Origin of the sequence: Micromonospora zamorensis, from assembly GCF_900090275.1 — a bacterium.
GTDB lineage: Bacteria > Actinomycetota > Actinomycetes > Mycobacteriales > Micromonosporaceae > Micromonospora > Micromonospora zamorensis.
The window spans coordinates 3,081,799-3,194,884 of record NZ_LT607755.1 but is presented as its reverse complement, the minus strand read 5'-3'; the positions used below and the strand labels follow the sequence as shown (position 1 = coordinate 3,194,884).

The following is a 113,086-nucleotide window of genomic DNA, read 5'->3' as shown; positions in this document are numbered from 1 at the left end:
CCGACCACGGGACCACCTCGACGGTGACCTTGATCCCGGTCTGCTTCTCGAACTTGTCCAGCTCGGGCTGGAGGATCGTCTTGTCGGCCTCCAGGCTGGCGCCCTGGTTGCTGGCCCAGTAGGTGAGGGTCTTGGGTGATGCGGCGGAGTCGTCGCCGGAGCCACCGCAGGCGGTCAGTGAGGCGGCGGCCAGTACGGCGGCGGTGAATATCCCGAGGTGTCGTCTCGACACGGGTCAGCCCTTCCGGTGCGTGGTGGGGGTCCGCCGACCTTCGTCACCGATAGGGGTCGGGCGACGGGGGCCGGCTGCGGACAGGGTTCGGGGGTGCGCCGTCGGGGTCCGTCGGCGTTTCCCGGGAGTTACATCACGGCTTAAATTATGTCGTCATTAAAGTTGCTGGCCGGTGGGTCGTCAAGCACGAGGCGGTTACAGTCGCCTCGAACGGCCGACGGGAAACGAGGTGACGAGTGGAGCTGGCGCGTGCCACCAACCGCAGTGTGCGGCTGCGCAACCGGTCTGCCCTGCTGACCAAGCTCTTCCTCGACGGCCCGCTCACCCGGCAGGACCTGGTGCGCAGCACGGGCCTGAGTCAGCCGGCGGTCAGCAACGTGGTGGCCGACATGATCGACGAGGGGCTGGTCGCCGAGGCCGGCGCCGCCGAGTCCGACGGCGGTCGGCCCAGCATGCTGCTGCGGATCGCACCCCGGTTCGCCTTCCTGGTCGGCGTGGACGTCGGCGAGACCCGGGTCCGGGTGGAGCTGTTCGACTTCGCGATGACCCTGCTGGCCAGCATCGAGTACCCGCTCGACCCGGCCCGGACCGAGCCGGACCTGGTGGCCGGGCACGTGGTGGCCGGCATCGACGCGGTGACCGCCCAGGCGCAGGTGGCCCCCGGCGACGTGCTCGGCGTCGGCATCGGCGTCTCGGGCGTGGTCGAGCAGGGCGCCGAGGCGGTCGTGCACGCCCAGGCCCTCGGCTGGGACCGGGTGCCGCTGGAGCGTCTGATCGGCGCCGGCACCAATCTGCCGCTGCACATCGACAACGGCGCCAAGACCCTCGGCCAGGCCGAGATGTGGTTCGGCGCCGGCCGGGGCGCCCGGCACGCCGTCTTCGCGCTTGTCGGCTCCGGGGTCGGCGCGTCGGTGGTGACCAACGGCGCCACCTACCGGGGTGCGTCCAGCAGCGCGGGGGAGTGGGGGCACACCACCCTCGTGTACGGCGGCCGGGCCTGCCGGTGCGGCGCGCGCGGCTGCCTGGAGGCGTACGTGGGCGCCGAGGCGATCATCGACCGCTATCGGGAGGCGCGTCGGGGTCGACCGGTGCCCGGCGAGGACGAGGAGTCCCAGATCGCCGCGCTGGTCGCCGCCGCCGAGACCTCGGCCACCGCCCGGCGGGTGCTGGACGACACCGCCGGCTACCTCGGTGCCGGGGTGGCCAACCTGATCAACCTGTTCAACCCGGAGCGGGTGGTGCTCGGCGGATGGGCGGCGATGGCGCTGGGCGACCTGCTGCCGGCCGTCCGGGAGGCCGCCGGCCGGCAGGCGCTGCGCCAGCCGTACGAGCAGGCGTCGATCGAGTTGTGCCGGCTCGGCGTGGACGCCGTGGCGCTGGGCGCCGCCACCCTGCCGATCGCCCGCTTCCTCACCGAGGGCGGCATCCGCCGCTGAGCCGGAACGACGGCGCCGGCGACGGCAAATTACACAAAACCCGAGGCTCGGGATAAATAACGGTGTTATAGATCGATGTCTTGACGCCGTCGCAATCTCGCCGCAACACTCACTCGAGAGCGCTCTCCGGTCCGCGGCGCCGCCCATCGCTGGCACCACCCACGGCGCCACGGGGCCCAACCCGATCCCACCCGTCCGGCATCCGTAACCCCCTATCGACAGGCGATGTCATGACATCTCGTGCAATATCCGCACGCCCGCGTCCCCGACGGGCCGTCCGGCACCTGATCGTCGGGCTTACCGTGGCCCTGGTCGCGGCGCTCACCCCGGCGGGTGCGACCACACCCGCGCAGGCCGCACCCACCCTGCTCTCCCAGGGCCGCCCCGCCACCGCGTCGTCCACCGAGAACGCCGGCACCCCGGCCTCCGCTGCGGTCGACGGCAACACCGGCACCCGCTGGGCCAGCGCGTTCAGCGACCCGCAGTGGCTCCAGGTCGACCTGGGCGCCCGGGCAACCATCAGCCAGGTGAACCTGCTCTGGGAGGGCGCCTACGGACGCGCCTTCCAGCTCCAGACCTCCGACGACGGCGCCACCTGGACAACGATCTACTCGACCACCACCGGCACCGGCGGCACCCAGAACCTCACCGTCACCGGCGCCGGCCGCTACGTGCGGATGAACGGAACCGCCCGGGGCACCGGCTACGGCTACTCGCTCTGGGAGTTCCAGGTCTACGGCGAGACCGGTGGCAGCACGCCCACCTGCGGCAGCACGAACGTCGCGCAGGGCAGCCCGGCGACCGCCTCGTCCACGCAGGACGCCGGCCTCGCGGCGTCCGCCGCGGTCGATGGCAACACCGGAACCCGGTGGGCCAGCGCCGCCAGCGACCCGCAGTGGCTGCGCGTCGACCTGGGCAGCACCCGCACGATCTGCCGGGTGGTGCTCACCTGGGAGGCCGCGTACGCCCGGGCGTTCCAGCTGCAGACCTCGGCCGACGGTGCCACCTGGACCACCATCTACTCGACCACCACGGGCACCGGCGGCACGCAGTCGCTGACCGTCAGCGGCAGCGGCCGGTACCTGCGGATGTACGGCACCGCCCGAGGCACCGCGTACGGCTACTCACTGTGGGAGCTGGCGGTGAACACCACCGGCGGCGGGACCAGCGAGCCACCGGTCGACACGACCGACCCGCGCAACCCGAACCTCGGGCCGAACACGTTCGTCTTCGACCCGAGCACCCCGACGTCGACGATCCAGAGTCGACTGAACACCCTCTTCACCCAGCAGGAGACCAACCAGTTCGGCCCGCAGCGCTACGCGGTGCTGTTCAAGCCCGGCACCTACACCGCCGACGTCAACCTCGGCTTCTTTACCCAGGTCGCCGGCCTCGGCATGAGCCCGGACGACGTCAACCTCAACGGTCACGTGCGCACCGAGGCGTTCTGGTTCGGCGGCAACGCCACCCAGAACTTCTGGCGGGCCGCCGAGAACCTGTCGGTCACCCTGCCCGCCGGGCAGACCGTGGAGCGCTGGGCGGTGTCCCAGGCGGCGCCCTACCGGCGGATGCACCTGCGCGGCGCGCAGAACCAGATCCAGCTCTGGAACGGCGGAGACGGCTGGTCCAGCGGCGGCCTGATGGCCGACACCCGCGTCGACGGCCTGGTCGTCTCCGGCTCGCAGCAGCAGTGGTACTCGCGCAACAGCGAGTTCGGCAACGGCTGGACCGGCTCGGTGTGGAACATGGTCTTCCAGGGCGTCAACGGCGCTCCCGCGCCGAGCTTCCCCAACCCGTCGCACACCGTCATCGGCCAGACCCCGCAGGTGCGGGAGAAGCCGTTCCTCTACGTCGACGGCACCGGTGAGTACCGGGTCTTCGTGCCGGCACTGCGCACCAACTCGACCGGCACCAGCTGGTACAACAAGACCCCGGCCGGCTCGTCCATCTCGCTGTCGCAGTTCTACGTCGTCCAGCCGGGCACCAGCGCGGCCACCATCAACGCAGCCCTCGCCCAGGGCCGGCACCTGCTCTTCACCCCGGGCGTGCACCACGTCACCGAACCGATCCAGGTCAACCGCGCCGACACTGTCGTCCTCGGCCTCGGTCTGGCCACCATCCAGGCCGACAACGGCAGCGTGGGGATGCGGGTGGCCGATGTGGACGGCGTCAAGGTGGCCGGCCTGATGTTCGAGGCCGGCACGACGAACTCGCCGGTGCTGATGGAGGTCGGGCCGTCCGGCTCGTCCGCGAGCCACGCCAGCAACCCGACCTCGCTGCACGACGTGTTCTTCCGCATCGGCGGCCCACACGTCGGCAAGGCCACCAACACGTTGACCGTCAACAGCGACAACGTGATCGGTGACCACATGTGGCTGTGGAGGGCCGACCACGCCGCCAGCGGCGTACCCACCGGGTGGACGCTGAACACGGCCGACACCGGGCTCACGGTCAACGGCGACAACGTCACCATGTACGGCCTCTTCGTCGAGCACTACCAGAAGTACCAGACCATCTGGAACGGCAACGGCGGCCGGACGTACTTCTACCAGAACGAGCTGCCGTACGACCCGCCCAACCAGGCGGCCTGGATGAACGGGTCGACCCGGGGCTACGCCGCGTACAAGGTCGCCGATTCGGTGACCAGCCACCAGGCGTGGGGGCTGGGCAGCTACAGCTACTTCAACGTGAACCCCGCCGTCGTGGAGGAGCGGGCCTTCGAGGTGCCCAACAACCCGAACGTGCGCTTCACCAACATGGTCACCGTCTCGCTCGGTGGCGTCGGCACCATCAACCGGGTGATCAACAATGCCGGTGGCACCGCGAACGCGGCCAACCAGCAGGTGTACCTGACCACCTACCCCTGACCGGGGCGCCCGCGCCGGCCCGGTCCTCCGTGACCGGGTCGGCCCGGGTAGCACCCAGGGCCGTGGCCGGCCCGGTCCCGCCGAGACCGGGCCGGCTCCGGTCGTTCCGCCACCCGGCCAGCACCTCGGCCGCGGCCCGTTCACCGGCACCGCCCACCCGGTCGAGGGCCTCCAGCACCCGCACCTAGGCGGACCGTACCCCTGTCCTTCGTCCTTTGCTCTGCACCCACCGAGGCGACGCCTCGGTGGGCCGCCGACTGTCGCATCCGTGGGTGCAGAGCAAAGGGCACGCCGACCCCGGGGCCGGGCCGGCCTCCGAGAAACTTTCCGCCGGCCTGTCGATCCGGGCCCCGGCCGATCGTGTGGAGGATGAGAGGTCGGCGACGGGCCGGCCCCCCGCGAGGAGGAACGATGACGCTGTACCTGCTCAGCCTTCACCAGCCGCAGGGTGAGCTGCCCCCGGACCCGGAGTTTCTGGCCGGGGTGATGCGCCAGCTCGGTGAGCTGCGCGCCGAGTTGGTCTCCACCGGCTCGTGGGTCTTCGGCCAGGGACTGCACGGCCCGGAGACCGCCACCGTGCTGCGCGCCCGCGACGGCGACGTCCTGGTCACCGACGGCCCGTTCGTCGAGGGCAAGGAGTACCTGGGCGGCATCACGATCATCGACGTGCCCGACCTGGACGCCGCCCTGGACGTGGGCCGCCGTTACGCGTTGGCCACGACGCTGCCGATCGAGGTCCGCCCCTTCCAGGCGGGGGCCGGAGACTGACCGTGCCGGATGTGGAGGCGGTGTTCCGCGCGGAGTACGGGCGCGCGGTCGCCGTTCTGGTTCGCCTCCTCGGCGACATCGACCTCGCCGAGGAGGCTGTGCAGGAGGCTTTCGTCGTCGCGGTGGCGCGCTGGCCGACGACCGGCCTGCCGCCCAGTCCGGCCGGCTGGATCATCACCACGGCCCGGAACCGGGCGATCGACCGGCTGCGCCGCGACGCGTCCCGGGTCGACCGGCACGCCCAGGCGGCCCTGTTGTTCGCCGCCGACGGACCCGTCGAGGAGGGACCCGTGCGCGACGACCGACTGCGTCTGATCTTCACCTGTTGCCATCCGGCGCTCGCCCCGGCGGCCCGGGTCGCGCTCACCCTGCGCCTGCTCGGTGGGCTGAGCACCACCGAGATCGCCCGGGCCTTCCTGGTGCCCGAGGCGACCATGGCGCAACGGCTGGTCCGTGCCAAGTCGAAGATCCGCAACGCCCGGATCCCGTACCGCGTGCCCCGCGACGCCGACCTGCCCGACCGGCTGCACGCGGTGCTCGCGGTGCTCTACCTGATCTTCAACGAGGGGTACACGGCGAGCGCCGGGCGACAGCTCGTCCGCGCCGAGCTGTGCGTCGAGGCGATCCGGCTGACCCGGCTGCTGGTCGAGCTGATGCCGGACGAGCCGGAGGCGCTCGGTCTGCTCGCGTTGATGCTGCTCACCGAGTCCCGCCGCAACGCGCGGACCAACGCCGCAGGTGAGCTGGTGGCGCTGCCCAACCAGGACCGGGCCCGGTGGGACGCCGAGCTGATCACCGAGGGGCAGGCGCTGGTGCGCCGCTGCCTGCGCCGCGACCGGCCCGGGCCGTACCAGATCCAGGCCGCGATCGCCGCCGTGCACAGCGCCGCGCCGCGAAGCGCCGACACCGACTGGGGCCAGATCCTCCAGCTGTACGACCACCTGACGGTCGTCGCCCCCAGCCCGGTGGTCGCGCTGAACCGGGCCGTCGCGCTCGCCGAGGTGGCCGGGCCGGCCGCGGGGCTGGCCGAGGTGGATCAGCTCGACCTGGACAGCTATCACGTGCAGCACGCGGTCCGCGCCGACCTGCTCGCCCGCCTCGGCCGGGAGGCGGAGGCCGTCGAGGCGTACCGGACAGCCGTCGCCCTGACGGACAACGCGGCCGAACGGGCCTTCCTCACCGCCCGCGCGGCGGCCCTGGCGACGTCCTGAGCGGCGTTTGCCGTCGGGCCGGGCCGGGAAACCGAGGCGCCGGCCGCAGCAGTGGAGGGCGAGAAACCATGAAGTACCGTTCGGCGACCGCCGGCACCGTGCCCGACCTGTCCACCCTCACGCTCGGCGTCGAGGAGGAGTTCCTGCTGCTCGACCCGGAAAGCGGGCGCAACCTGCCGGTGGCCGACCAGGTGCTGTCCGCGCTGCGCGGCTCCGCCCGGGACCAGAGCCGCCAGGAGTTCCGGCACAGCATGGTGGAGATGGTCACCCCGGTCTGCGCCGACCTCAGCGAGCTGCGCGCGCACCTGGTGGCGCTGCGCCACTCCGCCGCCGAGGCCGCCACGGCGGCCGGGGCCCGGCTGGTGGCGATCGGCGCCACCCCGGTGGCCGAGCCGCACCGGACGGTCCCCGACGAGCCGCGCTACCACGCGATGTCGCGCCGGTACGGCCCGGTGGCGCACGACCCGGCGGTGTGCGGCTGTCACGTCCACGTCGGGCTGCCCGACCGGGAACTGGCCGTGCAGGTCTGCAACCACCTGAGGACGTGGCTGCCCGTGGTGCAGGCGATCACCACCAACTCACCGCTGCACGACGGGTACGACACCGGGCACGCCAGCTGGCGGTCCATGCAGCTGGAACGGTGGCCCAGTATCGGCCCGACGCCGTACTTCGACTCCGCCGCCGACTACGACCGGACCGTCGACGAGCTGATCGCCGCCGGCATCATGCTCGACGCCGCGATGGTCTACTGGTACGCCCGACCGTCGTCGGCCTACCCGACGGTGGAGATCCGGGTGGGCGACGTCTGCCCGGACGTGGACGACGCGGTGCTGGTCGCCGCGCTGGTCCGGTCACTGGTCGCCACCCTCGCCGACGACGTACGCGCCGGGGTGACCGCGCCGCCCGTGCGCGACTGTCTGGTCGCCGCCGCCCACTGGCGGGCCGCTCACGACGGCCTCGAAGGCGAACTCATCGACCTGCGCGCCGGCGGCACCCGCCCCGCCTGGGCGCTCGTCGACGAGTTGATGGCGGTGATCGCCCCGGCCCTGCTGCGCCACGGCGACCTGGGGTACGTGTTGGCGCAACTGGCCCGTCTGCGCCGCGACGGCACCGGCGCGACCCGGCAGCGCCGCGTGTTGGAGCGCACCGGTGACCTGCGCGCCGTCGTCGACGACCTGGCCGCCCGCACGACCGCCGGCTGATCGGCGGCGTTCAGCGGATGTCGTGGGTCTGTAGCCACAGCTCCAGCAGGCCGAGCTGCCACAGCTTGTTGCTGCCGGCCGCCGCCTCGGCCCGGTCCGGTTCGGCGAGCAGCTGTGCCACGTACTCCGGGCGGAACAACCCTCGCTCGCGCGCGGCCGGCGCCTGCAACGCCTCGGCGACCAGGTGCCGCACCGGGCCGTCCACGTTGCGCAGCGCGGGCACCGGGAAGTAGCCCTTGCGACGGTCGATCACCTCCGCCGGCAGCACCTCCCGGGCGACCTCCTTGAGTACGCCCTTGCCGTTCTGGGCGACCTTGTGTTCCGGCGGGCAGTGCGCGGCCAGGGTGACCAGGTCCTGGTCGAGGAAGGGTGTACGCACCTCCAACCCCCACGCCATGCTCATGCTGTCCACCCGTTTGACCGGGTCGTCGGGGAGCATCAGGTGGGTGTCCAGGCGCAGCACGGCGTCCAGCGCGGTCTGTGCCCCGGGCGCGGCGAGGTGTTCGGTGAGCAGCTCCCGGCTGGCGTCGTGCTCAAGCGAGTACGCCGGGCCGACGATGCCCCGCAGCTCGTCGTGGTCGCGGTCGAAGAACGCGGCGGCGAACGTCTCGGCGGCGCTGTGCCGGGGCGCCTCCACCAGTGGCTGGTGGTAGCCGTAGCCGGCGAACACCTCGTCGGCGCCCTGCCCGGACTGCGCCACCTTCACATGCTGCGCCACCTGCTCGGACAGCAGATGGAAGGCGACCACGTCGTGACTGCCCATCGGCTCGGTCATCGCCAGCACGGCACGCCGTACGGCGGGCACCAGGTCGTCGTCGGCCAGCCGGATCCGCTGGTGGTCGGTGTCGTACGCGCGGGCCACCAGGTCGGAGTAGTGGAACTCGTCGCCGGACTCGCCGTCGCGGCTGTCGAAGCCGATGCTGAACGTCCGCAGGTGCTGCTGCCCGGCCTCGGCGAGCAGCGCCACGATGAGGCTGGAGTCCAGTCCACCGGAGAGCAGCACGCCGACCGGCACGTCGGCGACCAGCCGTCGGCGTACCGCCGCGCGCAGCGCGTCCCCGATGGCGGCCTTCCAGTCGGCGGCGTCCATCCCCGCGTCGGCGGGCTCCCGCACGTAGTCGGGTCGCCAGTACACCTCCTCGCGGCTGCGCCCGTCCGCCTCGATCACCCGCAGGGTGGCCGGCGGCAGCTTGCGCACACCGCGCAGCACCGTCCGTGGCGCGGGCACGATGGAGTGCCAGGACAGGTAGTGGTGCAGCGCCACCGGGTCGATGCTGGTGTCGACGTCGCCGGCCCGCAGCAGCGCGGGCAGGGTGGAGGCGAACCGCAGCCGCCCAGGTGTCTCGGCCAGGTAGAGCGGTTTGATGCCGAGCCGGTCGCGGGCCAGGATCAGCCGCCGCCGCGGCCGGTCGACCAGGCCGATCGCGAACATGCCGACCAGGTGGTCGACGAACCGTTCACCCCAGTGCGCGTACGCGACCAGGATGACCTCGGTGTCGCTGGTGGAGTGGAAGTCGTACCCGGCGTTCCGCAGTTCCTCGCGCAGCTCGGGGTAGTTGTAGATGCAGCCGTTGAAGACCAGCGCCAGGCCCAGGTCGTCGCGGACCATCGGCTGCCCGCCCGCGTCGGACAGGTCGATGATGGTCAGCCGGCGGTGCCCGAGGGTCACCCATCCGTCGGCGAACAGGCCCTCGTCGTCCGGGCCGCGCGAGCGCATCGCCTCGGTCATCCGGGTGACCGCCGCCGCGTCGGGGGAGCGACCGTCGAATCGGGCCTCCCCGCTGATCCCGCACATCAGGCGGGGCGATGGATCAGGTGTGGCACCAGCGACACAGCGTCCTCCTGTCACCTCGTCCCCGAACGGGGCCGCTGGCTACCCCCGCCCGGTGTGGGTAAACCCGTGGTGTCAGGCGCGCAGGGTGCGCAGGATGCGGGACAGCTCGGCCCGGTCGGCGTCGTCCAGGTGGCCGAAGAAGCGGTCCGCCTCGGCCCGGCGGGCGGCCCGGATGGCGGCGCTGACCCGGTTGCCCTCCTCGGTGAGCGCGACCAGGGTCGCCCGTCGGTCGGCCGGGTCGGGCCGGCGCTCGACGAGCCCACGGGTCTGGAGGTCGTCGACGACCTCGGTCGCCGAGCGGGGTGCGATGTGCAGGTGCTCGGCGAGCGTGCCGGGGCGGACCTCGCCGTGCCGGCCCAGGACACCGAGCGCCCGGGACTGGCTGGGGGTGATGTCCCAGGGCGCCAACGACTCCCGGGTCTGCCGGCGCAGACGGGACGCCACCGCCCAGAACGTCTCGGCCAGGCTCTCGTCGTCCGCGCCGTCGGACGTGTGCTCGATCACCGGAATACCGTAGCAGCCGATGCGGTTGTTCCCTCATGTTGAGGTAACCTCAGTAATGTTTCCCTGACCGGAAGGTAGTGCCCCTTGGAACGCACCCCCATGGGCCGCGACCGCGGCCACCACACCGTCAGCGCCGAAGAGAAGACGCAGGCCCGCCAGGTGTCGCTGCGTCGCATCGGCCGCCTGTTCACCCCCCACCGGCCCGCGCTGGCCGCCGTCACCGCGATCATCGTGCTCTCCTCGATCATCGCGATGGCCAGCCCGTTCCTGCTGCGTGCCGTGATCGACAGCGCCCTACCCCAGGGCGACGTGACCCTGCTGGTCTGGCTGGTCATCGGCATGGTCGCCGTGGCCGCGGTGACCTCCGCCCTCGGCGTCGTACAGACCTGGATCTCCACCCAGGTTGGCCAGCAGGTCATGCACCGGCTGCGCACCGACGTCTTCAGTCACCTACAGCGCCAGTCGCTCGGCTTCTTCACCCGCACCCGCACCGGCGAGGTGCAGTCCCGGATCACCAACGACATCGGCGGCATGCAGTCGGTGGTCACGTCCACCGCCACCGCCGTCGCGTCCAACCTCACCACTGTGGTCGCCACAGCGGTCGCCATGGTCGCGCTCTCCTGGCAGCTCTCCCTGGTCTCGCTCGTGGTGCTGCCGCCCGCCATCTGGCTGACCCGCCGCGTCGCCCGGATGCGCCGCGAGATCACCGCCGAACGGCAACGCGAACTCGCCGACCTCAACGTCACCGTCGAGGAGGGGCTCTCGATCAGCGGCGTGCAACTGGCCAAGACCCTCGGCACCGGTCCCGCTCTGGTCGACCGGTTCACCGCCTCGTCGGCCCGCCTGGTCGACCTGGAACTGCGCAGCGAGTTGGCCGGCCGTTGGCGGATGGCCTCGATGAGCATCATCTTCGCCGCCGTACCGGCGGTCATCTACCTCGCCGCGGGCCTGCCCGGCACCGCCGGCACGCTGAGCATCGGCACCCTGGTGGCGTTCACCGCCCTGCAGGGCGGCCTGTTCCGACCGCTGATGGGTCTGCTCAACGTTGGCGTCTCGCTCACCGCGTCGCTGGCGCTGTTCGCCCGGATCTTCGAATACCTGGACCTGCCCGTCGACGTGGCCGACCCCACCGAGCCGGTCCGCCTCGACCCGGCCCGGGTGCGCGGCCACCTGCGCCTGGAGGACGTCACCTTCGGCTACCCGGGCAGCGACACCGCGGCACTCGCCGGGATCACCCTGGACGTGCCCGCCGGCACCAGCCTCGCCCTGGTCGGTGAGACCGGCTCCGGCAAGAGCACCCTCGCCGGACTGGTCAGCCGGCTGCACGACCCGACCGGCGGCCGGGTCACCATCGACGGCGTCGACCTGCGCGACCTGCGACTGGCCGATCTGGCCGCGATCGTCGGCGTGGTCAGCCAGGAGACGTACCTGCTGCACACCACCGTCCGGGAGAACCTGCGCTACGCCCGACCGGACGCCACCGACGCCGAGATCGAGGACGCCGCCCGCGCAGCCCAGATCCACGACCTGATCGCCGGGCTGCCCGACGGGTACGACACCACTGTCGGCTCCCGCGGCCACCGCTTCTCCGGCGGCGAGAAGCAGCGGCTCGCCATCGCCCGCACGCTGCTGCGCGACCCCCGCATCCTGGTCCTCGACGAGGCCACCAGCGCGCTGGACACCGAGACCGAGCGTGCCGTGCAACGCGCGTTCGACGTGCTGGCCGAGGGGCGGACGACCATCACCATCGCGCACCGGCTCTCCACAGTGCGCGACGCCGACCAGATCGCGGTGCTCGACCACGGCCGGATCGTCGAGGCCGGCACCCACGACAGCCTGCTGGACCGCAACGGCCGCTACGCCACTCTGGCGGCCTGAGCATCCGCTCACAACCGTCTCGAAACCGTCGCTAAAACTGTCTCATTATTGCCGGTCCAGGTGGCGGTAGACGGTGGCCCGGGAGACACCCAACGTGGCGGCGATGGCGTCCACCGAGTGGGTGCCCGCCGCGTGCATCCGCCGGGCCGCCTCGACCTGCTCCCGACCCAGCGCCGGCGGTCGACCGGGCCGCCGCCGACGGGCAGCCGCCCCGCCGCCCGGCGCCGCGTCCGCACGGCTCGCGAGGGCCAGGCTCGGCGGGTGCGTGGGGCCCGCGTCCGCGCCCGCCGGGTCGGCTTCCGTCGGACCTGCGGCGTCCGCTGTCGGTGCGGTCAGCAGTCGGCGTACGCCGTCGAGCATGTCGGCGCGCAGCACCTCGTCGGACACGTCGGTGAAGAAGACGACCGGATCGCTGCACGCGGCGACCGCCTGCACCGCCCGGACCCGCTCCCGACGTCCGGCATCCGGCCCCGCGATGATGTCGTTGGCCCGCATCGCGATCGTGATCAACCGATGGTACGTGTCGCCCCGACCGACCAATGCGATGTCGTGGTAGAGCATGCCGAGCGGTCGGCGATGGGCGAGCATGATGTCGACCCAGCCCTCCAGCACCGTCCACCGGGCCCGCTCGGTGGGTTGCGTCTGCGCGGCGTCGAGCAGCCTCTCCAGGTCGGCCAGCAGTGGCTCGACCAGGGCGGCGAGCAGGTGCTCCTTGGCCGGGAAGTGATACAGGATCGCGGTCTTGGTCAGCCGCAGCCGCTCGCCGATCTGGCGCAGCGAGGTCCGCTGGTAGCCGTGCTCGGCGAACAGGTCGAGCGCGGCGCGCAGGATCCGGGTACGGGTGTCGTCCGCGGGATCGGCGGTCATGCCGGCCAGCCTAGCGACGCCCTGACCGGTGGGCACGATCACCGTTGATTCGACTGACCGTTGGTCAGTACAGTGAGGTCGATCGACGCAGCCAACGGCAGGAGGGGCGATGCCCGTCATCTCGATCGGCAACCTGGTCAAGACGTTCGGCGCGATCCGGGCACTCGACGGGCTGGATCTGCGGGTCGAGCAGGGGGAGGTGCACGGCTTCCTCGGGCCCAACGGCTCCGGAAAGTCCACCACCATCCGGATCCTGCTCGGGTTGCTCCACAGTGACTCCGGCGACGCCCAGGTGCTCGGCGCCGACCCGTGGCGCGACGCGGTCCGCCTGCACCGCCGGCTGGCGTACGTGCCCGGCGACGTCAACCTCTGGCCCAACCTCACCGGCGGGGAGGCCATCGACCTGCTCGGCAAGCTGCGCGGCGGCCTCGACCGGCGTCGTCGCGACGAGCTGCTGCACCGCTTCGACCTGGACCCGACCCGCCGCTGCCGCACGTACTCCAAGGGCAACCGGCAGAAGGTCGCCATCGTCGCCGCCTTCGCCTCCAACGTGGAGCTGTACGTGCTCGACGAGCCGACCTCCGGCCTCGACCCGCTGATGGAGGCGGTGTTCCAGGACGAGGTCCGGCGGGTCAAGCAGGCCGGCGCCACAGTGCTGCTCTCCAGCCACGTGCTCGCCGAGGTCGAGGCCCTCTGCGACCGGGTCAGCATCATCCGCGAGGGCCGCACCGTCGAGTCCGGCACCCTCACCGAGCTGCGCCACCTCACCCGCACGGCGGTGACCGTCGAGACCGCCCGGCCGGTCACCGGCCTGGACACGCTGCCCGGCGTGCACGACGTGCACGAGGTCGACGGGCGCACCCACCTGGAGGTCGACCCCGCGCACCTCGACGCGCTGCTCGGCCAGCTCATCCGCTTCGGCGTCCGCGCCCTCACCAGCACCCCACCGACCCTGGAGCAGCTCTTCCTGCGCCACTACGGCAACGACCCCGCCGCCGGTGCCGGTGCTCCCGCCGTTTCGGATGCCGGTGCCGCCTCGGATGCCGGCGCCCCGCAGGCCGGTGCCCGGTGAGCGCGCTGACCAACACCGCGCTGCTGGCCCGGCTCGTGCTGCGCCGCGACCGGATCCGCCTCGCGATCTGGGTCCTCGGCACACCGCTGCTCGGCTACGCCCTCGCGGGCAGCGTCACCGGCATCTATCCGGACCAGGAGGCTCTCCAGGGATACGCCACCACCTCGGCGTCCAGCCTGGTCGCCCGCGCCTTCAACGGCCCCATCGCCGGCGCCGACCTCGGCGCGGTGGTGGTCGCCGAGACGTACGTGACGCTGGCCCTGATCGTCGCCCTGCTGAGCACCTTCGCGGTGACCCGGCACACCCGCCAGAACGAGGAGACCGGCCGGGCGGAGCTGCTCGGCGCCTCAGTGGTCGGCCGGTACGCGTCGTTGACCGCCGCACTGCTCGTCATCGTCGCCGCCAACGTGCTGGCCGCCGGGCTGCTCGCGTTCGCCCTCATCGGCGCCGGCCTACCGCTGGCCGGCTCCCTCGCCGCCGCCGCCGCGATCGGCGGTGTCGGGGTCGCCTTCACGGCGATCGCCGCCGTCACCGCCCAACTCTCCGTCACCGCCCGGGGCGCCAACGCGCTCGCCGCGGCCACCGTCGGGCTCTCCTTCGTGCTGCGCGCCGCCGGCGACGTGCTCGGCGAGCAGAGCGCCGACGGCACCCGGGTGCAGAGCGCCTGGCCCTCGTGGCTCTCCCCGCTCGGCTGGGGCAACCAGGTGCGGGCCTTCGGCGGTGAACGCTGGTGGGTCCTCGCCCTACCCGTCGCGCTGCTGCTCGCCGGGGTGGCACTGGCGTACGCCCTCGCGGAGCGCCGCGACCTGGGCGCCGGGCTGATCGCGCCCCGACGCGGACCGGCGAGCGGCACGCCACGGCTGCTCAGCCCCGCCGGGCTGGCCTGGCGGATGCAACGCGGCACGCTGCTCGGCTGGGCGGTCGGGGTGGCCGTACTCGGCTTCTCCATGGGCATCGCCGGCGACGAGTTCAACGCCATGATCGACCAGAATCCGGCCGCCGCCGAGGCGATCAACGCGATGGGCGGCGGAGCCAACCTCCTCGACGCGTACCTGGCCGCGATGCTCGGCCTCTTCGCGCTGACCATCGGCGCGTACGTGGTGCAGGCCCTGCTCCGGGTACGCGGCGACGAAACCGACGGCGTCCTCGAAGCCGCCCTCGCCACGGCGGTCAGCCGTACCCGCTGGCTCGGCACCCAGGTCCTCGCCGCGGCGCTCGGCGCGGTCGCGTTGCTGCTGCTCGCCGGCGTGACCACCGGCCTCGGCTACGGCCTCGTCACCGACGACCCGCTCGGCAAGGCTGTCGAGCTGGGCGGCGCCGCGCTGCTGCGACTGCCCGCCCTGCTCGTGGTCGCCGGGGTGGTGACCACTCTGTTCGGGCTGCTGCCCCGCTGGTCCGTGGTGCTCTCCTGGACAGCCCTGCTGATCTTCCTGCTCCTCGGGCAACTCGGGGCGGTGCTCGAGCTGCCCCAGGCCGCGCTCAACGTCTCGCCGTACACCCATGTGCCGTCCGTGCCCGCGGTCGACCCGGCGGTGGCGCCGCTGGTGGTGCTGACGGCGGTGGCCGCAGCCCTGCTCGCCGTCGGCGTGGCCGGCTTCCGCCGCCGCGACGTGCCGTCGTGACGTGCTCGGTTGGCGTCCTTGCGATCGTTGGCAGCTGAGCAGCTCGACACGCCGCGCACCAGACTGCTGAACTGCCACCGATCTTGGCCAGCACAGATCGGGCGCGTCCGGTCGCCGTCCACAGGTTGCCTGCTGTCCACAGTGGGGTGAGTGGCGTGGTTGCCTCGGGTTGGGGTGAGGCTGAACGGTCCATGGTGTGAATTCGGTGCTTCGGGAGCTGGTGGAGCTTGGCGGCGGGCTGGTGACGCTCGGAGCTGCCCGGCAGGTGGTGCCGTCGTGGACGTTGGAGTCGGCTTGCCGTAACGGTGAGTTGGTGCGAGTGCTGCCCGAGGTGTTCGTGGCGGCACATCTCGTCGGTGGTCGGCCCGGCGCCCCTGCCCTCAGTCGGCTCGACCCGGCTCTGGGTCATCGCGCGGCCCTCGCCTGGGCGGGCGGCCGCGGCGCGCTCAGTCACGTCAGCGCGCTCGGCGCGTGGGGGCTGCGTCCGCCGGCTGTGGGCGACCTCGTCCACCTGAGCACACCGACGTCCGCCAATCTGCGCACCCGACCCGGGGTGGTCGTGCATCGACGACGCGGCCTGCTCATCGCACCGCCGCACGTGGTGGTGCGGCAGGGCCTGACGGTCACCCGCCTGGAACACGCGCTCGTCGACTCGTGGCCGGCACTGCCACCCGCCGAGCGGCGGGCACCCGTGATCCGGGCGGTCAACGAATGGCTGACGACCCCCGAGCGGCTACGAGTGGCCCTGGGGAGCGCACCGAGGCTGACAGACCGGGCGGCGTTCCGGACACTCCTGGCGAGGCTCGCCGACGGCTGCCGGAGCCCGCTGGAGATCTGGGGACACGAACACGTGTTCACCGGTCCGGGGATGCCGGTGTTCCGCCGACAGATGCCGGTCCGAGTTGGGCCGCGCACGGTGTACCTCGACATGTTCGCCGAGCGGGAGCGGGTCAACATCGAACTCGACGGGGCCACCACCCACGGCGACCCACGCCAGCGTGAGATCGACCTGCGCCGCGATGCTCTGGTGGCAGGCATCGGGATCCTGGTGGTCCGCTTCGCCCACCGACGCCTCATGCACGACGTCGACGAAGTACGCCGGGAAACCCTTGCCATTTTGGCGACCCGCCGAGCCTGACGCTGAGGGTCGGGGCACACGAGGGTTGCCCGGGGCTGGCAGCCTCGACCGAGTGAGCGACCTTCTTACGCAGCTTCCGACGCTCCTCGGCGTCCTGGTTGGCACCCTAGGCACGATCCTCGCCACCTCGCTCGCCGACCGTGCCCGGTGGCGGCGCAGCCAGAGCGTCCGCTGGGACGAGCGGCGGCTCGACGCGTACGTCGACTACGCGCACGCCCTCAAGGAGAGTCACTCGGTGGCGCTGCGACTGACGGCCGACCACCGGCCGGGTTCGCGAAGCCACCCCATCGACCGCGAGGAGGGGCTGGCCCGGCTGGCCGAGGCGGACGCTCGACGCACCATCGTCTGGGAGAACCTGCTGCTGCTCGGCGACGAACCGACAGTCGCCGCCGCCGCCAGCTGGCGGGACGCGATCTGGCAGGTCGAACGGCTGGCCCGGGGAATTGTCGAGGCGCCACCGGACGTGGCGGAGATGCTGACCCGCGTCGACGAGGCCCGTGACGGGTACTACCGGGTGGCTCGGCGGAGTCTCGGGGTGCGCGGGGGATCGGTGGAGCAGGCCGCGACGCTGCGGCAGGCGTTGGTCGACCGGTCGACCGCGACGTCGCCGGAGGTGCCCGCCAACTGAGTGCACCGGTGCCGGCACGACGGCTGACGCCGACGGTACGGGCACGGGCACAGTGACGGGTTCCGGACACTGCTGACGGCCGTGCACTCGGTTTGTCGGACGTTGCCACGACACTGAGACTTCCTCGATCGGGGAGGTGCCTCGTGCCGTACGTCAGGTCACACAACAGGAAGGGTGGGGCGCGGGTTCGGGCGCACTACCGAAGGCGGCGCGGCGGCAGCGTGCGGCGCAGATCGACGGTCCGCCGCGTGACCGGTGGCGGCAGATCCGCCAACGGCTGGGTTCTGGTGCTCTGTGTCGTCGTCGGTTTCGTGCTCCTCCGCATGGTCGTCGACTTCGTGCAGCGGCATCCATACTGGTCCGCTCTCCTGGTGAGCCTCGTCGTTGCGGGGACGACCGCGGCGGTTCTTGTCGTGTCGAAGCAGCGTGCGCGCGAACGGGCCAACCAAGCCCAGCGGGACAGGCTGATCGAGGTGACCGACACGATGAGCGGACCAGAGTTCGAGCAGTGGTTCGCCCGGATCCTGGTTGCGTCCGGGTTTCGGAATGTGACGGTGCGCGGCGGCTCCGGTGACCGGGGAGCCGACGTCACGGCGATCGCTCCGGACGGTCGACGCGTCGTGGCGCAGTGCAAGCGGCAGAGCCTCAGCAACCGGGTCGGCAGTGCCGCGATTCAGCGGTTCGCCGGCACCTGCCGGGACATCCACGGCGGCGAGATCTGCATCCTCGTGACGAACAGCTTCTTTACCGCAGGCGACGGCATCCGGATGGCCCGGCAGCTCAACATCACGCTCATCGACCGGAAGGCACTGGAAATGTGGGCGTGGACGGGGAGACCCGCGCCGGGGTTCATCGCGGGAGACGGACCGCACTGATGTGTTCAATGCCCCGCCCGGTTGCCAGCGGCTCCCGAAGGTTGGATACCGCCGGCTGGCTGGCAACCCGATCCGTCGTGGCCCGCGCCGCCGCCCGGATGGCAGTTGTTCATCGATGGCCCACCGCAGCCTGTACCCATTGCGGTCGACCCGATCGCGCAGCTCCGACAATTCGGCTAGCTGTGGCCGGTGGACGACGATCACGCCCCGTGCACGGCCGATTTCCCGACAGCGTCCGCAGTCCCAACGGCGTACCGTCTCCGGTCAAGCATGGGGAGGAGTTGGATGAGTTTTCTGCAGCAGGCAGAGCAGTCGCCGGACACCGAGCGGATGTTCGATACGGACACGAAGGCGATGGGCTACCTGCCCAACTACACCAGGTTGTTCGCCCACAGCCCGGCGGTGTACCAGGCATGGCAGCAGCTCAACGGTGCGGTGAAGGCCGGGATGGAGCTGCGTCGCTATGAGTTGGCGACCCTCGCCGCGGCCCGGGCCCTGAAGTCCTCCTACTGCGGCCTGGCTCATGGAAAGGTCCTACGCGACAAGTTCTTCGACGCGTCGACCGTCGCCGCCATCGCGTCAGACCACGGCGACGCTGGTCTCTCCGCGCAGGAGGTCGCAGTCGTCAACTTCGCCGGGAAGGCCGCGGCCAACGCGAACTCCATCACCGAGGCCGACGTTGCCGGCCTGCGGGCTCACGGTCTCGATGACGCGGACATCTTCCGCGTGATCCTCGCCGTTGGCGCCAGATGCTTCTTCAGCACCGTCCTCAGCGCTGGCGGGGCTGAGCCCGACCCGCAGTACAACGAGAGCCTGGACGTGGATCTGCGGCAGGCGCTGAGCTTCGGCGGCTAGACCAGCGAAAACGCACCACCTGGTTGTCCCGGTGCCAGCGGGCGAGCGCCCAGCGCGGCGCGGCGAGCCGTGGTGTCAGGAGCGCGAGCCGGTTTGAGGCTGGCGAGTTGGACGTAGATCTCGCGCTTGGCGGTCGCCTCGCCGCGACGGTTGAGCACGTAGTCGGGCAGCCACATCTAGCCGTGGTACGACGTGCATTGTGTGCCAGTCCTGCAGCGCCCCGCCCGCTGGATCCGGTCGGTCTGGCTGAGCAGCCGTAGCGTCTCGTTGAGCATGGGCCAGCTTGTCGGCGTCCGGCCTGCAGATTGTTTCGGCCACGTCCATCAGAAATCCGACACCATCATTGGATGCAGGCGGCGCGCGCACCCGTCTGGCAGCTAAGGCCTCTCGCTGAAATGGCGGAATGCCGGATCTTCAGCGACAGGACCGGATTGGCAGCGCCCAGCCAGGTACTTAGGGTTATTGGTGCTTCACCCCAAGCGACGGCGAGCCGATCGGCGGGCTGCGGATGGCTGTGAACACGCATCGACTGAATTGCGCGAATGCCCAGAATCCAGGTTGCGAGTGCTCAGGCTGTGGTGGCTCGCTGCATGGTTGGGGTGGATGGGCGACGCTCGCCGTCGAGCCCCCAGCCGTACGCGACGAGCGGCGACGCACGCTCAGACGCAAGATCAAGAAGGGGCCCGCCGGGAAGCTGGGGTTCAATGCGAACAATCGGCAGCAGTTAGTCGATCTTGCTCGTCTGGACCTTGCTGATCACCTGTGGGCTACGGACCCCCGTCCCAGGACCGAGGGCGGGCTTGAACGGGACTTCGACGTCAACGACAAGGCTGTGCTGTCGTTCGACAACGGGCGGATCAACATTCTCGCCGATGAGATCATGGCGCATTCAGGGAAAGAGATCTCGGAGGGCATCGGCAAACTCGTTCGGAATGAGCAAACCGCCCGCGAAATCAAGAAGGGTCTGGCCAGTCACGGCTGGTGCAGTCTGCTGGTGGCGCTGATCCAGTTGATCGAGAAGGTCAACAAAACCATCGGCCTTGTCGCCGACACGGCCAAGCAGGCCCTCAAGAATGCGCTGTCGAATCACCTCACAGGCCGCATCGCCGGCCAGTTGAAGGACGCTGTCGTCAACCTCGTCGTCGACAGGGTGTGGTCGGCTCTGACGCGGCTACTGGACGCCCACTTCCCCCTTCTGGGTGCGGACACCGTGCGCGTGCTCCGCATGCTGGCCGTGTTCGCCTGCCCATCGGTTGAACGGCACCGGGACGTCTACCAGCACGCTCTCGTGCCGCTGATGGGTCACGGCCAAGGGCTCGTCGCCGAGGAAATCAAGGCTCAGGTGGCCACCCTGTTCACGGCGTGGTGGCAGCGAAAGGGCCCAGCAACTGCCCCGTGATGCTTTCAGTTTCGGCGTGTGGTGCTGAGCGCGACGAGCAGAGGCAGCGTCGCTCAGCGAATGCTTCGGAGGTGAAGGCCCTGTCTGCCCCGAGTTGGTGTGGCGAGTGCGGGAGCGGGGCGAAGGCCGGCGAGTTGGACGTAGACCTCGCGTTTGGCGGTTGCGTTGCCTCGGCGATTGAGGACGTAGCCGGTCAGCCAGACCCAGCCCTGGTACGTCGGCCGGTCGCAGACTGAGACGACGCGGAGGGTCAGGGCGCGATCGCCGGCGAACTGCACCGAGGCCCCGCCGTCGATGACAAGCAGGTCGCCGGGGGAGGGACGCGCGGTCACCAGCGGCCGGAGTTGTGGTGGTGCTCCTGCGGTGGCGGGCACTCCCGCGCGTGCATGGTCTGCCAGTCGCGCAGCGCCCGCTTGATCCGGTCGTTCTCCTGGCTGAGCAGCCGCACCGTCTCGTTGAGCATGGCCAGCTCGTCGGCCACCCGGGCCTGGAACTCGCGTACCTCATCGGGGTCGACACCGCGCCGGCACGCGGCGAACGCGCGGGTCCGCACCTCGTGCGGCGTCAACCTGCCTGGGTAGCCGGCGGGGTAGGGCTGGCCACCTCGATACACCTGAGCCACGACGGTCCTTTCTGAGGGCAGGCGGAAGCGCGAAAGGTCCTTGTGGTGGGTCTGGAAGGGCGGGCCGTCCGCTCGGGGGCCGCGGGCGACCCGCCCGCTCCGCCGCCGCAGCCCAATTCAGCGGTACGCCAGCAGAGCAGTCCGGTGGGTCGGGACGGGCGCACGCACCCGCCCCGACCGAGGGGATGAGCCGAACTCGTTGCCACGCGAGGATCGGCTCGGAATCAACATAGCTAGACATGTCAGATGAGTCAACGCTGCTTGTTAGGCGCGTCGCGGTGTGATCAAATCGGGTTGCCACGCGAGGAGTGCCATGCGAGAAGTGCCGGATTACTGGCGCATCGCCGATGATGTGATCGCCGACGTCAGGTCGAAGAGGTTGAAGCCGGGGGACAAGCTGCCCTCAATTGCTGAGCTGCGTGCTCGCTACGACGTCAGCCACGGGACCGTGCAGATGGCCTACGCCCGGCTGGAGGCGCTGCGGGTGATTCGGCGGCAGCAGGGCAAGGGTGTCTTCGTGACTGACCCCAAGACCTGGATGCGGGAGCCTTAGGTAGCGGCTCTTGTCCGACCTGCAGCGGCACGAGGATGCACTGCCGAATGAGCTTTGGTGGCCAGCCTGCCAGGAAATTCGAGGCCGCACTCGCCCACGATCACTTGATGCTTAGAAATTGCCGACAGCCCCAAACAACTACTCACCATCAAGTGATCTTGACGCGACCGGAAGGCGCGAGGGGGGCGGGATTAGTCAGGGCTGGGGCGGCTCTGTTGTGGCGGGATCAGTGGGCTGCTCACCGCGTCTGCCGTGTGTTCGGCGTGGCGGCGTAGGAGTTCGGTGATCCAGCGGGCGGCTTCCCGCTGAGTGGTGAGCATGTGGTCGCGGGCGTCGGCGACGTCCTGGTCGTCGGCGTGGGTGTTCAGGAGCGTCGCCCACTGGCGGCTCAGTTCCTCGGCGTACCGGGCTTTGCGCACCTGCTCGTCGAACTGGTACTCCAGTTCGAGCAGCCGGTCGACGTGTGGTTGGAGCGCCGGCATGATCCGCTCGTCGAGCCGGACGGCGGCGTCGGGGCGGCAGGTGATGACGATGTCACCCCGCTGGTAGGACCACTCCGGATCGTCGGCGAGCGCCTGCCGCAACGCCACCTCCAGGTCAGCCGCGCGATGCGGCGGCAGATTCCGGGCGGCGTCGGCGGCGAGCCGGGTCAGCCGTTGGATCGCGTTGGGCTGGAAGTACTGCACGTACCAGCTCAGCACCTCGGAGCGCAGGCTTGTCGACGACGACCAGGCAAAGGTGGCGCGGATGTGGAACGAGTACACGTATCCGCGTGCCGGGACCGCGATCAGCCGGGGCGCGTCGCGCTGCTCCACGAGGGGGCCGGAGGGCGACGGGGCCGCGCCGGAGCCGACGGGCGCCTCGTCCTGGAGGGCCGCGACCAGTCGATCCCAGTGCCGCGCCCACCACCGCCAACCGCGGACGCTCGCGTCGCGGGCGATGGTCAGCCCCCGAACGCCCCGGTGTCGCCACTGGTCCGCGGGCCTCGGCCTCCCATCGGGGGCGTCCGTCATGGCACCCCTCCACGGTCGCGGATCCGCGTCTCACGCTAACAACCGATGACCGATTTGCCCGTAGCCACGCCGTCAGGGACCACGAGGGCGGAGGGTCGTGCGGGGTTCACCGAGCATTGTGGCGCAGTTGGGGCGACGGGGGCTGTCGCCGTCGACCAGCAACGGTGAGACTGGGGTTGATCCGACAGTGATGCGGATCGATCGACTGGATGGTCTGGAGGCAGCCTGTGTCCACCCCCGTGTCCCCGTTGGCCACGCTCGGCGCGATCCGCCGGCGTACCACCACTCTCGCCCTGCTCCTCACCATGGTCGCCGCCGCGCTGGTCGGCCCGTCCGTGGTGGCCCCGCAGTTGACCGACTCCGCCTCGGCGGCGGTCTACAGCTCCTGCAATGTCAGCCGCTGTGCGGACGCCCGTACCGCCCGCTCGGGTTGGTCCGCCAAGGGCTTCCCGACCAGCCGCGGCTGGTATTCCTGGAGCGGCGGCAAATCCAACTTCGCCGGCGGCCGGTTCTACAACTACGAGGGTCAACTGCCGACCAACGCCACCTACTACGAGTACGACGTCTACCCGCGGACCCAGGGCGCCGCCCGGGACGCGTACCGGATCGTGGTGAACCGCAGCACCGGGGTCACCTGGTTCTCACCCAACCACTACACCGACTTCTACCGGCTCTGACCGACCGGGGGCCGGCCGGCTGCGTCCGGCCGGCCCCCGGCATCGTCGCACAAGCCAGACCAGGAGAAACCTGATGTACGACGAGGACGACGGTCGGCTGCCCGACTGGTTGACGGTCTGCCGCGACGCCGTCCCGGAGCTGCCCGGCGCGGTGGTGCTGTCCGGTGGAGCAGCTCGAACCCGGCCCGCGCTCTTCGCCGCGTTGGCCGGTGCGCTGGCCCTACCGGCGCACCTGGGGAGCACCTGGGACGCCCTCGCCGACGTGCTCCGGGACCGGCTGGACGCCGGCCCGCTCACCCTGCTGATCATTGACGCCGGCGAGTTGCTCGTTGACGAGCCGGCCGGTCAGTACGCCCTGCTGCTCGCCGTGTTCGGCGATCTCGCCACCAGCGCCCCACATCCTCTCCGTGTGGTCCTGCACGGAGCTTCGCCCGCCGACCGCTAGCCGGCTCGCGCGGAGGGTGTCTCACGGTGGGTGAGGGCAGTCGGAGGCGCATGCGCGGATGAGCGTGATGACTGTGAGGCATCAATATGACTGTGAGGTATCACGCTCATGAGCAGGACCTCCTCGGGCCCCGCCGCGCCCTGCCGCCGTTGAGGACGGACGGCAGGGGCTGCGGAGAGCTGTGCGGGTGCTCAGTTTCCGACAGTCCCGGCGGCGGCGGGCCACGGTGACGGTGGCGGTGACGGTCCGGTGACGGGCCCTTCGCGATCCTCGTGCCGAGCCGGGCACTGTGCACCGGCGCGGGCAGCGGGGAGGCCGTGCGGTGGACTTCGTCGACGGAGTGCTGGTGCGGTTGGCCGATCCGGGCACCCGCGCCGCGCTCTTCGATGACGCGTCCCTGGCGCACCTGGTCGAGGCCGCCTACGACACCGAGGCGATGCCGGTCGCGCCACCGTACGCGGCGGTCTTCGACGAGCTGACCCTCGGCTTCGCCGCCGCTCCCGTCACGGTGGCCGAGGGGGAGTGGCTGGGCTCCGCTGGCACCACCCGCACCGAGCTGCGGGTGCGCCTGCACGGGCTCGGCGGTGCAGCGCTGCGGATCGACGCGTTGTGGCGGGGCAGCCTGGTGGTGCGGACCAGCGCCGCCCGGGACCGGGTCGAGGACCTCGACGTGGCGGTGCCCGCCTTCGACGTGGATCCGCAGATCGTCGCCGACCTGGGCGCGTTGCCGGCCGACCCGGCGCAACTGGAGACCGAGCGCCGGAGCCGGCTGGTGGCCCGCCTGCGGGCCGGGTTGCACCAGCCGGCCGCGTTCACCGACGCGCACCTGGACCGGTTGCTCGCGGGTGTCGGCGCGGCGAACGCCGGCGACCTGGTGACGCGGATGCGCGGGCAGGCCTCGGGGGCCACGGTGAAGCTGCGCTACGCGGCGCCGCCAGCCGCCCCACCGACCCCGCGTCCGCTGCCGTTCGCCGCCGCCGTGCTGATCCGCGACCAGGGCTTCTCCCTGGCCGACCTGCTCGTCGAGACCCGCCTGGTGCGGGCCCGCGCCGAGGAGCTGGGCCTGGACGTGCCCGCACCGGACGACGTCCGGCGACGACACCGGGTGGTCGCCGTCTGGGTGGTCCCCGTCGAGACGTTCGACGACGACGGCTGGCCCGGCGGCGACACCGGCACCGACGCACAGAAGCGGGCCGCCCGGTTCGCCCGGGCCGGCCAGTGGCTCGCCCGCAGCGGCATCGGCCTCGCCGCCGTGACGACCTGAGACCCCAGACCGCAACAGCAACTTCGTCCGGGAGGACCCGTGGCACCGACAGCAGCATTCCCGTTCATCGAGGTCCGGATCGTGCCGCCACCAGCGCCGCTGGCCCAGCGCTCACCGGGCGTCATCGCCGTGGTGGGTAAGGCGCCGGCCACGGCCGACGGCGGCTCGGCGCCGGCGAACACGCCGGTCCGGATCGAGACTCTCGACGACGCGGTCACCAACTTCGCCCGCCGGCAGGCCGGCAACGTGGTGCGCAACGCCCTCTACAACTCCCTGGAGCTGGCGTTCCTGCAGGACCCGCGTCCGGCCAAGGTGTACGGGGTCAAGGTCGCCGGCGACGACTACGCCGCCGCGCTCGGCGGTCTGGAGGCCGCCGACGACGTGACCATGGTGTCGCTGGCCAACGAGTCGGGCGTCGGCAACCCCGCCGGTGCGGGCGCGCCCACCGGGCTGCACGCGCTCAAGGCGCACGTGGAGACGATGTCCGCAGCCGGCCAGCGGCGGCTCGGGTTCGCCATGGTCAACCCGGCCACCGAGAAGGGCCCCACCTACGTCGCGGACATCACGACAGCCGCGAACCCGCTCAAGAGCAGCACCAGCCGGATGGTGATGATCGCCGCCCGGGGCGCGGACGGTGACGCGGCCACCGCCGCGATGGCCGCAGTGGCCGGGCTGCCGGTGCACCACAGCATCGTGCTGAAGAAGATCCGCGGGGTCGCCATCCCGGTGGCCAAGCAGTACAGCCCGGCTGAGATCAAGGGCCTGTCCGAGGCCAACCTCACGCCGATCATCGACCCGACGCTGATCACCGGGGAGAGCCTGCACTTCGCCGACGGGAGGCTGTTCACCTCCGACGCGAGCCTGCTGCACGTCGACCTGGTGCGCACCCTCGATGCGATCGAGTTCATGCTGCGCGCCGGCCTGATCGGGCTGGTCGGCGACGCGCGGATCACCAAGCCGGGCATGACGCTGCTGAAGACCCAGGTCGACGGCATCCTCGGCCCACTCAAGCGGCAGTCGGTGATCGACGACTACCGCATCGAGATCCCGGTGCTGGACATCCTCACCATCCCCGAGGTCGCGCGTACCGCCACCGACACCTCGATCGTCACCGCCGCCCGGGCCGACCGCACCGTTGACCTGGTGGTCACCGTCACGTACGGCCCGGCCGTGAGCCGCCTGCTGGTCACGCTCGTGGCCAAGTTCTGACCCGGAGGAACCAGACCATGGAGTGGAAGACCCGCCTCGCGGTGCAGTACACCAAGGGCACCGAGACGGTGCTGATCAGCCCCATCGACTCGTTCAGCCCATCCTTCTCGCTCAACGTCGAGGCCCTGCACTCGTGCGAGGTCACCCACCTGGGTGTCATCCACGCGCCGGTGTCGATGAACTTCACGATGACAGTCAAGGCGATCGGGGACGTCGCCGGCCGGCTCACCAAGCTGGCCCTCGACGGCGAACTGTTCGACATCGCGCTGCTGGAGCACACCGGCGACGACTGGGCGTTCTCGTCCTTCGTCCTGCGCGACTGCATGATCACCAGCGCCACGCCGACCACCGCCACCATCTCCGGCGCCCCGGCCGCGACCTTCAGCGGCTTCAGCCTGGCCGCCACCGTCGACCCGAAGACCGGCGACCAGTCCGTGCTGCCCTGACCGGGCAGGACGTGACAGCCCGCCAACGATCAACCGGAGGTAGCAGATGACGACCGGTGCTGGCCGTGCCGCCCGGGTCACCCGTACCGGGCTGGCCCTGGTGCACGCGGGTGAGTTGGTGCTGCCGGCGGCCGGCAGCGAGGCGGAGGCCGCGCAGGTGGCCGAGGACGACCGCGCTGTCATCGCGTACCACTTCCCGGTGGAGATCGAGGTGGTCGTGGCCGGCGGCGCGGTCGACGCCGACGCGCTCGCCGACCTCGCGCTGGCCCGCCTCGCCGACCACCTGGACGGGCAGGTCTGACGGTGGCCATCTCGGTGCACGTCCCGGTGCGGATCCGGCTGGACGCCCGGTCGGTGACCGAGCGGCCGGCGGCGGTGACCGACGCGCTCGGTGCGGCCCTGGCCCGCGCGCTGGAACGCTCCCGCCGCGAGGTGGTCGCGCCCCGCGGCGGCTACCTGGAGGTACGCCCCAATCCGCCGGAGTTCCGCTGGACCGGCGCGGGCGGTGAGCGGGTGTCCCCGGACGACCGGCGGGCCTTCGAGGCCCGGCTGCGCCGGCGCATCGACGAGGTGATCACGGCGGCGCGGCTGGATCCGGGGCTTCCGGCCGGGGTGGCCGCGCCGCTGAGCCGACCGGCAGCCGAGGTGTTCGACCCGCAGCGGATGCGTCACCTGCTGGCCGTCTACCGGGTGCCGTCCTACGACGACGGTGGCGGCGCCGCCGAGGTGCCGGTGGACGGCGACGAGCCGCCCTCGGTGACCTACCAGTGGCTGCTACGGCCGGTCACGTACCTGGCCAGCCACTTCGCCGAGCTGGGCCGTGAGGCGGTACGTCAGCACGGCGGTCTGCCGTCGGGCACGCCGCAGGGTGTGATCGCCCGGGTGGTCGGCTCGGACGGTCGCCCGGTCTGGGTCGTCATGGTGAACACCACCCCGTGGTCGGTCCTCACGTTCGAGCGGTTCGGCGAGACGGTGTTCCGGGCCGCTCCGCAGCCGCACTTCGAGGTGGAGGAGCGGGTGCCCAGCCCGCAGCCCGGCACTGTGCAGCGGCGGCTGGTCGCCGACCGGAGCGCCCTGGTCGCGATGGTGGACGAGGAGCTCAGCGCCGACATCCGGCAGCGGTTGCGCACCGCCCAGCCGCGCGGCGAGACCACCAGTGTGGACGAGTACCAGGCGCAGATCGAGCGGGCCGTCGACGCCGAGGTGACCCGGCGGGTCGACGCGATCCTCGCCTCGGTGGGCGGCGCGGTGCCGACCTGCCTCGTGGTGATCAGCATCGGTGGCGTCTCGCTGCTGCTGGTGGGCACCGAGGAGACCGACAAGACGCTGCACTGGACCGGCACCGCCAACCTCCTGCCGATCAGTGCCGAGCAGCGACCGGCGGCGCCACCGGATCCGAACGCACCCCCCGGTGGCGGCATCGGCGACGGCACCGGTTCGGGGACGGGTACCGGTAGCGGCTCCGGCGTGGGCGGCGCAACGGGCGCGGGCGGTGGCACCGGCGCCGGAACCGGCAGTGGCCCGGGCGATCCCACCGGCAGCGGCACCGGGCCGGGCGGCGGTGGCACTGGTGGGGACGGCAGCGGCGGGGCTCGCCGGGGCGGGTTCGTCTTCGACCCGAGCAGCCCCAGCGCCCCGCCCGGCGCCGAGGGTCGACGGTTTCCGGCCGTCACCGGCGAACACTCCGAGATGCGGGCCTGCGCCCCGTTCCACGGCGAACCGGAGCTGGCCGCGCTCGGCCCGGACGGCGACGAGCTGCGCCGACTGATGGACGACATCGCGTTCCGGCTCCAGATGGGCGAGGCCTGCCGCTACCCGGCGAACTTCTGCCTCCAGGCCGCCGCCATGCTGCGCGGCCGGGCCGCGGCGATCAGCCTGCTGGTCGGCGCCTCGGAGCGCGAGGCGTTCACCCGACCCGTGCCGCAGGGTTCCGGAGGGCTCGGCCCGCTGGACTTCCGGCCGGTCGCCTCGCCCGCCGTGCAGTTCCTGCGCCACCTGGCCGGGGTCGTGCCCCGCCTGGATCACCTCGCCCAACTGGTGATGCGCCGCTACAGCCAGCCCGAGCACTTCGCCCGCGTCCAGGGCGGCTGGATCGACACGTCCGCGTCCTGGAACCTGCACTTCGTCCAGGCGCTCAGCGGCGCGATCAAGGACGCCGTCGGGCAGCTCTTCGTCGTCGGCAGCCAGGCGATGCTCGTGCAACTGCTGCTCAGCTCGCGGACTGGCATCGAGGCGCGGATCACCCACTTCGACCAGTACGCGCCGATCTTCGAGCGGTTGATCGTGTCCCAGCTCACCGACTACGCCGAACTTCAGGGCCTGCGCGAGCGGCTGCGCCGCCACGAGGCCGCCCGGTGGACGGCCGAACACACCGACGTCGGCGGCGGCACCCTCGCCACGGTGAGCATGGCCAACCCGTCCACCGCCTGGTACGGGGCCGCCCGCGCCATCTCCAGCGCGTTCCTCGCCACCGAGGCCGCGCTGAGCAGCCCCGGCGCGGCCGGCGAGATCGTCGAACGTGACAGCACCACCCGGATCCGCGACTCGCACGCGGTGCTCTGGACCCTCGCCGAGATCGAGCAGGCGCTGGTCATCCAACGCGGCGAGGCCGAGGGCATCGACCCGCTGGTCAAGCAGATCACCGACCTGCCCGACGTGCTGGCCCGCTTCGCCGGCAACCGGTCGGCGATCCGCGACGAGCTGTGGCGGGTGCTGCAGGACATGCGGCGCAACAACACCGAGATGCTCGGCCGTGCCCGCACGGACGCCCGCTTCGCGTTCCGGTCCAGCCGGATCAGCGAGCACATCCCGTCGGCCACCATCCCCGGAGGACAGTTCGCGCTCCAGGGCATCCACCTGGTCACCCACCAGCAGATCGGCGAGTTCTTCGGCGGCAACCTCTACTACGCCACCGGCGTCGACAGCCTGTTCCACACCGAGCTGGGCCGGGAGGCGCTGAGCGCGTTCGGCGTCATGGTGGGGATCATCGCGCTGTCGCTGCTCTGCCCGCCGCTGGGCTTCGTGGTCGGGGTGGCCGTCGCCGCCGTCGACGTGGCACACGCACACCAGCGCGAGCGCCTCTACGGATCGATGCTCGACCCGGAGCTGGTGCTCACCCGCACCGAGGTCGAGGTCGAGCTGTTCGCCGCGTACCTCGGACTCGCGTTGTCGCTGATCCCGGAGGCCGGGACCATCGGCGGCGCGGCCGTGCGCGGAGGCCGGGTCGCCCTGCGCTTCGGTGTCCGCGCCGGGCTGCGCACCGCCCGAGGGTACGTGGTACGCCGGGTCACCCGGCAGATCATCGAAGCGGCATCCCGTGACCTGCTCCAGGGGTTCCTCACCGAGATCCTGCTCAACGAGGTGCTGGAACGGGTGGTGCAGAAGCTGATGGAGCCGGTGCTCGCGTACGTGGAGCGCGAGGCGATGCTCAGCGGCGCTGTCGGTGGCCCGGAGGGCGCCCGGTTCATCCTCATGGTGCTGGACTCACAGCCCGGTGGCGCCGCCGCGGGTCCGCGCGTCCCGGTGGTGCGGCCGTGACCGGGCCACGCCGGTTCCGTGCCGGCCGGTTCCTCGACGCCGCCGCCGTGCACGCCGCCGCCGACGCCAACCCACGACTGCAACGCTTCATGCGAACCATCGCCGCGCACAGCGAGGCCGGCGACGTGCGTTCCCGGCGGCTGCTGGAGCACCTCATCCGCCGGGTCGTCGACGACGTCGGCGACCTGCACCTGAACAACGCGCTCAACCGGCTGGAACGCATCGCCGTGCTGCGCGACAACATCGCCGCGATCCTCGACCACGTGCTGGAGGGCGGCACCCTGCCCGAGGGCGTGCGGCTGGAGACGCTCGGCGAGCGCTTCGACCAGCTCAACACCGAGATGCGCGAACTGAGCCGCCCGCGCGAGGGCATCGTCGGAGACGCGCCGCTGCGGCTGGCCGACGACGCAGCCCAGTACGCCGACTCGCTGCTGCGCGAGTTCGAGGTCGCCGGCGGTACCAGTGCGGCCGGCTGGCACGTCGAGCCCGCCGCAGTGGTCCAGGACGCGTTCCGGGCCATGCCGGCGGACCAGCAGGCCGCGTTGCGCCGCGCCGCCGAGCTGGAACCGCAGGCGCTGTGGCGAGCGGTGGCCGCCGAAACCGAGAGCGGCAGCCGGGCCGCCGTCACGGACCTGGAGACCCGGCTCGGCGGCCGGTTCACCCCCGACGACGTCGCCCGGCTGCGGACCGCAGTGGGTGAACTCGGGAAGGCCCGCTCCAAGGGCCTGCACATGAACGACGCCCGGCTCACCGAGGCTCTGGCCCGCATCGCCGACCCGGAGCTGCGCGCGGTGGTGGCCAGCGGCGACATCTGGCTCACCCAGCAGTTGGCCGTGCACAACCCGGAGGCCCTGGCGACCCTGTGGCGACGCTTCCGCGACCGGGGCGGCCGCGCCGACGACGGCCCCGGCTTCCGCGCCTACCTGCGCCACGACATGGTCACCTACGGCCGCGGCGTGCTCGGCGAGTACGGCGCCGCGTTCTCGCTGAGCAGCATCGAGCTGTTCCTCAAGGGCCCCGACGCCAACGTCAAGGTCGCCGGCACCGACCTGGTCGGCATCGGCCACGACGGGTGGGTGTGGCTGATCGACGACAAGTCGCACCGGGCCAGGAGTGTCAGCGGGGTCAGCGCGCTCACCGACAACCTCGTCATCAACCTGCGCCGCGACGCCTCCGACTTCCGCGACGCCATCGCCCGGCTGCAACGCGACGACCCCGGTTTCACCCCCGACCCGCGGATCCTCGACGCGATCTCCCGGATGGAGGACGCCGCAGCCGAGATCGACCGGATCAACCGGCGCGGCTCCGCGTCCACCCGGCCCGCGCGGATCAGCCGGGCACTGGAGGATCGCCGGCTGCGGCTGCGCGTCACCAGCGCCGCCGGCGAGGTCCGCGAGATCACCCAGGCGCTGCGCGACCTGGGCCTGGCCGTCGAAGCCACCGGTACGCCGGTGTCGCTGCCACCCATCGGAGGGCGCTGAGCATGGCCATCACCAGCAGCTTCATGCGGTACGGCACGGTGCCGTCGGCGATCATCAGCGACGGGGTGCTGCCGATCCCGCTCTGGGCCGTCACCGCCATCTCCCTCGCGCAGACCTACCACCTGCCGCCGATCGGCTCCCCCGCGCACAAGGCCATCGTGGCCACCCACGACGACACCATCACCCTGACCGGGGTCCTCGTCGGCGCGGAACGCTACGCCTGGAAGTTCGCCCTGGAGACGATGGCCGAGGCGAGCAAACGCGGCACCGCCCTCGCCGCGTACTCCGGGGGGAAGTTCGGCGGGCTGATCCTGGTCACCTCGATGACCATCCGCACCGACATGCAGGTGCAGTCGCTGACCTTCAACGCGTCCGCCGCCCGCCGCGACGTCCTGGACACCACCATCACCCTCGTCCACGTGCCCCGTCCCAGCCTGCTCGGCAAGCTGCTCGACGTGGCCAGCATCGGAGTCGGCGCGCTCGCCGACGGGTTGGGCAACTGATGCCACCGTTCCCGATCGACCGCTACCTCCTGCCGGAGACACCTGTCGAGGTGCCCGACGGGTTCACCGAGGTACGGCAGAGCCTCACCGCCGGCCTCCCGCACCGCGTCGAGCTGGGCGCCGGTGTCCACGCGGTGCTGATCCTGCCCACCGGCCTGGCCCGGCAGTGGCTGAACACCGACCCCCTCGCGGTGGTCAGCAGCTCCGCCGACGACCTGGCGCCCCGGCCCGCGCCCCCGGCCGTGCCCCCGCCACCGGCGCTGGTCGGCCGGGTGCCGCTGCGACTGGTGGTCCGTCAGGGCACCCGGATCCTCGGCTCGGTGCCGCTCGCGGCCGGTCTGCGCCGGGTGTGCCCCGACGCCGGCCCGGCGGTCGCCGCCGGGTCCACCCCGATCGCCGTCGAGGTGGTGGTGCTCGGCTGGCTGCTGCACGCCGGGACGGTACGCGGCTCCGGCGACTACGGCTCGTCCATCGCGCTGGCCTGGCGGCGCGCCGACCGCGCGGCGGACCAGTTCGGGCCGCCACCGATCAACGAGTTCGTCTGGCGTCGCCGCCCACCCGCCCAGCGCGTCGAATCCGAGCTGGGCCCCGGCCGGCTGCGCTACCGCTACCTGCTCGACAAGAAGCTGCGGAGGGTGCTGCGATGACGCTCACGCCGTTCCAGACCGGTCAGGTCCGCCAGGGCGCGGTCGGCAACGACGCCGGTTGGACCCTGACCTTCCACCGGGAGACCCCGACCGGGCTGAGCCAGGACGCGGCGCTCACGCTGTCCAGCGCCGACTACTACGCGGCCATCGACGCCGCGCTGCCCGACGGGCTGGGTCCCGGCGCGTACACGATCACCGTGCAGGGGCTGATCGACGAGCACTTCGCCCTGTTGCGCACCGTCGAGGGGCAACCACCGCTGGTGGCGAAACTGCACCTGTACTGGCGCGACGCCAACACCTCGGTCGGCGCGTTCTTCACCAACCTGGTCGGCGTCAACGCCGGGCCCACCCCGGCCGAGTTGACCCAGGCGCTGGTCGCCGTGCTGCGGGTGACGAAGGTGCGCCGGCTCACCGGCGAGCGGACGTACGACACCGAGCTGACCCTCGTCGAGCAGGCGTACGCCCGGCTCGGTCAGCGGGTCGCCGAGCGGTTCGAGGCGGCGAACTTCACCGCCGCGATCCGGGCCGTCGCCGAGCGGACCAGAGTGGACATCGCCACCTGGGGCGCGAACCCGGACGGCACGATGACCAGGGGCGCCACCGAGGCGGCCGGCGACGAGCGGGTCGCCTTCGGCGCCGGGCTGCTCCACCGTGCCGCGCTGGAGCGGATCGGTGGCGCGTTGCAGCAGTCGCTCAACGCGTACGGGCGGGGGATGCTGCTGATCCGGGACGGGACCGTGCACGTCGGCAAGCGGCCGATCCCCTACCCGGAGGGGGAGCCCAAGCCGCTCACCCTCGCCACCGGCCTGCTCGCCTGCACCGAGAACGGCAGCCAGGACACCGACCCGTACGCGGCCACCGAGGCCGGCGGCACCGCCGCGCCCCGCCGTCGGGCGTGGACACTGACCCTCAAGGGTCGCCCCGACCTGAAGCCCGGCGACCTGGTGCGCTTCGACCCGCCGGCGGTGGACGAGGCCACCACGCTGGGCAGCGTCGGAGCGGCACTGCTCGGCTCGTTCGCGGCCCCGTTCGCCCCGTCGACCGGGGAGTTGGGCGCTGGGGCGAAGCTGCTCTACCTCAGCGCGGCCCGGCACACCCTGTCGCGTACCGCCGGTTTCGTCACGGTCGTGCAGGGCGTCGAGGTCACCTCGGGCGCCCAGGCCTGGGACAGCTGGAGTGACGCCTCCGGCGTGGGCGCGGCCGAGCCGGCGGGCCCGGCGTCGTCGCCCGGGGTGGCCGCCGCCGAGGCGGTGCGGCGGGCGGCCCGCGCGGCCCGGGGCGAGACGCGTGGCCTGGAGATCGGCGAGGTACGCGCGGCGGCCACCAACGCCACCGGCGCGGTCGAACCGCCGGCGCAGACCGAGACGGTGTGGGAGGGGCTGGCCCGCCCGGACGGCCGCCCCAACGGCGCCCGCCGCCTGCCGGTCCGCCGGGGACAGCCCGCGCCGCTGCCCGGGGTGACCTACCTGACCCCGTTCGCCTGGGGTGGCTGCGGGCTCATCCTGCCCCGCTACCCGGGCACCCGGGTGGCGCTGGCCTACCGCAACGGCGCGCCGGACGACCCGGTGGAGGTGGGTGCGCTCTGGCCCACCGGGCACGCCCCGGTCTCCCAGCCGGGGGACTGGTGGCTGTCCCTGCCGGTCGGGGTGGCCACCAACAGTCGCTCGTCGGTCGGCGACACGGTGGTGCCGGCCGACCACGACGGCAAGGTGGCGCACGACCTCACCGACGGCGACGGCAACCGGGTCATCGAGCTGGGTGAGCTGACCGTGCGGGTGGGCCGGGCCCAGTTGCAGGGGCGCGGTCAGCGCCCGGCCCGCGCCGACGAGGCCGACAGCATCACCATCGAGCACGCCGCCGGCGGGTCGTCGATCGTGATGAAGCAGGACGGCTCCATCACCATCACCGCCACCCAGATCGACCTGGACGCGGGCAACGGCGCGGTGAACATCAGCGGCGGCACCGTCAACATCGCCGCCGACGACGTCGACGTCCAGGTCAGCAACGCGATGAACGTCCACTGAGGAGAGCGACATGGCTTTCGTGCTCACCACGTCGAGCGACGTGAACTGCCCCAGCCGGGGCGCGGTCACCCCGGCCGGGCAGGCGAAGCTGATCGTGGCCGGCGCCCAGGTGACCCGCCTCGACGGGATCACCGGCAAGTCGGTGACCGGCTGCACGATCACCGACAGCAGCTCCACCGTGCAATGCAAGACGGTGGTGTCGGCGACCGGCGCCGCCCAGAAGCTGCACGTCAACGGGGCCGGCGTGGCGCTGGCCACCCTCAGCGGCACCACCAACGGCTCCAGCCCCGGGCTGTCCGCCAGCGCCGGGCAGAGCAAGCTGAAGGCGGTCTGAGATGGACCGGACCGAGCGGGAACGGCAGGCCGCCCAGCGCCGCTACCTCGGCTGGGGTCTCGCCTTCGAACCCACCATGCCCGGCGTGGACCTGGCCCGCGACATCGTCTTCGACGACGGCCCGAACGGCCGGGTGCTGGCCCTCGTCGCCGGCACCGACAACGTGGCCCAGAGCCTCGCGGTGGCCCTGACCACCCTGCGTGGCTCGAACGTCTTCGACGCCACCTTCGGCTTCGACGGTCTCAACGCCCTCGCCGAGCAGATCGAGCCGAACCTGATCCGCGAGCAGGTGCGCATCGGCATCATCACGCTGCTCGACCGCGACCCCCGCGTCCGCAAGATCGTCGACGTGAACCTCGACGACGGTCGACTCGGCGCGAACGGCACCGACGACGCGGCGAAGGCCGCGCTGCGCGCGTCCCGCACCCTCCAGGTGCAGGTCCAGTTCGAAACCATCACCGACGACCGGCTCTCGGTGCATCTCGGGGAGCTGCCCAGTGTCTGATCCCACCCTCCCGGCCGAGCTGGCCGACGTCCTGGCCGTCGACGCCGCCGCACTTCGGGCCACCGGCTCGACCGGCTTCGGCATCGTCGAGAGCGGCTTCGTGCCGAAGTCCTTCGCCCGGTTGCTCGCCGAGAAGCTGGCCACCGCCCGGCTGCTCTTCGGCGACGACATCGACCTGACCAGCGGAGCGGTGCTCCGCAAGGTCCTGGAACTGGCCGCGCTGGAGGACGCCCGGCTGTGGGCGGCGCTCGGTGCCGTCTACGACAACTCGTACGTGGTGTCGGCGACCGCCGACGCGTTGACCCGCCTCGGCGAGGAACTCGGCATTCCCCGCCCGTACCTGCCGGCAAAGGGCACGGTGAAGCTGAAGCTGAAGGCCGCCCTGCCCACCGGGCGCACCCAGCTCACACTGCCCCGGGGCGCGCGGCTGTCCACACCCGGCGGGCACCACGTGGCACTGGACGAGACGGTGGTGCTCTCCGCCGCCGTGGGCGAACGGGTGCCGGCCGTCGCCGCGTTCTACCCCGGCCCGGCGCACAACCTCGACCCCGCGCAACCCAGTCAGAAGATCGACCGCTGGAACCGGGCCGACACCCTGCTGGCCGACCTGGACGACGCCGAGCAGGCCGCCGGCAAGGAACTGGTGGAGATCACCCACACCGTCGCGCTGACCGGGGGCGAACAGCAGGTCCCCGACGCGCGATACCGGCAGCTGCTGCTGGCCGCGCCCCGCTCCATCTGGACGGCCGAGGCGATCGGTCTGGCCGTGGCGACAGTGCCCGGCGTACGTCAGGTGCAGGTCTTCGACGGTCGGGGCGGGCTGGACCTCAACCAGTCCATCTTCGGCAACTTCAACTTCATCGAGCGGGTCTTCAGCACCGAACGCGACCTCGGCAACCCGTACTACGTCACGGTGCTGGTCGCGCCCACCGCCGCGGCCATCTGGGACGGCCCCGACGGGCTGCACGCCGCCGTCGAGTCGGTCATCGAGGACCTGCGCCCGGTGGGCATCTTCGCCTCCGTGGACCGTGCCGACGAGGTGGGCATAGGTGTCGAGGCCGATCTGGTGATCCGGGGCCTGCCCCTGCCCACCGGCTCGAAGGAGACGGTGAACGCGTCCACAGCGGCCACCGAGCTGCGGGCCCGCCTGCACGCCCGGTTGCGCCGCTACGTCGACGAGCTGCCCTTCGGTGAGCCGGTCCGCACCGCCGAGGTGATCTGGACGCTGATGAACGAGCCGGGCGTCGCGGACGTCCGCGCACTGCGGCTGGTCCGCTTCCCGGCCGACTCGGCGGTGGTGGTGACCGGCAGCGCGCCCACCGGCGACGGGGTGCAGCGCCTGCCGGTCGGCGACAACGCGGTGCTCGCCGCGAACCAGGTGCCCGTCTACGTCGACCGGGACGACCCCCGGCCGTTCCGGATCGTCTGAGCGGGGGACCGATGACCGACATCCGGGTACCCGTGGACGGCGCCGACCCGTCCGTCGAACGTAACCTCGTCGACCAGCTGGAAGGCCCGTACCCGGGCACCGTCCGGCGGGTGGTGGTGCCACTGGCCGGCACCGGCGCCGCCGTCGTGGACTGGACCAGCCGCCACCCGCTGCTCACCGTCGTGCTGCGCCGCGACCTAACCGAGGAGACCGTGCGGGTGACCGTCACTGTGGACCCGGGCGGCGCGGGCCAGCGGGTGCTGCCGCCGGTGGTCTTCGCGCCCTGGTCGGCCGCCGGGGCGTCGGTGCCGGCGTACGCCCCGGACACCGCCGACGAGCCGTTGGTCGCGTCGTTCCCCGTCGCCGTGACGGCCGAGCGGGCCGTCGACGGCGCCGCCGCCACGCCGGTCACCGGTGCCGCGCTCACCGGGCTGGTCGAGCTGGCCGTGCTGGAGGGCAACCTGGGCCGGCTGCTCTACCTGATGTCGTACGAGAAGCACCGGCTGCGCCGCGCGGCTCGGGAGGTGCACGCGTACCGGACCCTCGCGCACGCCCGGCGCGACGCGCTGGACCGGATCGGCGCGGACGTCGGGGTGGCCCGCTTCGTTGACGAGCTGGTGCACGAGCCGGCCTCCGGTGAGGTGTACGCCCGCCGGCTGGCCCCACCGGCCCGCGAGCCGGACGCCGCGTACGCCCACCGGCTCGGTCTCTACCGGCGGTTCCTGCTGCCCACCCCTGGTGCGGTGCGCCGGCTGCTCAACGGGCCCGGCACGGACACCGACCCGAACACCGGGCTCTTCGCCGACCTGCCCGGCGGGGCGCGGTTCACAGTGCGCGAGGACGACGACCGGTTCGCGGTGGCGATCCGTCTGGTGGCCGCCGGCGATCCGCAGCACCGCACGAACTTCCTCGCGCAACTGCGCCGCGACCGGCTGGTGCTGCCCGCGAACACCCCGCCGAACAACACAGTGCACGCCGGCCGGGCGCTGCCGGCCAGTCGGCTGGCCGAGGTCACCGCGCTGCGGGCCAGCCTGCGCCAGTCGTACGCCTTCGACAGCGCGCACGGCGTCGCACCGCCGCTGGCCGCCGCCCTGGACCGGGCCGGTCGGGTCTGCCGGGCGCTCGGCTCGTCCATCGTCTGGCAGGTGACCCGGGCCCAGGACGACGCCGGTGGCAGCCGCTACGAGCTGGGCCTCGGCGTCGACGTGAGCTGGCCGACCCCCGCGCAGGCCACCGACCTGCGCAACCGGGTGCTGGACACCGGTCGGGCGGTCACGGCCGACCGGACCGCCGAGGCGCTGATCGCCGCCGCCCGTGCGCAGGGCGTGCCGACTGTGGCAGCCGACGGGGAGCTGGCCTGGCTGTGGCGGGTGTGCGGGTTGCCGACGACGCACCGGGTCAGCACCACCAGGATGTATCTGTCGCACCTGCCCACCCGAGGGCTGGCGGTGACCGCGCCGCTGAGCGCCGCGGTCGGGGCCGACACGCCGGTCGAGGCGCAGTTCCACGCGCCGGGCGACCCGGGCGGCAACGCGCTGCTCCTCGCCGGTCTGGTCGCCGCCGCGTCGGCCTGGACCGGCGCGGGGGAGCCGGCGTGGACGCCGCTGACCGACGCGGCGGCCCGGACCCGGTGGGCGGCGGTGCCGACCCGGCCGGCCGGGCAGCCGGTGGACCAGGTGCTGGCCGCCGCCGGCCTTCCCGCGGTACGGGACCCGGCCCCGGTGGTCGCCGCGCTGAACCGCCTCCCCGACGAGCTGGTGGAGACCATCGAGCTGCCGGCCGCGTTGGCCAGCGCGCTGATCGCCGGCCAGCCGGCTGCCGGCGACCGGCTGGCCCGCCTGGTCGGGCTGCTGCGCGAGCAGCACCTCGCCGCCGCGCTGCCGCTGGTCGAGACGGGCAACCGGATCCTGCTGGTGTGCAGCGTGATCGGGCTGCCGCAGGCCGGGCTGAACCTGGCCGAGCGCCGGGCCACCGGGTTCCGCTGGTACACCGTGGGGCTCGGCGGCGGCACCGCGGAGATCAAGGCGGTCGGCGCGCGGACCGCGCTGCGGCCCACCCACGCCGGGTTGGTCGCCGTGGTGGCGCTCTCCTACGTGCGGACCGGTCGGACCGACCCGTACGAGTTCCGGGTGGAGCTGCCCGACGGGGTGACGTTGACCCTGGCGCAGTACGAGCGCCTGATGAACGCGCTGACCCGGGTCTGCCCGCTCGGCGTGGAGATCAACACGTTCGGCATCCGCCGCGACCACGTCGACCTCGACGCCGACGGCACCGCCGAGCCGCTGCGCCCGACGGTGGCCCGGACCTTCCGCACCTTCCAGCAGCGCCGGCACCGCGGCGTGTACGACCAGCTCTGAGAGGGACACCACAATGGCGAGCGAGATCAATTACGACGGGGTGACCGTCACCGAGCTGTACGAGGCGTTCACCAAGCACGGCATTCCGGCCTCGGACGCCAGTGTGCTGGTCTCATCCTGGATCTACGAGAACGTGGGCACCGCGAAGCGGGTGTTCAGCTACGCCGAGTCGTTCCCCGCCGTGGAGCCGGGTTGCGCGCCGCCGCCGTTCGCGCGCACCTTCGCCCACAGCGACTGGGTCGACGGCGAGGACGTGGTGCAGGCCGGGCAGACCCCGGGGGAGCAGGGCTTCAACGAGCGGTTCCACCGCATCGAACACGACCTGGACCACCTCGGCACCGACCTGGCCAAGGCGTTCTCCTGCATGGCGGCGATGCGGGTCAGCCTGCGGCGGCTGCTCGACGAGATCCGCGCGGAGATCAACCGGCTGCACTCGACGGTGCACGAGAACAAGGTCAGCCCGGGCCCGTACGCGATCGAGCAGATCCCCAACTACATCGGCGCGCTGGACTTCGGCAAGTACATGGGCACCACGATGTTCATGGACAAGAAGGTCAGCATCTGGCAGACCAAGGCCGGCACCATCGTGCTGCCCGCCGTGGAGACCCTCGGCGTCGACGTGGTCGTCGGGCCGAAGGTCCGGGGCGCGGCCTACCTGCAGCGGTACGCCGCCGAGAACGGTGACGTCCGGCAGCGCTTCCCGCGCGAGGTGAAGTTGTCGGAGTTCATCCGCGCGTTCGGCGAGGAGGAGGTGGCCGACGGTCGGCTGATCCGCGACGTGCTCAAGGTGCTGCCGGCGGACACCAGCTACCCGAGCGTGGACGCGATGCTCGGCGAGGTGAGCGAGCGGGAGGCGGTGATCGTCCGGACCACCGTCGGGGCCCAGTCGGCGGTCGCCGCCGCGCTCGGCATCGAGGGTGAGTTGGAGAACGTCGGCGACGCCGACATCGCCATGCTCAGCGGGGTGCCGACCAAGGCCCGGGCAGCGCTGGCCCGTGCCGGGATCAGCACGCTCGGCAAGTTGGCCGAGGCCCCGACCGAGCAGGTGCTCGCCATCATGAAGGAGGCGCAGGTGCGCGCGAACGTCGGCGACGCCGCCGAGTGGACCGGGTACGCCCGGACGCTGAGCAAGCTGCGCTGAACGGTCGGTGCCGGATCCGGCGAACGGTTGATCCACGCCGCTCGCCGGGTCGGTGTGACGACACTGCGCTGGCGCGGCGATCGTCCACACCCGACCGTGAAGTCCCACGGGGCGATCGGGTGCGAGAGGCGCAGGAATGGCTGTTCACGAGGTTACACACGACCTTCGCACCGCGGCACCCGAGATCGAGGCGGGGCGGCCTCCCCGGTACGCGTTGCGGCTGCTCGGTGGGTTCGGGTTGGAACGCGACGGGCGGGTGGTGACGGTGCCGCAGGGCGCCCGCCGACTGCTGGCCTACCTCGGCGTACGCCAGCGGTGTGCCCGCTCGGAGGCCGCCGGCACGCTCTGGCCCGGCTCGCACGAGGACCGGGCCCGGGCCAACCTGCGCACGATGCTCTGGCGGCTGCACCGGGTGACTCCCGAACCCCTGGTGGACGAGGACGACCGGCTGGCCCTGGCCGCCGGGGTGACCAGCGACGTGGCCACCCTGGGCGCGGCGGCCACCGCCCTGCTGGCCGGCGGGTCACCTGTCGACGTCGGCCCCGGTGTGCCGGCGCTGGCGACCGGTGAGCTGCTGCCCGGCTGGTACGACGACTGGGTGCTGACCGAGCGGGAACGGTTGCGCCAGACCCAGCTGTACGCGTTGGAGGCGCTCGCCGAGCGGCTCACCTCGCAGGGCCGGTACAGCGAGGCGGTGCAGGTGGCGTTGACCGCTGTGCAGTTGGAGCCGCTGCGGGAGAGCGCCACCCGCACGCTGATCGCGGTGCACCTGGCGGAGCGCAACATCAACGAGGCGGTACGGCGGTTCGAGCTGTTCCGCGCCGACCTGGGCCGCGAGTTGGGGGTCGCGCCGACCCCGTGGCTGGAGCGTCTTGTTCGCGCCGGCCTGCACCCAGGGTGACCGTCCCCTTTACGTGACCGGCCGGCCGCAGGGCCCATCCCGGCGTCCCACCAGCCCACACTCCGCCCAGGCCGGCCTCCCGGCGCCCCCGGACATCCGTCCTTTGCTCTGCACCCACGGATGCGACGCTCACGGTCTGTAAGTGGTGCGTCCATGGGTGCAGAGCAAAGGGGGCGGCTGGGGTGGGTGGGGTGGGAGGAGATCCAGCCGAGCGGGTGGTGTGCCTCCCGCGTCGCTGGCCTGACCGGTCCGGCAGGTCTTACCAGTCCGGCTGGTCTGACCGGTCAGGTTGGTCAGTGCGTCGCGGGCGGGATGCTCTGCTCGTACTGGAAGACGTTGTGCGGGTCGTACTTTGCCTTGATCTTGCGCAGCCGCGGGAAGTTGCGGCCCCAGTAGGCCTCCTCCCACTCCGCCATGCCGATGTTCGGCACGTTGACGTAGGCGCCGTCCACGTAGGGCCGCAGCGCCTGGCTGAACTCGGCGATCCAGGTCTGGGCGATCGGGGTGATGGCGTCATCGCTGTCGGGCTCGCCGCGGGTGCCCCAGCCCGCGCCGGGCTCGGAGTAGAAGAGCGCGTCGCGGTGCGGGAAGGCCGCGCCGCCGAAGGGTTCCTGTCGTTGGGCTCCGGACCCGAAGGCCTGGGTGAAGAAGTTGCTGTCCGGCGACGGGGAGTTCTCCATGAACTCGCGGACGATACTGATCGCCTTCGCCGGGAAGGGCTCCCTGGTGAACTGCGAGAAGAACTTCCACTTCGCCGGCTCTTCGTCGCTCGGGATCTGGAAGCCGGAGTAGGTCTCGCTCCAGCCGCCGATCTGGACTGTGACCTCGGGGTCGCCGATCGAGAGGATGGGCTCCAGCAGTTTCCTCGTCTCGGCCTCCGATCCCTCGGCGAGCACCGCGAACAGCAGGATCTCGTTCGGGTGCACCTCGACCTGGGTGCCGAGGCGGGGGTCGCTGAAGGGCGCGGTGCGCTGCCAGTTTTCGAAGACCTCGTGCAGGTTGTCGAGGCCCGGCCAGGTCGCCTGAAGGTAGGAGACGCTCTTCAGCGGGGCCACCTTGTAGGTCAGCGACGTGACGATCCCGAAGTTGCCGTTTCCGGCCCCGCGCAGGGCCCAGAGCAGGTCCGGGTAATTCCACGGGTCCACCTCGAGCACCTTCGCGCCGTTGGCGCCGGCGGCGACGACGATCTCCGCGCCGATCAGGTTGTCGCACGCCATGCCGAGATAGCGGGTGAGGAACCCGAAGCCACCGCCGAGGGTTGCGCCGGACAGGCCGACGGTCCCCTCCGTTCCGGTCGTCGCCGCGAAGTCGTACTCCCCGAGTGCGGTGATCGCCTCCGACTGGTTGAGCCCCGCGCCGAGCTTCGCCACGCGAGCGGCGGCGTCGATGTGGACGTCCTTCAGCTCGCTGACGTCGATCACGATGCCGTTGTCGACGTTCGACCAGCCTTCGAGGCTGTGGCGACCGCTGCGTACCCGCAGCGCGACGTCGTGCTGCCGCGCCCAGGTGAGGGCGTTGACCACGTCCTGGGTCTCCTGGGCGAACACGATGACCAGGGGATAGCGCACGAACAGCTCGTCCCAGCCGAGGCTGGCCTCCGCATAGTTCGGGTTCTGGGGGCGGACGATGCGCCCGGTCAGTTCCGCCGGCGGGTACGTGGCGCCGGAGGACGACCCGGGACCGTCGGCCGCGATCGCCGAGCTGCCGGCGATCACGCTTGGAAGAGCGACCGCTCCGGCGCCGACGGCCGTCGCCTTGAGCAGATCACGACGAGAAAGGTCGCGCATGGTCCGAATCCTCTCGATCGGGGTCACACCAGAAATCGGGACCAAGAGGGCTGATGCCTCTCATCTGGTGCAAACTCACCGTAATGCGAGAGGTTCGCCGAAGATCCGAGAACTTGTCGCGGAACCCGGTCGGGTGATGCGGCAACCGTCAGCTCAGAGGCGGCGGTCAGCTCGGGAGCGGGCCGTCAGTTCGGGGCGGGCTGGTCGAGGATGGCGCTGAACCGCTCCTCGGCAAGGTCGAGCTGGCCGAAGATGTGCCGCTTCACCGCCGGCGACAACGGGGTGTCCGGCCGGCCGATAAGGTCCCGGAAGAGCGGCACCAGCGGCCGGTACTTCCGGGCCGACGAGACGACCTTCGGCCCGACCGTGTGGATCACCCCCACGCCGTTGTCGGTGAAGTCCGACACCTTGATCACCCGGGCCCAGGGCTCCCGGTCCAGGCTGACCGCCAGGTGCTCCCGGTACTGCGCGTTGCGGTCCCGCTCCGGGTCGTACCCCGGGTTGGTGACGGCGGCGACCAGGGTGGCCACCCGCGGCCCGAACCGCGCGGCGAGCGCGACCAGCGCCGCAGCGGTCGGGTCGGCCCCCGGCTCACCGCCGGCCAGCTCGGCCGGGTGGTCCTCCACCGCGTCGTGCAGCAGGCCGGCGACGATCACCTCCACGTCGCGCACCTGGTAGTGGTGCATCAACCGGATCGCCACCCGCAGCAGGTGATTCAGGTACGGCTCGCGGACCCGTCGGTCGTCGCGGTGCAGCTCGGCGGCGAGGTCCAGCGCGGCGTTCAGCCGCTCCCGGGCGTCGTCGTCGAACTGCTGGACCTCCAACCGGAAGCGTTCCAGCAGGCCCGGTTCGCCGTGGATCTCGGTGATCGCGTGCATCGGCATACTGCCCAGGTGCGGCGGGAAGTCCATGCGTCACTTATAGCCGATCTTCACCACATCGATGGGCCCCTACGTCGCCGACCCGACCGCGAGTTGCGGGCGCGCCGAGCGGTCAGATCGGCAGCCGGTCGGCACCGGCAAGGGGGCCCACCAGGAGGGGGACCAGTGGTGCCGGCAGGACGGGGTCGCGGCGCAGGGTGGGCGTCCAGCCCGCGTCGGCGGCCAGGTCCGGGTCATGGGTCGCGTTGTACGCCGCCAGCAGGTCGACCGGCCGGGCCGGACTGCCGCTCTGGCGCACCCAGGAACCCCGCTCGGTCAGCGCGGTGCCGCCCCAGTCGTAGAGCAGGTCGGCCGGGTCGACCGGCGCGTCCAGTGTGAAGAAGTTGTTCTGCGCGTAGATCGCCGACTGGACACCGACGCCGAGCGCGTACTGGAAGCCGTCCCCACCGAGCCGGTAGTGGTTGTTGTAGATGTCGACCTGACCGAAGCGCACCCGGGGCAGCCGTTGCAGGACGCCGTCGAAGAGGTTGTGGTGCAGAGTGACCTTCAACCGGCCCACGTCCGGGCCGACAGTGTTGGACGAGCCGATCAGCAGCAGCTTGTCCCGCCCGGTGAAGCGGTTCCACGACGCGGTGACGAGGCTGGCGGTGTGCGTGACGTCCAGAGACCCATCGTGCACCTGGTAGGGCCGTCCGAAGTGGATGGGTTGAGCGTTGTCCGGGTTGTCGCCGTCGGTGAAGGTGTTGTGGTCGACCCAGACGTTCTCGCTGCGGCGTACCGAGATCTGGTCGTACTGGCTGTTCCAGTTGCCGACCTCGCCGTCGGTCGGTGACCAGGCGGGGAAGCAGTCCCGGGCGTCGACGAGGGTCAGGTTGCGGACGATGACGTTCGACGCCCGGTCGATCATGAGGGTGAGCCCGGTCAGGCGGGCGCCGCGCAGCCCGACGATCGTCGTGTTCGAGCCGACGTTGATCTGGGTCTGCCGGGTCTGGTTGGTCACCGAACGCACCCGGGCCTCCTCCAGTGGCCCGCTCGGGGACACCCGTCCCCACACCGCCGGGTCGTACGCGGCCAGGTAGGCGTCCAACCGGTACGCCGGGTCGGCCAGGTCGGCGCAGCTCAGCGCGGTGCCCTCCGGTCCTTCGAAACCGTCGATGGCGCCGTCGACGTAGATGAGCTTCGGCGTGGCGTCGGTGGCGTTGCTGGCGTTGTCACCGCCCAGGGCGGCGACCAGCTCGGCTCGGCTGTGCACCACCCGGGTCCGGTCGGGTGCGGCCGTCGAACCGCCGGTGGTGCCAGTGCCCTCGGCCGCCCAGCCGTCCCGCTCGGGCAGGGTCTGCCGTCCGAGATGGCCGGCCAGCCAGGAGAGCCCGTCTTTGGCCGGGGTGTCGGGGCGCGCAGTGGCGGCGGCCGGGCTGGCACCGAGCAGGAGGGCGATCACCGTAACGCCGGTGAGGATTTTGCGCATCGACTCTTCCCATTCGCTGGTGGTGGTGGGGCAGTCGGATATTCGGGGGTGTGTCCGATGTGACCGCCCCGCATGCGGGCGACGTTTGTACTCCGGTTGCCGGGGGCCCCCTATCCGGTCAACTCGGCGCGGTACGCCGCCGCCGCCCACGGCACCGCCAGTTCGCTCGGAAGCGCCCCCCGCTCGGCCGCCCGACGCAGCACGTCGACCACGCCCCGCAGGTGGCGGACCCGTTCCCCGCCCTCACCGACGACGGTCACCAGGTCGCCGTCGAGCAGCCGGGGCTCGGGGGCGACCCGTAGCGCGTCCAGCAGCGCGGTGAACGGCGCGGTGCGGGCCAGCGGCGCGATAAGCGGCACCGCCGCCGGGTCGTCCCGGTGCGCCAGCAGGTTCTCCAGCAACCCCACCCGCCCCGGGACGCGGCGGGTCACCACGTCCCCGGGCAGCCGCAAGCGGTCCGTCGGGTACTCCAGCACCGCCTGACCCGCCGTGCCGGTCACCACCACCTCACCCGCCACGAACTCCTCGGCGGCCAGGGTCACCGCCACCAGCACCGGCGGACCGGCGCGGAACAGGACCCGCAGCACGGCGGTGTCCTCCACCTCGATCGGGCGGACCCGGTAGCGTTCCACCTCGATCGCCACCGGCCAGGGCGTCGCCCCACCGAGCGCCTCGGCGACCGCCAGGCACTGCATCACCGCGTGCGCGAGCGGATTGGCCAACGCGCCGTCCAGCACCGGCCGGCCGTCGAGACTTCGGCGACCGGCCCACGGGGAGCGGGCGTAGTAGGCGTCCGGCCGTTGCCACGCGGCGACGGTGGAGATGCCGGTGACCGTGCCCAGCCGGCCCGCCGCCAGCGCGTCGGTCAGCGCGGTCAGGGCCGCCGAGCCGAGCGCCTGGAAGCCGACCTGCGCCACCCGGCCGGCGGCGGTCAGCGCCCAGGCCAGCTCCTCGTGCTCGGCCAGCGACAACACCGGCGGCTTCTCCAACAGCAGGTCCGCGCCGGTGGCCAGGGCGTCCCGGGCGATCGCCAGGTGGGTGTGCGGTGGCGTGCAGATCACCACCACCTCCGGCCGGGTGGCGGCGAGCATCGCCCGGTGGTCGGTGAACACCTCGACCCCGGGCGGCACCGGCGCCGCCGGATCGTCCTCCACCGGTCGTACGTCGACCAGGGCGACCAGCCGCAACCGGCCGGCGGCGTGCAGCGGGGCGATCACCCGCCGGTGCCACCGGCCGTGCCCGTTCGCCCCGATCACCGCCACCCGGGGCGGCGTCACCCCGCTCACCACCGACCGGCCGGTGTCGGCCCGTTCACCGGGCACCGGCCAGTGTGGCCTCGACGCCGTGTCGTTCCAGCGCGGTCAACCAGGCGATCACGTCGGCGCGGACCTCGTCGTCCTCGGCTACCTCGACCGGGATGACCTCGCGCAGCGCGAAGAGCGCGTCGACGGCACCCGCCGGGCTCTGCGCACCGGCGTCCAGCGCGGCGCGGATCGGCCCGGCGAGGGGGTCCTGGAACGGCAACGGGTGCCCGTCGTCGGCGTACCCCAGCGCGAAGCGCAACCAGGACGCCACGACCAGCGCGCCCCAGCGCGCGGACCGGCCGGCCGCGCGCAGGTCGGCGATGGTGTGCAGGACGCGTTGCGGTAGCTTCTGCGAGCCGTCCAACGCGACCTGGAGGGTGCGGTGGTGGATCGCCGGGTTGCCGAACCGGGCGAGGACCTGCTCGCCGTAGTCGACCACCCGGACCCCGTCCGGCGGCGTGAAGCTGGCCGCGACGTCCTCGGCGATCAGCCGGCGCAGCACGTCGGCCAGGTGCGGGATCTCCAGCGCCTCGGCGATGGTCTCACGACCGGCCAGCGCACCCAGGTACGCGATGGCCGAGTGCACGCCGTTGAGGGTGCGCAGTTTCAGCCGCTCCCACGGGCCGGCGTCGTCGGTGAGCACCGCCCCGGCGTGCTCCCAGCCGGGCCGTCCGCCGGGGAAGTCGTCCTCGATCACCCACTGCGCGTACGGTTCGGCGGCGACCGCGGCCAGGTCGGTCACGCCGAGCACCCGGCGTGCCGCCTCGATCGTCTCCGGGGTGCTGGCCGGGACGATCCGGTCCACCATCGTCCCCGGGCAGGTGACGTTCGCGGCCACCCACTCGACCAGCCCGGCGGGCACCCCGTCGGCACGCCCGACCGCCTGGTCGAGCATTCCGCGCAGTCGCCGGCCGTTGGCCGGGAGGTTGTCGCAGCTCACCAGTGCCACCGGCCCGGCGTCCGCGGCGGCCCGCGCGGCCAGCCCGCGCAGCAGCAGCCCCGGCACCGTGGTCGGTGGTCGGCCGCCGGCCAGGTCCGCGGCGAGCGCCGCGTCCGGGGACAGCTCGCCGGTCACGGGGTCGAGTTGGTACGCCTTCTCGGTGACGGTCAGGGTCACCACGCGTACCGCCGGGTCGGCGAGCAGCGCCACCACGGCGTCCGGGTCGCGGGGAGCGTGCCGTACGCCGCTCAGGGCGCCCACCACACGGGTGGCGCTGCCGGCGGCGGAGAGGGTGCTGACGCTGAACAGGTTGTCCTGGGCGGCGATCGCCTCGACCATCGCGGTGCTGCGGGGGGCGACGGCCATGATGCCCCAGTCGCCGCCGGCCGCGCCGACCGCCGCCTCGGTGAACACGGCCTGGTGTGCCCGGTGGAACGCGCCCAGGCCCAGGTGCACGATGCCTGTCGGCACGGTGCCCGGCCGGATCAGGGGGCGGGCCTCGGCGGGCAGGTGGCGCAGCATGCCCAGGCCGAGCCGGGAGGCGCCGACGGTCACCGCCATGCCGGGCCGTCCGGGAAGCGGAACTCGGCGATCGACGCCGGCTTCATGGTGGCGCTGTATCCCGGTCGCTCGGGCAGCAGGTAGCGGCCACCGCGGGTCCGGACCGGATCGACGAAGTGCTCGTGCAGGTGGTCGACGTACTCGACCATCCGACCGTCCAGGCCGGTGCCCACCCGCAGGTAGTCGAAGATCGCCAGGTGCTGGACGTACTCGCAGAGGCCCACACCGCCGGCGTGCGGGCAGACCGGCACCCCGAACTTCGCCGCCAGCAGCAGCTCGGCGAGGACCTCGTTGACGCCGCCGACCCGGCAGGCGTCGATCTGCATCACGCCGATCGCGTCGGCCTGCAACAACTGCTTGAAGACCACCCGGTTGGCGGCCACCTCACCGGTGGCCACCCGGCACCGGCCGCCGGTCAGCTCAGTCACCGCCCGGGCGATCCGGGCATGGCCGAGGATGTCGTCGGCGTGGGTGGGCTCCTCGATCCAGTACGGGTCGACCTCGGCCAGCGTGGTCATCGCGGTGATCGCCTCGTCGACGTCCCAGACCTGGTTGGCGTCCATCATCAGCAGCGCGTCCGGGCCGATCTCCTCCCGGATGATCCGGGCTCGCCGCAGGTCGTCGGCGAGCGGGCCGCCGACCTTCATCTTCATCGCCCGCCAGCCGTCCTGGTACGCCTGCCGGGTCAGCGCCCGCACCTTGTCGTCGGGGTAGCCGAGCCAGCCGACCGAGGTGGTATACGAAGCGAAACCACTCTGCTTGAGTTCCGCGAGCCGGCCATCCCCTCCGATTAATCCCTTGTCCAGGATGGCCGCCGCCTCGTCCGGGGTGATCGCGTCGGTGATGTGCCGGAAGTCGACGCTGGCCACGAGCTCGTCGGTGGGCAGCTCGGCGAGGAACCGCCACATCGGCTTGCCGGCCAACGTGGCCCGCAGGTCCCACACCGCGTTGACCAGCGCCCCGGTCGCCATGTGGATGACGCCCTTCTCCGGGCCCAGCCAGCGCAGCTGCACGTCGGCGCTGAGCGAGCGCCAGAACGCGACCGGCTCGGCCGTGATCTCCTCGATCGTGCGCCCCCGCACGTGGTGGGCGAGCGCGCGGACCGCCGCGCACGTGATCTCGTTGCCCCGGCCGTTGGTGAAGGTGAACCCCGCGCCGGTCGGGCCGGCGTCGGTGCCCAGCTCCACGTACGTCGCCGAGTAGTCGCCGCGGTTGATCGCGTCGGAGCCGTCGCCCCGGGCGGCGGTCGGGAACCGCACGTCGTGCACCTCGACGGAGGTGATGGTCACCGTCACTGGTCGGCCTTTCCGAAGTTGAAGACCCGCTTGGGCAGCCGGTACGCCAGGTCGACGATGGTCTCGGCGGCCTCGTCCATCGGCAGCCGGTGCTCGGCGACCAGCCGGGCCAGGAAGCCGGCGTCGACCCGACGGGCGACGTCGTGGCGTACCGGGATGGAGCAGAACGCCCGGGTGTCGTCGACGAACCCGGTGGTGTTGTAGAAGCCCGCGGTTTCGGTGACCGTCTCCCGGAACCGGCGCAGCACCTCGGGGGAGTCCAGGAACCACCAGGGCGCGCCGAGCAGCAGCGCGGCGTATCCGCCCGCGAGGGGTGCCAGCTCCCGGGTGAACGTGTCCTCGTCGAGGGTGTAGAGCACCAACCGCAGCCGCGGGTCGTTGCCGTAGCGCTCCAGCAGCGGGGCGAGCGCGTGTACGTACTCGGTGGCCTGCGGGATGTCGCCGCCGACGTCGCGGCCGTGCCGGGCGTGCAGCCAACGGTTGTGGTTGCGCACCGCGCCGGGGTGCAGCTGCATGACCAGGCCGTCGTCGAGTGACATCCGGGCGAACTCCACAAGCATGTGCGCCCGGAACGCCTCGGCGTCGGCGGCGTCGGCCTCGCCGCGCCGGCCCCGGTCGTACAGCCGCTCGGCCTCGGTCGGCGTCAGGTCCAGCGTCCGCGCGGTGGGATGGCCGTGGTCGGAGGACGTCGCGCCGGCGGCGATGAACGCGGCGCGCCGGGCGTGCAGCGCGGCCAGGTAGCCGGCGTACGTGCCGGTGTCCTCGCCGGCCCGCTCACCGAGCCGCTCCACGTTGGTCGACCAGCCGTCGAACTCCATGTCCACCACGTCGTCGGGGCGGAAGGTGGTGACGACCCGGCCGCCCGGCCCGCCCCAGCCGTCGGCGGCGAGTTTGGCGTGCTGGCCGAGGTCGTCCAGCGGCGACTCGGTGGTGGCGAGCACCTCGATGTTGAAACGCTCGAACAGCGCCCGGGGCCGGAAGTCCGGTTCGGCGAGCCGGGCCGCGATCTCGTCGTAGAGGGTGTCGGCGGTGGCCGGGCCGAGCGGGGTGTGCACCCCGAACACGGTGCGGAAGGTCTGCTCCAGCCAGAGCCGCGAGGGGGTGCCCCGGAACAGGTGCCAGTGCGCGGCGAAGCGTCGCCAGATCACCCGCCCGTCGGTCTCCACGGGGCTGCCGTCACGGGTGGGCACACCCAGGTCCGACGGGGGTACGCCCTGACTGAGCAGCATCCGGGTCAGGTAGTGGTCGGGCACGATGAGCAGCTGCGCCGGGTCCGGGAAGGGTCGGTCCTCGGCCAGCAGGGCGGGGTCGACGTGCCCGTGCGGCGAGATGATGGGCTGCTCCGCTGCGAGGGCGTACAGCTCCCGGGCCAGCGCGCGCTGGCCCGGTTCGGGCGGCAGGAGCAGGTCGTTGGGGTCGAACGTCGGCACGGGGATGGGCTCCTCGTCTCCAGGTCAGCGGGGGGTGAGCAGGTCGGCGACCCGGACCGGTTGACCGGTCTCGAAGGACCGGTTGGCCGCCAGGCCGGTGAGCAGGGCCAACGCGCCGTCGTGGGCGGTCGCGGCGCGGTCCAGGGGGTCGGGTTGACCCCCGAAGAGCACAGCGGTCATCCGGGCGTCCGCGCCACCGTGGCCGTGCCGGCTGCGACCCTCGACGGGAATCTGTCGGGGCGGTTGCCAGAACGGGCGCAGGGTGAGGGTCTCACCACCGCCCTCGGCCGGCGCCTCGGTGCCGTGCAGGGCGGCGCCCTTGACGGCACCGGCGGTGCCCCGGTCGACGAAGTCGTTCTCGGTGACCTCCAGCTCCAGCCGGCCCCGACTGCCGTTGACCATCACCCGGTAACCCTCCCAGGGCGCGTAGGCGGTGAGGTGGTAGGTCATCGTGGCGCCGGTGGAGTAGCGGGCGAGCACCGCCATGTCGTCCTCGATGCTGACGCCGGGGGCGAACACGTTGCGGTCGCGCTGGTAGCCGTCCTCGGCCTCGGCGTCGAGGTACAGCTCACGCAGCCGGGGGTGGGCGTCGAGTCGCAGCGCGAACGGGTCGTCGACGGCGGCGGGGGAGCCGTGTGCCCGGTCGTAGTCGCGGGCGTAGCCGTGCCGGCGGCCGTCCTCGCCGTAGAAGAAGAGTCGGCCGGCCGCGTACACCTCGACGGGGGTGGCGGCCAGCCACCAGTTGACCAGGTCGAAGTGGTGGCTGGCCTTGTGCACCATCAGCCCGCCGGAGGTGGCCTTGTCGCGGTGCCAGCGGCGGAAGTAGTCGGCGCCGTGGCGTACGTCGAGCAGCCACTCGAAGTGCACCGAGCCGATCTCACCGACCGCGCCCTCGGCGAGCAGCCGGCGGACCTGTTCGTGCAGCGGGTTGTAGCGGTAGTTGAACGCGACAGTCACCCGACCGCCGGTCTCGGTGACCGCGTCCAGGATGCGCCGGCAGCGCGGCGCGTCCACGGTCATCGGCTTCTCGGTGACGACCTCCCGCCCGGCGCGCAGCGCGGTCACCACGTACTCGTCGTGGGTGACGTCCACGCTGGTGACCAGGACGACGTCGACGCGCTCCTTGTCCAGCATGGCCGCGAAGTCACCGGCCGGGTACGTGGGCACCGGGCGGTGGCCCAGCTCGGCCAGCCAGCGGTTGTGCGCGTCCATCCGGGCCTGGTTGACGTCGGCGAACGCGACCAGCTCGGTGGTGTCGGCGTGGTCGAGCACCAGGGCGCGGACGAACATCTCCGCCCGGGCGCCGGTGCCCACGACGGCGTACCGGGCCCGGCCGTCGACTCTCGGTGACATGCGGTCGCCTCCCCGGTGATCCTGCAAACGTTTGCAGTGAAGTAATCACGATCGATCCGACTGCGTCAACGAGGGTGACGCAATCGGCGGCAAATATCCGTGTTTGCGGGGCAGCAAGTCACCAAGGGGAGTGTGGGTGCAACAAAGCCGTAACCATCCACCGTTGACACTGGCGCAACCGTTTGCATTAATGGCCACACCCACGTGACCACCACCACATCGGACGAAGGGGCCGCCGTGCCAGTCACCATCCGGGACGTCGCTCGGGCGTCCGGTGTGCACATCTCCACCGTGTCCCGCACCTTCTCCGCTCCGCACCTGGTCAACCCGGAGACCCGGGTCCGGGTGCTGGCCTGCGCGGAGGATCTGGGCTACCGGCCCAACCGGGCCGCCCGGGCGCTGATCACCGGGCGTACGCACAACATCGGGCTGATCATCGCGGACATCGCGAACCCGTTCTTCCCGCCACTGATCAAGGCGGCGGAGAGTCAGGCCCGGCACCGCGACTACCACGTCTTCGTGGCCGACACCAACGAGGATCCGACCGTCGAGGAGGAGCTGGTCCACGCGCTGGCCAAGCAGGTGGACGGGGTGCTGCTGTGCAGTCCTCGGATGAGCAACAGCCTGATCGAACAGCTCAGCCGTGAGGTGCCGCTGGTGGTCGTCAACCGACAGGTGACCGGCCTGCCCTGCGTGCTGATGGACGTCGGGCAGGGTGCCCGGGCGGCGATCGAGCACCTGATCGGCCTGGGGCACCGCAGCATCGCGTTGCTCGGTGGCCCGCGCAGCTCGTGGACCAACCGGGAGATGCGCCGCGCCGCTGGCACGGCCGCCCGGGCGGGTGGTGCGGAGCTGACAGTGCTCGGCCCGAACGCGCCCACCGAGACCGGCGGCTCCGCCATCGCCGAGCAGGTGCGGCGCAGCGGTGTGTCGGCCGTGCTCGCCTACAACGACCTGATGGCGATCGGCCTCATCGAGGGGCTGGACGCGCTCGGGGTGCGGGTGCCGCAGGAGGTGAGCGTCGTCGGGGTCGACGACATCGCCCTGAGCCGGCTCACCCGCCCCAAACTGACGACGGTGGCCACACCCACCGGGGCCGCCGGCCGGACGGCCGTCGACATGCTGCTGCAACAGGACACCGAATCACCGCGCGGCGCGCGAGGGCTCGGTGCCGGCACGCCGCTCGGCGTCCGTCGTACCACCGCACAGGTAATGCTCCAGACCGACCTGGTCATCCGCGACTCGACCGGCCCGGGCCCGTACGCCCGACCGGCACGTCCCCTGGCCGCGCCGCCTGGCCCGGACCCGCATTGCCCTGCGGGCCCGGGCATCCCGACCGCGGCCACCGGTGACGCCGTCGCCTCCTAATGCCGAGGAGTGAGCGCACATGCACCCCGCAACGCCCCCCACCACTAACGCGCCTGCCGGGCGCAATCACCGTACCGCGCTGCCTCGGCGGCGCCTGCTGCGCGGCCTGCTCGCCGTGACGGTCGCCGCGCCGCTGATGTTCGGAGCCGCCGCCTGCGGAGACGACGACGGCGGCGCGGCCGACCCGAACGCCCCGGTCAAGCTCTCCATCTTCTGGTGGGGCGGCGACGCCCGGGCCAAGTTGACCGAGGACGCCCTCGCGCTCTACACCAGGAAGCACCCGAACGTGACGTTCGAGAAGACCTGGCAGGCCAACCAGGGCTACTTCGACAAGCTGGCCACCCTCACCGCCGGCGGCAACCCGCCGGACCTGTTCCAGATCGACGACAACTACCTGGCCGAGTACGCGTCCCGCAACACCACGCTCGACCTGACCTCGTACCAGAAGTCCGGAAAGCTGGACACCTCCAAGTTCCCCGAGAGCCTCTGGCAGTACGGCGTCGTCGACGGCAAGCTCGCCGGTCTGGCCGCCGGGGAGAACACCCAGGGCCTGGTCTACAACAAGACGCTGCTGACCAGGAACAACCTGCCCGAGCCCACCACCGGAATGTCGTGGGAGGAGCACATCGCCTGGGCCGAGCAGGTCACCGCCAAGACCAAGGTGCCCGGCACGCAGGATCCGAGCGCCGACTACAAGGCGTTCTGGGTCTGGCTCCGGCAGCAGGGCAAGGACCTCTACAAGGGCTCCGAGCTGGGCTTCACCGCCGAGGACGTGACCAGGTGGTTCGACCTGTGGAAGGGCGCCCGGGACCGCAAGGCCACGCCGAGCGCCGACGTCATCCACGAGGGCAACTCCAGCGATGTCACCAAGCAGTTGGTGGTCACCGGCAAGTCGGCCACCTCCTGGGTGTGGGCCAACCAGATGCCGGACCTGAAGAAGAACACCAAGGACGAGCTGGGCGTGATCGCCTACCCCGGTGACCCCAGCGCGCAGTGGGCCCGGGCCTCGATGTACTGGTCGGTGTTCAAGGGCAGCAAGAACAAGGACGTCGCGGTCGACGTGATCAACTTCCTGAACAACGACCAGGAGGCGGTCAAGCTGCTCGGCACCGACCGCGGCCTGCCGTCCAACCTGGACCTGCGCCGGGTGGTCAGCGACGACACCACCGACCCGGCGATGAAGCAGTCGATCGCCGTGGAGGCGGAGCTGACCCAGAAGTTCGGCAAGTCGCCGCAGGTGCCGATCAAGGGGCACAGCAAGGTCAAGTCCGAGCTGATCAAGGCCGCCGAGAACGCGCAGTACGGCCGGGCCACCCCCGCCGAGGCCGCCGCCCAGTTCATCGAGGCGTGCAAGTCCGCCATCGCCTGACCGCCCCACCAGGCTAGGAGAGGAGCTGTTCGTGGCGTTGACCACGGCGCCCGACCCGACCCGACGCGGCCCCGGATCCGTTCGGGCCCACACCGCAAGGCGTGGGCCCGGGCGCTTCCGGCACAGCGAAGGTCTGGCGGGGTACGTCTTCCTGTCGCCGTGGCTCATCGGCTTGATGGGTGTCACGGCGGTCCCCATGCTGCTGTCGCTGTACCTGAGCTTCACCAACTACGACATCCTCACCCCCTTCTCCGAGGTCCAGTGGGTGGGGCTGGCCAACTACGAACGGATGTTCACCGCCGACCCGTCGTACTGGCACGCGGTGCGGGTGACACTGACCTTCGCGCTGATCGCCGTGCCGCTGAAGCTGGCCGCGGCGCTCGGTGTGGCGCTGCTGCTCAACCGCGCCTGGCGCGGCGTGGGCCTGTTCCGCGGGCTGTTCTACCTGCCGTCGCTGCTCGGCGGCAGCGTCGCGTTGGCCATCGTCTGGGTCAACATGTTCAACCGCGACGGCGCGTTCAACTCACTGCTGAGCCTCTTCGGCATCCAGGGCAAGCCGTGGGTCAACGACCCGGACTGGGCCCTCGAGACGTTGATCGTGCTGGCCATCTGGCAGTTCGGCGCACCGATGGTGATCTTCCTGGCCGGGCTCAAGCAGGTGCCCACTGAGCTGTACGAGGCCGCCTCCGTCGACGGCGCCGGCCGGTTCCGCCAGTTCCGCAACGTCACCCTGCCGATGCTCTCCCCGGTGATCTTCTTCAACCTGGTGCTGGAGACCATCAACGGCTTCCAGGGCTTCACCGCGGCGTTCGTGCTCAGCAACGGCACCGGAGGCCCGGTCGACTCCACCCTGATGTACACGCTGAACCTCTACATCACCGGCTTCACCGAGCTCGACATGGGCTACGCCTCCGCGATGGCCTGGGTGTTCCTGCTCGCCATCGCGGTGATCACCGCGATCTTCTTCAGCACCGGACGGTTCTGGGTGCACTACTCCGACGGCGAGGACCGGTGATGGTGACGGTGACCCCGACGAGCGCGGCGCCGACCACAGCGCCGCCGAACGCGCGCCGACGGCCCGGCGGCCGGCCGGTGCTGCGGCTGCTCATCCTGGTGGCGATCGTCGCCGTGGTGCTCTACCCGCTGTTCTGGATGATCGGGACCTCGGTGAAGTCCCAGGAGGAGATCGTCAACAACCTCGGGCTGCTGCCCGAGCGGTTCACCCCGGGCAACTACACCGCCGGGTGGTCCAACTTCGACGTCAGCTTCGGCCGGTTCTTCCTCAACAGCGCGATGGTCAGCCTGCTCACCGTGGTCGGCAACGGGCTCTCCTGCCTGCTGGCCGCGTACGCCTTCGCGCGGCTGCGGTTCCGGCTGCGCGGCATGTGGTTCGCCGTGATGATCGGCACGCTGCTGCTGCCGCAGCACGTCCTGATCGTGCCGCAGTACATCCTGTTCCGGACGTTGGGGCTGGTCGGCGGCGACTGGCCCTACCTGCCACTGCTCATCCCGCAGTTCCTGGCCACCGAGGCGTTCTTCGTCTTCCTGATGGTGCAGTTCATGCGCGGCGTTCCGCGCGAGCTGGACGAGGCGGCCCGGATCGACGGCGCCGGCCCGTACGGCATCTTCCGGCACATCATCCTGCCGCTGAGCCGCCCGGCGCTGGTCACCACGGCGATCTTCTCGTTCATCTGGACCTGGAACGACTTCTTCCGGCAGTTGGTCTTCCTGTCCCAACTGGAGGACTACACGGTGCCGGTCGCGTTGACGCTGTTCATCGACTCGACCAGCCAGAGCGCGGTGGGGCCGATGTTCGCCATGTCGGTGCTGTCGCTGCTGCCGGTCTTCCTGTTCTTCGTCGCGTTCCAGCGAATGCTCGTCGAGGGGATCAACACCAGTGGCATCAAGGGCTGAACCCGAGGAGGCCGGCGAGCGGCGGGACTGGCGCGACGTCGCCCGCGACGCCGCCGACCTGGCGCTGCTCGGCATCCTGCTGGTGCTGGCGGCGGTTCCACTGGTCACCGCCGCGGCGGCGGTCGGCACGGCCAGCGCGGCGGTGCACGACTGGACGCGTACCGGCAGTTGGCCGTCGGCGCGGACGACAGTGCGTCGGTTCGGGCGCTCGGTGCTGCCCGGCGCGCCGGTCAGTCTGCTCGCGCTCACCGTGGCCGGGCTCCTCGCCGCCGACCTGGCGGCACTGGCCACCGGCCGGGTGCCGGGCGGGCCGGTGGCGCTGCTGGTGACGGCACTGGTCGCGGCCGGCCTGGCCGGGTACGCCGGGTTGGTCGTGGTCGAGGTGGGCGGCAACGGGGGCGGGCGGTGGCGGGCGGCGGCCCGGTCCGCCGCCCGCGCCTGCCTCGACGCGCCCACCCGCTGGGCCGCGCTCACCGGCGTCACCGCGTTGGCCGGGTTGCTCGCGGTGCTGGTCACCCCGGTCGCGGTGCCGATCCTCGCCGGTTACACAGTGGCCGCCCTGCACGCCGTCGCCGGCCGTCAGCGGTTCGCGACGGGCGCCGCACCGGTTCCCGCCCACCCGGAGCTGCCATGACCGCCGATCGTCCGGCCCGGGCCGCCGGGCCCGCCGACGCCACCACGACCGACGAGCAGATCGGGCTGCTGGTCGGTGGGACGGAGGTGGCCCGGTACGTGCTCGACCCGGCGTTGGACGCGCGGCACGGACCCCGGCCGTACCTGCACCCGGTACGCACCCTGGCCGGCACGGTGGTCACCGACGCGCAGCCCGCCGACCACGTGTGGCACCTCGGGGCCTCCCTGGCCGTGCAGGACGTCAACGGCACCAACCTCTGGGGTGGGCGCACCTACGTGCGCGACGTCGGCTACACCTGGCGCGACGACCACGGGCGGATCGCGCACGTCCGCTGGTCGGAGCGGGCCGCCGACCGTCTGGCCCACCGGCTGGAGTGGCGCGACCCGCACGGCGCGGTGCTGCTCACCGAACACCGCCAGCTCACCGCGGTAGCGCTGACCGGTGCCGTCGCGCTGACCAGCGAGGGGCCGAGCGGCGGTGACCCGAGCGGTGACGGACCGAGCACCGGTGACCCGAGCGGCGGTGTGTCGGCTTGGCGGCTGGAGGTGGACTACACGCTGAGTGCCCCGGCGCGGCAGGACGTGCGACTGGGTAGCCCGGCCACCAACGGCCGCCCCGGCGGCGCCGGATACGGCGGGTTCTTCTGGCGGGCGGTCTCGGCCGCCCCGGCGTCGGTGTTCAGCGCCACGGCGACGGGGGAGGAGGCGGTCAACGGCTCCGCCCAGCCCTGGGTCGCGCTGTGCGGCACCGGGCCGGACGGTGGGGCGTACACCCTGGTCTTCACCGGTCTCGGCGACGGCGACCGGTGGTTCACGCGGACCGCCATGTATCCGGGTGTGGGGGTGGCGTTCGCGTTCGACGAGCCGGTCACCGTCGCGGCCGGCACCGACCGTCGCGGCCGGCACGCGGTGGTGGTCGCCGACGGCACCCTCAACCGCGCCCAGGCCGCGGCCCTCGCCAACACCGCGCGTTGACCATGAAGTTGTTGCCACTCCGCCCGGCGTGTCAGGGCAACAACTTCATGATCAACGGGGCGAGGGGCGGGTGGTGGCACTGGCGCGGGCTGGCAGGGCGGCGGTGACCCGGATGGCCTTGACGATCGCCGGGATCGAGCCGATCAGCAGCACCAGCCCCCAGATGATCGCGATGATCGCGAAGACCAGTGCCGCCACGTCGTCGACGATGCTGACCAGGATCACCGGCACCAGGTTGTGCAGGAACTCCAGCACGACAGTGCACAGCAGTGTGGTGAGGATCAGCAGGACGAGACCCTTGTTCTGCAGGAATCGCGGCTGGGCTGCCACCAGCAGCCCGGCCCAGACGAGCTTGAGCAGCAGCACCAGCCCGAGCAGCACCGCCGCCTCGCCGACCGGGAAGAACCCCCACAGGGCCAGGTACGCCAATGTGCCGAACGGGGCGGCCAGGAACAGCGACACCATGATCGTCAGCTCGACGAACGCGACGACCAGCGCGACCAGCCCGACGATGATCAGGATGATCGAGAAGATCAGGCCGGCGACGCCCTGCACCCGGCCCTGGACGCGTTCGGGCAGCAGCAGGGCCAGGCAGAACAGCCCGGTGCTCCAGACCGCCACCGCGTCGATCAACGCGAGATAGCCGGTGCCCCGACCGGACGGTTCGCTGACCCCGGACACGTCGTCGAGTTCGACGTCCAACGCTCCGGCGCTGTCCGCGAGGGCCGCGCCGGCGTCGGCGCCGCCGAGCAGCAGCCCGGCGCCCAGCTCCACGCCGATCGCCAGGACGATGGCGAGCATGGCCAGCAGCAGGAACGGCTTGCGCAGGTCACCCACGGCGGCCTCCTCTCGAATCGGAACGAGCCGGTCAGGATGCGGCCACGAAGACCGTGCAGGAACCCAGGCCGGGACAGCGCACACCGACCTCGGTGGCCTGGTCCACGGCGACCTTCGCCACCGCGCCGGTGCCGTCCGGTGCCGGCTCCACCTCGTCGCGGATGGTCAGGTCGGCGTCGCCCGGAGCGGGCGCGACGACCGTGAACCGTGCCGCGCTACGCAGCACCAGGGTGCGTAACCCGCCGGGGTCGGCGACCCGCAGCACGCAACCGCCGGAGAAGACCAGCCGGCCGACCTCGGCAAGGCAGTCGGCGCTGACCGTGGCCGGGTCCACCGAGGCACGCTCGGCGCCCAGCGCACCCAACCGGTCGACCAACCCGTGCCGGGCGCCCGGGTCACCCCGGTCGCCACCGCCCGCGCCGACCGCGACCACGAACAACGCCACCAGCAGGACGGCGAACAGCCCCAGCAGCGCCTTCTGCCGACCGCTCATCGCGTCACGGCCTGCGCCACGACCTCGGTGAACCGGATGGTGTCGACCCCGGCGAAGTAGAAGTTCGTGCCCTGTGTCTTGCCAATCACCAGCAGCGTGACCTGGTGCGGCCCTCTGGCCAGCCGGATCGTTCCGACGTCCAGGAACTCCGTCTTCTGCACCTTCGGCGTGAAGCCGAGGAAAGTGTCGCCGACCTGGCTGCCGTCGATGGTGAAGACGGTGTTCGCGTAATCCGGGGCCGTGGTCCGTACCGTCGCGAACCGCCAGGTGCCGTCGGCCGGGATCTGCACCGTCACGGTGACCTGATCGCCGATGGCCAGCCCCGTGAAGAACAGTTGCTTGTCCCCGGACCAGGTCACCCCGCAGCAGTTGGGCTGCGCACCCACTGCCGCCTTGCTGTTCTGCGGCGACTTGAGCACCGCGGCGTCCACCAGGCTCTCCGCCTCGACGGTGACCACCCGCGGCTCGCCGGGGGCCGGCTCGCCGTCACGGGTCAGCAGGACGACCCCCACTGTCACCACCACCAGCACCAACGCCACCGCCGCGGCGATCCACAACCACGGGGTACGCCGTGGCGGCGCGACCGCCCGCACCTCGTAGGTGACCCGACCGCTGGAGCGGGAACTCTCCTCCGGCGCGGTGTTCGCCGAGTACGCGAAGCCGGTCATGTCGTAACGCCGGGGTGGGGTGCCGGCGGGCACCGCGAGCTTGACCAGGAACGACACCGAACCCTGCCCGGGGACCACCCGCTGCGGCTCGGCGACGGTGAACCACGCCCGCTGGGAGCCGTCGCCGGGGGCCACGTCGAACACCACTGTGTCCGGTGCGGTGCCCGGGTTGGAGACGGTGAATGTCAGCTCGCCGCTGTTGCGCGGGTCGAGGGTGAACTGCTCGGCGGCGGCGACGACCGCCCACTCGGTGGTCATGACGACTCCTCTTCGAGAACGATCTCGACGGTGGTCGAGGCGGGCTTCTCCGCCTCGACGATGCGGGTGATCACGGTGAGCTGGCCGGCTGCGGCCGCCGGCACCCGCACCACGACGTGGAAGGGCTGTTCGTCGGGCTCGTCGATCGCGAAGCCCGGCAACCCGGTGGCCAGTTCGAGGGCTCTGCGCATCCCGTACGGGGTGCCGCGCCACCGGGCCAGCAGAGCGGCGTTGGCCACCAGGTCACGCAGCCGACCCACGGGCAGCGGCAGGGGGGTGTCCGGCCGGGGCGAGGCCACCACGTGGTCCATCGCCACCCACCGCGTCAGACGCACGACCAGTCCGTCCGGCGCCCGGTACGGGTCGAACAGGGCGTCCACCTCGGCGAGGATCGCCTCGTCCGGGGCGTGCAGCGCCTCCATCACGTCCAGCAGCGTCCAGAGCACGCTGCCGGGCACACAGGCCCGCTGGTAGGCGGCGGGCAGCAGCCGTTCAATCGCCGAGCGTCGCATCCTGGCGCACCACCTCGATGTCGTGCTCGCCGGAGCAGAGCAGCCAGGTATCCGGGACGGTCACCACGTCGGCGGTGGCCTGGTTGGCGCTGGGCGTCCAGTCGACGGCCCCGGCGCTGCGATAGACGCCGCGTTCGCCGCCGGCCAGGATCAGCCGTTCCGCCGCACCGGGCTCGCCGGCCGCGCCGCCGGCCGTCGGGCCGCTCACGGCGATGGCGTCGACGGGTACGAAGCGGGTCCGGTCGCGCAGCGGCAGCCCGCAGTTGACCGACACCGACTGCCACTGCGGCTGCGCGGCCAGGGTGTCCAACCGCAGCACCCCGCCGCTCTGCGTGGCCGCCACCGCCAGTGGCCCGGCGAACGCCAGGTCCCGGCAGGTGCCGCCGATCCAGCCGGCCTGCATGCTCTGCCACTTCACATCGGACTCGAACAGCCGGGTGCGGTGGCAGCCCTGGCCGGGCTTCTTCGGGTCCGGCTCGCCGGCGCCGCTCCACAGCAGGGTCGCCGGGCCGTCGTACTGCACGGCGAGTACTCGGTTGTCCACGTTGGACAGGCCGACGTGGGTGAAGCTGCCGGGTCGGCCACCCGCTGTCGACAGGTAGACCCCGAAACTGGCCTGCGCCGCCACCGCCACACCCGGCGCGCCGCGCTCCGAGACGAACGCGCGCACCGCGTAGAACCCCCGGTCGGCGTCCGACGGGTCGACCAGGATCTGCAACGGCACCGCGCCGGGCAGCAACGACACCTCGTACAGGCCGGTGTCGGTGGCCACCAGCAGCGCGCCCGCGCCGTCGCGGTCCAGCCAGGCCACGTCGGAGATCCGCGAGTCCAGGTCGGTGAGCAGCGACCAGGTCTCACCCAGATCGGTGCTCAGGTGCACCCGGGATCCACCGGACGCGCGCAGCGTCACCACGGCCACCGAGCCGGGGCGCGCGACGATGCCCGGCCGCACCGGCGCGGGCGCGGGCGCCACCCGCAGCACCGTCTCGCCGTCGAAGCGGCCGGCCGGCTCCCACCCCGCGCCGCCGTTGCTGGAACGGAACAGCACCGGGCCGCGACCGGCGTACCAGGTGCGGGGCTGGTACTGGTCGACGGCGAGGGCGCGGACCTCCGCGTCGGGCGCCTCGTCGACCACGAACCGCACAGACTCGACGTAGCGCACGCCCGGCTCGGCGTGCTCCAGCAGCCGGTAGACGTTGGACGCCCGCAGCGGCTCCCCGAACGGCCAGCCGGTCGGGTTGAGCGCGGTCGGCAGCGGGCTCAACGTCTGGTGCAGCCGGTCGTGGATCCGGCTGCGGACCGCGTCCACGTCCTCCTCGCGCCGGACCACCACCCGGGCCCGTACCGACACGGCCTTGAAGCGCGCCCAGGTCGCCCGGGACCGGATCCCGACCATCCGGCGTTCCTCCAGGTCCGCCTCGACCCGACGCCGTGCCTCGGGCACCTCGTGCTCGCGCAGCACCGCCACCGGCAGCCGGCCACCGGGGCGGGCCGTCGGCGGCACGTACGGGACCAGCACCACCTCGACCTCGCCGGGCCGGGCGAAGCTGTACACCGCCGCGCGGGTGAACGCCCGGGCCCTTGCCACCGCGCCGGAGCTGGTGGCGAGCACCTCGAAATCGCGGGCGGTGACGGCCCGCTGCTGCGCGAAGAACTCGTACGGGCCGCGCAGCAGCACCGATTCCAGCGCCTCCATCTCCCGGCCGCCGGCTGCCGGCGTGGGGTTGTCGACGCGTACCCCGGGTAGCGGATCGCGCAGGCTGGTCAGGGTGCCCGACGCCACGTTGCCGGTGGGCCCACCGCCGGCGCGGTACCAGAGTCGGATCTGTCGCCCGGCCGGCGGCACGGCCGCCACTGTCACCGCCGTCGCCCCGCTCGCCGGGAGCTGGCCGGGCGCGGCGGGGGGTCGCAGGTCGAGGGCCGGGGCGAAGGTGACGGTCCCCGAGCAGCGATCCACCAGGTACGCCTTGGACTGCGGCCCGAGCCCGGCGAAGCTGTCCACCGGTCGCCAGATCTCGAACGTGCGGCCGTCGTGTTCGCGGGCCGCCGCGCCCAGCTCCACAGTGCCGGACGGCACCTCCACACCGAGCATCAGGTCCAGCGCCTCGGCGGTGTGGGCCAGCGGAGCGTGGGCGGCCCGCAGCACCTGACCCGGCTGGCCGGTGCCCACGCCGAGCAGCTCCGCCTCGACCGGTTCGCAGTGGTGCATCCGGACCGTCACCGACTCCTCGTCGGCGGGCAGCAGCGCCGGTTCGGTGGTGACGAACACGACCGGCCGGGGGTCGGCGCCCCGGGCCGCCGCGACCCGCAGACCGGCCGGGACCCGCACCGCGCCGCGGTCGGTGCCGCTGCGGGTGAACCGGACGTCCGCCCAGGCCGCGGTGGGCGCGTGCCGGGAGACCCCGAGCAGGTTCAGAAACGAGACGTACGCCTTCTCCGGCAACTGGTTCAACCGGTAGATCATCACCTCGGTGAGGTGCGCGAACGCCTCCACCAGCGCCATGCCGGGGTCGTGCGCCGACAGGTCGGTCCACTCCGGGCAGGACTGCCGAATCCGTTCCCGGGCCTCGGTGACCAGGTCGAGGAAGCCGCGATCGTCCAGGTGCGGCACGGGCAGCGTCATGAGGGTCCTCCCTGCGCGGGTTCGTCGACCGGAAGCAGATCCACGGAGAACACCAGCTGCCCGGGGGTCAGGCTGGCCCGCACCCGGTAGTCCAGTCGGATCACCAGCCGCCACGCGTCGTCCGGATCCGGCCCGGCGTCCACGTCGATCACCTCGACCCGCGGCTCCCAGCGGGCGATGGCCTGCCGGACGTAGTGGATGGCCAGGCCGGCCGTGGTGTCGTCGTTGGGCGCGAAGACCAACCGGTGCAGCCGGGAGCCGTACCCGGGTCGCATCAGCCGTTCGCCGGGTGTCGTCGACAGGAGCAGGAACAACGCCTGCCGTACGCTCTCGTCGCCCTCGGTCATCGCCAGGCCGCCGGCCGCGGTGAGCGCCAACCCGCCGCTCCGGCCGGCGTCGAAGCCGGCGCCGACGAAGCGGAAGGCCCTCATCGGTCCGCCCCCAGGAACCGCTGGCGCGGGTCCCGCACCGTGTGGTGGACCAGCCCCGGCGGCGTGCCGTCGGTGAACCCCTCCAGGTGTGACAGCACCACCCGGTCCCCGTCGACCCGCAGCCAGTCGCTGTAGCCGACGCGGACGTTCAGCGTCTTGCCGCACGGCTTGATCGTCGGGCCGTAGTTGGGGCAGGCCTTGATGTCGCGGCCCTCCGGGTCGTCGTCCACGAGCACGGGTACGGCGGTCACTGTCACCCACTGCTGCGAGGGCCGGTTGTCGACCCGGCCGTCGTGGTCGCAGGTGATCACGGAGTCACTGTGGATCCAGCGCATCAGCTGCCTCCTTCGTGGTGGGCGCGGGCGAGGGAACGGGCCTGCCTCGCCGCGGTCGTCGGGTCCTCGGTCGACTCGGCGTGCAGGAAGTCCACGCTGCGGGCGCGCACCACCATGGCCCGGCCGGGTGCGGAGATCACCAGGTCGGACGCGGCGTGCAGCGTGGCCAGGTCGGGAGTCAGTTCCAGATAGCTGCCGCCCTCGGTGGCCAGCCGCAGGCTGCGCTGCACGTCGTCGACGACGATCGACTGCCCGCCGGCGGTGCGTAGCGTCCAGCGCCGCGCCCGGCCGTCGTCGATGCCCGCGTCGTACGGCTCGACGGCGCCGAACAGCGAACCCAGCACGATGCCCGAGGCCGGCTCGCCTCCGGGCAGCACCACCAGCACGGTGTCGTCCGGGTCGGGAAGCGCCACCAGGCCCTTTCCCCGGCCCGCGCCGGGGCAGAGCACGGCGAGCCAGCCGGCGTCCAGGTCCCCGTACGCCGGCAGGGTCAGGCGGACCCGGCCCAGCCCGTCCGGGTCACCGACGTCGGTGACGGTGCCCAGAGTGACCACAGTCCCGCCGGCCGGGGTCGGTGGGGCGACCGGCGGCACTGTGGAGAACCGGGTCAGGTGCCCGTTGCCGTCCACCGTGTGCACCACCTCGGTCAGCACGTACGCCCCGGCGACCGGATCGGGCACACCGGTCAGGGCGATCCGCCGACCCGGCCGCAGCGTTGGATCGCCCTCGGCCACCCCCTCGGCCGTGACCAGCGCCGCCGCCCGGGTGTCCAGTCGCGCCTGGGCCAGCGCCGCCAACTCGTCGTCGCTGCGGCCGGGCTGGTCGACGGCGGTGCGCACCCCGTCGGCACCCACGTCGGCCGGGTCCAGGCGGTCGCCGGCGGGTCGACCGCAGCGCGCGTCGTCGGCCTGCTGGCTGATCACCTCGGCCCGCTGCGGGTGCCAGCCCAGGGCCACGCTCGCACCGCTGGCCTGGTCGGCGTTGGTGGACAGGCGCAGGGTGTGCACGCCCGCGCCGAGGGTCAACGCGACCGGCTCCCCGTAACCGGCGAGGGTGACCAGCCGCACCCCGTCACCATCGGCGGCCAGGTGCAGCCCGGCCCGACCGGTCACCTCGCGCAGCAGGTCCAGATCGCTGTGCCGGTGCTGCAACAGCCGCTCCAGCCGTGGGCCGTCGACCTCGGCCGTCACCTCCAGCCCCACGCCGCCGCACAGCTCCCGGGCCAGCTCGACGGCGGTCACCGAGGTGAAGACCCGCAACCCCTGCCGCTTGCGCAACCGGTGCAGCGGGTCGTACGCCCGTAGCCGCAGCACCGCCGCGCCGTCGGCGGCGTACTCGACCTCCACGGCGGTCACCTCTCCACCGAACAGGGCGTCGGCGTGATCGGTCAGCCGTACGTCGAGGGTCGCCCCGGGGCGGACCGCCGGGTCGAACGCGCCGGTCCCGGCGCTGGTGGCGAGCACCAGCTCGGCCTGGGTGGGCTGGTCGAGTCGTGCGGCCACCCGCAGCGAGCGGATCCGCTGACGGGCCGCGCCGGCCAGCTCGACGCCGTCGAGCACGACGATCAACGCCCGGGGCGCGACGCTCGTCACGGCGTACCCCCCGGGTTGGTGCTGGTGGCGGTGGGGCCCGTCGGGCCCCAGGCGGCGGGCGCGGTGGCGATCGAGGCGCCGACGAACGACGCGCCGGCGCCCACCGCGCCGGCCAGTGCCCGCGCGGCGCCGGCCACCGCACCCACCACCGATCCGCCGCTCGGCGCGCCGGGTGGTGGCACGGCGAGCGTGGTGCCGGCCGGCACCGACAGCGGGTCGGTGATCCGGTTGTGTTCGGCCAGCAGGCGCCAGCGCAGCGGCGAGCCGAGCGCGTCGTTGGCCAGCAGGTCGAAGCGCACGCCGGAACGGCCCGGCTCGGCGGCACCGTCGCCGGCGGCGATCACCGCGCCGCCCGGTGCGGCGGTCGGGGTGCTCGCGGCGGCCAGCTCCTCGGCGAAGCCGGCCTCCGCCTGATCGGCCGTCTCGGCGGCCCGGACCAGCTTCAGCCGCAGCCAGGAGCGTCGGGGTGACCCGGTGCCGGTGAACGCGTCGAACCGCTCCGCCACCGCGATGATCACACCGGGCACGTTCCACGTCTTGCCCCAGACCAGGCGGACCAGCGGTGGTCGCAGCCACCCGTGCTCGGCTGCGGAGTTTTCCGCCAGCATCCACAGGGGACGCGTCAGCACCCGCACGTCGGCGGGACGGACCTGCGCCTGGACGAAGTCGACGTCGAAGAGCAGGTCGAGCACCAGCTCGGTGCGGCCCCCGCCGGTGAAGACCAGCGGGTCGTCGGCCAGCCCGGACCCGGTGAGCTGCCCGCCGGCGACACCCCGATGGCGTACGCCGGCGAGCCGGGTCACCTGCACGGTCTCCGGGTTGAGCAGGCAGTCCACCCGCTCCCCGGAGGAGTCGATGAGGAAGGCGACGCGTTCCATCAGTCGCCCGCCTGTTCCCGGTCCAGTCGACCGAGCTGGGCGGCGTCCAGGCCGTCACCCGGCACCGTCCACAACGTTCCGTCGTCGGGCAGCGCCGGCCACGGGTCGGTGGCCCGCGCCGTCGGCCCGAACGCACTGCTCACCGGCCACCCTCCGCCACCCGGATCGCGCGTCGACCCGCCGCTCCCGGCCCCGACGTCGCCGTCACGCCACCCGCCCGGGTGCCCGGCGCGCTGGTCGCGGTGCTGTCCCGGGCGCGGGCCGGCGTGCTGTTCGGACCACCTCCGTTCGCCGGGTAGCGCCGGCCACGGACCGTTGTCGGCGGCCTCGACCGCCGCGAGCCCGCCCCACCCCGTGCTGTCGGCGGTGGAGTTGGGGCTGGAGGGATCGAGACCGTCCAGGAACTCCTCAGGGGCGAGGGGACGGTCGCTCGCTCGGGGCAGCCCGTCTCCGCCTACGGCCGGGGTGTCGCCCCGTGGCGCTGGTCCGAACGGTCTGGCCGACCCGGTCGACGGGCCTCGTCGAAACGGCGAGCCGAGGCGCCAACCGTCCCACACCCGGCCCGGCACGCGCCGATCCGAGGGCGCGAAGGCCGTGCCCCAGCCGGGTCCTCCGGGAGGCACCGCGGCGTCGGAAGCACCGCCGCCGACCGCACCGCCGCGGCGGATCGCGCTGCCGCTCGCCAGGCCGTCAGGCGTGCCGTCCGACCGCCGGATCCCGCCCGCTGACCGGGATCCGCCCGACCTGCCGGCTCCGTCCACCGTGCGCGGCCCGCCGACGCCGGATGCTGTGCCGCCGATCCCGGTCGCCGTTCCGCCGACGCCGGATGCCGCGCCACCGACGCCGATTGCCCTGCCGTCGACGCCGGTCGCCGTGCCGTCGGTGCCGTGCTGGCCTGCGATGTTGTGTCGGCCAGCCGTTCCGAGGTCACCGACCGTTGCGTCGATGCCTGCGCGTCCGGTGCCGTCCACGGGTTCGACGCCGTCCGCCGTGGCGGCGCCGCCCGGTGCGCCGAAGGTGCCCGGCCTTCCGGATGACCACAGCCCACGAAAACCCCGGCCACCGGGCCGGGTGACCGAGTCGGTCCGGCTGGTGCCGGCGGTGTCGCCGAACCCGCCACGGGTGCCGCCGGCGCGGAATCCGTCAGTGCCGGCGGAGTGCCCGGTGTCCTCCCCGGCCGGCGTGCCGCGTCGGTCCGCCGGGGACCAGCGGATCGGCCCGTCCGCCCCCCGGATCGGTCCGTCCGGCGAGGCCACGGAAGCTGTCGCCAGGCCGTCCTGCTGGTCGTCGTGGCCCCGGATCTGCCCGGCGTCGGTCGGGGACGCGTCGAGGTCCAGGTCGCGCAGCAGACCGGGGGCGTGAGCGGCGACCAGGTCCAGCCAGTGCCGTGGGGGTTCCCCGAAGCGGCGTGGCGCGGCCGTCGGCGCGTCCGGGGGCGGCCGTTGCGGAAGGTGGCCGGTGGGGTCGACCCGGCCGGCGAGGCGCTGCACCGCCCCGGCGGCCGAGCGCAGCCTGCCGGCCAGCCAGCTACGCGGGTGTCGGCGCGGTGGCACCGCCGGTCTCCAGCTCCAGTCCCTCGTAGCGCAGGGTCAACGAGGCGATGGCGATCTCGTGGCTGAGGGTGTTGAGGTGCGCGCCACGCCACCGGGTGGGCCAGGCGTCGATCAGGTTCCAGCGCAGCACCTCGGCGGTGCCGACCGAGTCGAGCAGCACCACCGAGACGTTGCGCCGGTTGAGGGTGCCCTGCGCTGTGGCGTTCACCCAGTCCCACAGCTCGCGGGAGGCGGTGAGGCCGAAGTGCAGCGTCACCGGCTCGTACTCGGCCTGGCCGGGCACCATCCGCATCCGACCGAGGCCGTGCTCCCGGTACGGCTGCCCGGGAATGTTCACCTCCAGCCCGGTCATCTCGGTGAAGTGGCCGTTGGTGACGCCGTTGATGAGCAACCGGAAGTTGTACGCCCGGTACGGGTCGACCGGGGCGCCGGGCTGCGGGGTGGCGGTGGTGGGCATGTCAGCCTCCGATCGTCTCGGTCTCGGTGCCGCCGGCCCACTGGCTCAGCTTGAACACCACGAACTCGGCGGGCTTGACGACGGCGATGCCGATGTGGGCGATCACCATGCCGGCGTCGCGGACGTCCGGCGGGTTGGTCTCCTCGTCGCACTTGACGAAGAACGCCTCCTCGGGGCTGCGTCCGAGCAGCGCGCCGTCGCGCCACACCCGGGTGAGGAACGCCCCGATGTCACGCCGGATCGAGCGCCAGAGGGTGAAGTCGTTGGGCTCGAACACCATCCACCGGGTGCCGTTGGCGATGGCCTGTTCGATGGCGATGCTGAGTCGCCGTACGTTGAGGTAGCGCCACTCGCTGGCCTCGGCGGCGAGCGTACGGGCACCCCAGACCCGGATGCCCTCACCGGCGAAGTAGCGGATCACGTTGACGCCCTTGGGGTTGAGCACGTCGTGTTCCGGTCGGGTGACCAGGTAGCCCAGGTCGACGGCGCCGCGTACGGGTTCGTTGGCTGGTGCCTTGTGCACCCCGCGCAGGGCGTCGGTGCGGGCCCAGATGCCCGCCAGGTGCCCGCTCGGCGGGGTGAGTTCCAACTCGCCGCTGATCGGGTCGCGGACCCGCAGCCAGGGGTAGTAGAAGGCCCCGAACTCGGACTGCCGGGGCCGGTAGGCCGCCCCCTCGTGCCCACCGGAGCCGCCCGGCTGGGTCGAGCCGCCGCCGGGACCGCCCGAGCCGCCGCCCGTACCCTCGGCGGGCTTGGGGGGTTTGCCCGACGACGGCGTGGCGACCCTTGTCAACGCGGAGATGTCGTCGATGTCCGGTGCCGGGTCGCAGATCGCGACCATGGTGCGGGTGCGCTCGGCCATGCTGAGCAGCGCCTCGTGCGACACCACGTCATGGAAGCCGGGCGCCGCGATGATGGAGATCTCGTCGACGGCCTCCAGCAGTTGCAGACCGCCACGGCGTTGCCCGCTGCCGGTGATCGCGCCGCCCTCGCCCACGTTGACCACCCAGCAGCGGGCGCCCCCGTTGTCCAGGAAGCCGAAGACCGCTCGGGCCAGCGGGGTGCTCTCCACCCGCTCACCGCCAGCGAAGAGCCGCAGGAACTCGGTCCAGTTGTTGACCGGCACCGCTTTGCCCAGGTGGGCGGAGCGGTCCGGTGCGATGCCGACGAACGCGGCGATGCTGGTGCTCGCCGGGCCGATCGGTCGGGCACCGCTCGGGACCTCCTCGACATAGATGCCGGGGGAGAAGTAGCTGGGCATCGGTCCTCCTGTGCGGGTGGGTGTCAGTGGGTCGGTGGCGCGCAGACGATGACGATGTCGGCCTCGGCGGGGTCGACGTCGGCGGTGAGGACGAGGCCCCGCCCGGTCAGCCGGAGCCGGACCGGAGCCGGGTGCTCGGGGTCGTGCGGGACGCCGACGATCAGGAACCGGCCGTCGGGGTCGGTACGGGTGGCGGACCCGGTGCCGGGTAGCTCGACCCGCATCGCCGCCAGCGGTTGGTCCTCGGGACCGACCACCCGGCCGGCGAGGGCGCGCACCCCCAGTTGCCGCAGACGCAGCGGCTGCAGCACCGGCGGCGCGGCCGGGGCCGGGTGGTCCACCTGCGCGGGTGCGTCGATCAGCAGCGCCGGGCGCGGTGCCGAGCCGAACGCCGTCCACAGCGGTGGGTCACCGGCCTCCAGGACGACCGGATAGCTGCCGTCACTGGTCGCGGCGGTGAGCACCCGGTCCAGCCGGGACAACCCGGCCGGCCCGGTCACGCAGAGCAGGAAACGGACCGTGAACCGGTATGGCTCACGGACCGCGCCGCTGGAGCGGGTCTGCCGGGCCGGGCGCAGCTCCAGTGGCCAGAGGGTGAGCCCGTCCCCGTCGTCGCATGCGCGGGGCGGGCCGACCGGGACCGGTTCCCCCGCCGCGCTGGTCACCCAGGCGACCAGCTCGGCGGTGGCCGTCTCGATCGGTCCGCGCCCGTCAGTGGTCATCGCGGCGGCGTCCCCTGGATCCGGTACGCGATGGCCTCGTTCCACACGTGCGGGTAGACGCCGATCTCGAAGTACCGGGTGAAGCGGTTGATCGGGGCGTTGGTGTGGTCGTGGTAGAGCAGCCACACCGGGGCGATGGTGAACAGCACGTAGTTCGCCAGGACGAGGGGGATGTAGAGCGGCCCGAGCAGGCGACCCTGGAAGATGTGCACGTCCTCGTGCCGCTGGATGCCGGAGCTGGAGCCGGCGCAGACGGTGCCGATGGTGGTGGCGTAGCGGGGCGAGACCCCCTCCACCACGCTGACCCGTCCGCTGCCCTGTGAGGTGGGACGGTCCAGCGAGTGCCCGAAGATCAGGTGTGCGGCCAGGTAGATGGCGCCGACGACCGTGTTGAGCAGACTCCACGTGTGGTCGACGACGAAGAGGAAGATGCCGCGCGCGTCCGGCGCGTACACCCCGGCGGACGCCACCGCCCAGCCGAAGACCGCGCCGACCAGCAGGCCCACGACGGCGCCCACCATCAGCCCGATCGTGCCACCGGCGAGGAAACCGAACAGGGCGCCAAGACTGACCTGGACCGCCGCGCTGATGATTCCGAAGACCATGACGTCACCCTCAAACCCAGGAACGGAAGACTCGGGGCTCACGACCCTGTGCGACCTGGGTCGGCGACGGCTGCGTCGCCTGCCGGTTGCCGGGCGGGAACTGGTTGACGCCGAGCGCGGCGGAGAAGATGACCAGGGCGTTGAAGAACGCGATGACCCACTTCTCGCCGCCGGCGTCGTCAGCGAATGCCGCTGTCACGTAGGAGAGCAGCAGTGCGATGGCGATGGCGATCCACTTGCGGAACTTGTCGCCGCTCGGGCCGAGCAGCCCGCCGATGACGTTGGTGGCCAGCAGGGTGGCGGCGCTCGCGCCGGCGATGGTCCCCAGAGCTGCCCAGGTGAAGAGATCGTTCACGGCGATCCCCCTTTTCTGCGATGGTGCGACCGGGATGTGGTGGTGGTGAGGTTCGGTGCTCCTGGTGGCCGGCTGAGCCGGCCACCAGGTGGATCAGCCGGGCCCCGGGGCGCCGACGGGCGGGCCCGGCGACGTCGGACCGGGCGGCGTCGGACCGGGCGCTGCCGGCATCGCGGCCTGACGGCGGCGCACCAGGAGTACGCCCACCGCGGCGAGCAGCAGCAATAGGAGCGCACCGCCGCCGACCAGCAGCCACGGGAACCCGCCGTCGTCCCCGGCGGCGGCCGGCGAGGCGGACGATCGGGGTGGCGCCTCGGCGACGGCCCGCAGCTCGCTCGGCTTGTCCTGGTTGGAGTCGACCCGCCAGCTGACCGACCGGCCGTTCACCGTGCCATTGCTGTCGATCACCCGGCCGGGAAATGTCACCGAGATCTCGAACGACATGAGCTTGAGGAAGGCCTGCTGCTGTTGCGGATTCTGCTGCGCGACCATTCCGCCGTATTTTTTCGGGTCGAGCGGCAATGTGAAGCGATACAGGTCGCCGTCCCGGACCAGTTTCACGCTCTCCGTGTCGAACCCCGCCAGCGGTGCCTTGCGATAACTGATCTGGGAGCCGAAGAGTTTGCTGTCCTCGTACCCGGTCTCCTCTCCGGCGGGCAGGGCCGGAATGTTCTGCCGCAGCTCCGCGAAGGCGGCCGTGATGTTCTTGTTCCGGGCGCTCAGCACGGACTTCTCGGCCGTCAGCAGCAGTTGCCCGTCGACCGTGTCGTTGGCGTTGACGGTGAGGCCCATGTTGAGCTGCATACAACTGCTCAGCGCGGCGAGAAGGACGAGACACACCGCGACGCGGAGTGCCTTACCGCGGTTGACTCTCCTGTTCATGAGCTCAGTGTGTGTGATCGCTTTCACAGTCAGCAGTCAGCGATCGGTCACAAGGCAGTCGCCGATTGTACCGGCGCGCTGTCGCATTTGTTTGAGCCCGACGACAGCCCGAATGACTATTCTGGAGCTTTGGGCCCTACTGCGCTTTCGCAGGCCCCGGCATGCTACATCTGGCCGCGGAGACCGTTCATGACCTTCTCCGCCGTGGGTCGGTCGTCGGGCCAGTTCTCCACGCGGGCCGCCACGTAGACGGTCTGTGCCGGAGAGCCCGGTCCCAGTGACCCGGGCGGCGCCGCCCAGACATGTTCCATCATCAGGTGCAGGGTCCGGCGGCCCATCCAGTCCGGAGGTGACAGGAGGTCGGCAAGCCAGGTGTTGTCGTCGACGGCCCAGGCGGACGGGTCCACGAACGGCGGCCGTAACCGGGCCCTGGCCTCGGCGTCGCACGGCGGCGGGCACGGTGCCAGCAACACGCGCAGCGAGGTCGTCTGGCCGGTCGTGTCGGCGGCCCCCTCGGAGCACTCCCACTCGGCTGTCGACGCGGCGCCGGTGCCGGGCAGACTGAACACGAGGCACCGCCATTCGGTGCCCCTGGGCACCAGAGCTGCCACCGGCAGCCCCGGTTCGCTGAGGGGCGCCGCCTCGTCCGCGACGAACCGCGCGCCACCGACGGTTCCTCCGGAGGAGGACGACATCGCGCGTGGCGTCGACAGTGGATAGTGCGGCGGCGTCGGCAGGGGAGGCATCGACACAGGGGCGGCAAACCGGTCCACGATGGCTGTCTGTGCGCGCTCGACCGGCCGGGCGACGACCCGTCCCAGCGCGTAGCCGCCAACGGAGAGGGCCACGGCGACGATCACCAGCACGGTGTTCGACTCGCTCAGCATTCTGCGCGGCATCGCGCGGCCACCTCCTGCGCCAGATTCCGCACGGCCTCGAACATGGCGTCCCGGGCCGCGTACGCCGTGTCCAGTTCGGCGGCGATCGTCACCGTGCCGATCCGAGCGGTGACCTGGGCGGTCTGCCGTCCGTCGTCGGCATAGGTGAGGCCGTGCTCGTAGGACTCATCGCCGATCCGAACGGGCGTCGGACGTGGCCGGCAGCGGGTGCAACGCCAATCGCCCACGTCGGCACGGGCCCGTCGCACCGCGGACTCGCCGTCCTTCCGCGTGTGCCGGTGGTAGCCGAACCAGAGCACCACCTCGTCGCGGTGGGCGCCCACACCCGCCCAGCCGGTGTACACGCACAGGACGTATCCCCGGCCGCCACGCTCGACCGCCGGCCGCGACGCGTCGGGCACCAGTCGAGCGACCGTCTCGGGACGAACGAGGCCGCAGACGTCGACGGCCGGAGGGCGGCTCGGCACGTCGGCGGTCAGCGTCTGCCAGCCGAAGAGGCCCATGCCGACGCTGCCGCCGACGATGAGCGCGTTTCGCAGCCGGTAACCGATCCGCCACCGCATACCGTCCGAGCGTAGGGCGTCGGCACGCACTGCCATCGCGTGAGCGTCTACCCGACAGCGCCACCTGGCCGGCATAGGCTGGGGGAATGGTCGTTATCGCGTGCGTGCTCCTGGTGGACCCCGACGGGCGACTGCTGCTGCAACTGCGCGACAGCAACGCGCCGCACCACCCGGACGTCTGGGGCCTGCCCGGCGGCCACGGCGAGCCGGGGGAGACGCCGGAGCAGGCCGCCGAGCGGGAGCTGTGGGAGGAGACCGGCCTGCGCGCGGACGGGCCGCTGCGCCCGATCGCCGTGCAACCGTTTCCCGAGCTGGGTCGGGTGAAGCACTACTTCCTCGGCCGCACCCGGGCACAGCAGGAGGACGTGGTGCTCGGTGAGGGCGCGGCGATGGTCTTCGTTTCCGGCGACGAGGTGCTCGACGGCCGCCCCTGGACACCGGGTGCCGTCGAGGTGCTGACCCAGTTCCTCTCCTCACCCGAGTACGCCGCGATGACGACCGGCCGGACGGCCACGGGGCCGGTTCAACCCGCCGGAGGGCTCCAGTCCGCATAGCGGGCCATGCCGCGCAGGGCGGCCCGGCCCGGGGTGAGCCGCGTTGCGGCGTCCCGCATCGCGACGACGAGCCGGTTGCACGGTCCACCGACCCCGATCGGCAGGGCGACCAGTTCGTCTGAAGGCGCCGTGGGTTGGTTGTCGTGCTGTGGATCGGCGGCGTGGGGCGGTGGGCTGGCGCTCTGGAGCTGAATCGTTTACGACATCAGGCGCCCGCGATGCGTTCACGACATCAGCTCCAGAGCGAGCGCGGGCGGCGCGGTGCCGCGAACTGGTGGCGACCGGTGGCGGGTGGCGGCGGAGTGCCGACCGGTCGCGGTCAGATCCGGTCGGCGCAGTGAAGGGGAGATTGGTGATGGTGCGGTTCAGCGGTCTGCGGACGGCTGGCGGGCGTGTGCGGCACGGCTGGCGACCGGTGGTGGAGGCAACCGTCGCGGCCACGGTGGCCTGGCTGCTCGCCACCCGGTTGCTCGGGCACCCGCAGCCCTTCTTCGCGCCGGCCGCAGCGCTGATCGTTCTCGGTCAGGCCCGAGGCCAGCGCATCCGCCGGGCCGTCGAGGTCGTCCTCGGGGTCGCCGCCGGGGTGCTCGTCGCGGACCTGGTCGTGCAGGCGCTCGGCCCCGGCAGCACCTGGACGGTCTTCACCGTCATCCTGCTCACCGTGCTCCTCGCGGTGGCCTTCGGCGCCACCGGCGTGACGCTGGTGCAGGCCGCGGTCTCCGCGCTCTACTTGGTGGTGGTCGCACCACCGGACGGCACGCTGGTGCCGTTCCGCTTCGTCGACGCGCTGATCGGTGGCGCGGTCGCGCTCGCGGCCAGTCTGCTGGTCGACGCCCGGCGGCCCCTCGCGCCGCTGGTCGCCGAGGTTCGGCGAACCTTCGACGAGTTGGCCGGGCTGCTGGGCGGGATCGCGGACGCCCTGGACCACCGCGACGAGGCCGCGGCGGTCGCCGCGCTGACGCAGGCCCGGGGGATGGACGCCCGGGTCGACGGCCTGCGCGACGGAGTGCTCGCCGCCGGCGAGGCGCTGCAGCTCAACGTCCGTCGACGTCGGCACATCGGTCGGCTGAAGTCGGTCGACGAGTCGATCCGGCAGATCGACTACGCGGTACGCAACGTCCGGGTGCTGGCCCGCGCCGGCGTGACACTCAGCCGGACGCACGCCCCGGCGCCACCCGAGCTGGGTGCGGCCCTGCGGTCGTTGGCCGAGGCGGTCCGCGAGGCCGGCGCTGCCCTCGCCGCCGACCTGACGGGGCAGGACGAGACCGCCGATCAGCACGCCACCCGGGCTGACGAGTCGGCGCTCGCCGCGGTGCGCACCGCCGGGCAGCTCTTCGGCTCGACGCAGGCCCTCCCACTGGCGATGATCATCGGTCAGGTCCGGGCCACGGCCATCGACCTGCTACGTGGCGTCAACCCCGACGACGACGCCGCCGTCCTCGCCCGGGTGGACGAAGCCCTCGGCCTCCCGGCGATCTGACCCGTCCCCGACCGACGCCCTGCCTCCTGGCCGCCGCCCGGTCAGGTGGTCAGCCAGGTGGTGGCGGCAGCGCGGATCGGCGCCGGGATCTCGTGACCGCCGGGGAACTCCTCGTAGGTGACGTCGTAGCCACGGCTGTGCAGGTGCGGGACGAGCCGGCGGCTGCACACGTCGATGGGCAGCACCCGGTCGTCGACGCCGTGCGAGATGAAGATCCGGGGGTGACCGTGGGTGACCGGTGGCGCGGCGAAACCGGGGGAGAAGGCCAGCACCGCGTCGACCAGGTCGCCGTTGGCCAGGCCCAGCGACAGCGCGTACGAGGCGCCGTCGGAGAACCCACCGAACGTCACCTCCTGGACCGGGTAGCGGTCGAAGACGGTCGCCAACAGGCCGTCGATCCGCGCCACGTCCGCGCCGAAGCCGCCAGCGATCAGGTCCCAACTGGCCGCCGACGACTGCGGGGCGACCAGCAGCAGCTGGTGCTCGTCCGCGACGGGCAGCAGCAGGTCCAGCCCCTGCCGCGCCGAGCCGCCCGCACCGTGCAGGAGCAGCACCAACCGGTACACCGATCCGTCGGCGGCCGACTCCGGGGTGTACGCCATCGCCAGCTGGTCACCATCGGGGCCGGTCATGGGCACGAGCCCGGTCGGCCCCGGCACCACCGGCGCGTGGCGGCGGGCGGTCAACCGGCCGTGCCGGAGGTCCTGCGGGGTCCGGTACGGCGGCGCGGAGTCGGGCACAGGCCACCCCTCGCAGTCGAGGAAAACGTCCGACGCGGTTACCCGCCCCGACCTGGGTTAACCGTCGCCGAGGTGCTGACCGTCGACTCAGGCGCTGGCCCGGGCCACCAGGGCGGACGGGAAGAGGGTCACTGGCGCGGACGGACGTCCGTCCAGCAGGGCGGTGGCCGCGGCGGCGGCGATCCGCCCCACCGGGTGGCTCGCCGTGGTCAGCGCCGGGGCGGTCAGCCCGGCCAGCGGGATGTCGTCGAAGCCGGCGACCGCGACGTCGTCGGGCACCCGCACACCGGCGTCCCGCAGGCCCGCCATCACCCCGAGCGCGGTGTCGTCGCTGATCGAGTAGATCGCGTCGACGTCCGGCCACTGACGCAGCGCCACGCCCGCCGCCACCCGGCCGCGCGCCGCCGTGAAGTCCCCGGGAAGCACCCGCTCCGGCAGGCCGGCCTGGCTCATGAGACGGCGGTACGTCTGAACGGGGCGCTGCGCGCAGGGCAGCCACCGGGGGCCGGTCACCATGGCGATCCGGCGGCGACCCGTCGCGTACAGGTGGCGCAGCACCTCCTCGGAGCCGGCGCCGTTGTCGACGTCGAACGACGGCACGCTCGCCGAGCCGACGCCGATCGAGACCACCCTGCCGCGCAGCGAGCGGGGCACCGACTCCAGCAGGTCCTCGGTGGTGTTGACCAGGATCACCCCGCACACGCTGCGATCGTCGAGCTGGTCGAGGCCTCGTGGGTCGTCGAGCGGCAACCAGTGCAGCGCCACCCCGACCCCGGAGGGCGTGCACACCCGGGCGACCGAACCGACCACCCGGTGCACGTACGGGTCGTCCAGCACCGCCGCGCTGGTGCCCAGCACAGCCACGACCATTCGTACGCCGCCACCGCCGCCGCGGACCAGCGCCCGGGCTGCCGGGTTGGGCACGTAACCGAGCTGGTCGACGGCCGCCGTGACCAGTTCCCGGGCAGCCGGCGAGGCGAACCCCGTGCCGGCGATCACCCGGGACGCCGTCGACCGGGACACCCCGGCGACCCGCGCTACGTCCTCGAGAGTGGCCGGTCGGTGTGCCGCTGCCGTCATCGTCGCCTCCCACGGCGGCCCGTGAGGTCGGACAAACGCCTGCTCACATCATGCCCCGGCCGGTCCCGGATCGGTAAGGGGCGGTCGCCGGTTGTGGTGGTAGCGCTCTCAGGTGTGCGATCGTGCGAGGAGATCACCCCGAGGAAGAGGACCTGACCCCGTGAGCGCCCCCACCAGCCGTCCCGTTGCCCCGGACACCGCACCGCCGCCGTCACGGGCGGTGCTGCTCGCCCGCAACGGCGTGGCGGTCACCTTCACCCTCAACGGGCTGGCCGTCGGCAGTTGGTTCTCCCGGGTGCCGGCGGTCCGCGAGGCGTTGGACCTCTCCGCAGGCCGGCTCGGGTTGCTGCTGCTGGCGATGAGCGTCGGCGCCCTGCTCGCCATGCCCACCTCCGGCCTGCTCGCCCAGCGACTGGGCGCGGCCCGCACCGTGACACTGGCCACCGTGCTGGTCGCGGTCGGCCTCACCGTGGCGGGGCTGGGCGCAACGATGGCCGGCTCCTTCGCCGTCGTCGCGCTCGGGTTGGTCGCATTCGGCTACGGCTCCGGCGCCTGTGACGTGGCGATGAACGTCGAGGGCGCGGCGGTGGAACGGCGCCTGAGGCGTACCGTCATGCCCCGCTTCCACGCCGCGTGGAGCCTCGGGTCGGTGGCCGGCGCGGCGCTCGGTGCCGGGGCGGCCCGGTTCGACGTGTCGGTGGGCGCGCACCTCGTCGGGGTTGCGGTGGTCGTACTGACCGGCACCGCACTCGCGGCCCGGACGTTCCTGCCGCTGGGCGGCGACCACGCCGGCGACCCGGCGGACGCCACCCCGGCTGCCCGTCGCCGGGCGCAGCTCGCTGCCTGGCGGGAGCCGCGCACCCTGCTGATCGGGCTGTTCGTGCTGGTGGCGGCGTTCACCGAGGGCGCCGCCAACGACTGGCTGGCGGTCGCGTTCGTGGACGGTCGGGACCTGAGCGAGGCCGCCGGCGCGGCGGTCTTCGGTGTCTTCGTCGTCGGCATGACCATCGGGCGCACCGCGGGCACCGTCGCGCTGGACCGGTGGGGTCGGGTGCCGGTACTCAGCGGCACCATCGGGCTCGCCGTGGTCGGTGCCAGCCTGGCCGTACTGGCCGGCTCAGGGCCGGTGGCCATCGTCGGCGTCGCGCTCTGGGGCCTCGGCGCGTCGCTGGGCTTCCCGGTCGGGATGAGCGCGGCGGCCGACGAGGAGGCACACGCGCCGGTGCGGGTGAGCGTGGTCGCGGTGATCGGCTACACCGCGTTCCTGGGTGGGCCGCCGCTGCTGGGGCTGCTCGGCGACGATGTCGGCACCCTGCGCGCGCTGCTGGTGGTGCCGCTGCTGCTGCTGCCGACCCTGCTGCTGGTGCGGGTGCTGCGCCCGCCGCACGCCGTCGAACCGGCTCCGTCAGCACACAAAAACTAACCCCATTCACCGCCGAGCGGTATCGGGTGCGCGGCCGACTGCGCCGCGTACCCGGGCTGGTTAGGGTCGCCCGATGCCAACCGACGAGATCACCGCCGCCGCGGCGGGCACCTGGACCCTGGGCGACCGCACCGTGCACCGGATGGGCTTCGGCTCCATGCGGATCACCGCGAACCCTGACCGTGGCCGGGCCGTCGCCCTGCTGCGCCGCGCCGTGGAGCTGGGCGTCAACCACATCGACACGGCCGCCTTCTACGTCTCACCCGGCGGCACCCTGCGGGTCGGCACCGGCCCGGCCCGCTACGCCACCGAGCTGATCCGCGCGGCGCTCGCCCCGTACCCGCAGGACCTGGTCATCGCCACCAAGGTCGGTTTCGGGTACGACCCGGAGGCGGGCTTCACCGAGGCGCTCACCCCGGCGCAGTTGCGCGGCCAGGTGGAGGAGAACCTGCGCCGGCTCGGCCGCGACCAGCTCGACGTGGTGAACCTGCGCCTCGGTCGAGGGCCCGGTGCGGTGCCGCTGGCCGAAAGGTTCGGTGCGCTCGCCGACCTGCGTGCCGCCGGGCTGATCCGACACCTCGGGCTCTCCAACGCCCGGCCCGAGCAGCTGGACGACGTGGCGGGCATCGCGCCGGTGGTGTGCGTGCAGAACAACTACGGGGTGGACGCCTACCGCGAGCAGGACGCGTTCGTCCGGGCCTGCGGTGAACGGGGCATCGCGTACGTGCCGTTCTTCGCGCTGGCCGGCACCGGCCGGGAGGCGGGCGCGAGCGCCGCACAGGGCGAGGCCGTCGAGGCCGTCGCCCGCGCCCACGGCGTCACCGCACATCAGGTACGCCTCGCCTGGACCCTGCACCAGGGCCCCCACGTGCTCGCCATCCCCGGCACCGCAGACCCCACCCACCTGGAGCAGAACATAGCGGCGGGAGCCCTGACCCTGACCCCCGAAGAACTGAAGAACCTGGCCTAACCCCCACCCCGGCCGGGGTGGAGCCAGATTTGGAGGGGGCCCGTCGGGTGGAAGCCTGCTTGTCGGGCTGGGGGTAGGTCCGGGGCTTCCTCGTAGCCGACCAGGGACGCGGTGGGCAGGGTGACGCACACCGCCCGCCAGATGGCCTCGGGGTCGTCGGTGCGGGTGAACAGGTTGGAGACGCCGTACCCGCCGTCGCCGCCACTGAGCACCGCGCCGCCGGTGATCACACCGCTGTCGTCGTGGCGGGCGAGCACCCGTACCCGGGGATCGGTCAGGAGCGCGGGGCGGAACAGCTCGCCACCGCCGTGTGCCGCTGCCCAGGCCGCCAACTCGTCCGGGGTGCTGACCGGGGTGAGCGGCGCGTCGGCCGGTGGTTCCGCCGGAGGGCGGTGGATCCACTGGGCGTCGAAGAGCACGTGGAAGCCGTACCCGGACAGGTCGAGGTCGGCGAAGCTGTCCTTCACCGACGCGCCGGGCCCCGCGTCGATGCGCGCCAGCAGGGCCTCGGCGTCGACCCCCGGCCGCAGGGTGACCGCGTCCGGATACCACGGGGGTGAGCGGCGCGGGACCGACCAGGCCTCGTCGTCGGTACGCCCGGCCAGCCCGTGGCTGCCGCAGACGATGTCGCACCATTCGGCGTTGTTGCGGGCCGCCGCCGCCCGCGCGTCCTTCAGCACGCCCGGCAGCCTAGACGGCGCCAGGGCACGACGTCATGGTGCGTACACCAGGTCCATCGTGTCGGTGTGCCCGGACCAGCGCAGATCGAGGCGCCAACAACCGGGCTGGGGCATGTCGATGATCGACGGGCCCGGCCCGCCGGCGACCTCCCGGGTGACCCGCGTGTCGGTGCCGTCGAGCGTCGCGGTGATCACCAGGGTCGCCGATTCGCTCGGGTCGGGCGAGGTCGTGGCCGCCCGGGCCACCCAAAGGATCTTGTTGTTCGACCCGTCCTTGCGGTGCTGCCGCAGCGGATGGGCGAACACCACCGCCACGATGTCACCCTTCGCGCCGAACACGTGCGGGACCCGGGCGTCCCCGCTGAACCCGGCGTCCGCCCAGTCCGGCAGCGACCCGGTCTCGACCCGCGCCGCGCAGCCGGTCGCGGCGCTCGCCGTGGCGGCCGTGGCGGCCGTGGCGCTCGCCGTGGTGGCGGCAGAGCTCGTTGGCGCGGCTGCCCCGCCGCTGGTCGTGGTCGTGCACCCCGCCAGCAGGACCACCGATGATGCCAGCACCCATCTGCCCCAGGAAACCATCTCGCCCCTTCCGGTACGCGTCGACGACTCGTCGTACCGTCATGACACCGGCCGCGCCCGCCGGGTTCCCTGGAAACACCTAGCGCAGCGAGCGGGCGATCTCGATCGCCTCGGCCTTGCCGACGGCACCCTCCAGCCGGTAGCTCACGTCGCCCTCCTGCCAGATCAGGGTCGAGGCGGCCAGTCGGGCGGTCTCCTGGCGGACCTCGCCCGCGCGGTCCACGTACGACAGCACGTGTGGCCCGTTCACCCAGATGGCGAAGTCGCCGTTGACCTGGACCCAGTCCGCTCCCGGCGGGGTGACCTCCTTGTGGAAGGCCAGATTGAGACGACCGTCGAACGCGTCGACGCGCAGCGCGCCCTCGTCGTAGAGCAACGTCGCCACCCGGCAGGTGCCCGTGGCGTCGGGGTCGGCGACCAGCACCCGCTCGGGTGGGCCCAGCTTCGCGGGTTGGCGGATCGGGAACCGCACCGCCCGTTGGGCCTCGTCCAGGGTGATGGACCGCTGGCCGGGCAACGGCGACGGCGTGCCGCCGGTCAGCGTGCGGGCGGGCGTGGTGGCGATGCTGACACCGGCGAAGCGCAGCAGCCCCGTGACAGCGTCGGCGACGGCGGCGCGGGTCGGGGGCACCACCGCCACGACCACGGCGACGAGCGCCGCCGCGGCAAGCGGACGCCACCGACGCGCCGGCCTGTCGAGGCGTACGCGGACGCGAGCGGTCACGTCCGGCGCGTCGGGGGTCTCCAGCCAGGCGGAAAGGTCACGCAGCTCCCGTTCGAGGTCACCCATGCCGGACCTCCTCCCGGTCGAGCAGGCCGCGAAGCTTCGCCAGGGCCCGGGACGTGCGCGATTTCACCGTGCCCCGGGGCCAGCCCAGTGCCGCCACCGTCTCCTCCTCGCTGAGGTCGAGGAAGAACCGGCAGACGATCACCTCGCGGTCGCGTACCGGGAGCTGACGCAGGGCCTGCACCAGCGAGGCGTGGCGCTCCCCGGCGAGGACGGCGTCGACCGCCCCGTCCTCGGCAATCTCGGCCGTCGGGTCCGCCGCCGCGGCCCGCAGGACGAGCCCGTCCCGCCGGCCACGTGACCGGTGCAGGTTGCGGGTCTCGTTGGCGACGATCGCGAGCAGCCACGATCGGAAGGACGACTCGCCCCGGTAACGGGACAGCTTGCGGTACGCCTTCACGAACGCCTCCTGGATGACGTCCTCGGAGTCCGATCCCGCGCCGAGCAGCACCGCCGTCCGGTGTGCGGACGCGGTGTGCCGGGCGACCAGGAGGTCGTACGCCTCCAGGTCGCCGGCCCGAGCGCGGGTGACGAGAGCGTCGTCGTCCAGGGGGAGGCCTCCGTTCGGATCACACTCATGACACCGCGTACGCCCCGGTGGTTCCACCCGTCTCTTTTGACGCGGGTCAGCTGTCTCCCATCCGGCGTGCAGCGTATTGCCAGGATTCGGTGCTGCACTGGAGGGGCGTCGAGGAGAGGGGCTGGTCATGAGCTGGTTCAACCGCCGGTCGCGGGGTGCCGAGGCGACCCCGACGAAGCTGGACCGGGAGGCGACCCGCGAGGATCTCGCGGCGCTGGAGGAGTTCGTCGCCAGCCGGCGGGGGGTGGAGTTCTACCTGGAGCCGGAGACCACCGCGACGGACACCACAGTGGTGGCGATCGCCCACGACGGCGAGTGGATCCGTCGTCGTACCGGCACGCCACGGGCCGCGGGGTCCATCGCCCGCAAGCACGCGGTGCCGCTGTACGAGGCGGCGCGCACCGGATACCCGGAACGGATGCGCACCTGGAGCCGGGCCCACCCGGAACGGCACACCCGCTGAGGCTCGTCTGTTCAGGCGGCCTCGACGGCTGAGCGGGCCTGCTCAAGCGTCATCGGCTCGGCGTCGATCATCACACTGCCGCACTCGTCGGCCACGACGGCGACGCCGGCCTGGACCGCCTCCGGGTCCGGATCGCCCGGGCAGAACCGGACACGGCCGGCGAGGTGGTGGAATCGCATGGCGACGATGGTGATCGACTCCCGGGATTGATGGCGGACGCTGCTCCGGTGGTCGCCGATCCTAGGTGAGGGTGCCGCATGCCACCGCGCCCTCGGACGATCGGCGCAGGCCAGGGTAGGTGTTATCTCCCTTTGCTCTGCTTACCTATAGGCACCAGTGACGCTCCGTGTCTGGTGCAGATAGGTAAGCAGAGCAAAGGGCGTCGCGCATTGACCCGGGGCATTACGGCGTGCGGGTTCGAGGTCGCACCAATCGGTGGAAACCGATGAATGGCACCCGCTTGACAGCGCCGGGGTCGGCGTTGACCGGCGGCGCGGCGGTGTGGCAGCATTCGCGGCCTGACGGCAGTGAAGGAAGTCGGTGCGATTCCGACGCGGTCCCGCCACTGTCACCGGGGAGCGATCCCCCCTCGTGAGTCACGGCCGTGTGTCTGCGGTTGGAAGGCCGGGGGAGAGCGTTGATCCGGAAGCCAGGATACTTCGGCCGTCGGGACGTACCCCAGGGCGTGGACACCCGAGGAGGACCCGATGACGCACGGCGTCTCATTCATCGACGACCATCGTCATGACCCGCATCGCGGGCGCCACACCGCACCCACGACCGGCCGGACCAGCATGCTCCGGGCCGGCCTCGTCGGCGTGCTCCAGGTCGCCCGCGTCGGCCACCGGGCCCGCTGAGCTGAGCGCCCGGCGCTGACCGGCCCCGACGCCCGCGTCGGCAAGCCGGCCGCGCCGTCGTGCCGGCTGACGCCGCACCCACCCGCTTCGTCCAGGTCGCCTCCGTAGCGGCCAGGGCGTCACTCTCCGGAGCCTGCCGTGCGCATCCTGCTGCTCTCCACCGCCGACACCGACCTGCTGGCCGCCCGCGCCAGCGGCGCCGACTACCGGCTGGCCAACCCCGCCCGGGTCGCCGCCGACGAGGTGCCCGCCCTGCTCGTCGGGGTCGACCTCGTCGTCGTACGCCTGCTCGGCGGCCGACAGGCCTGGCCGGACGGCCTCGCCGCGGTGCTCGCCACCGGCGTGCCGACGGTCGTGCTGGGCGGCGAGACGCTGCCCGACGCGGAGCTGATGGCCATCTCCACAGTGCCGTCCGGGGTCGTCACCCAGGCTCTGGCGTACCTGGTCGAGGGTGGGCCGGACAACCTCGGGCAGCTGGCCCGGTTCCTCTGCGACACGGTGCTGCTCACCGGCGAGGGGTTCGCCCTGCCCGCACCCACCCCGGCGTACGGCGTGCACGGCGAACACCCCACCGACCCGGACCGGCCCACAGTGGGAATCGTCTTCTACCGGGCGCACGCGCTCGCCGGCAACACCGGTTTCGTCGACGTGCTCGCGGACGCCGTCCACAAAGCCGGCGGCAACCCGCTGCCGATCTTCTGCGGCTCGCTGCGGGGCCTGACCACGGGCGCGGGCCCGCTCGGGCTCTTCGCCCGCTGCGACGCGCTGCTGGTCACCGTGCTCGCGGCCGGCGGCGCAGTCGCCGCCGACGCGTCCGGGGGCGGCGACGAGGACGCCTGGGACGTGGGCGCCCTGGCCGCCCTGGACGTGCCGATCATCCAGGCGCTCTGCCTGACCAGCACCCGTGAGCAGTGGGCCGGCAGCGACGCCGGACTGTCCCCGTTGGACGCGGCGATGCAGGTGGCCATCCCCGAGTTCGACGGCCGGATCGTCAGCGTGCCGTTCTCGTTCAAGCGGATCGACGCCGACGGACTCTCGGTCTATGCCGCCGACGCCGAGCGGGCCGCCCGGGTCGCCGGGATCGCCGTGCGCCACGCCCGGCTGCGGTACGTGCCCAACGCCGACAAGCGGGTCGCCGTCGTCCTCAGCTCGTACCCCACCAAGCACTCCCGGGTCGGCAACGCCGTCGGGCTGGACACCCCGGTCTCGGCGGTCCGCCTGTTCGCCGCACTCGCCGAGGCGGGTTACGACCTGGGTGACGCTCCACCGCCCGAGGACGGCGACGCGCTGATCCACGCGCTGATCGCCGCCGGCGGTCACGACGTGGAGTGGCTCACCCCGGAGCAGCTGGCCGCCGCCGAGGCCCGGATACCGGGGCCGACGTACCGGCGCTGGTTCGACCAGGTCCCGACCGAGCTGCGCGAGCGGATGCGGGAACACTGGGGTGAGCCGCCCGGCCAGCTCTACACCGAGAGCGGCGACATCGTGCTCGCCGGGTTGCGCTTCGGCAACGTGGTGCTGCTCATCCAGCCGCCCCGCGGCTTCGGGGAGAACCCGATCGCCATCTACCACGACCCGGACCTGCCGCCGAGTCACCACTACCTGGCCGCGTACCGCTGGCTGGCGGCGCCGGTCGCCGACGGCGGCTTCGGCGCGGACGCCGTGGTGCACCTGGGCAAACACGGCACCCTCGAATGGCTGCCCGGCAAGGGCCTCGGTCTGGCCGCCGACTGCGCGCCCGACGCGGTCCTCGCCGACCTGCCGCTGGTCTACCCGTTCATCGTCAACGACCCCGGCGAGGGCACCCAGGCCAAGCGCCGGGCGCACGCCGTGGTGATCGACCACCTGGTGCCGCCGATGGCCCGCGCCGAGGCCTACGGCGACCTGGCCAAACTGGAACAACTGCTCGACGAGTACGCCACGGTGCAGGCCCTCGACCCGGCCAAGGTGCCCACCGTGCGGGCGCAGATCTGGGACCTCGTACGCGCCGCCGAGCTGCACCACGACCTGCACGCCGAGGCGATGCCCGACGCGGACGACTTCGACGAGTTCGTGCTGCACCTGGACGGGTACCTCTGCGAGGTCAAGGACGTGCAGATCCGCGACGGGCTGCACATCCTCGCCGACGCGCCCACCGGCGAGCCCCGGGTCAACCTGGTCCTCGCGGTGCTGCGCGCACCCCAGATCTGGGGTGGCGCCCGGGCCCTGCCCGGCCTGCGGCAGGCGCTCGCCGTCGCGTACGGGCTCGACGAGCAGGAGCTGCTCGCGTCGCCCGGGCAGCGGATCGCCCTCCCGGTGGCGCTGACCGACGTGGTGGACGGGCCGGCCGGCACCGCCGCCGACGCCGTCGACCTGATCGAGGCCCTCGCCCGGCGGTTGGTCATCGGGATGGAGACGCTCGGCTGGGACGCCGAGGCCGTCGACGCGGTGGTCGCGGAGGTGACCGGCCAGCCGATCCCGGACGTCGCCGCCGTGCTGCACTTCGCCGCCACCGAGCTGGTGCCCCGGCTGGGCCGCACCACCGACGAGCTGACCAACACCCTCGGCGCGCTCGACGGCCGGTTCGTGGCGCCCGGCCCGTCCGGTTCACCCACCCGGGGCCTGGTCAACGTGCTGCCCACCGGCCGCAACTTCTACTCCGTCGACCCCAAGGCCATCCCCAGCCGCAACGCCTGGGACGTCGGGGTGGCCCTCGCGGACTCGCTGCTCGCCCGGCACCTCGCCGACACCGGGGCGTACCCCCGCTCCGTGGGTCTGACCGTGTGGGGCACCAGCGCGATGCGCACCCAGGGCGACGACATCGCCGAGGTGCTCGCGCTGCTGGGTTGCCGGCCGGTGTGGGACGAGCGGTCCCGGCGCGTCACCGGCATCGAGGTGGTGCCGACCGCCGAGTTGGGCCGACCGCGCGTCGACGTGACAGTGCGCATCTCCGGGTTCTTCCGCGACGCGTTTCCACACGTGGTGGCGCTGCTCGACGATGCCGTGCGGCGGGTCGCCGCCCTAAACGAGCCGGAGGAGGAGAACTACCTGCGGGCGCACGTCGCCGCGGACCTCGCCGAGCACGGTGACGAGCGGCGCGCGACCGCCCGGATCTTCGGCTCGAAGCCCGGGGCGTACGGCGCGGGCCTGCTGCCCCTGATCGACGCGCGGACCTGGCGCAGCGACGCCGACCTGGCCGAGGTGTACGCGGTGTGGGGCGGCTACGCCTACGGCCGGGGCCTGGACGGGCGGGAGGCGCGCGCCGACATGGAACGCTCCTTCGCCCGGATCGCGGTGGCGGTGAAGAACCAGGACACCCGCGAGCACGACATCGTCGACTCCGACGACTACTTCCAGTACCACGGCGGGATGGTGGCGATGGTCCGCCACCTCACCGGCACGTCACCGCAGGCGTACGTGGGTGACTCGGCGATGCCACACGACGTGCGCACCCGCACGCTGGGCGAGGAGACCCGGCGGGTGTTCCGCGCCCGGGTGGTCAACCCGAAGTGGATCGCCGCGATGCGCCGGCACGGCTACAAGGGCGCGTTCGAGCTGGCCGCCACAGTGGACTACCTGTTCGGCTACGACGCCACCGCCGGCGTGGTCGACGACTGGATGTACGAGCACCTGGCCGCCGCGTACCTGTTCGACGACACCACCCGCGAGTTCCTGGAGCAGTCCAACCCGTGGGCTTTGCGGGGCATCACCGAACGCCTGTTGGAGGCCGCCGACCGGGGGCTGTGGGCCAAACCCGAGCCGGCCACCCTGGACCGGCTGCGCGACACGTACCTGGCCAGCGAGGGCGACCTGGAGGATCGGGTGTGAGCGCGAGGAGTGAGCCGGTTTTGCGAGCCCCGCAGTCGCGATCGAAGGAAGGCACAGTGATCGTCAATTATCCGTTCAGTGCTGTGCTTGGCATGGCCGACATGCGGCTGGCGCTGCTGCTCAACGCGGTGTCCCCGGCGATCGGCGGTGTGCTGGTCCGGGGGGAGAAGGGGACCGCCAAGTCCACAGCCGTTCGGGCACTCGCCGCGCTGCTGCCGCCGGTCCGCCGGGTCGCCGGCTGCCGCTTCGGTTGTGACCCGGCCGAGCCGGACCCGGCCTGCCCGGACGGGCCGCATCCGGCCGGTGCCGACGCCGAGACGCGTCCGGCCCGGCTGGTGGAGCTGCCGGTCGGCGCCGCCGAGGACCGGGTGGTCGGCTCGCTGGACCTGGAGAAGGCCCTCGGCGAGGGCGTACGCGCCTTCGAGCCGGGTCTGCTCGCCGCCGCCCACCGGGGGGTGCTCTACGTCGACGAGGTCAACCTGTTGCACGACCACCTCGTGGACCTGCTGCTGGACGCGGCGGCGATGGGCCGCAGTCACGTCGAGCGCGAAGGCGTCTCGGTCAGCCACGCGGCCCGGTTCCTGCTGGTCGGCACGATGAACCCGGAGGAGGGGGAGCTGCGTCCGCAGCTGCTCGACCGGTTCGGGCTCACCGTCGAGGTGGGCGCCAGCCGGGACCCGGAGGTCCGGGTCGAGGTGGTCCGCCGCCGGCTCGCCGCCGACGCCGACCCGGCCGGTTTCGCCGCCCGGTGGGCCGACGCCGACGCGGAGATCGCCGGCCAGGTGGCCGACGCCCGACGCCGGCTTCCCGGGGTACGACTTCCGGACGCCGCGCTGCGGCAGATCGCCGAGGTGTGCGCGGCGTTCGACGTGGACGGGATGCGCGCCGACATCGTCACCGCCCGTACCGCCCTGGCCCACGCCGCCTGGCACGGCCGGGACCGGGTGAGCATCGACGACGTCCGGGTGGCCGCCCGACTGGCCCTGCCGCACCGCCGCCGGCGCGACCCGTTCGACACCCCCGGGCTGGACGAGAAGCGCCTGGACGAGGCGTTGCAGCGTGCCCAGGACGCCCACCCCGACGACCCGGACGACCCGGGCCCGGACGACGACGGCCCGGGTGGTGGCGGCCCATCAGGCGGCGGCCCGGCTGGTGGTGGCGGCCCTAACGGGGGCGGTGGCCCGAACGGAGGCGGCCCGCAGGGCGGTGACGGCAGTGGCGATGGCGCCGACCAGGGCGGACCCGAGTCGGCCGGGCACTCGCCGGCACGTGACGGCGCTGGCCCGGACGGCGCCGACGGCTGGCCGCAGCGCTCAGCGGACGACCGGGGCGGTGACGGCGAGAACGCGCGCCCGCGCGGCGGCCGGGAGTCGGCGGCCGGTGACGACGATCCGACCCGGGGCGGCGTGGACGGGCAGTCGGTGGCCGTACCCCGGGGTGGGCTGAAGGCACGGGTGCTCACCGCGCCCGGTGTCGGTGACGGCGTGCCGGGCCGACGTTCGCGGGCCCGCACCGGGCGGGGGCGCACCACCGGGGCCCGGGTCCCGACCGGCCGGGTCGGGGCGCTGCACCTGCCGGCGACGGTCCGCGCCGCCGCGCCGCACCAGGCATCCCGGGGACGGCTGGGCGGCCCGCTGCGGTTGCGCCCGAACGACGTGCGGGAGGCGGTCCGGGAGGGACGGGAGGGCAACCTGGTGCTGTTCGTCGTGGACGCCAGCGGCTCGATGGGTGCCCGGCAGCGGATGACCACCGTGAAGGACGCGGTGCTCGCCCTGCTCACCGACGCCTACCAGCGGCGGGACAAGGTCGCGGTGATCGCCTTCCGGGGCGCCGAGGCGCAGACGTTGCTGCCGGCCACCTCGTCGGTGCTGGCCGCCTCGACCCGGCTGGCCGAGTTGCCCACCGGTGGGCGGACGCCGCTGGCCGAGGGGCTGCTCGCGGCCGCCGACCTGCTGCGGGTGGAGCGCCTGCGCGACCCGTCCAGGCGTCCGCTCGTCCTCGTCGTCACCGACGGCCGGGCCACGGCGGGCAACCGCCCGCTGGACCGCGCCGCGGCAGCAGCGGCGGTGCTCGCGGCGACCGGTGCGCCCTGCGTCGTCGTCGACTGCGAGACCGGCCCGGTACGCCTCAACCTGGCGCGTCGACTGGCCACCCAGTTGGGTGCCCCCCACCACCCGCTGGCCGCCCTCACCCACCCCGACACCCGCGGCAGCGCGCTTCCCGTCGCGGCGTGACGCCGGGCACCGATGACCGACCGCAACCGCAGGATCGCCCGAAGGGGAGAGTGCTGATGCCGCAGGGACAGCCGAGCGTGGTGCCCGCCGACGGGTTGACGACCCGGCAGCGACGGCACCGACCGCTGCTGATCGTCCACACCGGACAGATGAAGGGAAAGTCGACAGCCGCCTTCGGGCTGGCGTTGCGAGCCTGGACGGCCGGTCTGCCGATCGGGGTGTTCCAGTTCGTCAAGAGCGCCAAGTGGCGGGTGGGGGAGGAGAACGCCTTCCGGGCGCTCGGCGAGGTGCACGAGCGCACCGGCCAGGGCGCGCCGGTCGCTTGGCACAAGATGGGTGAGGGCTGGTCCTGGATCCAGCGCGGCGGCGACGCCGACCACGCCGCCGACGCCCTGGAGGGCTGGCGGCAGATCCAGCGCGACCTGGCCGCCGAGCGTTACGGGCTGTACGTGCTGGACGAGTTCACCTACCCGATGAAGTGGGGCTGGGTGGACGTCGACGAGGTGGTCGCCACACTGGCCGACCGGCCCGGCTTCCAGCACGTCGTCATCACCGGACGGGACGCCGACCCGCGCCTGGTCGCCGCCGCCGACCTGGTGGCCGAGCTGACCAAGGTCAAGCACCCGATGGACGCCGGCCAGAAGGGCCAGAAGGGCATCGAGTGGTGACCACGACCACCGACCCGTGGCCGCTGCCTCGGGTCGTCGTCGCCGCACCGGCCAGCGGCCACGGCAAGACGACCATCGCCACCGGGCTGCTCGCCGCACTGCGCCGTCGCGGCCTGACGGTCAGCCCGCACAAGGTCGGCCCCGACTACATCGACCCCGGCTACCACGCCCTCGCCGCCGGCCGGCCCGGGCGCAACCTCGACCCGTTCCTGGTCGGCGTCGAGCGGATCGCCGGTCTGCTGCGCCACGGCGCGAGCGTCCCCACACCCGCCGACATCGCCGTGGTGGAGGGCGTCATGGGCTTGCACGACGGCGCCGTCGGCCGCCGCGACTACGCCTCCACCGCACACGTCGCCCGGCTGATCGAGGCGCCCGTGCTGCTGGTGCTGGACACCACGGCCCAGGGCCGCTCGGCCGCCGCGCTCACCCTCGGCATGGCCGCCTTCGACCCGGCCGTGCGCATCGGCGGGGTGATCCTCAACCGCGTCGGCTCGCCACGGCACGAAACCCTGCTGCGCGACGCCCTCGCCGAGGTCGGCGTACCGGTGCTCGGAGCCGTCACCCGCGCCGCCGAGGTGGCCGCGCCGGCCCGGCACCTCGGGCTGGTCCCGGTCGCCGAGCGGGCCCCCGAGTCCCTGGCGATCGTCACCGCGCTCGCCGAGCTGGTCGAAGCCACAGTGGACCTCGACGCCGTGCTCGACCTGGCCCGCACCGCCGCACCGCTGACCACCCCCGCGTGGGACCCGGTCACCGCCGTCGGCGGGCCGGCCGGCGCCGAGCGGCCAGTGGTCGCGCTCGCCGGTGGTCCGGCCTTCACCTTCTCGTACGCGGAGACCGCCGAACTGCTCACCGCCGCCGGCGCGGACGTGCTCACCGTCGACCCGCTGCGCGACCCGGCACTGCCCGCCGGCACCCGCGCGGTGGTCATCGGCGGTGGCTTCCCCGAGGCGTACGCCCAGGCGCTGGCCGGCAACACCACGCTGCGCGCCGAGCTGGCCGACTTCGACGGGCCGATCGTGGCCGAGTGCGCCGGGCTGCTCTACCTCGGGCGGTCCCTGGACGACGTACCGATGTGCGGGCGGCTGGACCTCACCGCCCGGATGACCGGCTGGCTCACCCTCGGCTACCGCGAGGCCGTGGCGGTCACCGACTCCCCGGTGGCCCGTGCCGGCGAGCCGGTACGCGGCCACGAGTTCCACCGCACCACCACCGACCCGGGGCACGGCGACCGACCGGCGTGGCGTTGGAACGACGCGGAGCACGGCTTCGTGAGCGGTCGGGTGCACGCCTCCTACCTGCACACCCACTGGGCCGGTCACCCGGAGGCGGCCCGCCGGCTCGTCGAGGCGTGCCGATGAGCGCCGACGCCACGCTGACCGGGGTCGGTGTCGGCCCCGGCGACCCGGAACTGCTCACCGTCAAGGCGGTGCGGGTGCTGCGCGAGGCCGACGTCGTCTTCGTACCCGTGATGGCGGACCGGGTCGAACCCACGGTGACTGCCGCCGCGACGCCGGCGGGTGCGGATGCCGGGCGGGCCGAGGCGACAGTGCGGCCCCACGTCGCGGTGGACCGGCTGCGCCGGCTGCCCTTCGCGCTGGACGACCGGGGTGGGGTCACCGCGCGCCGGGCAGCCGCCTGGGACGACGCCGCCCGGGTGGTGGTCGAGGCGATCGACGCGGGCGCACGGTCCCTCGCCTTCGCCACCATCGGCGACCCCAACGTCTACTCCACCTTCGGTTACCTGGCCCAGAGCGTCCGCGCGCTGCGCCCGGGCCTGCGGGTGACCACCGTTCCGGGCGTCACCGCCATGCAGGAGCTCGCGGCGCGCAGCGGCACCCCGCTCTGTGAGGGACGCGAACCGCTGACCCTGCTGCCCGCCACCGCGGGTCTGGCGTTGTTCGCCGACGCCCTCGCCGGGCCGGGCACCGTGGTCGCCTACAAGGGCTGGCGGCGGCACCCCGAACTGCTCGCCGAGCTGCGTCGACAGGGCCGGCTCTCCGACGCGGTGCTCGGGCGCAGCCTGGGTTTGCCCGGTGAACGGATCGGCCCGGTCGACGACGCCGAGCACGACCTGCCGTACCTGTCGACGCTGCTGGTGCCGGCCCGCCGCGACCACCGAGGAGGAAAGCTGTGACCAGCGACGGCAAGGTGTGGTTCGTCGGAGCCGGGCCGGGGGCGGCCGACCTGCTGACAGTGCGGGCCGCCCGGGTGATCGCCGAGGCGGACATCGTGATCTGGGCGGCCAGCCTGGTGCACGCCGACGTGCTCGACCACGCCCGCCCCGGCGCGCAGGTGATCGACTCGTCGCAGCTGCCCATCGAGGGCGTGCTGCCGCTCTACCAGCGTGCCGCCGAGCAGGGGCTGACCGTAGCGCGGATCCACTCCGGCGATCCGGCGCTGTGGGGCGCGGTGCAGGAGCAACTGGAGCTGTGCTCGGCGCTCGGCCTCGCCGTGGAGATCGTGCCCGGGGTCTCCTCGTTCACCGCCGTCGCGGCGATCGTCGGGCGGGAGCTGACAGTGCCCGAGGTGGCCCAGTCGGTGATCCTCACCCGCCTGGAGGGTGGCAAGACCCCGATGCCGCCCGGCGAGCGGGTGCGGGACTTCGCCCGGCACGGCACCACGATGGCGCTGTTCCTCTCCGCCGCCCGTTCCGGGCAGGTGCAGGCCGAGCTGCTGGCCGGCGGCTACCCGGAGGACACCCCGGCAGTGGTCGCGTACCAGGCGACCTGGCCCGACGAGCTGGTGGTGCGCTGCACGGTCGGCACGCTGGAGGCGACGGTCAAGCAGCACAAGCTGTGGAAGCACACCCTGTTCCTCGTCGGGCCGGCCCTCGCCGCCGAGGGCACCCGTTCGCACCTGTACCACCCCGGGCACTTCCACACCTTCCGCAAGGCGGAGCCGGCCGCCCGTGCCGAGCTGCGCCGCCAGGCCGGCGACCGCACCGGGGGGACAGCCACACCGGGGCACACACCATGACGTACGCCGGGCCGCCGCTGCGTGAGCCGGACCTGCCACGGACCGCGAAGGTACGGCCCACAGCGTTGCGTACCGGCTGGACCACCGGCGCCTGCGCGACGGCGGCGGCCAAGGCCGCGGTCACCGCGCTGGTCACCGGGGAGATCCAGCCGGACGTGGAGATCGGCCTGCCCGCCGGGCGGCGGGTGCGCTTCCCGGTCGAGCGCTGCGAGGTGACCGGCACCCCTCCGGTGCGCGCCGAAGCGGTGGTGGTCAAGGACGCCGGCGACGACCCGGACGTCACCCACGGGGCCGAGCTGACCGCCACAGTGGACTGGACCGACGTCCCCGGTCTGCGGCTCGCCGGTGGTTCCGGCGTCGGCACGGTCACCAAACCCGGTCTGGGGCTTACCGTCGGCGGCCCGGCCATCAACGACACCCCCCGCCGGATGATCGGCGACGCGGTGGCCGAGGTGGTCGACCTCAGCGAGGTCGGCGTACGCGTGGTGATCAGCGTGCCCCGGGGCGAGATCATGGCCCGCAAGACCACCAACCGGCGGCTCGGCATCCTCGGCGGCATCTCGATCCTCGGCACCACCGGCATCGTGCGCCCGTTCTCCACCGCGTCCTGGCGGGCCAGCGTCGTGCAGGCCGTGCACGTGATGGCCGCCCAGGGCGAGCCGGCTGTGGTGCTGTGCACCGGTGGGCGTACCGAGCGGGCCGCCCGCGCGCTGCTGCCCGACCTGCACGAGGTCTGCTTCGTCGAGGTCGGCGACTTCACCGGGGCCGCGGTGACCGCCGCGGTGGAGGACGGCATGACCGGCGTGGTCTTCGTCGGCATGGCCGGCAAGCTGGCCAAACTCGCCGCCGGGGTGCTGATGACGCACTACACGCGCTCCAAGGTGGACCTGTCCCTGCTCGGCGCTGTGACCGCCGAGGCCGGTGGCGACGCGTCGCTCGTCGCCGCCGTTACCGAGGCGAACACCGGGCGGCACGCGTACGAGCTGTGGGAGGCTGCCGGGCTGCTCGCCCCGGCCGGTGACCTGCTCTGCCAGCGGGTCCGCCAGGTGCTGCGGCGCTTCGGTGGGCCGACGGTCACCGTGGACGTGGCGATGGTCGACTTCGCAGGCTCACACGTCGTCGCCTCGTCCGGCCGGTGGCCCCGATGACGCGGACGGCGCAGGCGACCGGCGTGACAGTGGTCGGGCTGGACGCCGCCGGTGCCCCACCGCACCCGGCGCTCGCGCCGCTGCTGGTCGCCGCCGGGCTGGTCGTCGGGGCCGCCCGGCACCTGGCCGCGGTGCCCGTACCGCCCGGCGCGGACACCGTGACCCTCGGGCCGCTCGCCCCCGCCGTGCACCGGCTGGCCGAGGCCGTCGCCGCCGGGGTGCCGGCCGTCGTGCTGGCCAGCGGGGATCCCGGCCTGTTCGGCATCGTCCGGCGGCTGCGCGCGGCCGGACTGCCGCTGCGGGTGGTGCCGGCGGTGTCCAGTGTGGCCGCCGCGTTCGCCAGTGCCGGCCTGCCCTGGGACGGCGCCGCCGTGGTCACCGCGCACGGCCGCGACCCGCGACCGGCCCTGAACGCCTGCCGCGCGCTGCCGCTGGTCGCGGTGCTCACCGCACCCGGCGCCGGTGCGGCCGAGCTGGGCGCCGGCCTGGTCGGATGGTCCCGCCGCCTGCTGGTCGCCGAGCACCTGGGCACCGCCGCCGAACGGATCCGCGCGGTGACCCCCGAGCAGGCCGCCGCCGAGACCTGGGCCGACCCGCACGTCGTGCTCAGCATCGCCGACGTCGCACCCGTTGCGACCACCGACGCCGCGCCCGATCGGGTCGAGCCCGCTGGGATGCGCTCCGACAACCAGCCGGCCGCCGCCCCGGCCGGCGGTTGGGCGCTGCCGGAGACCCGGTACGCCCACCGGGACTCCATGATCACCAAGTCGGAGGTGCGTGCCCTCGTCATCGCCCGGCTGCGACCCCGACTGGGCCGGCTGGTCTGGGACGTCGGCGCGGGCAGCGGGTCGGTCGGCATCGAGTGCGCGCTGCTCGGCGCGGCAGTGCTCGCCGTCGAACAGGACCCCGTGGCCGGCGCGACCATCCGGGCCAACGCGACCGCGCACGCCGTGCACGTCCGGCTCGTCACCGGTCGAGCCCCGCAGGCGCTGGCCGGCCTACCCGAACCCGACGCGGTCTTCGTCGGCGGTGGCGGCGCCGACACCCTCACCGCCGTGGTGGCCCGCCAACCTGAGCGGGTGGTGCTGACCCTGGCCGCCCTGGACCGGGTCGCGCCGGCCGTGGCTCTGCTGCGCGCCGCCGGCTACACGGTCGAGGGCAGCCAGCTCTCCGCCGCCCGCCTCGCCGACCTGCCCGGCGGGTCGATCCGCCTCGCGGCCACCAACCCGGTGGTCGTCCTCACCGGGGAGCGCCCGTGAACCACCGAAACCCGCCCGCTCGGATCGGTTTGGTGGCGGCCACCGCCGCCGGCCGACGGCACGCCGACACCGTGGCCACCGCCTGGCCGCACGCCCGACTGGTCGAGGGGGAGAGCGCGGCCGACGCGCTGCGCGGCGCCTGGGCCGAGTGCGACGCGGTTGTCGCGTTCCTGGCCACCGGCGCGGTGGTGCGGATCCTCGCGCCGCTGCTCACCGACAAGCGCAGCGACCCTGCCGTGGTGGTCGTCGACGAGGCCGCCCGGCACGCCGTGGCGCTGCTCGGCGGGCACGCCGGCGGCGGCAACGACCTCGCCGAGCAGGTCGGCGAGGTGTTGGACGCCCGACCGGTGATCACCACCGCCACCGACGCGGTCGACCTGCCGGGGCTGGACACCCTCGGCTGGCCCGTGCAGGGCGCGGTCGCCGCGGTGTCCCGGGCCATCCTGGACGGCGAGCCGGTCCGACTGGTCGCCGACGCCGACTGGCCGCTGCCCGCCCTGCCCCCGAACGTCCAGACCACCGATGAGGGCGCCGTGGACGGCGGTTACCGGCTGCTGGTCACCGACCGGGTGGTGCCGCTCGACGAGCGGACCGCCGTGCTGCGGCCACCGTCGCTGGTCGCCGGGGTGGGCGCGAGTCGGGGCGTACCGGCCGCCGAGGTGGGGGAGCTGCTGCACCGGGTGCTGGCCGAGGCCGGCCTCGACCCGGCGAGCCTGCGCTGTCTGGCCAGCGCCGACGTCAAAGCCGACGAGGCGGGCATCCTGAGCACCGCTGACGCGCTCGGCGTACCCCTGGTGACCTGGCCGGCGACGCGGCTGGCCACCGTCGACGTGCCGCATCCCAGCGAGGTGGTCCGCGCCGCGGTCGGCACGCCGAGCGTGTCGGAGGCGGCGGCGCTGCTCGGCCCGACGGGCCGACCGGACGACGCCGCGCTGTTGGTGGGCAAGACCGCGACGGCGATGGCCACCGTGGCGGTGGCCCGGCACGCGCCGCGCGGCCGGCTCGCCGTGGTCGGGCTCGGGCCGGGCGCGGCCGACCTGCGCACCCCTCGCGCGGTGGCCGAGCTGCGGCGCGCGGCCGTGGTGGTCGGCCTGGACCAGTACCTCGACCAGGTCCGCGACGTGCTTCGCCCGGGCACCCGGGTGCTGTCCAGCGGGCTGGGCGCGGAGGAGGAGCGGGCCCGCGCCGCCGTCGCCGAGGCCGTCGCCGGCCGGGCGGTCGCGCTGGTCGGGTCCGGCGACGCCGGGGTGTACGCGATGGCCAGCCCCGCCCTGGAGTACGCCGACGAGCGGATCGACGTGGTGGGCGTGCCCGGGGTGACCGCCGCGCTCGCCGCCGGGGCACTGCTCGGCGCGCCCCTCGGCCACGACCACGCCTATGTGAGTCTGTCCGACCTGCACACACCGTGGGAGGTCATCGAGCGGCGGGTGACTGCCGCCGCCGAGGGCGACTTCGTGACGGTGTTCTACAACCCGCGCAGCCGGGCGCGCGACTGGCAGCTCGGCAAGGCGCTCGGGATCCTCGCCGCGCACCGGCCACCGGACACCCCGGTCGGGGTGGTACGCAACGCCAGCCGCCCCGGCGAGCGGGTGCACCTGGCCACCCTGACCACGGTGGACCCGACTGCGGTCGACATGTACAGCGTCGTCGTGGTCGGCAACAGCGACACGAGGCTGGTCGCCGGCCGGATGGTCACACCCCGGGGGTACCGGTGGCGATCGTGACGATCGGCGCCTGCCAGGGGTGCGGCGCCTGCCTGCTCACCTGCCCCACGCACGCGATCCGGCCCGTCCCCGGCGGCCTGACCGTCCGCGCCGACCGCTGCACCGGCTGCCTGGAGTGCCTGGAGATCTGCCCGGTCGACGCGATCCGTGTCGTCGCTGAGTCTGACGCGATCCGCGTCGTCGCTGACTCTGACGCGATCCGCGTCGTCGCTGGCCCTGACGCGATCCGCGTCGTCGAGCCCGCCCCCTGCGGAGGAGCCCGATGAGCCGGGTGGTGCATCCCATCGAGGTCGAGTCGTACCGCATCCTGCGCGAGCGGGTCGACCTGTCACACCTGCCGCCGCTCTGCCGAGCGGTGACCGAACGGGTGGTGCACGCCAGCGCCGACCTCGCGTACGTCGACGAGCTGGTCTGCGACGAGGCGGCGCTGGAGTCGGGCCTGGCGGCGTTGCGCGCCGGGGCGCCCGTGGTCACCGACGTGGCGATGGTCGCCGCCGGCATCACCCGGGCCGGTTTGGAGCTGGTCTGCCCGGTCGCCGAGCCGGCCGCCGCCGAGCTGGGCCGCGAGGCCGGGATCACCCGCTCGGCGGCGGCCGTGCGGATCGCACTGACCCGGGTCGGCCCGGGCGCGGTCTGGGTGGTCGGCTGCGCGCCGACCGCGCTTGTCGAACTACTCACAGTGGACGCCGCACCGGCGCTGGTCGTCGGCCTGCCGGTCGGCTTCGTGGGGGCCGCCGAGTCGAAGGCGGCGCTGCGGGCCAGCGGCCTGCCCGGGGTGTCCAACGTGGGCGAGAAGGGCGGCTCGGCGGTCGCCGCCGCCGCCCTCAACGCCCTGCTCTACGTCGAGGAGAAGTCATGACCGGGTTGGTCATCGTCGGGCACGGTACGCGTAGCGCGGCCGGGGTCGACCAGTTCGCCGCGCTCGTCGAGCGGGTCCGCCGTCGTGGTGACGTCGGCGACGTCGAGGGCGGCTTCATCGAGCTGTCCCGCCCCCCGCTGACCGACGCGGTCGGCGCGCTCGTCGCGCGCGGGCACCGGGCGCTGGTGGCGCTGCCGCTGGTGCTCACCGCCGCCGGACACGGCAAGGGCGACATCCCCGCCGCGATGGCCCGCGAGCAGGAGCGTCACCCCGGGCTGAGCTACCGCTACGGCCGCCCACTCGGCCCGCACCCGCTGCTGCACGAGGCCCTCGAAGAGCGCATCGACGCGGCGCTGGCCGGCACGGGACTGGCCGGTGCGGTTCAGGCCGACACGGTCGACCGGGCCGGCACGTGGGTGGCGTTGATCGGGCGGGGTTCCACCGACCCGGACGCCAACGCCGAGGTCGCGAAGGTCGCCCGGCTGCTCTGGGAGGGGCGCGGCTACGCGGGCGTCGAGCCCGGCTTCGTCTCCCTCGCGTCTCCGTCGGTGCCGGCCGTGCTGGAGCGACTGCGCCGCCTCGGCGCGCGGCGGATCGTCGTCGCGCCGTACTTCCTGTTCGCCGGGGTGCTGCCGGACCGGATCGTCGCCCAGTCGGCGGAGTTCGCCACTGCCCACCCCGACCTCGACGTGCGGGTGGCCGAGGTGATCGGCGACTGCGACGCCCTCGCCGACCTGGTGCGGGAACGCTACGCGGAGGCGCTGGGCGGCGACATCCGGATGAACTGCGACACCTGCGCGTACCGGGTGCTGATGCCCGGCTTCGCCGACAAGGTGGGCCGCCCGCAACGCCCGCACGACCACCCCGACGACCCGGTCGGCCACCACCATCACCACGGTCACGACCACGGGCACGCTCACGACCACGGCTCGGTCGCTGTGGTCGGCGGTGGGCCCGGACCCGACGACCTGATCACGGTACGCGGTAAGGCGTTGCTCGACGCGGCGGACGTGGTGGTGGTCGACCGGTTGGCCCCGCAGGGGCTGCTCGCCGGACTTCGCCCCGACGTGCTGGTGGTCGACGCCGCCAAGGTGCCCCGTGGCCCGTCGATGGCCCAGGAGGCGATCAACGCGGCCCTGGTGTCGCACGCCCGCGCCGGCCGGCGGGTGGTCCGGCTCAAGGGCGGCGACCCGTACGTCTTCGGACGCGGCCACGAGGAGGTGCAGGCCTGCGCGGCGGCCGGTGTGCCGGTGACAGTGGTCCCCGGGGTGAGCAGCGCCTTCGCCGCACCGGCCCTCGCCGGCGTGCCGGTGACGCACCGCGGCGTGGCGCACGACGTCACCGTCGTGTCCGGACACCTGCCGCCCGGGCACCCCGACTCGCTTGTCGACTGGGCGGCGCTGGCTCGGGCGCGGGGCACCGTCGTGTTGCTGATGGCCGTCGACACCATCGCCAAGATCGCGTCGATGCTGATCGAGCACGGTCGCGCCCCGGAGACTCCGGTGCTCGCCGTGCAGGACGCCGGGCAGGCCGACCAGCGGTCGGTGCCCGCCCGGCTGGACGAGATCGGCGCGGTAGCCGCCCGCGAGGACATTCGTCCGCCCGCCGTCTTCGTCCTCGGCCCGGTGGTCGCGCTGCCGACCACCGGGCCCACGGTCTGACGATCACTCGCTGCGGGCGGTCTCCGGACCGGTGATCCGTTCCAGCAGCGGCAGGGTGGAGGCGATGACACCGAGGCAGGCGGCCAACCCGACGACGACGATCACGTAGAAGCGTGGCTCCGGCGCGATCAGCGTGTAGCCCATCTGTGCCCGCAGGAACAGGTGGGCGGCGAGGAGGCCCATCCCGATGGCGACGGCGGCGACGGCGAGCATCGGCACGGCGCTCTCCAACGCCACCACCCGACGCAGGACCCGCACCGGCGCGCCGCTGAGACGCAGCAGGCTGAACGGGCGTCTGCGCTCGGTGAGCCCGCCGATCACGCTGACCGCGAGGCTGCACCCGCCGAGCGCGAGGCTGGCGATGATGATGACGTTGGCCAGTTGTTCCCAGCCGCGCAGCGTGTTGGCGAACTCCGACTCGAAGTCACCGGGCACGTTCGGCGCCACCCGGAAGGCCGGCAGGGCGGTCTCGAGCGCGGTGCGCGAGCGCTCGATGGTGGCGGCGGAACCGTCAGTGTCGACGACGATCGACATCACCGGCAGCTGTCGGAGTTCGCCGAGTGGAACCGATGCGGCGGGCCAGACCCTGGTGGACGACGCCGACTCCCGGAAGGGGATGAGACCCGTCGCCACCTCGGCGACGGCGGCGCCCTCGGCGCACCGGCCGTACGCGCTCGGGATCTCGGCGCACGCGATCAGGCCGGGCTCGCTGGCGCTCATCCAGTCCGGGTTCTCGCGCACCGCGAACGCGGACCGCACGCCGGTGATCGAGCGTAGGTCGGTGAAGAGCGAGTCAGGCGTCGCCGGTGCATCCTCAGGAAGGTAGAGCGACACCTGTCCCGCCTCGGTCGAGCCGACCGGTGCCGGGCCGCGGTTGGCGACGATCGTGGTGATCACGCCGACGGCCACGCTCGTCACGAAGAGCGCGAGCATGATGCCGCTGATCGCCCGGAAGCCGGCCTTCGGGTTGTCAGCGAGGCGTCGCGCGGCGATGAGGGTGGCGGGGCGGTTGGCGAACCGGGCCATGACCCGGGCGCCGACCATCGTCAGCCACGGACCGGCGAGGATCAGGCCGGCCATGATGAGCAGCAGGCCGGGAAGGAACACCGCGGCCTGGCCATCGGATGTCGGGGGCCGGAACCCGATGGCGAAGAACAGCACGGCGACACCGAGCAGGATCGGGATCAGCCGGTACGCCCGCGGGGCGCGGGGAGTGACCCGGCGGGTCACGCCCAGCGGCGAGATCCGTACCCGGCGCAGCGAGACCTGGGCCGCCACCGCCGCGCCGGCCGGAACGCCGAGCGCCACCAGCAGGGTGTCCAGCACGCCCAACGACATGTCGCTGGGGAAGAACGGCATGCCCGTGAACGGGATGTCCGCCATCGGGCCGCGGAAGGCGTAGAACAGGCCGAAGCCGACGGCGGTGCCGACGACGGCCGCGGTGGTCGCCTCCACCGCCGCGACCACCGAGATCTGCGTCGGGGTGGCGCCGACCAGGCGCATCGCGGCGAAGCGCTGCTCCCGGCGGGCCGCGTTGAGCCGGGTGGCGGTGCCGACGAAGATCAGCAACGGGAACAGCAGCCCGCCTGCGATCACGCTCAGGATGAGGTTCACCGTCGTCTCGGGCAGCGCGGGAGTGTCGCCGACGGTGGTGAGCTGCCTGGCGAGGGGCAATGTGGCCACCTCGTCGGGGGTGCCGCCCCGGATGACGAGCAGGGTGTCCGGCGAGGTCAATCCGGCCGGACCGACGGTGCCGATGTCGCGCCCCGGGTAACGGTCAGCCAGTTGGTCGGCGGGGTGGGCGGCCAGCAGCTTCCGCAACGCGGGCGAGGCGTAGTACTCCCCGGGCCCCGGCGTGCTCGGGACGCCGGTCGGGGTGGGCGCGTCCGGGCCGGTCGGGGCAACGTCGATCCGAATGATCTGCTTGCCGTGGAAGTAGTCCTCGCGCGTCGACCACCACAGAGGATCGGCATCGCCGCCCGTCGAGGCGTTGGGATAGACCGACGCGTACCGGGTGAGCTGGGCGTTGACCGCGTTGACCCCGGCGAGGGTGGTCAGCAGCAGCCCGCTGCCGACCGCGACGGCGGCGGCGATGACGAGCAGGCGGGTGAGGGCCTCCCGGCCGCCGGCCACAGCGAGGCGGAGCCCGAAGCGGATCATGAGGCGATCCGGTCCGGCGCGTTCACGCGCCCGTCGCGGACCATGACCTCACGGTCGGCGTACGCGGCGATCCGGGGTTCGTGGGTCACCAGGATGACAGTGGTGCCCTGCTCGCGGGCGGCGCCGACCAGCAGGTCCATCACCTGCTCGCCGGTCAGCGAGTCGAGCGCGCCGGTCGGCTCGTCGGCGAAGAGCACCTGCGGCTCGGCGACCAGACCGCGGGCCAGGGCGACCCGTTGTGCCTGCCCGCCGGACAACTCACCCGAGCGGCGCTGCTCCAGGCCGTCCAGGCCGAGGCGCGCGAACCAGGCTCTCGCCTTCGGCAGCGCCTGCTTCCGGTGTACGCCGCTGAGCAGCAGCGGCAGGGCGACGTTCTCCACGGCGGTCAGCTCGGGGACGAGCTGGCCGAACTGGAAAACGAAGCCGAAGCGGTCCCTGCGCAGGCTGCTGCGCTGGGTCTCGGCCATGGCGTCGACCCGCGCTCCGTCGAAGAGGATCTCGCCGGAGTCGGGCACGAGGATGCCGGCCAGGCAGTGCAGCAGGGTGGACTTGCCCGAGCCGCTGGGGCCCATGATGGCGACAATCTCGCCCGCGTCAACGGCGACGCTCGCGCCGCGCAGGGCGGGCGTCTGGCCGAAGGAGAACGCCACGTCCCGTGCTTCGATCACGACGCTCATGGCCGCACCTCCTTCCGTAGGGCGTCCAGCCGGGCGCCGGTCATCTCGATCCACCGGAGGTCCGCCTCCAGGTGGTAGAGACCGTGGTCGGCGAGCAGCGCGTCGACCAGGCCGCCGGCGCGCTTGAGCTCGGTGAGCTCACGCATCCGGTGCAGGTGCGCGCTGCGCTGGGTGTCGAGGTATTCGGCGGCCGGCCGGTCCAGCATCAGCGCGAGCACGACCTTGGCGAAGAGCACCGTCTGCAGGTGCGGTTCCGGGTCGACCGGCTGGGTCAGCCACTGCTCGACCTCGGTCGCGCCGACGTCGGTGATGATGTAGCGCTTGCGGTCGGGGCCGGAGCCGGGAGCGACGTCGCTGATCACCACCTTGCCGTCGCGGGCCAGTCGGCTGAGGGTGGAGTAGACCTGGCCGAACGGCAGTGGCTTGCCCCGGCCGAAGAAGGCGTCGTAGTCGCGCTTCAGGTCGTAGCCGTGGCTGGGCTCTCGTTCGAGGAGGCCGAGAAGGGTCAGTGGCACGCTCATGGGAGGAGACTACACCGAGGGTATACCCCGCGTATATACCCTCGGTGTGTTCTCGGAGGGTCCAGCAGTCGGGGCGCAATTTCCGGAGGTCAGCCCAGCAGGAGGCGGGCCAGGGCGTAGCCGGCGGCGGCCGCGGCGAGCCCCACAGCGACGCTGCCCACGACGTTGGCCAGCGCGAGGAGCCGGTGACCGCGCTGCGCCAACCGCAACGTCTCGTAGCTGAAGGTGGAGTAGGTGGTCAGCGCGCCGCAGAACCCGGTGCCGAGCAGCGCGGTGAGCGCCGGGCCGGCCGGCCACCCGACGAGCACGCCGAGCAGCAGTGAGCCGACCACGTTGACGGTGAACGTGCCCCAGGGAAACGCCGAGTCGTGCCGGGTCTGGACCGCCCGGTCGGTGAGGTAACGCAACGGCGCGCCGACGGCCGCGCCCAGGGCGATGAGCAGCACGGTCATCGGGCCGCCCGCCGCCCCAGCAGCGACGCCGTGACGGCGTCGCCCAGCGCGACCGCGACGAGTGCCCCGAGCACCGTCGCCGCCAGGTACGCCAGCGCGGTGCCCGGCGCGCCCGCGACCAGTGCCTGCTGGATGTCGACCGCGTAGGCGGAGAACGTGGTGAACCCGCCGAGCACCCCGACCCCGAGGAACGGGCGAGCCAGGAGGTGCCCACCGCCGAGGTGCCCGAGCACCGCCATCAGCACGCCGATCAGCAGGCAGCCGGACGTGTTGATGGCGAACGTCGCCCAACCGAAGCCGGTCGGCGGGTGCGGGGCGGCGTGTTGCAGACCGGCCCGGGCCAGCGCACCGAGCACCCCGCCGGCCGCGATCGCGGCGAGGACCGTTGTGGGGCGCACGGCCAGCTCGCGGCGGTCGGCGGGGACGCGCAGGTCGACGTCGGGGTCGCTACGCGGCTCGGATGGCTCTGGCACGGCTCTTCAGCGTAGTGCCGGCGACGGCGGCGTCAGCGCACTGCCGCGACGGCGGCGTCAGCGCCGCCCCGCCACACCGTGCCGACCTCGGTGAAACCGGCGGCGGTGAGCGCGGCGAGGTGCCAGGAAACCGGCGGGTTCCACTCCGGGCTGTGCCCGGTCGGGTAGATGTCCTGCCGCTGGGTGACCAGTGGCGCCAGCGCCGGGTCCGCCCCGGCCTGCTTCCACCAGTCCGACCAGGACAGCAACGAACCGGCCGCGTACCGGGCGTTGCGCCGGTCCCTCGCCCGGTCCATCAGCCGCTTGGTCAGCTCCGGCAGGCTGTCGTCCGGCATGTGGTCGGCGTTGACGAAGACCCCGCCCGGCCGCAGCACGTCCCGCAGCTCGGCGTAGAGCTGTCCGAGCCGGTCGGCCGGCAGCCAGTGCAGGGCGGTGGCGGTGAGGACGGCGTCGTACTCGCGGTGAGGGAGCGCGTCGCGCCAGTCGGGGGTGCCGAGGTCGGCCGTGACGATGGTGGCCCGGTCGGCCAGCGACGAGCGGGCGATGGCGAGCAGCGCCGGGTCGAGGTCCAGCAGGGTCGCCTCGGCGCCGGGGAAACGGGCCAGCGTACGCAGCGAGATGCTGCCGGTGCCGCCGGCCAGGTCGAGCACTCGTGGCGGCCGACCGTCGAGGACCGCGTCGACGGTGTCGAGCATGGCGGTGAACCGGTGTTCCCGGTCCGGTAGGTAGGCCTCCTGCTGACGGTCCCAGCTCTCCTGCCAGGCCCACGCATCCGTGATGTAAGGACTCATGATGGGAAGGCTAGTTACCGTTCGGGCGCGCTGTCCAGACCTTGTTGCACATAACTTGCAATTGCGAGAAGATGGCAGGGCGATGATCAGGGTGACGCCGGGTCGGGCATCCGCCCGGCCCGGCGTCCTCGTGTAAGCGGGTCAGGCCGCCGTCTCGACCAGGGCGGCGTCGGCCTTCGCTGGCTCCTGGCGGCGGGCCAGCCGCAGCGCCGCCAGCAGGACCCCCAATCCGGCCAGGGTGAGCGCGGCGCCGGCCCAGATCGGCGAGGTGTAGCCGAACCCGGCAGCGATTGTCACCCCGCCGATCCAGGCGCCCAGCGCGTTGCCGAGGTTGAACGCGGCGATGTTGGCCCCGGACGCCAGCGTCGGCGCCTGGTGGGCGTACTGCATGATCCGCATCTGCAACGGCGGCACGGTGGCGAACCCGAACCCGCCCATCAGCACCAGCGCGATGATGGTCAGCACCGGGCTCGTCGCCGTCAGCGCGAAACCGACGAGGACCACGGTGAGCACCGCCAGGACGGTGACGAGGGTGCGTGACAGCGACCGGTCCGCCGTCCGACCGCCGAGCAGGTTGCCGGCGAACAGCCCCACTCCGAAGAGGACGAGCAGCCACGGGACGGTGCTGCTGGCGAAGCCGCTGACCTCGGTGAGCGTGTAGGCGATGTAGGTGAACGCGCCGAACATCCCGCCGAAGCCCAGGACCGTGATGACCAGGGAGAGCCAGACCTGCGAGTGCGTGAAGGCACGCAACTCGCCGCGCAGGCCGGCGCTCGGGCGGTCGGCGGTGGCGGCGGCGCGGCCCGGGATGAGCAGGGCCAGCCCGATCAGCGCGACCACCCCGATGGCGGTGATCGCCCAGAACGTCGACCGCCAGCCGAAGTGCTGCCCGAGGAAGGTGCCGAAGGGGACGCCGAGCACGTTCGCGATGGTCAGGCCGGCGAACATCATGGCGATGGCGCCCGCCCGGCGGGCCGGTGCGACCAGGCCGGCTGCCACCACGGCGCCGATGCCGAAGAACGCGCCGTGGCAGAGCGCGGCGACGATCCGGCCGGCCATCATCACGGCGTAGTCGCCGGCGACGGCGGAGAGCAGGTTGCCGATGATGAACAGCACCATCAGGCCGAGCAGCACCGGCTTGCGCGGCAGTCGGGTGACCGCCGCGGTGAGGGCGACCCCGCCAACGGCCACGCTGAGTGCGTAGCCGGAGATCAGCCAGCCGGCCACCGGCTCGGTGACGGCGAAGTCGGCGGCCACCTCGGGCAGCAGCCCCATGATCACGAATTCGGTGAGCCCGATGCCGAAGGCGCCGATGGCCAGCGCGATCAGGCCGGGTGGCAGGGACTTTTGGCGTACGGACATGGTCTTCCCATCGGGGAGGGGGCAGATGTGCGGCGCGTGCAACTACGCGCGTCAGCAACGAAATACTTGCACGCGCTTTATATCGGCGCAAGCGTGGTAGCCTGGGGCAGGTCAGATCACCCGAGGAGGGCCGGCATGGGCATCGCCGACGACGCGGTCGAGATCCGCGCGCAGGGCTGGCGCACCCTCGCCGCCCTGCACGGGCTGATCGAGACGTCCCTGGAGCGGGCCCTGCAGGCCGGCCACGACCTGTCCGTCGTCGAATACACGGTGCTCGACGCGCTCTCCCGCCAGCACGGCTGGCACATGCGGATGAGCCAGCTCGCCCGCGCCGCCGCGCTCTCCGGCAGCGCCACCACCCGCCTGGTCACCCGACTGGAGCAGCGCGGTCTGCTCACCCGCATCCTCTGCGCCGACGACCGACGCGGCATCTACACCGAACTGACCCCGGCCGGGTCCGAGCTGCTCAGCCAGACCCGGCCCACCCACGACCGGGTGCTCAGCGAAGCGCTCGCCGAAGCCGAGGCGACCCCCGAGCTGGCCCCGCTGGTCGACGCCCTGCACCGGCTGCCAGCCGCCCGCTGACCGCCCCGCCAGACCGGGCGACGGCGGCGTACGGTACCCGCAGCCCCACCGGGACCGCCGCGCCAAGGAGGCACGCGATGCAGGACCGCACCCCTCGTGCGGAGGAGCTGGAGCCGATCGAGCGCGCCGGCATCGACGAGCTGCGTGACCTGCAACGCGAACGGCTGCGCTGGTCGTTGCGGCACGCGTACGACAACGTGCCGCACTACCGCCGGGCGTTCGACGCGGCCGGGGTGCACCCCGACGACTGCCGGGACCTCGACGACCTGGCCCGCTTCCCGTTCACCGGCAAGGCGGAGCTGCGGGAGAACTACCCGTTCGGCATGTTCGCCGTCCCCGGGAGCGGGTGTCCCGGTTGCACGCCTCCTCCGGCACCACCGGCCGACCGACGGTGGTCGGCTACACCCGCGATGACCTGCGCACCTGGGCGCGACTGATGGCCCGGTCGATCCGCGCCTCCGGCGGCCGTCCCGGCGACCGGGTGCACGTCGCGTACGGCTACGGGCTCTTCACCGGGGGCCTGGGCGCGCACTACGGCGCCGAGGAGCTGGGCTGCACGGTCATCCCGGTCTCCGGCGGCATGACCGAGCGTCAGGTCATGCTGATCCGCGACTTCGAACCCGAAGTCATCATGGTCACGCCCAGCTACATGCTCGCCATCGTGGACGAGATGCAGCGCCAGGGCGTCGACCCCCGCGCCACCTCGCTGCGGGTGGGCATCTTCGGGGCGGAGCCGTGGACCGAGGACATGCGCCGGGAGATGGAACAGCGACTGGACATCCACGCGGTGGACATCTACGGGCTCTCCGAGGTGATGGGTCCCGGCGTGGCCACCGAGTGCGTCGAGACCAAGGACGGGCTGCACGTCTGGGAGGACCACTTCTACCCCGAGATCATCGACCCGGTCACCGGGGCCGTGCTGCCCGACGGTGAGCGGGGTGAGCTGGTGCTGACCTCGCTGACCAAGGAGGCGATGCCGGTCGTGCGCTACCGCACCCGCGACCTGACCCGGCTGCTGCCCGGCACCGCCCGCCCGATGCGCCGGATCGAGAAGATCACCGGTCGGACGGACGACATGATGATCGTGCGCGGGGTGAACATCTTCCCCACCCAGATCGAGGAGCTGATCCTGCGGACCCCTCAGCTGTCGCCGCACTTCCAGTGCGTACTCGATCGGCAGGGCCGGTTGGACACGCTGACCGTGCGGGTGGAACGACGGGCCGGGGTTGGGGTGGACGCCGCCGAACGGGCCGGGGCGACGCTGGTCCAGCTGGTGAAGAACATCATCGGTGTGAGCGTGGCGGTCGACGTGCTCGCCCCGGACGCCGTGGAGCGGTCGATGGGCAAGATGCGCCGCATCGTCGACCAGCGGGCGGCCGGCTGAACCACCCCTGCCGCCCTATCCTTTGCCGGTGCACACGATGAACTACGGACACCTGGGCCGCTCAGGTCTGCTGGTCAGCCGGGTCGGCCTCGGGACCATGAACTTCGGGTACACAGTGGACGAGGCGACCAGTTTCGCGGTCATGGACGCCGCTGTCGACGCCGGCATCAACGTCTTCGACACCGCCGACGTCTACGGTGGGCCGCAGTCACCGGAGATGAAGAAGGGCTACGGCATCGCGGAAGAGACCGTCGGCCAGTGGCTGCGGCGCAGCGGACACCGCGATGACATCGTCCTGGCCACGAAGGTGTACCAGCCGATGGGCCTCGGCCCGAACGACCGTCGGTTGTCCGCCTATCACATCCGCCGCGCCTGTGAGGCCAGCCTGCGGCGGCTGCGGACGGACCATATCGACCTGTACCAGATGCACCACGTCGACCGGGCCACGCCGTGGGAGGAGATCTGGCAGGCGATGGAGCAGCTCGTCCGCGAAGGCAAGATCACCTACGTCGGCAGCAGCAACTTCGCCGGCTGGGACGTGGCACTCGCCCAGGCCGCCGCGTCGGCACGCCATTTCCTCGGCCTGACCAGCGAGCAGAGCCTCTACAACCTTGCCGTACGCGCCGTCGAGCAGGAGCTCATCCCCGCCCTGCGTCACCTCGGCATCGGACTGATCTCGTACAGCCCCCTGCACGCCGGCCTGCTCGCCGGCGCGCTCGACGCCGCCGACCAGGGTGGCAGCGCAGACCCCTCGGCGCGGCAACGCATCGAGGCGCACCGCGACCAGCTCACGGCCTACGAGGGGTTGTGCCGGGAACTGGGCGCACAGCCGGCGGCCGTCGCCATCGCCTGGCTGCTGCGCAACCCGGTCCTCTCCACCACCATCGTCGGTGCGACGACGATCGATGAGCTGCGAGCGGACCTCGACGCGTTGTCCGTGCGGTTGGACGACGACGTCATGGAACGACTCGACCAGATCTGGCCGGGGCCGGGAGAGGCCCCGCAGACGTACGCCTGGTGAGCCCGGCCGGGCACACACCAGGCTGGTAGGCCGGTCGCAGGGCCTCGCGGGTGTTGTGGTCGACATAGGATCCTGCTCATGCGTGTGCTGGTGGTCTCCGCGCCCCTGGTCGGGCATGTCTTTCCGCTGGTGCCGCTCGCCGTCGCGTTGCGCGACGCCGGCCACGACGTGCTGCTGGCCACCGGGGGCGGTGGCCTGGCCGCCGCCGGCGCCGGTCTGCCCGTGCACGACATCGCACCGGGCTTCGACTTCGGCCGGATCGCGTTGCGGGTCTTCCCCCGCCATCCGCTGATCGCGCGTGCCGAGCTGGCCGGCACCGCAGGCACCCGGGGCGCCGGCCTGCTGTTCGGCGCGCTCAACGACCAGCTCACCGACCCGGTGGTCGCGCTTGCCACCCGGTGGCGGCCGGATCTGGTGCTGCACGAACCGTTCGCGGTGGCCGGCGCGGTGGCCGCCGCGCGGCTCGACGTGCCTGCCGTACGCCAGGAGAACGCCTTGTTCGACGGCCGGGACCTGGTCGGCGCCACAGTGGCCCGACTCGGCGGCGCGCTGCGCCGGCACGGCCTGAGTGAGCTGCCGCCACCCGTCGCCGCCCTCGCCGTGGCCCCGCCCAGCGTGGCCGTGCAGGGCGGTTGGCCGATGCGCTACGCGTCCTACGTCGGCGGTGGCGAGCTGCCGGCCTGGCTGCGCGAGCCGGGTGACCGGCCCCGGATCCTGGTCACCCGCAGCACCCTGACCGGCCCCGGTGACCGGGGGCCGATGCCCGCCGTGGTGGCCGCCGCCGCCGACGTGGACGCCGAGATCGTGCTCGTCCGCCCGGACGATCGGTCGGCGCGGTCGCTGCCCGCGAACGTGCGGTTGGTCGACTGGATTCCGCTTGACGAGGCGCTGCCGGCGAGCGCGGCGCTGGTCCACCACGGCGGGGCGGGCAGCGCCCTCGGAGCCCTCGCCGCCGGCCTGCCCCAACTGGCCACAGTGGGCCCGGGGGACCGGCGGCACAACGCCGAGCTGGTGGCCCGTCGGGGCGCCGGCCTGGCCCTGCGCCCCCGGGACATCACCGCGCAGGCGCTGACCCGGCTGCTCACCGACGACGGCCTGCGCGTCGCCGCCGGGCAGGTCAGCCAGGAGATCGCCGCGATGCCGCCACCCACCGACCTCGTCGCGCGCCTGGCGGCACTGGTCTGAGGCTCGCCCCGCGTGGCCGCGCCGGGCGCGCGGTCGGCTGCGGCAGGATGACGTGATGCGACACGTCGTGCTGTTCCACTCCGTGTACGGCCTGCGACCCGCCGTGCGCGCCGCCGCCGACCGGTTGGGCGCCGCCGGCCATCAGGTCACCACCCCCGACCTGTACGGCGTGCCGGCCACCGACACCGTCGAGGAGGGCTTCGCGCTGCTCGACAAGATTGGCCAGGAGGTGGTGCTCGACCGGGCCCGGGCAGCGCTGCGTGACCTCCCACCGGAGACGGTGCTCGCCGGCTTCTCGATGGGCGCCGGTGTGGCCGGGGCGCTGCTGGCCGAGCGCCCCGACGCCGCGGGTCTGCTCCTGCTGCACGGCACCGGCGGCGCGCCCGACGCGGTCCGGGCCGGGTTGCCGGTGCAGCTGCACCTCGCCGACCCCGACCCGTACGACGCGCCGGAGGAGGTCGACGAGTGGCAGCAGGCGCTCACCGACGCCGGTGCCGACCTGACGGTCTTCCGCTACCCCGGGGTGGGGCACCTGTTCACCGACCCGGGCCTGGCCGAGCACTCCCCGGACGCCACCGCGGCGACCTGGCCGCGGGTGCTGGCCTTCCTGGCCGCCTGCTGAGCGTCAGGTCCAGCCACGGTCAGTGGTTGTGCCGCCACCGTAGCGTGAGGACAGACGGACTCTCGCAATCGAAGGGCGTGCCGGCGTGAACGAAACGGTCCTGAGCGTCGTTGGTCTGGTGCTGGTCGCGGTCTCGCTGTGTTTCTCCGCGCTACAGACACGGGAGGTGGCCAGGCAGAGCCGCATCAACAACGGCATCGGTTCGGCTACCGCGCTTGTCGAGGTCAACAACCTCATTCGCTCCTGGCACGAACGTCTGCTCCAGGACCCGTCGGCGCGGCCGTACTTCTTCGACGGGAAGCCCTGCACGCCAGACGACGTGGAGCGGCCGAAGCTGTTGACCTTCGCGGAACTGCTCGGCGACGTGCTCGAGTGCAATCTTCAGATGGCCTCGCTGCTGCCCGCCTTCAACTTCGCCCACTCGTGGCATCACTGGCCGGCCGAGATGCTGCGACACAGCCCGATCCTCGACGAGGTGGTGGAGAGCCACCCCGAGTGGTGGCCGACGCTGCACCTGCTTCAGCAGCAGATCCGCGCCGGCGCACCGCAGGCCCATCCCCTCGTCACGGGGCACAAAGTCCGGTGGCGGCCGTCCCGCGTCAGCGTCGGGGGAGGGGTTCGCCCCAAGCCCGACGCCGACGCCGAGACG

General features: G+C 72.7%; 110 protein-coding genes and 1 riboswitch (2 of these 111 running past the window's edge). Of the genes, 62 read left to right on the top strand and 48 right to left on the bottom strand.

Annotated features, from left to right (window positions below; translation table 11 throughout):
• Window positions 1–232: the beginning of an ABC transporter substrate-binding protein gene (locus GA0070619_RS14000; RefSeq protein ID WP_088948467.1), read on the bottom strand. Its footprint begins 1,067 nt before the window's first position; only the first 232 of its 1,299 coding nucleotides appear in the window; its start codon is at window positions 230–232; the stop codon falls past the left edge of the window.
• A gap of 236 nt (window positions 233–468) precedes the next feature.
• Here GA0070619_RS14000 and GA0070619_RS13995 point away from each other — a divergent pair, with 236 nt between their 5' ends.
• From GA0070619_RS13995 to GA0070619_RS13975, 5 genes are all read left to right on the top strand, one after another.
• On the top strand, window positions 469–1,668 hold the full coding sequence (locus tag GA0070619_RS13995) for an ROK family transcriptional regulator (RefSeq protein ID WP_088948466.1): 1,200 nt from the start codon (window positions 469–471) through the stop codon (window positions 1,666–1,668).
• A 230-nt stretch (window positions 1,669–1,898) separates the two neighbouring features.
• Complete coding sequence (locus tag GA0070619_RS13990; RefSeq protein ID WP_088948465.1) at window positions 1,899–4,535, top strand: discoidin domain-containing protein; 2,637 nt, start codon at window positions 1,899–1,901, stop codon at window positions 4,533–4,535.
• Between the two features lie 411 nt (window positions 4,536–4,946).
• A complete protein-coding gene (locus GA0070619_RS13985; protein WP_088948464.1) occupies window positions 4,947–5,303 on the top strand; it encodes a YciI family protein in 357 nt (118 codons plus the stop codon).
• 2 nt (window positions 5,304–5,305) lie between these two features.
• On the top strand, window positions 5,306–6,514 hold the full coding sequence (locus GA0070619_RS13980; RefSeq protein WP_088948463.1) for an RNA polymerase sigma factor: 1,209 nt from the start codon (window positions 5,306–5,308) through the stop codon (window positions 6,512–6,514).
• 68 nt (window positions 6,515–6,582) lie between these two features.
• Complete coding sequence (locus tag GA0070619_RS13975) at window positions 6,583–7,716, top strand: carboxylate-amine ligase (RefSeq protein ID WP_088948462.1); 1,134 nt, start codon at window positions 6,583–6,585, stop codon at window positions 7,714–7,716.
• 10 nt (window positions 7,717–7,726) lie between these two features.
• Here the strand turns inward: GA0070619_RS13975 and GA0070619_RS13970 are convergent, their stop codons facing one another.
• Window positions 7,727–9,511, bottom strand: a complete 1,785-nt coding sequence (locus GA0070619_RS13970; RefSeq protein ID WP_088948461.1) for an N-acetylglutaminylglutamine amidotransferase — start codon at window positions 9,509–9,511, stop codon at window positions 7,727–7,729.
• Window positions 9,512–9,622: 111 nt separating this feature from the next.
• Complete coding sequence (locus GA0070619_RS13965) at window positions 9,623–10,054, bottom strand: MarR family winged helix-turn-helix transcriptional regulator (RefSeq protein ID WP_088948460.1); 432 nt, start codon at window positions 10,052–10,054, stop codon at window positions 9,623–9,625.
• A gap of 99 nt (window positions 10,055–10,153) precedes the next feature.
• Between GA0070619_RS13965 and GA0070619_RS13960 the strand changes: the two genes are divergently transcribed.
• Complete coding sequence (locus GA0070619_RS13960; protein WP_172862204.1) at window positions 10,154–11,932, top strand: ABC transporter ATP-binding protein; 1,779 nt, start codon at window positions 10,154–10,156, stop codon at window positions 11,930–11,932.
• A gap of 45 nt (window positions 11,933–11,977) precedes the next feature.
• Here the strand turns inward: GA0070619_RS13960 and GA0070619_RS13955 are convergent, their stop codons facing one another.
• Window positions 11,978–12,799 (bottom strand): TetR family transcriptional regulator, encoded by an 822-nt coding sequence (locus GA0070619_RS13955; protein ID WP_172862046.1) that lies wholly within the window; start codon window positions 12,797–12,799, stop codon window positions 11,978–11,980.
• Between the two features lie 109 nt (window positions 12,800–12,908).
• On the opposite strand from GA0070619_RS13955, the gene GA0070619_RS13950 reads away from it, so the two are divergent.
• From GA0070619_RS13950 to GA0070619_RS13925, 6 genes are all read left to right on the top strand, one after another.
• The gene (locus GA0070619_RS13950; protein ID WP_088948457.1) at window positions 12,909–13,871 is read left to right on the top strand and encodes an ABC transporter ATP-binding protein; all 963 of its coding nucleotides are present in this window, start codon (window positions 12,909–12,911) and stop codon (window positions 13,869–13,871) included.
• Entirely contained in the window at window positions 13,868–15,493 is a 1,626-nt protein-coding gene (locus GA0070619_RS13945; RefSeq protein ID WP_088948456.1) for an ABC transporter permease, read from the top strand. Before GA0070619_RS13950 ends, GA0070619_RS13945 begins: the two co-directional genes overlap by 4 nt.
• A gap of 196 nt (window positions 15,494–15,689) precedes the next feature.
• Window positions 15,690–16,631, top strand: coding sequence for an endonuclease domain-containing protein (locus tag GA0070619_RS13940; RefSeq protein ID WP_088948455.1), 942 nt, complete (start codon window positions 15,690–15,692; stop codon window positions 16,629–16,631).
• A 52-nt stretch (window positions 16,632–16,683) separates the two neighbouring features.
• On the top strand, window positions 16,684–17,259 hold the full coding sequence (locus GA0070619_RS13935; RefSeq protein WP_088948454.1) for a hypothetical protein: 576 nt from the start codon (window positions 16,684–16,686) through the stop codon (window positions 17,257–17,259).
• A 248-nt stretch (window positions 17,260–17,507) separates the two neighbouring features.
• Window positions 17,508–18,134: a restriction endonuclease gene (locus GA0070619_RS13930; protein WP_088948453.1), complete on the top strand. Its 627-nt coding sequence runs from the start codon at window positions 17,508–17,510 to the stop codon at window positions 18,132–18,134.
• A gap of 285 nt (window positions 18,135–18,419) precedes the next feature.
• Window positions 18,420–18,989: a carboxymuconolactone decarboxylase family protein gene (locus tag GA0070619_RS13925; protein ID WP_231927412.1), complete on the top strand. Its 570-nt coding sequence runs from the start codon at window positions 18,420–18,422 to the stop codon at window positions 18,987–18,989.
• On the opposite strand, the gene GA0070619_RS13920 is transcribed toward GA0070619_RS13925, so the two are convergent.
• The gene (locus GA0070619_RS13920) at window positions 18,986–19,165 is read right to left on the bottom strand and encodes a hypothetical protein (protein ID WP_088948452.1); all 180 of its coding nucleotides are present in this window, start codon (window positions 19,163–19,165) and stop codon (window positions 18,986–18,988) included. The genes GA0070619_RS13925 and GA0070619_RS13920 overlap by 4 nt on opposite strands.
• Window positions 19,166–19,497: 332 nt before the next feature.
• Here GA0070619_RS13920 and GA0070619_RS13915 point away from each other — a divergent pair, with 332 nt between their 5' ends.
• Window positions 19,498–20,388 carry a hypothetical protein gene (locus tag GA0070619_RS13915; protein WP_088948451.1) on the top strand — a complete coding sequence of 297 codons (891 nt, stop codon included), beginning with the start codon at window positions 19,498–19,500 and terminating at the stop codon, window positions 20,386–20,388.
• A 53-nt stretch (window positions 20,389–20,441) separates the two neighbouring features.
• On the opposite strand, the gene GA0070619_RS33465 is transcribed toward GA0070619_RS13915, so the two are convergent.
• A complete protein-coding gene (locus GA0070619_RS33465) occupies window positions 20,442–20,723 on the bottom strand; it encodes a hypothetical protein (protein WP_088951788.1) in 282 nt (93 codons plus the stop codon).
• A complete protein-coding gene (locus tag GA0070619_RS13905) occupies window positions 20,717–21,010 on the bottom strand; it encodes a DivIVA domain-containing protein (RefSeq protein ID WP_231927411.1) in 294 nt (97 codons plus the stop codon). The genes GA0070619_RS33465 and GA0070619_RS13905 overlap by 7 nt, the downstream gene beginning before the upstream one ends.
• 313 nt (window positions 21,011–21,323) lie before the next feature.
• Here GA0070619_RS13905 and GA0070619_RS13900 point away from each other — a divergent pair, with 313 nt between their 5' ends.
• Window positions 21,324–21,563, top strand: coding sequence for a winged helix-turn-helix domain-containing protein (locus GA0070619_RS13900; RefSeq protein WP_088948450.1), 240 nt, complete (start codon window positions 21,324–21,326; stop codon window positions 21,561–21,563).
• Between the two features lie 191 nt (window positions 21,564–21,754).
• Here the strand turns inward: GA0070619_RS13900 and GA0070619_RS13895 are convergent, their stop codons facing one another.
• Window positions 21,755–22,576, bottom strand: coding sequence for a hypothetical protein (locus GA0070619_RS13895; protein WP_088948449.1), 822 nt, complete (start codon window positions 22,574–22,576; stop codon window positions 21,755–21,757).
• A gap of 305 nt (window positions 22,577–22,881) precedes the next feature.
• On the opposite strand from GA0070619_RS13895, the gene GA0070619_RS13890 reads away from it, so the two are divergent.
• The 17 genes from GA0070619_RS13890 to GA0070619_RS13810 all read left to right on the top strand — a co-directional run bounded on the left by GA0070619_RS13890 (window position 22,882) and on the right by GA0070619_RS13810 (window position 41,476).
• Window positions 22,882–23,253: a ribonuclease domain-containing protein gene (locus tag GA0070619_RS13890; RefSeq protein ID WP_414855638.1), complete on the top strand. Its 372-nt coding sequence runs from the start codon at window positions 22,882–22,884 to the stop codon at window positions 23,251–23,253.
• 73 nt (window positions 23,254–23,326) lie between these two features.
• Complete coding sequence (locus GA0070619_RS13885; protein ID WP_088948447.1) at window positions 23,327–23,698, top strand: barstar family protein; 372 nt, start codon at window positions 23,327–23,329, stop codon at window positions 23,696–23,698.
• A gap of 322 nt (window positions 23,699–24,020) precedes the next feature.
• Complete coding sequence (locus GA0070619_RS13880) at window positions 24,021–24,962, top strand: hypothetical protein (protein ID WP_088948446.1); 942 nt, start codon at window positions 24,021–24,023, stop codon at window positions 24,960–24,962.
• Window positions 24,963–25,001: 39 nt separating this feature from the next.
• Window positions 25,002–26,171 carry a hypothetical protein gene (locus tag GA0070619_RS13875; RefSeq protein WP_088948445.1) on the top strand — a complete coding sequence of 390 codons (1,170 nt, stop codon included), beginning with the start codon at window positions 25,002–25,004 and terminating at the stop codon, window positions 26,169–26,171.
• A gap of 17 nt (window positions 26,172–26,188) precedes the next feature.
• Window positions 26,189–26,617, top strand: a complete 429-nt coding sequence (locus GA0070619_RS13870) for a hypothetical protein (protein WP_088948444.1) — start codon at window positions 26,189–26,191, stop codon at window positions 26,615–26,617.
• Between the two features lie 46 nt (window positions 26,618–26,663).
• On the top strand, window positions 26,664–26,918 hold the full coding sequence (locus GA0070619_RS13865) for a hypothetical protein (RefSeq protein ID WP_088948443.1): 255 nt from the start codon (window positions 26,664–26,666) through the stop codon (window positions 26,916–26,918).
• A 2-nt stretch (window positions 26,919–26,920) separates the two neighbouring features.
• The gene (locus GA0070619_RS13860; protein ID WP_088948442.1) at window positions 26,921–30,154 is read left to right on the top strand and encodes a hypothetical protein; all 3,234 of its coding nucleotides are present in this window, start codon (window positions 26,921–26,923) and stop codon (window positions 30,152–30,154) included.
• Window positions 30,151–31,635: a type 2 periplasmic-binding domain-containing protein gene (locus GA0070619_RS13855; RefSeq protein WP_088948441.1), complete on the top strand. Its 1,485-nt coding sequence runs from the start codon at window positions 30,151–30,153 to the stop codon at window positions 31,633–31,635. Before GA0070619_RS13860 ends, GA0070619_RS13855 begins: the two co-directional genes overlap by 4 nt.
• Before the next feature lie 2 nt (window positions 31,636–31,637).
• The gene (locus GA0070619_RS13850; protein WP_088948440.1) at window positions 31,638–32,138 is read left to right on the top strand and encodes a hypothetical protein; all 501 of its coding nucleotides are present in this window, start codon (window positions 31,638–31,640) and stop codon (window positions 32,136–32,138) included.
• A complete protein-coding gene (locus GA0070619_RS13845; RefSeq protein WP_088948439.1) occupies window positions 32,138–32,785 on the top strand; it encodes a hypothetical protein in 648 nt (215 codons plus the stop codon). The genes GA0070619_RS13850 and GA0070619_RS13845 overlap by 1 nt, the downstream gene beginning before the upstream one ends.
• The gene (locus GA0070619_RS13840) at window positions 32,782–34,809 is read left to right on the top strand and encodes a hypothetical protein (RefSeq protein WP_088948438.1); all 2,028 of its coding nucleotides are present in this window, start codon (window positions 32,782–32,784) and stop codon (window positions 34,807–34,809) included. Before GA0070619_RS13845 ends, GA0070619_RS13840 begins: the two co-directional genes overlap by 4 nt.
• Window positions 34,810–34,819: 10 nt before the next feature.
• Window positions 34,820–35,143, top strand: a complete 324-nt coding sequence (locus GA0070619_RS13835) for a hypothetical protein (RefSeq protein WP_088948437.1) — start codon at window positions 34,820–34,822, stop codon at window positions 35,141–35,143.
• Window position 35,144: 1 nt separating this feature from the next.
• Window positions 35,145–35,648, top strand: coding sequence for a GPW/gp25 family protein (locus tag GA0070619_RS13830; RefSeq protein WP_088948436.1), 504 nt, complete (start codon window positions 35,145–35,147; stop codon window positions 35,646–35,648).
• Window positions 35,641–37,077, top strand: coding sequence for a baseplate J/gp47 family protein (locus tag GA0070619_RS13825; protein ID WP_157743994.1), 1,437 nt, complete (start codon window positions 35,641–35,643; stop codon window positions 37,075–37,077). The genes GA0070619_RS13830 and GA0070619_RS13825 overlap by 8 nt, the downstream gene beginning before the upstream one ends.
• A gap of 11 nt (window positions 37,078–37,088) precedes the next feature.
• On the top strand, window positions 37,089–39,434 hold the full coding sequence (locus GA0070619_RS13820) for a hypothetical protein (RefSeq protein ID WP_088948434.1): 2,346 nt from the start codon (window positions 37,089–37,091) through the stop codon (window positions 39,432–39,434).
• A gap of 13 nt (window positions 39,435–39,447) precedes the next feature.
• Window positions 39,448–40,575, top strand: coding sequence for a hypothetical protein (locus GA0070619_RS13815; RefSeq protein ID WP_088948433.1), 1,128 nt, complete (start codon window positions 39,448–39,450; stop codon window positions 40,573–40,575).
• Between the two features lie 136 nt (window positions 40,576–40,711).
• On the top strand, window positions 40,712–41,476 hold the full coding sequence (locus tag GA0070619_RS13810) for an AfsR/SARP family transcriptional regulator (protein WP_088948432.1): 765 nt from the start codon (window positions 40,712–40,714) through the stop codon (window positions 41,474–41,476).
• 293 nt (window positions 41,477–41,769) lie between these two features.
• On the opposite strand, the gene GA0070619_RS13805 is transcribed toward GA0070619_RS13810, so the two are convergent.
• The 8 genes from GA0070619_RS13805 to GA0070619_RS13770 all read right to left on the bottom strand — a co-directional run bounded on the left by GA0070619_RS13805 (window position 41,770) and on the right by GA0070619_RS13770 (window position 52,495).
• Window positions 41,770–43,263 (bottom strand): FAD-binding oxidoreductase, encoded by a 1,494-nt coding sequence (locus GA0070619_RS13805; RefSeq protein ID WP_088951786.1) that lies wholly within the window; start codon window positions 43,261–43,263, stop codon window positions 41,770–41,772.
• 185 nt (window positions 43,264–43,448) lie between these two features.
• Window positions 43,449–44,174, bottom strand: coding sequence for an HD domain-containing protein (locus GA0070619_RS13800; RefSeq protein WP_088948431.1), 726 nt, complete (start codon window positions 44,172–44,174; stop codon window positions 43,449–43,451).
• A gap of 82 nt (window positions 44,175–44,256) precedes the next feature.
• Entirely contained in the window at window positions 44,257–45,612 is a 1,356-nt protein-coding gene (locus GA0070619_RS13795; RefSeq protein ID WP_088948430.1) for a pectate lyase family protein, read from the bottom strand.
• A gap of 110 nt (window positions 45,613–45,722) precedes the next feature.
• Entirely contained in the window at window positions 45,723–46,934 is a 1,212-nt protein-coding gene (locus GA0070619_RS13790) for a Gfo/Idh/MocA family protein (protein ID WP_231927410.1), read from the bottom strand.
• Complete coding sequence (locus tag GA0070619_RS13785; protein ID WP_088948429.1) at window positions 46,924–48,417, bottom strand: mannitol dehydrogenase family protein; 1,494 nt, start codon at window positions 48,415–48,417, stop codon at window positions 46,924–46,926. Before GA0070619_RS13785 ends, GA0070619_RS13790 begins: the two co-directional genes overlap by 11 nt.
• On the bottom strand, window positions 48,408–49,712 hold the full coding sequence (locus GA0070619_RS13780) for an enolase C-terminal domain-like protein (RefSeq protein WP_088948428.1): 1,305 nt from the start codon (window positions 49,710–49,712) through the stop codon (window positions 48,408–48,410). The genes GA0070619_RS13785 and GA0070619_RS13780 overlap by 10 nt, the downstream gene beginning before the upstream one ends.
• Window positions 49,709–51,142: a glucuronate isomerase gene (gene uxaC, locus GA0070619_RS13775; RefSeq protein ID WP_088948427.1), complete on the bottom strand. Its 1,434-nt coding sequence runs from the start codon at window positions 51,140–51,142 to the stop codon at window positions 49,709–49,711. Before uxaC ends, GA0070619_RS13780 begins: the two co-directional genes overlap by 4 nt.
• A gap of 24 nt (window positions 51,143–51,166) precedes the next feature.
• Entirely contained in the window at window positions 51,167–52,495 is a 1,329-nt protein-coding gene (locus tag GA0070619_RS13770; RefSeq protein ID WP_088948426.1) for a Gfo/Idh/MocA family protein, read from the bottom strand.
• 237 nt (window positions 52,496–52,732) lie between these two features.
• On the opposite strand from GA0070619_RS13770, the gene GA0070619_RS13765 reads away from it, so the two are divergent.
• The 6 genes from GA0070619_RS13765 to GA0070619_RS13740 are packed head-to-tail and all read left to right on the top strand — an operon-like array spanning window position 52,733 to window position 58,754.
• Complete coding sequence (locus GA0070619_RS13765; protein ID WP_088951784.1) at window positions 52,733–53,863, top strand: LacI family DNA-binding transcriptional regulator; 1,131 nt, start codon at window positions 52,733–52,735, stop codon at window positions 53,861–53,863.
• 19 nt (window positions 53,864–53,882) lie between these two features.
• Window positions 53,883–55,232, top strand: a complete 1,350-nt coding sequence (locus GA0070619_RS13760) for an ABC transporter substrate-binding protein (RefSeq protein ID WP_088948425.1) — start codon at window positions 53,883–53,885, stop codon at window positions 55,230–55,232.
• A gap of 31 nt (window positions 55,233–55,263) precedes the next feature.
• Window positions 55,264–56,247 carry a carbohydrate ABC transporter permease gene (locus GA0070619_RS13755; RefSeq protein WP_088948424.1) on the top strand — a complete coding sequence of 328 codons (984 nt, stop codon included), beginning with the start codon at window positions 55,264–55,266 and terminating at the stop codon, window positions 56,245–56,247.
• Window positions 56,247–57,146 (top strand): carbohydrate ABC transporter permease, encoded by a 900-nt coding sequence (locus GA0070619_RS13750; protein WP_088948423.1) that lies wholly within the window; start codon window positions 56,247–56,249, stop codon window positions 57,144–57,146. The genes GA0070619_RS13755 and GA0070619_RS13750 overlap by 1 nt, the downstream gene beginning before the upstream one ends.
• Window positions 57,130–57,780, top strand: a complete 651-nt coding sequence (locus tag GA0070619_RS13745) for a hypothetical protein (protein ID WP_088948422.1) — start codon at window positions 57,130–57,132, stop codon at window positions 57,778–57,780. The genes GA0070619_RS13750 and GA0070619_RS13745 overlap by 17 nt, the downstream gene beginning before the upstream one ends.
• Window positions 57,777–58,754, top strand: coding sequence for a DUF6807 domain-containing protein (locus GA0070619_RS13740; protein ID WP_088948421.1), 978 nt, complete (start codon window positions 57,777–57,779; stop codon window positions 58,752–58,754). Before GA0070619_RS13745 ends, GA0070619_RS13740 begins: the two co-directional genes overlap by 4 nt.
• Before the next feature lie 51 nt (window positions 58,755–58,805).
• On the opposite strand, the gene GA0070619_RS13735 is transcribed toward GA0070619_RS13740, so the two are convergent.
• The 18 genes from GA0070619_RS13735 to GA0070619_RS13650 all read right to left on the bottom strand — a co-directional run bounded on the left by GA0070619_RS13735 (window position 58,806) and on the right by GA0070619_RS13650 (window position 74,714).
• Window positions 58,806–59,591: a hypothetical protein gene (locus GA0070619_RS13735; RefSeq protein ID WP_088948420.1), complete on the bottom strand. Its 786-nt coding sequence runs from the start codon at window positions 59,589–59,591 to the stop codon at window positions 58,806–58,808.
• 31 nt (window positions 59,592–59,622) lie between these two features.
• The gene (locus GA0070619_RS13730; RefSeq protein WP_088948419.1) at window positions 59,623–60,084 is read right to left on the bottom strand and encodes a hypothetical protein; all 462 of its coding nucleotides are present in this window, start codon (window positions 60,082–60,084) and stop codon (window positions 59,623–59,625) included.
• Entirely contained in the window at window positions 60,081–61,010 is a 930-nt protein-coding gene (locus GA0070619_RS13725) for a carbohydrate-binding protein (protein ID WP_088948418.1), read from the bottom strand. Before GA0070619_RS13725 ends, GA0070619_RS13730 begins: the two co-directional genes overlap by 4 nt.
• Window positions 61,007–61,522: a phage tail protein gene (locus tag GA0070619_RS13720; protein WP_088948417.1), complete on the bottom strand. Its 516-nt coding sequence runs from the start codon at window positions 61,520–61,522 to the stop codon at window positions 61,007–61,009. The genes GA0070619_RS13725 and GA0070619_RS13720 overlap by 4 nt, the downstream gene beginning before the upstream one ends.
• Window positions 61,503–64,145: a putative baseplate assembly protein gene (locus GA0070619_RS13715; RefSeq protein ID WP_088948416.1), complete on the bottom strand. Its 2,643-nt coding sequence runs from the start codon at window positions 64,143–64,145 to the stop codon at window positions 61,503–61,505. The genes GA0070619_RS13720 and GA0070619_RS13715 overlap by 20 nt, the downstream gene beginning before the upstream one ends.
• Window positions 64,142–64,576: a GPW/gp25 family protein gene (locus GA0070619_RS13710; RefSeq protein ID WP_088948415.1), complete on the bottom strand. Its 435-nt coding sequence runs from the start codon at window positions 64,574–64,576 to the stop codon at window positions 64,142–64,144. The genes GA0070619_RS13715 and GA0070619_RS13710 overlap by 4 nt, the downstream gene beginning before the upstream one ends.
• The gene (locus tag GA0070619_RS13705; RefSeq protein ID WP_088948414.1) at window positions 64,573–64,911 is read right to left on the bottom strand and encodes a hypothetical protein; all 339 of its coding nucleotides are present in this window, start codon (window positions 64,909–64,911) and stop codon (window positions 64,573–64,575) included. The genes GA0070619_RS13710 and GA0070619_RS13705 overlap by 4 nt, the downstream gene beginning before the upstream one ends.
• The gene (locus GA0070619_RS13700; protein WP_088948413.1) at window positions 64,911–66,503 is read right to left on the bottom strand and encodes a contractile injection system protein, VgrG/Pvc8 family; all 1,593 of its coding nucleotides are present in this window, start codon (window positions 66,501–66,503) and stop codon (window positions 64,911–64,913) included. Before GA0070619_RS13700 ends, GA0070619_RS13705 begins: the two co-directional genes overlap by 1 nt.
• Window positions 66,500–67,381, bottom strand: coding sequence for a CIS tube protein (locus GA0070619_RS13695; RefSeq protein ID WP_088948412.1), 882 nt, complete (start codon window positions 67,379–67,381; stop codon window positions 66,500–66,502). The genes GA0070619_RS13700 and GA0070619_RS13695 overlap by 4 nt, the downstream gene beginning before the upstream one ends.
• A complete protein-coding gene (locus tag GA0070619_RS13690) occupies window positions 67,381–68,934 on the bottom strand; it encodes a hypothetical protein (RefSeq protein WP_088948411.1) in 1,554 nt (517 codons plus the stop codon). Before GA0070619_RS13690 ends, GA0070619_RS13695 begins: the two co-directional genes overlap by 1 nt.
• A complete protein-coding gene (locus GA0070619_RS13685) occupies window positions 68,909–69,391 on the bottom strand; it encodes a phage tail protein (RefSeq protein WP_030327509.1) in 483 nt (160 codons plus the stop codon). The genes GA0070619_RS13690 and GA0070619_RS13685 overlap by 26 nt, the downstream gene beginning before the upstream one ends.
• 1 nt (window position 69,392) lies before the next feature.
• Window positions 69,393–70,652 (bottom strand): phage tail sheath family protein, encoded by a 1,260-nt coding sequence (locus tag GA0070619_RS13680; RefSeq protein WP_088948410.1) that lies wholly within the window; start codon window positions 70,650–70,652, stop codon window positions 69,393–69,395.
• A 23-nt stretch (window positions 70,653–70,675) separates the two neighbouring features.
• On the bottom strand, window positions 70,676–71,374 hold the full coding sequence (locus GA0070619_RS13675; protein ID WP_088948409.1) for a hypothetical protein: 699 nt from the start codon (window positions 71,372–71,374) through the stop codon (window positions 70,676–70,678).
• Window positions 71,371–71,979 carry a glycine zipper family protein gene (locus GA0070619_RS13670; protein ID WP_088948408.1) on the bottom strand — a complete coding sequence of 203 codons (609 nt, stop codon included), beginning with the start codon at window positions 71,977–71,979 and terminating at the stop codon, window positions 71,371–71,373. The genes GA0070619_RS13675 and GA0070619_RS13670 overlap by 4 nt, the downstream gene beginning before the upstream one ends.
• A 10-nt stretch (window positions 71,980–71,989) precedes the next feature.
• Window positions 71,990–72,334 (bottom strand): hypothetical protein, encoded by a 345-nt coding sequence (locus tag GA0070619_RS13665; RefSeq protein ID WP_088948407.1) that lies wholly within the window; start codon window positions 72,332–72,334, stop codon window positions 71,990–71,992.
• 93 nt (window positions 72,335–72,427) lie between these two features.
• Window positions 72,428–73,216 (bottom strand): LppM family (lipo)protein, encoded by a 789-nt coding sequence (locus tag GA0070619_RS13660; protein WP_088948406.1) that lies wholly within the window; start codon window positions 73,214–73,216, stop codon window positions 72,428–72,430.
• Window positions 73,217–73,380: 164 nt separating this feature from the next.
• Window positions 73,381–74,115, bottom strand: a complete 735-nt coding sequence (locus tag GA0070619_RS13655) for a hypothetical protein (protein ID WP_157743993.1) — start codon at window positions 74,113–74,115, stop codon at window positions 73,381–73,383.
• Complete coding sequence (locus tag GA0070619_RS13650) at window positions 74,097–74,714, bottom strand: hypothetical protein (RefSeq protein WP_157743992.1); 618 nt, start codon at window positions 74,712–74,714, stop codon at window positions 74,097–74,099. Before GA0070619_RS13650 ends, GA0070619_RS13655 begins: the two co-directional genes overlap by 19 nt.
• Before the next feature lie 50 nt (window positions 74,715–74,764).
• Between GA0070619_RS13650 and GA0070619_RS13645 the strand changes: the two genes are divergently transcribed.
• Both GA0070619_RS13645 and GA0070619_RS13640 read left to right on the top strand, forming a co-directional pair.
• Complete coding sequence (locus GA0070619_RS13645) at window positions 74,765–75,232, top strand: NUDIX hydrolase (protein ID WP_088948403.1); 468 nt, start codon at window positions 74,765–74,767, stop codon at window positions 75,230–75,232.
• Window positions 75,233–75,587: 355 nt separating this feature from the next.
• Entirely contained in the window at window positions 75,588–76,712 is a 1,125-nt protein-coding gene (locus GA0070619_RS13640) for an FUSC family protein (RefSeq protein ID WP_088948402.1), read from the top strand.
• Between the two features lie 41 nt (window positions 76,713–76,753).
• Here the strand turns inward: GA0070619_RS13640 and GA0070619_RS13635 are convergent, their stop codons facing one another.
• Both GA0070619_RS13635 and GA0070619_RS13630 read right to left on the bottom strand, forming a co-directional pair.
• Entirely contained in the window at window positions 76,754–77,452 is a 699-nt protein-coding gene (locus GA0070619_RS13635) for an alpha/beta hydrolase (protein ID WP_088948401.1), read from the bottom strand.
• Between the two features lie 87 nt (window positions 77,453–77,539).
• Window positions 77,540–78,532 (bottom strand): LacI family DNA-binding transcriptional regulator, encoded by a 993-nt coding sequence (locus GA0070619_RS13630; protein WP_088948400.1) that lies wholly within the window; start codon window positions 78,530–78,532, stop codon window positions 77,540–77,542.
• 160 nt (window positions 78,533–78,692) lie between these two features.
• On the opposite strand from GA0070619_RS13630, the gene GA0070619_RS13625 reads away from it, so the two are divergent.
• Complete coding sequence (locus tag GA0070619_RS13625) at window positions 78,693–79,955, top strand: MFS transporter (protein WP_088948399.1); 1,263 nt, start codon at window positions 78,693–78,695, stop codon at window positions 79,953–79,955.
• 73 nt (window positions 79,956–80,028) lie between these two features.
• Window positions 80,029–80,925, top strand: a complete 897-nt coding sequence (locus GA0070619_RS13620) for an aldo/keto reductase (RefSeq protein WP_088948398.1) — start codon at window positions 80,029–80,031, stop codon at window positions 80,923–80,925.
• On the opposite strand, the gene GA0070619_RS13615 is transcribed toward GA0070619_RS13620, so the two are convergent.
• The 4 genes from GA0070619_RS13615 to GA0070619_RS13600 form a co-directional block, all read right to left on the bottom strand.
• Entirely contained in the window at window positions 80,922–81,605 is a 684-nt protein-coding gene (locus tag GA0070619_RS13615; RefSeq protein ID WP_088948397.1) for a hypothetical protein, read from the bottom strand. The two genes, GA0070619_RS13620 and GA0070619_RS13615, sit on opposite strands and share 4 nt — an antisense overlap.
• Before the next feature lie 33 nt (window positions 81,606–81,638).
• The gene (locus tag GA0070619_RS13610; protein ID WP_231927409.1) at window positions 81,639–82,160 is read right to left on the bottom strand and encodes a hypothetical protein; all 522 of its coding nucleotides are present in this window, start codon (window positions 82,158–82,160) and stop codon (window positions 81,639–81,641) included.
• 100 nt (window positions 82,161–82,260) lie between these two features.
• On the bottom strand, window positions 82,261–82,971 hold the full coding sequence (locus GA0070619_RS13605; RefSeq protein ID WP_088948395.1) for a hypothetical protein: 711 nt from the start codon (window positions 82,969–82,971) through the stop codon (window positions 82,261–82,263).
• Window positions 82,964–83,575, bottom strand: coding sequence for an RNA polymerase sigma factor (locus tag GA0070619_RS13600; protein WP_088948394.1), 612 nt, complete (start codon window positions 83,573–83,575; stop codon window positions 82,964–82,966). The genes GA0070619_RS13605 and GA0070619_RS13600 overlap by 8 nt, the downstream gene beginning before the upstream one ends.
• A gap of 100 nt (window positions 83,576–83,675) precedes the next feature.
• On the opposite strand from GA0070619_RS13600, the gene GA0070619_RS13595 reads away from it, so the two are divergent.
• Entirely contained in the window at window positions 83,676–84,011 is a 336-nt protein-coding gene (locus GA0070619_RS13595) for a hypothetical protein (RefSeq protein WP_088948393.1), read from the top strand.
• 11 nt (window positions 84,012–84,022) lie between these two features.
• Here GA0070619_RS13595 and GA0070619_RS32375 read toward each other — a convergent pair whose 3' ends face one another.
• Window positions 84,023–84,190 carry a hypothetical protein gene (locus tag GA0070619_RS32375; RefSeq protein ID WP_157743991.1) on the bottom strand — a complete coding sequence of 56 codons (168 nt, stop codon included), beginning with the start codon at window positions 84,188–84,190 and terminating at the stop codon, window positions 84,023–84,025.
• Window positions 84,191–84,516: 326 nt separating this feature from the next.
• Window positions 84,517–84,693: riboswitch (cobalamin riboswitch) on the top strand.
• 25 nt (window positions 84,694–84,718) lie between these two features.
• Between GA0070619_RS32375 and GA0070619_RS32370 the strand changes: the two genes are divergently transcribed.
• The 13 genes from GA0070619_RS32370 to cobA all read left to right on the top strand — a co-directional run bounded on the left by GA0070619_RS32370 (window position 84,719) and on the right by cobA (window position 101,204).
• On the top strand, window positions 84,719–84,868 hold the full coding sequence (locus tag GA0070619_RS32370; protein WP_157743990.1) for a hypothetical protein: 150 nt from the start codon (window positions 84,719–84,721) through the stop codon (window positions 84,866–84,868).
• 138 nt (window positions 84,869–85,006) lie between these two features.
• On the top strand, window positions 85,007–88,675 hold the full coding sequence (gene cobN / locus GA0070619_RS13590) for a cobaltochelatase subunit CobN (RefSeq protein WP_088948392.1): 3,669 nt from the start codon (window positions 85,007–85,009) through the stop codon (window positions 88,673–88,675).
• Window positions 88,672–90,909: a magnesium chelatase subunit D family protein gene (locus GA0070619_RS13585; RefSeq protein ID WP_414855627.1), complete on the top strand. Its 2,238-nt coding sequence runs from the start codon at window positions 88,672–88,674 to the stop codon at window positions 90,907–90,909. Before cobN ends, GA0070619_RS13585 begins: the two co-directional genes overlap by 4 nt.
• Before the next feature lie 56 nt (window positions 90,910–90,965).
• Window positions 90,966–91,577 (top strand): cob(I)yrinic acid a,c-diamide adenosyltransferase, encoded by a 612-nt coding sequence (gene cobO, locus GA0070619_RS13580; protein WP_088951783.1) that lies wholly within the window; start codon window positions 90,966–90,968, stop codon window positions 91,575–91,577.
• Window positions 91,574–92,935, top strand: a complete 1,362-nt coding sequence (locus GA0070619_RS13575) for a cobyrinate a,c-diamide synthase (RefSeq protein ID WP_088951782.1) — start codon at window positions 91,574–91,576, stop codon at window positions 92,933–92,935. The genes cobO and GA0070619_RS13575 overlap by 4 nt, the downstream gene beginning before the upstream one ends.
• Window positions 92,932–93,711 (top strand): precorrin-2 C(20)-methyltransferase, encoded by a 780-nt coding sequence (gene cobI, locus GA0070619_RS13570; RefSeq protein ID WP_088948390.1) that lies wholly within the window; start codon window positions 92,932–92,934, stop codon window positions 93,709–93,711. The genes GA0070619_RS13575 and cobI overlap by 4 nt, the downstream gene beginning before the upstream one ends.
• A complete protein-coding gene (gene cobM / locus GA0070619_RS13565) occupies window positions 93,708–94,553 on the top strand; it encodes a precorrin-4 C(11)-methyltransferase (RefSeq protein WP_088948389.1) in 846 nt (281 codons plus the stop codon). Before cobI ends, cobM begins: the two co-directional genes overlap by 4 nt.
• On the top strand, window positions 94,550–95,701 hold the full coding sequence (locus tag GA0070619_RS13560) for a cobalt-precorrin-5B (C(1))-methyltransferase (RefSeq protein WP_088948388.1): 1,152 nt from the start codon (window positions 94,550–94,552) through the stop codon (window positions 95,699–95,701). The genes cobM and GA0070619_RS13560 overlap by 4 nt, the downstream gene beginning before the upstream one ends.
• Window positions 95,698–96,960, top strand: a complete 1,263-nt coding sequence (gene cbiE / locus GA0070619_RS13555) for a precorrin-6y C5,15-methyltransferase (decarboxylating) subunit CbiE (RefSeq protein WP_088951781.1) — start codon at window positions 95,698–95,700, stop codon at window positions 96,958–96,960. The genes GA0070619_RS13560 and cbiE overlap by 4 nt, the downstream gene beginning before the upstream one ends.
• Entirely contained in the window at window positions 96,957–98,684 is a 1,728-nt protein-coding gene (gene cobJ, locus GA0070619_RS13550; RefSeq protein ID WP_088948387.1) for a precorrin-3B C(17)-methyltransferase, read from the top strand. The genes cbiE and cobJ overlap by 4 nt, the downstream gene beginning before the upstream one ends.
• On the top strand, window positions 98,672–98,950 hold the full coding sequence (locus GA0070619_RS33940) for a DUF362 domain-containing protein (RefSeq protein ID WP_331716863.1): 279 nt from the start codon (window positions 98,672–98,674) through the stop codon (window positions 98,948–98,950). Before cobJ ends, GA0070619_RS33940 begins: the two co-directional genes overlap by 13 nt.
• The gene (locus GA0070619_RS13540; RefSeq protein ID WP_088948386.1) at window positions 98,947–99,543 is read left to right on the top strand and encodes a precorrin-8X methylmutase; all 597 of its coding nucleotides are present in this window, start codon (window positions 98,947–98,949) and stop codon (window positions 99,541–99,543) included. Before GA0070619_RS33940 ends, GA0070619_RS13540 begins: the two co-directional genes overlap by 4 nt.
• Complete coding sequence (gene cobA, locus GA0070619_RS13535; protein ID WP_088948385.1) at window positions 99,540–101,204, top strand: uroporphyrinogen-III C-methyltransferase; 1,665 nt, start codon at window positions 99,540–99,542, stop codon at window positions 101,202–101,204. The genes GA0070619_RS13540 and cobA overlap by 4 nt, the downstream gene beginning before the upstream one ends.
• Before the next feature lie 3 nt (window positions 101,205–101,207).
• On the opposite strand, the gene GA0070619_RS13530 is transcribed toward cobA, so the two are convergent.
• The 7 genes from GA0070619_RS13530 to GA0070619_RS13500 form a co-directional block, all read right to left on the bottom strand.
• Window positions 101,208–103,364 carry an FtsX-like permease family protein gene (locus GA0070619_RS13530; protein WP_088948384.1) on the bottom strand — a complete coding sequence of 719 codons (2,157 nt, stop codon included), beginning with the start codon at window positions 103,362–103,364 and terminating at the stop codon, window positions 101,208–101,210.
• Entirely contained in the window at window positions 103,361–104,041 is a 681-nt protein-coding gene (locus tag GA0070619_RS13525) for an ABC transporter ATP-binding protein (RefSeq protein WP_088948383.1), read from the bottom strand. Before GA0070619_RS13525 ends, GA0070619_RS13530 begins: the two co-directional genes overlap by 4 nt.
• Window positions 104,038–104,562 carry a PadR family transcriptional regulator gene (locus GA0070619_RS13520; protein WP_088948382.1) on the bottom strand — a complete coding sequence of 175 codons (525 nt, stop codon included), beginning with the start codon at window positions 104,560–104,562 and terminating at the stop codon, window positions 104,038–104,040. The genes GA0070619_RS13525 and GA0070619_RS13520 overlap by 4 nt, the downstream gene beginning before the upstream one ends.
• Before the next feature lie 89 nt (window positions 104,563–104,651).
• Window positions 104,652–105,014, bottom strand: coding sequence for a fluoride efflux transporter CrcB (crcB, locus tag GA0070619_RS13515; RefSeq protein WP_088948381.1), 363 nt, complete (start codon window positions 105,012–105,014; stop codon window positions 104,652–104,654).
• A complete protein-coding gene (locus GA0070619_RS13510; protein ID WP_088948380.1) occupies window positions 105,011–105,487 on the bottom strand; it encodes a fluoride efflux transporter FluC in 477 nt (158 codons plus the stop codon). Before GA0070619_RS13510 ends, crcB begins: the two co-directional genes overlap by 4 nt.
• Before the next feature lie 32 nt (window positions 105,488–105,519).
• Entirely contained in the window at window positions 105,520–106,278 is a 759-nt protein-coding gene (locus GA0070619_RS13505) for a class I SAM-dependent methyltransferase (RefSeq protein WP_088948379.1), read from the bottom strand.
• 141 nt (window positions 106,279–106,419) lie between these two features.
• Window positions 106,420–107,640, bottom strand: coding sequence for an MFS transporter (locus GA0070619_RS13500; protein ID WP_231927407.1), 1,221 nt, complete (start codon window positions 107,638–107,640; stop codon window positions 106,420–106,422).
• A gap of 135 nt (window positions 107,641–107,775) precedes the next feature.
• Between GA0070619_RS13500 and GA0070619_RS13495 the strand changes: the two genes are divergently transcribed.
• The 7 genes from GA0070619_RS13495 to GA0070619_RS13470 all read left to right on the top strand — a co-directional run.
• Entirely contained in the window at window positions 107,776–108,225 is a 450-nt protein-coding gene (locus GA0070619_RS13495; RefSeq protein WP_088948378.1) for a MarR family winged helix-turn-helix transcriptional regulator, read from the top strand.
• 77 nt (window positions 108,226–108,302) lie between these two features.
• Window positions 108,303–108,662 carry a hypothetical protein gene (locus GA0070619_RS33460; protein ID WP_231927406.1) on the top strand — a complete coding sequence of 120 codons (360 nt, stop codon included), beginning with the start codon at window positions 108,303–108,305 and terminating at the stop codon, window positions 108,660–108,662.
• Entirely contained in the window at window positions 108,581–109,609 is a 1,029-nt protein-coding gene (locus GA0070619_RS13490) for an AMP-binding protein (RefSeq protein WP_231927405.1), read from the top strand. Before GA0070619_RS33460 ends, GA0070619_RS13490 begins: the two co-directional genes overlap by 82 nt.
• A gap of 37 nt (window positions 109,610–109,646) precedes the next feature.
• The gene (locus GA0070619_RS13485) at window positions 109,647–110,630 is read left to right on the top strand and encodes an aldo/keto reductase (RefSeq protein ID WP_088951779.1); all 984 of its coding nucleotides are present in this window, start codon (window positions 109,647–109,649) and stop codon (window positions 110,628–110,630) included.
• 78 nt (window positions 110,631–110,708) lie between these two features.
• Complete coding sequence (locus GA0070619_RS13480) at window positions 110,709–111,815, top strand: nucleotide disphospho-sugar-binding domain-containing protein (protein WP_088948377.1); 1,107 nt, start codon at window positions 110,709–110,711, stop codon at window positions 111,813–111,815.
• A gap of 55 nt (window positions 111,816–111,870) precedes the next feature.
• On the top strand, window positions 111,871–112,437 hold the full coding sequence (locus tag GA0070619_RS13475; protein ID WP_088948376.1) for a dienelactone hydrolase family protein: 567 nt from the start codon (window positions 111,871–111,873) through the stop codon (window positions 112,435–112,437).
• Window positions 112,438–112,522: 85 nt separating this feature from the next.
• On the top strand, window positions 112,523–113,086 hold the 5' portion of the coding sequence (locus GA0070619_RS13470; protein WP_088948375.1) for a hypothetical protein. It continues 45 nt past the right edge of the window; the window shows 564 of its 609 coding nt (coding positions 1–564); it begins with the start codon at window positions 112,523–112,525; its stop codon lies off the right edge, out of view.

Excerpts from the sequence above, each read along its gene's own strand:
- GA0070619_RS13990 (WP_088948465.1), top strand. The coding sequence starts at position 1,899 with ATGACATCTCGTGCAATATCCGCACGCCCGCGTCCCCGACGGGCCGTC.
- GA0070619_RS13985 (WP_088948464.1), top strand. The coding sequence starts at position 4,947 with ATGACGCTGTACCTGCTCAGCCTTCACCAGCCGCAGGGTGAGCTGCCC.
- GA0070619_RS13975 (WP_088948462.1), top strand. The coding sequence starts at position 6,583 with ATGAAGTACCGTTCGGCGACCGCCGGCACCGTGCCCGACCTGTCCACC.
- GA0070619_RS13970 (WP_088948461.1), bottom strand. The coding sequence starts at position 9,511 with ATGTGCGGGATCAGCGGGGAGGCCCGATTCGACGGTCGCTCCCCCGAC.
- GA0070619_RS13960 (WP_172862204.1), top strand. The coding sequence starts at position 10,154 with ATGGGCCGCGACCGCGGCCACCACACCGTCAGCGCCGAAGAGAAGACG.
- GA0070619_RS13955 (WP_172862046.1), bottom strand. The coding sequence starts at position 12,799 with ATGACCGCCGATCCCGCGGACGACACCCGTACCCGGATCCTGCGCGCC.
- GA0070619_RS13950 (WP_088948457.1), top strand. The coding sequence starts at position 12,909 with ATGCCCGTCATCTCGATCGGCAACCTGGTCAAGACGTTCGGCGCGATC.
- GA0070619_RS13925 (WP_231927412.1), top strand. The coding sequence starts at position 18,420 with ATGAGTTTTCTGCAGCAGGCAGAGCAGTCGCCGGACACCGAGCGGATG.
- GA0070619_RS13920 (WP_088948452.1), bottom strand. The coding sequence starts at position 19,165 with ATGTGGCTGCCCGACTACGTGCTCAACCGTCGCGGCGAGGCGACCGCC.
- GA0070619_RS13915 (WP_088948451.1), top strand. The coding sequence starts at position 19,498 with ATGGCTGTGAACACGCATCGACTGAATTGCGCGAATGCCCAGAATCCA.
- GA0070619_RS13900 (WP_088948450.1), top strand. The coding sequence starts at position 21,324 with ATGCGAGAAGTGCCGGATTACTGGCGCATCGCCGATGATGTGATCGCC.
- GA0070619_RS13895 (WP_088948449.1), bottom strand. The coding sequence starts at position 22,576 with ATGACGGACGCCCCCGATGGGAGGCCGAGGCCCGCGGACCAGTGGCGA.
- GA0070619_RS13890 (WP_414855638.1), top strand. The coding sequence starts at position 22,882 with ATGGTCGCCGCCGCGCTGGTCGGCCCGTCCGTGGTGGCCCCGCAGTTG.
- GA0070619_RS13885 (WP_088948447.1), top strand. The coding sequence starts at position 23,327 with ATGTACGACGAGGACGACGGTCGGCTGCCCGACTGGTTGACGGTCTGC.
- GA0070619_RS13870 (WP_088948444.1), top strand. The coding sequence starts at position 26,189 with ATGGAGTGGAAGACCCGCCTCGCGGTGCAGTACACCAAGGGCACCGAG.
- GA0070619_RS13865 (WP_088948443.1), top strand. The coding sequence starts at position 26,664 with ATGACGACCGGTGCTGGCCGTGCCGCCCGGGTCACCCGTACCGGGCTG.
- GA0070619_RS13850 (WP_088948440.1), top strand. The coding sequence starts at position 31,638 with ATGGCCATCACCAGCAGCTTCATGCGGTACGGCACGGTGCCGTCGGCG.
- GA0070619_RS13845 (WP_088948439.1), top strand. The coding sequence starts at position 32,138 with ATGCCACCGTTCCCGATCGACCGCTACCTCCTGCCGGAGACACCTGTC.
- GA0070619_RS13840 (WP_088948438.1), top strand. The coding sequence starts at position 32,782 with ATGACGCTCACGCCGTTCCAGACCGGTCAGGTCCGCCAGGGCGCGGTC.
- GA0070619_RS13835 (WP_088948437.1), top strand. The coding sequence starts at position 34,820 with ATGGCTTTCGTGCTCACCACGTCGAGCGACGTGAACTGCCCCAGCCGG.
- GA0070619_RS13830 (WP_088948436.1), top strand. The coding sequence starts at position 35,145 with ATGGACCGGACCGAGCGGGAACGGCAGGCCGCCCAGCGCCGCTACCTC.
- GA0070619_RS13820 (WP_088948434.1), top strand. The coding sequence starts at position 37,089 with ATGACCGACATCCGGGTACCCGTGGACGGCGCCGACCCGTCCGTCGAA.
- GA0070619_RS13815 (WP_088948433.1), top strand. The coding sequence starts at position 39,448 with ATGGCGAGCGAGATCAATTACGACGGGGTGACCGTCACCGAGCTGTAC.
- GA0070619_RS13810 (WP_088948432.1), top strand. The coding sequence starts at position 40,712 with ATGGCTGTTCACGAGGTTACACACGACCTTCGCACCGCGGCACCCGAG.
- GA0070619_RS13805 (WP_088951786.1), bottom strand. The coding sequence starts at position 43,263 with ATGCGCGACCTTTCTCGTCGTGATCTGCTCAAGGCGACGGCCGTCGGC.
- GA0070619_RS13800 (WP_088948431.1), bottom strand. The coding sequence starts at position 44,174 with ATGGACTTCCCGCCGCACCTGGGCAGTATGCCGATGCACGCGATCACC.
- GA0070619_RS13795 (WP_088948430.1), bottom strand. The coding sequence starts at position 45,612 with ATGCGCAAAATCCTCACCGGCGTTACGGTGATCGCCCTCCTGCTCGGT.
- GA0070619_RS13785 (WP_088948429.1), bottom strand. The coding sequence starts at position 48,417 with ATGGCGGTGACCGTCGGCGCCTCCCGGCTCGGCCTGGGCATGCTGCGC.
- GA0070619_RS13770 (WP_088948426.1), bottom strand. The coding sequence starts at position 52,495 with ATGTCACCGAGAGTCGACGGCCGGGCCCGGTACGCCGTCGTGGGCACC.
- GA0070619_RS13760 (WP_088948425.1), top strand. The coding sequence starts at position 53,883 with ATGCACCCCGCAACGCCCCCCACCACTAACGCGCCTGCCGGGCGCAAT.
- GA0070619_RS13750 (WP_088948423.1), top strand. The coding sequence starts at position 56,247 with ATGGTGACGGTGACCCCGACGAGCGCGGCGCCGACCACAGCGCCGCCG.
- GA0070619_RS13740 (WP_088948421.1), top strand. The coding sequence starts at position 57,777 with ATGACCGCCGATCGTCCGGCCCGGGCCGCCGGGCCCGCCGACGCCACC.
- GA0070619_RS13730 (WP_088948419.1), bottom strand. The coding sequence starts at position 60,084 with ATGAGCGGTCGGCAGAAGGCGCTGCTGGGGCTGTTCGCCGTCCTGCTG.
- GA0070619_RS13725 (WP_088948418.1), bottom strand. The coding sequence starts at position 61,010 with ATGACCACCGAGTGGGCGGTCGTCGCCGCCGCCGAGCAGTTCACCCTC.
- GA0070619_RS13720 (WP_088948417.1), bottom strand. The coding sequence starts at position 61,522 with ATGCGACGCTCGGCGATTGAACGGCTGCTGCCCGCCGCCTACCAGCGG.
- GA0070619_RS13715 (WP_088948416.1), bottom strand. The coding sequence starts at position 64,145 with ATGACGCTGCCCGTGCCGCACCTGGACGATCGCGGCTTCCTCGACCTG.
- GA0070619_RS13710 (WP_088948415.1), bottom strand. The coding sequence starts at position 64,576 with ATGAGGGCCTTCCGCTTCGTCGGCGCCGGCTTCGACGCCGGCCGGAGC.
- GA0070619_RS13705 (WP_088948414.1), bottom strand. The coding sequence starts at position 64,911 with ATGCGCTGGATCCACAGTGACTCCGTGATCACCTGCGACCACGACGGC.
- GA0070619_RS13695 (WP_088948412.1), bottom strand. The coding sequence starts at position 67,381 with ATGGAACGCGTCGCCTTCCTCATCGACTCCTCCGGGGAGCGGGTGGAC.
- GA0070619_RS13685 (WP_030327509.1), bottom strand. The coding sequence starts at position 69,391 with ATGCCCACCACCGCCACCCCGCAGCCCGGCGCCCCGGTCGACCCGTAC.
- GA0070619_RS13680 (WP_088948410.1), bottom strand. The coding sequence starts at position 70,652 with ATGCCCAGCTACTTCTCCCCCGGCATCTATGTCGAGGAGGTCCCGAGC.
- GA0070619_RS13675 (WP_088948409.1), bottom strand. The coding sequence starts at position 71,374 with ATGACCACTGACGGGCGCGGACCGATCGAGACGGCCACCGCCGAGCTG.
- GA0070619_RS13670 (WP_088948408.1), bottom strand. The coding sequence starts at position 71,979 with ATGGTCTTCGGAATCATCAGCGCGGCGGTCCAGGTCAGTCTTGGCGCC.
- GA0070619_RS13660 (WP_088948406.1), bottom strand. The coding sequence starts at position 73,216 with ATGAACAGGAGAGTCAACCGCGGTAAGGCACTCCGCGTCGCGGTGTGT.
- GA0070619_RS13655 (WP_157743993.1), bottom strand. The coding sequence starts at position 74,115 with ATGCCGCGCAGAATGCTGAGCGAGTCGAACACCGTGCTGGTGATCGTC.
- GA0070619_RS13650 (WP_157743992.1), bottom strand. The coding sequence starts at position 74,714 with ATGGCAGTGCGTGCCGACGCCCTACGCTCGGACGGTATGCGGTGGCGG.
- GA0070619_RS13645 (WP_088948403.1), top strand. The coding sequence starts at position 74,765 with ATGGTCGTTATCGCGTGCGTGCTCCTGGTGGACCCCGACGGGCGACTG.
- GA0070619_RS13640 (WP_088948402.1), top strand. The coding sequence starts at position 75,588 with ATGGTGCGGTTCAGCGGTCTGCGGACGGCTGGCGGGCGTGTGCGGCAC.
- GA0070619_RS13630 (WP_088948400.1), bottom strand. The coding sequence starts at position 78,532 with ATGACGGCAGCGGCACACCGACCGGCCACTCTCGAGGACGTAGCGCGG.
- GA0070619_RS13620 (WP_088948398.1), top strand. The coding sequence starts at position 80,029 with ATGCCAACCGACGAGATCACCGCCGCCGCGGCGGGCACCTGGACCCTG.
- GA0070619_RS13605 (WP_088948395.1), bottom strand. The coding sequence starts at position 82,971 with ATGGGTGACCTCGAACGGGAGCTGCGTGACCTTTCCGCCTGGCTGGAG.
- GA0070619_RS13595 (WP_088948393.1), top strand. The coding sequence starts at position 83,676 with ATGAGCTGGTTCAACCGCCGGTCGCGGGGTGCCGAGGCGACCCCGACG.
- GA0070619_RS32375 (WP_157743991.1), bottom strand. The coding sequence starts at position 84,190 with ATGCGATTCCACCACCTCGCCGGCCGTGTCCGGTTCTGCCCGGGCGAT.
- GA0070619_RS32370 (WP_157743990.1), top strand. The coding sequence starts at position 84,719 with ATGACGCACGGCGTCTCATTCATCGACGACCATCGTCATGACCCGCAT.
- cobO (WP_088951783.1), top strand. The coding sequence starts at position 90,966 with ATGCCGCAGGGACAGCCGAGCGTGGTGCCCGCCGACGGGTTGACGACC.
- cobI (WP_088948390.1), top strand. The coding sequence starts at position 92,932 with ATGAGCGCCGACGCCACGCTGACCGGGGTCGGTGTCGGCCCCGGCGAC.
- GA0070619_RS13560 (WP_088948388.1), top strand. The coding sequence starts at position 94,550 with ATGACGTACGCCGGGCCGCCGCTGCGTGAGCCGGACCTGCCACGGACC.
- cbiE (WP_088951781.1), top strand. The coding sequence starts at position 95,698 with ATGACGCGGACGGCGCAGGCGACCGGCGTGACAGTGGTCGGGCTGGAC.
- GA0070619_RS13540 (WP_088948386.1), top strand. The coding sequence starts at position 98,947 with ATGAGCCGGGTGGTGCATCCCATCGAGGTCGAGTCGTACCGCATCCTG.
- cobA (WP_088948385.1), top strand. The coding sequence starts at position 99,540 with ATGACCGGGTTGGTCATCGTCGGGCACGGTACGCGTAGCGCGGCCGGG.
- GA0070619_RS13530 (WP_088948384.1), bottom strand. The coding sequence starts at position 103,364 with ATGATCCGCTTCGGGCTCCGCCTCGCTGTGGCCGGCGGCCGGGAGGCC.
- GA0070619_RS13525 (WP_088948383.1), bottom strand. The coding sequence starts at position 104,041 with ATGAGCGTCGTGATCGAAGCACGGGACGTGGCGTTCTCCTTCGGCCAG.
- GA0070619_RS13520 (WP_088948382.1), bottom strand. The coding sequence starts at position 104,562 with ATGAGCGTGCCACTGACCCTTCTCGGCCTCCTCGAACGAGAGCCCAGC.
- crcB (WP_088948381.1), bottom strand. The coding sequence starts at position 105,014 with ATGACCGTGCTGCTCATCGCCCTGGGCGCGGCCGTCGGCGCGCCGTTG.
- GA0070619_RS13505 (WP_088948379.1), bottom strand. The coding sequence starts at position 106,278 with ATGAGTCCTTACATCACGGATGCGTGGGCCTGGCAGGAGAGCTGGGAC.
- GA0070619_RS13500 (WP_231927407.1), bottom strand. The coding sequence starts at position 107,640 with ATGTCCGTACGCCAAAAGTCCCTGCCACCCGGCCTGATCGCGCTGGCC.
- GA0070619_RS13495 (WP_088948378.1), top strand. The coding sequence starts at position 107,776 with ATGGGCATCGCCGACGACGCGGTCGAGATCCGCGCGCAGGGCTGGCGC.
- GA0070619_RS33460 (WP_231927406.1), top strand. The coding sequence starts at position 108,303 with ATGCAGGACCGCACCCCTCGTGCGGAGGAGCTGGAGCCGATCGAGCGC.
- GA0070619_RS13485 (WP_088951779.1), top strand. The coding sequence starts at position 109,647 with ATGAACTACGGACACCTGGGCCGCTCAGGTCTGCTGGTCAGCCGGGTC.
- GA0070619_RS13480 (WP_088948377.1), top strand. The coding sequence starts at position 110,709 with ATGCGTGTGCTGGTGGTCTCCGCGCCCCTGGTCGGGCATGTCTTTCCG.
- GA0070619_RS13475 (WP_088948376.1), top strand. The coding sequence starts at position 111,871 with ATGCGACACGTCGTGCTGTTCCACTCCGTGTACGGCCTGCGACCCGCC.